General features: G+C 70.9%; 92 protein-coding genes and 3 pseudogenes (1 of these 95 running past the window's edge). 65 read left to right on the forward strand and 30 right to left on the reverse strand.

Annotated features, from left to right (window positions below; genetic code table 11):
• Positions 1-56: 56 nt before the first annotated feature.
• Positions 57-449: a VOC family protein gene (locus IE325_RS21805; protein WP_190071678.1), complete on the reverse strand. Its 393-nt coding sequence runs from the start codon at positions 447-449 to the stop codon at positions 57-59.
• 73 nt (positions 450-522) lie between these two features.
• Here IE325_RS21805 and IE325_RS21810 point away from each other — a divergent pair, with 73 nt between their 5' ends.
• Complete coding sequence (locus tag IE325_RS21810) at positions 523-1,074, forward strand: GNAT family N-acetyltransferase (protein WP_190071982.1); 552 nt, start codon at positions 523-525, stop codon at positions 1,072-1,074.
• A gap of 3 nt (positions 1,075-1,077) precedes the next feature.
• Here IE325_RS21810 and IE325_RS21815 read toward each other — a convergent pair whose 3' ends face one another.
• Complete coding sequence (locus IE325_RS21815) at positions 1,078-1,761, reverse strand: glycerophosphodiester phosphodiesterase (RefSeq protein ID WP_190071679.1); 684 nt, start codon at positions 1,759-1,761, stop codon at positions 1,078-1,080.
• A 389-nt stretch (positions 1,762-2,150) separates the two neighbouring features.
• Between IE325_RS21815 and IE325_RS21820 the strand changes: the two genes are divergently transcribed.
• The 5 genes from IE325_RS21820 (at position 2,151) to IE325_RS21840 (ending at position 6,765) form a co-directional block, all read left to right on the forward strand.
• Entirely contained in the window at positions 2,151-3,548 is a 1,398-nt protein-coding gene (locus IE325_RS21820; RefSeq protein WP_190071680.1) for a DUF6421 family protein, read from the forward strand.
• Between the two features lie 44 nt (positions 3,549-3,592).
• Positions 3,593-4,342 carry an SDR family oxidoreductase gene (locus IE325_RS21825; protein WP_190071983.1) on the forward strand — a complete coding sequence of 250 codons (750 nt, stop codon included), beginning with the start codon at positions 3,593-3,595 and terminating at the stop codon, positions 4,340-4,342.
• Positions 4,339-5,409, forward strand: a complete 1,071-nt coding sequence (locus IE325_RS21830) for a threonine aldolase family protein (RefSeq protein ID WP_190071681.1) — start codon at positions 4,339-4,341, stop codon at positions 5,407-5,409. The genes IE325_RS21825 and IE325_RS21830 overlap by 4 nt, the downstream gene beginning before the upstream one ends.
• Before the next feature lie 78 nt (positions 5,410-5,487).
• Positions 5,488-6,060 (forward strand): transglutaminase domain-containing protein, encoded by a 573-nt coding sequence (locus IE325_RS21835; RefSeq protein WP_190071682.1) that lies wholly within the window; start codon positions 5,488-5,490, stop codon positions 6,058-6,060.
• Positions 6,061-6,069: 9 nt separating this feature from the next.
• On the forward strand, positions 6,070-6,765 hold the full coding sequence (locus tag IE325_RS21840) for a B3/B4 domain-containing protein (protein WP_190071683.1): 696 nt from the start codon (positions 6,070-6,072) through the stop codon (positions 6,763-6,765).
• Here the strand turns inward: IE325_RS21840 and IE325_RS21845 are convergent.
• Positions 6,740-7,663, reverse strand: a complete 924-nt coding sequence (locus tag IE325_RS21845) for a LysR family transcriptional regulator (RefSeq protein ID WP_190071684.1) — start codon at positions 7,661-7,663, stop codon at positions 6,740-6,742. The two genes, IE325_RS21840 and IE325_RS21845, sit on opposite strands and share 26 nt — an antisense overlap.
• A gap of 170 nt (positions 7,664-7,833) precedes the next feature.
• Here IE325_RS21845 and IE325_RS21850 point away from each other — a divergent pair, with 170 nt between their 5' ends.
• The gene (locus IE325_RS21850) at positions 7,834-8,718 is read left to right on the forward strand and encodes an SDR family oxidoreductase (RefSeq protein ID WP_190071685.1); all 885 of its coding nucleotides are present in this window, start codon (positions 7,834-7,836) and stop codon (positions 8,716-8,718) included.
• Between the two features lie 18 nt (positions 8,719-8,736).
• Here the strand turns inward: IE325_RS21850 and IE325_RS21855 are convergent, their stop codons facing one another.
• The gene (locus IE325_RS21855) at positions 8,737-9,465 is read right to left on the reverse strand and encodes a lysophospholipid acyltransferase family protein (RefSeq protein ID WP_190071686.1); all 729 of its coding nucleotides are present in this window, start codon (positions 9,463-9,465) and stop codon (positions 8,737-8,739) included.
• Between the two features lie 199 nt (positions 9,466-9,664).
• Positions 9,665-10,081 (reverse strand): DUF4395 domain-containing protein, encoded by a 417-nt coding sequence (locus IE325_RS21860; protein ID WP_190071687.1) that lies wholly within the window; start codon positions 10,079-10,081, stop codon positions 9,665-9,667.
• A 77-nt stretch (positions 10,082-10,158) separates the two neighbouring features.
• On the opposite strand from IE325_RS21860, the gene IE325_RS21865 reads away from it, so the two are divergent.
• From IE325_RS21865 to IE325_RS21880, 4 genes are all read left to right on the forward strand, one after another.
• On the forward strand, positions 10,159-10,572 hold the full coding sequence (locus IE325_RS21865; protein WP_190071688.1) for a TlpA family protein disulfide reductase: 414 nt from the start codon (positions 10,159-10,161) through the stop codon (positions 10,570-10,572).
• 220 nt (positions 10,573-10,792) lie between these two features.
• Complete coding sequence (locus IE325_RS21870) at positions 10,793-11,302, forward strand: flavin reductase family protein (protein WP_190071689.1); 510 nt, start codon at positions 10,793-10,795, stop codon at positions 11,300-11,302.
• A gap of 242 nt (positions 11,303-11,544) precedes the next feature.
• Positions 11,545-12,333 carry an electron transfer flavoprotein subunit beta/FixA family protein gene (locus tag IE325_RS21875; RefSeq protein ID WP_190071690.1) on the forward strand — a complete coding sequence of 263 codons (789 nt, stop codon included), beginning with the start codon at positions 11,545-11,547 and terminating at the stop codon, positions 12,331-12,333.
• A gap of 52 nt (positions 12,334-12,385) precedes the next feature.
• Positions 12,386-13,348 carry an electron transfer flavoprotein subunit alpha/FixB family protein gene (locus IE325_RS21880; RefSeq protein WP_190071691.1) on the forward strand — a complete coding sequence of 321 codons (963 nt, stop codon included), beginning with the start codon at positions 12,386-12,388 and terminating at the stop codon, positions 13,346-13,348.
• Positions 13,349-13,417: 69 nt separating this feature from the next.
• Here the strand turns inward: IE325_RS21880 and IE325_RS21885 are convergent, their stop codons facing one another.
• On the reverse strand, positions 13,418-14,326 hold the full coding sequence (locus IE325_RS21885; protein ID WP_190071692.1) for an endonuclease/exonuclease/phosphatase family protein: 909 nt from the start codon (positions 14,324-14,326) through the stop codon (positions 13,418-13,420).
• Positions 14,327-14,556: 230 nt separating this feature from the next.
• On the opposite strand from IE325_RS21885, the gene IE325_RS21890 reads away from it, so the two are divergent.
• On the forward strand, positions 14,557-15,852 hold the full coding sequence (locus IE325_RS21890; protein WP_190071693.1) for a DUF6986 family protein: 1,296 nt from the start codon (positions 14,557-14,559) through the stop codon (positions 15,850-15,852).
• Between the two features lie 94 nt (positions 15,853-15,946).
• Positions 15,947-18,019, forward strand: coding sequence for a serine/threonine-protein kinase (locus tag IE325_RS21895; RefSeq protein WP_190071694.1), 2,073 nt, complete (start codon positions 15,947-15,949; stop codon positions 18,017-18,019).
• Between the two features lie 2 nt (positions 18,020-18,021).
• Here the strand turns inward: IE325_RS21895 and IE325_RS21900 are convergent, their stop codons facing one another.
• Positions 18,022-18,786, reverse strand: a complete 765-nt coding sequence (locus IE325_RS21900; protein WP_190071695.1) for a hypothetical protein — start codon at positions 18,784-18,786, stop codon at positions 18,022-18,024.
• A gap of 7 nt (positions 18,787-18,793) precedes the next feature.
• Entirely contained in the window at positions 18,794-19,843 is a 1,050-nt protein-coding gene (locus IE325_RS21905) for a LacI family DNA-binding transcriptional regulator (RefSeq protein WP_229911918.1), read from the reverse strand.
• A gap of 240 nt (positions 19,844-20,083) precedes the next feature.
• Here IE325_RS21905 and IE325_RS21910 point away from each other — a divergent pair, with 240 nt between their 5' ends.
• Complete coding sequence (locus tag IE325_RS21910; RefSeq protein ID WP_190071697.1) at positions 20,084-21,031, forward strand: ROK family protein; 948 nt, start codon at positions 20,084-20,086, stop codon at positions 21,029-21,031.
• Positions 21,032-21,347: 316 nt separating this feature from the next.
• Here the strand turns inward: IE325_RS21910 and IE325_RS21915 are convergent, their stop codons facing one another.
• Complete coding sequence (locus tag IE325_RS21915) at positions 21,348-23,360, reverse strand: NPCBM/NEW2 domain-containing protein (RefSeq protein ID WP_190071698.1); 2,013 nt, start codon at positions 23,358-23,360, stop codon at positions 21,348-21,350.
• A gap of 212 nt (positions 23,361-23,572) precedes the next feature.
• Here IE325_RS21915 and IE325_RS21920 point away from each other — a divergent pair, with 212 nt between their 5' ends.
• The 3 genes from IE325_RS21920 (at position 23,573) to IE325_RS21930 (ending at position 26,108) form a co-directional block, all read left to right on the forward strand.
• The gene (locus IE325_RS21920; protein WP_190071699.1) at positions 23,573-24,559 is read left to right on the forward strand and encodes a TIGR01777 family oxidoreductase; all 987 of its coding nucleotides are present in this window, start codon (positions 23,573-23,575) and stop codon (positions 24,557-24,559) included.
• 30 nt (positions 24,560-24,589) lie between these two features.
• Positions 24,590-24,922 (forward strand): hypothetical protein, encoded by a 333-nt coding sequence (locus tag IE325_RS21925; RefSeq protein WP_190071700.1) that lies wholly within the window; start codon positions 24,590-24,592, stop codon positions 24,920-24,922.
• A gap of 145 nt (positions 24,923-25,067) precedes the next feature.
• A complete protein-coding gene (locus IE325_RS21930) occupies positions 25,068-26,108 on the forward strand; it encodes an NUDIX hydrolase (protein WP_190071701.1) in 1,041 nt (346 codons plus the stop codon).
• Between the two features lie 1,052 nt (positions 26,109-27,160).
• Here IE325_RS21930 and IE325_RS21940 read toward each other — a convergent pair.
• Positions 27,161-28,516: a dipeptidase gene (locus tag IE325_RS21940; RefSeq protein ID WP_190071702.1), complete on the reverse strand. Its 1,356-nt coding sequence runs from the start codon at positions 28,514-28,516 to the stop codon at positions 27,161-27,163.
• Positions 28,517-28,649: 133 nt separating this feature from the next.
• Between IE325_RS21940 and IE325_RS21945 the strand changes: the two genes are divergently transcribed.
• The gene (locus tag IE325_RS21945; protein ID WP_190071703.1) at positions 28,650-29,888 is read left to right on the forward strand and encodes a geranylgeranyl reductase family protein; all 1,239 of its coding nucleotides are present in this window, start codon (positions 28,650-28,652) and stop codon (positions 29,886-29,888) included.
• Here the strand turns inward: IE325_RS21945 and IE325_RS21950 are convergent.
• The gene (locus tag IE325_RS21950) at positions 29,878-30,327 is read right to left on the reverse strand and encodes a nitroreductase family deazaflavin-dependent oxidoreductase (RefSeq protein ID WP_190071704.1); all 450 of its coding nucleotides are present in this window, start codon (positions 30,325-30,327) and stop codon (positions 29,878-29,880) included. The genes IE325_RS21945 and IE325_RS21950 overlap by 11 nt on opposite strands.
• Positions 30,328-30,458: 131 nt before the next feature.
• On the opposite strand from IE325_RS21950, the gene IE325_RS21955 reads away from it, so the two are divergent.
• The 3 genes from IE325_RS21955 (at position 30,459) to IE325_RS21965 (ending at position 33,258) form a co-directional block, all read left to right on the forward strand.
• The gene (locus IE325_RS21955; RefSeq protein ID WP_190071705.1) at positions 30,459-31,196 is read left to right on the forward strand and encodes a TetR/AcrR family transcriptional regulator; all 738 of its coding nucleotides are present in this window, start codon (positions 30,459-30,461) and stop codon (positions 31,194-31,196) included.
• 158 nt (positions 31,197-31,354) lie between these two features.
• Entirely contained in the window at positions 31,355-32,596 is a 1,242-nt protein-coding gene (locus IE325_RS21960) for a sensor histidine kinase (RefSeq protein WP_190071706.1), read from the forward strand.
• Positions 32,593-33,258, forward strand: coding sequence for a response regulator transcription factor (locus IE325_RS21965; RefSeq protein ID WP_190071707.1), 666 nt, complete (start codon positions 32,593-32,595; stop codon positions 33,256-33,258). The genes IE325_RS21960 and IE325_RS21965 overlap by 4 nt, the downstream gene beginning before the upstream one ends.
• Here the strand turns inward: IE325_RS21965 and IE325_RS21970 are convergent.
• Positions 33,219-33,503, reverse strand: a complete 285-nt coding sequence (locus IE325_RS21970) for a DUF6332 family protein (protein WP_190071708.1) — start codon at positions 33,501-33,503, stop codon at positions 33,219-33,221. The two genes, IE325_RS21965 and IE325_RS21970, sit on opposite strands and share 40 nt — an antisense overlap.
• Before the next feature lie 70 nt (positions 33,504-33,573).
• Positions 33,574-35,058, reverse strand: a complete 1,485-nt coding sequence (locus tag IE325_RS21975) for an MFS transporter (RefSeq protein WP_190071709.1) — start codon at positions 35,056-35,058, stop codon at positions 33,574-33,576.
• Positions 35,059-35,143: 85 nt separating this feature from the next.
• On the opposite strand from IE325_RS21975, the gene IE325_RS21980 reads away from it, so the two are divergent.
• Positions 35,144-35,545, forward strand: a complete 402-nt coding sequence (locus IE325_RS21980) for a MarR family winged helix-turn-helix transcriptional regulator (protein WP_190071710.1) — start codon at positions 35,144-35,146, stop codon at positions 35,543-35,545.
• A gap of 18 nt (positions 35,546-35,563) precedes the next feature.
• Here the strand turns inward: IE325_RS21980 and IE325_RS21985 are convergent, their stop codons facing one another.
• The gene (locus IE325_RS21985; protein WP_190071711.1) at positions 35,564-36,304 is read right to left on the reverse strand and encodes a maleylpyruvate isomerase family mycothiol-dependent enzyme; all 741 of its coding nucleotides are present in this window, start codon (positions 36,302-36,304) and stop codon (positions 35,564-35,566) included.
• 143 nt (positions 36,305-36,447) lie between these two features.
• Between IE325_RS21985 and IE325_RS21990 the strand changes: the two genes are divergently transcribed.
• Positions 36,448-36,960 carry a DM13 domain-containing protein gene (locus IE325_RS21990; protein ID WP_190071712.1) on the forward strand — a complete coding sequence of 171 codons (513 nt, stop codon included), beginning with the start codon at positions 36,448-36,450 and terminating at the stop codon, positions 36,958-36,960.
• 7 nt (positions 36,961-36,967) lie between these two features.
• On the opposite strand, the gene IE325_RS21995 is transcribed toward IE325_RS21990, so the two are convergent.
• Together IE325_RS21995 and IE325_RS22000 are read right to left on the reverse strand one after the other, a co-directional pair.
• Complete coding sequence (locus IE325_RS21995) at positions 36,968-37,357, reverse strand: VOC family protein (protein ID WP_190071713.1); 390 nt, start codon at positions 37,355-37,357, stop codon at positions 36,968-36,970.
• A 45-nt stretch (positions 37,358-37,402) separates the two neighbouring features.
• A complete protein-coding gene (locus tag IE325_RS22000; protein WP_190071714.1) occupies positions 37,403-38,563 on the reverse strand; it encodes an MFS transporter in 1,161 nt (386 codons plus the stop codon).
• Positions 38,564-38,721: 158 nt separating this feature from the next.
• On the opposite strand from IE325_RS22000, the gene IE325_RS22005 reads away from it, so the two are divergent.
• Positions 38,722-40,203, forward strand: a complete 1,482-nt coding sequence (locus IE325_RS22005; RefSeq protein ID WP_190071715.1) for a glutamate-cysteine ligase family protein — start codon at positions 38,722-38,724, stop codon at positions 40,201-40,203.
• 7 nt (positions 40,204-40,210) lie between these two features.
• Here the strand turns inward: IE325_RS22005 and IE325_RS22010 are convergent, their stop codons facing one another.
• From IE325_RS22010 to IE325_RS22020, 3 genes are all read right to left on the reverse strand, one after another.
• Positions 40,211-41,308: a Gfo/Idh/MocA family protein gene (locus tag IE325_RS22010; protein WP_190071716.1), complete on the reverse strand. Its 1,098-nt coding sequence runs from the start codon at positions 41,306-41,308 to the stop codon at positions 40,211-40,213.
• Complete coding sequence (locus IE325_RS22015; RefSeq protein ID WP_190071717.1) at positions 41,278-41,988, reverse strand: ThuA domain-containing protein; 711 nt, start codon at positions 41,986-41,988, stop codon at positions 41,278-41,280. The genes IE325_RS22010 and IE325_RS22015 overlap by 31 nt, the downstream gene beginning before the upstream one ends.
• A 117-nt stretch (positions 41,989-42,105) precedes the next feature.
• Positions 42,106-42,813 carry a hypothetical protein gene (locus IE325_RS22020; RefSeq protein WP_190071718.1) on the reverse strand — a complete coding sequence of 236 codons (708 nt, stop codon included), beginning with the start codon at positions 42,811-42,813 and terminating at the stop codon, positions 42,106-42,108.
• A 593-nt stretch (positions 42,814-43,406) separates the two neighbouring features.
• On the opposite strand from IE325_RS22020, the gene IE325_RS22025 reads away from it, so the two are divergent.
• The 3 genes from IE325_RS22025 to lpdA all read left to right on the forward strand — a co-directional run bounded on the left by IE325_RS22025 (position 43,407) and on the right by lpdA (position 49,094).
• Complete coding sequence (locus tag IE325_RS22025; protein ID WP_190071719.1) at positions 43,407-46,556, forward strand: amidohydrolase family protein; 3,150 nt, start codon at positions 43,407-43,409, stop codon at positions 46,554-46,556.
• 134 nt (positions 46,557-46,690) lie between these two features.
• Complete coding sequence (locus tag IE325_RS22030) at positions 46,691-47,527, forward strand: SCO2400 family protein (RefSeq protein ID WP_190071720.1); 837 nt, start codon at positions 46,691-46,693, stop codon at positions 47,525-47,527.
• 154 nt (positions 47,528-47,681) lie between these two features.
• Complete coding sequence (gene lpdA / locus IE325_RS22035; RefSeq protein ID WP_190071721.1) at positions 47,682-49,094, forward strand: dihydrolipoyl dehydrogenase; 1,413 nt, start codon at positions 47,682-47,684, stop codon at positions 49,092-49,094.
• Between the two features lie 3 nt (positions 49,095-49,097).
• On the opposite strand, the gene IE325_RS22040 is transcribed toward lpdA, so the two are convergent.
• Positions 49,098-49,796 (reverse strand): CPBP family intramembrane glutamic endopeptidase, encoded by a 699-nt coding sequence (locus tag IE325_RS22040; protein ID WP_190071722.1) that lies wholly within the window; start codon positions 49,794-49,796, stop codon positions 49,098-49,100.
• A gap of 46 nt (positions 49,797-49,842) precedes the next feature.
• The gene (locus IE325_RS22045; RefSeq protein WP_190071723.1) at positions 49,843-51,735 is read right to left on the reverse strand and encodes a glycoside hydrolase family 5 protein; all 1,893 of its coding nucleotides are present in this window, start codon (positions 51,733-51,735) and stop codon (positions 49,843-49,845) included.
• A 168-nt stretch (positions 51,736-51,903) separates the two neighbouring features.
• Here IE325_RS22045 and IE325_RS22050 point away from each other — a divergent pair, with 168 nt between their 5' ends.
• The 3 genes from IE325_RS22050 to IE325_RS22060 all read left to right on the forward strand — a co-directional run bounded on the left by IE325_RS22050 (position 51,904) and on the right by IE325_RS22060 (position 55,518).
• Complete coding sequence (locus IE325_RS22050) at positions 51,904-52,680, forward strand: class I SAM-dependent methyltransferase (RefSeq protein ID WP_190071724.1); 777 nt, start codon at positions 51,904-51,906, stop codon at positions 52,678-52,680.
• Between the two features lie 161 nt (positions 52,681-52,841).
• A complete protein-coding gene (locus IE325_RS22055) occupies positions 52,842-54,902 on the forward strand; it encodes a galactose-binding domain-containing protein (RefSeq protein ID WP_190071725.1) in 2,061 nt (686 codons plus the stop codon).
• Positions 54,903-54,921: 19 nt separating this feature from the next.
• The gene (locus IE325_RS22060) at positions 54,922-55,518 is read left to right on the forward strand and encodes a TetR/AcrR family transcriptional regulator (protein WP_190071726.1); all 597 of its coding nucleotides are present in this window, start codon (positions 54,922-54,924) and stop codon (positions 55,516-55,518) included.
• 6 nt (positions 55,519-55,524) lie between these two features.
• Here the strand turns inward: IE325_RS22060 and IE325_RS22065 are convergent, their stop codons facing one another.
• Positions 55,525-56,574: an acyltransferase family protein gene (locus IE325_RS22065; RefSeq protein WP_190071727.1), complete on the reverse strand. Its 1,050-nt coding sequence runs from the start codon at positions 56,572-56,574 to the stop codon at positions 55,525-55,527.
• Positions 56,575-56,798: 224 nt separating this feature from the next.
• Between IE325_RS22065 and IE325_RS22070 the strand changes: the two genes are divergently transcribed.
• Together IE325_RS22070 and IE325_RS22075 are read left to right on the forward strand one after the other, a co-directional pair.
• The gene (locus IE325_RS22070) at positions 56,799-57,413 is read left to right on the forward strand and encodes a hypothetical protein (protein WP_190071728.1); all 615 of its coding nucleotides are present in this window, start codon (positions 56,799-56,801) and stop codon (positions 57,411-57,413) included.
• Positions 57,414-57,526: 113 nt separating this feature from the next.
• The gene (locus IE325_RS22075; RefSeq protein WP_190071729.1) at positions 57,527-58,267 is read left to right on the forward strand and encodes a class F sortase; all 741 of its coding nucleotides are present in this window, start codon (positions 57,527-57,529) and stop codon (positions 58,265-58,267) included.
• 12 nt (positions 58,268-58,279) lie between these two features.
• Here the strand turns inward: IE325_RS22075 and IE325_RS22080 are convergent, their stop codons facing one another.
• On the reverse strand, positions 58,280-58,693 hold the full coding sequence (locus IE325_RS22080; RefSeq protein ID WP_190071730.1) for a hypothetical protein: 414 nt from the start codon (positions 58,691-58,693) through the stop codon (positions 58,280-58,282).
• Positions 58,694-58,721: 28 nt separating this feature from the next.
• Positions 58,722-59,144, reverse strand: a complete 423-nt coding sequence (locus IE325_RS22085) for a hypothetical protein (RefSeq protein ID WP_190071731.1) — start codon at positions 59,142-59,144, stop codon at positions 58,722-58,724.
• A 186-nt stretch (positions 59,145-59,330) separates the two neighbouring features.
• Here IE325_RS22085 and htpG point away from each other — a divergent pair, with 186 nt between their 5' ends.
• Positions 59,331-61,238 (forward strand): molecular chaperone HtpG, encoded by a 1,908-nt coding sequence (htpG, locus tag IE325_RS22090; protein ID WP_190071732.1) that lies wholly within the window; start codon positions 59,331-59,333, stop codon positions 61,236-61,238.
• A 95-nt stretch (positions 61,239-61,333) separates the two neighbouring features.
• Positions 61,334-61,744: pseudogene (locus IE325_RS22095) on the forward strand (VOC family protein).
• An 8-nt stretch (positions 61,745-61,752) separates the two neighbouring features.
• Here the strand turns inward: IE325_RS22095 and IE325_RS22100 are convergent.
• Positions 61,753-62,295, reverse strand: coding sequence for a hypothetical protein (locus IE325_RS22100; protein WP_190071733.1), 543 nt, complete (start codon positions 62,293-62,295; stop codon positions 61,753-61,755).
• A gap of 249 nt (positions 62,296-62,544) precedes the next feature.
• On the opposite strand from IE325_RS22100, the gene IE325_RS22105 reads away from it, so the two are divergent.
• From IE325_RS22105 to IE325_RS22195, 20 genes are all read left to right on the forward strand, one after another.
• Positions 62,545-64,002: a Y4yA family PLP-dependent enzyme gene (locus tag IE325_RS22105; protein WP_190071734.1), complete on the forward strand. Its 1,458-nt coding sequence runs from the start codon at positions 62,545-62,547 to the stop codon at positions 64,000-64,002.
• On the forward strand, positions 63,999-65,321 hold the full coding sequence (locus IE325_RS22110) for a pyridoxal-phosphate dependent enzyme (RefSeq protein ID WP_190071735.1): 1,323 nt from the start codon (positions 63,999-64,001) through the stop codon (positions 65,319-65,321). The genes IE325_RS22105 and IE325_RS22110 overlap by 4 nt, the downstream gene beginning before the upstream one ends.
• A 5-nt stretch (positions 65,322-65,326) precedes the next feature.
• A complete protein-coding gene (locus IE325_RS22115) occupies positions 65,327-66,544 on the forward strand; it encodes an aminotransferase class V-fold PLP-dependent enzyme (RefSeq protein ID WP_190071736.1) in 1,218 nt (405 codons plus the stop codon).
• A gap of 95 nt (positions 66,545-66,639) precedes the next feature.
• Positions 66,640-67,413 carry a class I SAM-dependent methyltransferase gene (locus IE325_RS22120; protein WP_190071737.1) on the forward strand — a complete coding sequence of 258 codons (774 nt, stop codon included), beginning with the start codon at positions 66,640-66,642 and terminating at the stop codon, positions 67,411-67,413.
• A 173-nt stretch (positions 67,414-67,586) separates the two neighbouring features.
• On the forward strand, positions 67,587-68,708 hold the full coding sequence (locus IE325_RS22125; protein WP_190071738.1) for a GNAT family N-acetyltransferase: 1,122 nt from the start codon (positions 67,587-67,589) through the stop codon (positions 68,706-68,708).
• 108 nt (positions 68,709-68,816) lie between these two features.
• Positions 68,817-70,058, forward strand: a complete 1,242-nt coding sequence (locus IE325_RS22130) for a DegT/DnrJ/EryC1/StrS family aminotransferase (protein WP_190071739.1) — start codon at positions 68,817-68,819, stop codon at positions 70,056-70,058.
• 110 nt (positions 70,059-70,168) lie between these two features.
• A complete protein-coding gene (polX, locus tag IE325_RS22135; RefSeq protein WP_190071740.1) occupies positions 70,169-71,887 on the forward strand; it encodes a DNA polymerase/3'-5' exonuclease PolX in 1,719 nt (572 codons plus the stop codon).
• A 197-nt stretch (positions 71,888-72,084) separates the two neighbouring features.
• Positions 72,085-73,368, forward strand: coding sequence for an ABC transporter substrate-binding protein (locus IE325_RS22140; RefSeq protein WP_190071741.1), 1,284 nt, complete (start codon positions 72,085-72,087; stop codon positions 73,366-73,368).
• Positions 73,369-73,374: 6 nt separating this feature from the next.
• A complete protein-coding gene (locus IE325_RS22145; protein WP_190071742.1) occupies positions 73,375-74,283 on the forward strand; it encodes a carbohydrate ABC transporter permease in 909 nt (302 codons plus the stop codon).
• The gene (locus IE325_RS46160; protein ID WP_229911919.1) at positions 74,283-75,218 is read left to right on the forward strand and encodes a carbohydrate ABC transporter permease; all 936 of its coding nucleotides are present in this window, start codon (positions 74,283-74,285) and stop codon (positions 75,216-75,218) included. The genes IE325_RS22145 and IE325_RS46160 overlap by 1 nt, the downstream gene beginning before the upstream one ends.
• The gene (locus IE325_RS22150) at positions 75,215-77,743 is read left to right on the forward strand and encodes a beta-galactosidase (RefSeq protein ID WP_229911920.1); all 2,529 of its coding nucleotides are present in this window, start codon (positions 75,215-75,217) and stop codon (positions 77,741-77,743) included. Before IE325_RS46160 ends, IE325_RS22150 begins: the two co-directional genes overlap by 4 nt.
• A 61-nt stretch (positions 77,744-77,804) precedes the next feature.
• Entirely contained in the window at positions 77,805-79,010 is a 1,206-nt protein-coding gene (locus IE325_RS22155; RefSeq protein WP_229911921.1) for an ROK family transcriptional regulator, read from the forward strand.
• Positions 79,011-79,263: 253 nt separating this feature from the next.
• A complete protein-coding gene (locus tag IE325_RS22160; RefSeq protein ID WP_190071745.1) occupies positions 79,264-80,379 on the forward strand; it encodes a Gfo/Idh/MocA family protein in 1,116 nt (371 codons plus the stop codon).
• Positions 80,376-81,293, forward strand: coding sequence for a DUF6807 domain-containing protein (locus IE325_RS22165; RefSeq protein ID WP_190071746.1), 918 nt, complete (start codon positions 80,376-80,378; stop codon positions 81,291-81,293). The genes IE325_RS22160 and IE325_RS22165 overlap by 4 nt, the downstream gene beginning before the upstream one ends.
• The gene (locus tag IE325_RS22170; protein ID WP_190071747.1) at positions 81,287-82,030 is read left to right on the forward strand and encodes a cupin domain-containing protein; all 744 of its coding nucleotides are present in this window, start codon (positions 81,287-81,289) and stop codon (positions 82,028-82,030) included. Before IE325_RS22165 ends, IE325_RS22170 begins: the two co-directional genes overlap by 7 nt.
• A 60-nt stretch (positions 82,031-82,090) precedes the next feature.
• Positions 82,091-83,374 (forward strand): ABC transporter substrate-binding protein, encoded by a 1,284-nt coding sequence (locus IE325_RS22175; protein ID WP_190071748.1) that lies wholly within the window; start codon positions 82,091-82,093, stop codon positions 83,372-83,374.
• Positions 83,371-84,300, forward strand: a complete 930-nt coding sequence (locus IE325_RS22180; RefSeq protein WP_190071749.1) for a carbohydrate ABC transporter permease — start codon at positions 83,371-83,373, stop codon at positions 84,298-84,300. The genes IE325_RS22175 and IE325_RS22180 overlap by 4 nt, the downstream gene beginning before the upstream one ends.
• Positions 84,297-85,157 (forward strand): carbohydrate ABC transporter permease, encoded by an 861-nt coding sequence (locus IE325_RS22185; protein ID WP_190071750.1) that lies wholly within the window; start codon positions 84,297-84,299, stop codon positions 85,155-85,157. The genes IE325_RS22180 and IE325_RS22185 overlap by 4 nt, the downstream gene beginning before the upstream one ends.
• A 5-nt stretch (positions 85,158-85,162) precedes the next feature.
• Positions 85,163-85,741, forward strand: coding sequence for a hypothetical protein (locus tag IE325_RS22190; protein ID WP_190071751.1), 579 nt, complete (start codon positions 85,163-85,165; stop codon positions 85,739-85,741).
• 105 nt (positions 85,742-85,846) lie between these two features.
• Positions 85,847-86,299: a phospholipase gene (locus IE325_RS22195; RefSeq protein ID WP_190071752.1), complete on the forward strand. Its 453-nt coding sequence runs from the start codon at positions 85,847-85,849 to the stop codon at positions 86,297-86,299.
• Positions 86,300-86,341: 42 nt separating this feature from the next.
• Here the strand turns inward: IE325_RS22195 and IE325_RS22200 are convergent, their stop codons facing one another.
• Positions 86,342-88,591 (reverse strand): heavy metal translocating P-type ATPase, encoded by a 2,250-nt coding sequence (locus IE325_RS22200; RefSeq protein ID WP_190071753.1) that lies wholly within the window; start codon positions 88,589-88,591, stop codon positions 86,342-86,344.
• Between the two features lie 40 nt (positions 88,592-88,631).
• The gene (locus tag IE325_RS22205) at positions 88,632-88,847 is read right to left on the reverse strand and encodes a heavy-metal-associated domain-containing protein (RefSeq protein ID WP_190071754.1); all 216 of its coding nucleotides are present in this window, start codon (positions 88,845-88,847) and stop codon (positions 88,632-88,634) included.
• A gap of 198 nt (positions 88,848-89,045) precedes the next feature.
• Here IE325_RS22205 and IE325_RS22210 point away from each other — a divergent pair, with 198 nt between their 5' ends.
• Entirely contained in the window at positions 89,046-90,005 is a 960-nt protein-coding gene (locus IE325_RS22210; protein WP_190071755.1) for a DUF8832 domain-containing protein, read from the forward strand.
• Between the two features lie 737 nt (positions 90,006-90,742).
• Here the strand turns inward: IE325_RS22210 and IE325_RS22215 are convergent.
• Genes IE325_RS22215 through IE325_RS22225 form a run of 3 tightly spaced genes read right to left on the reverse strand, consistent with a single transcriptional unit; the run spans position 90,743 to position 94,456 of the window.
• Positions 90,743-91,804 carry a FecCD family ABC transporter permease gene (locus tag IE325_RS22215; RefSeq protein WP_190071756.1) on the reverse strand — a complete coding sequence of 354 codons (1,062 nt, stop codon included), beginning with the start codon at positions 91,802-91,804 and terminating at the stop codon, positions 90,743-90,745.
• Positions 91,801-92,838, reverse strand: coding sequence for a FecCD family ABC transporter permease (locus IE325_RS22220; protein WP_190071757.1), 1,038 nt, complete (start codon positions 92,836-92,838; stop codon positions 91,801-91,803). Before IE325_RS22220 ends, IE325_RS22215 begins: the two co-directional genes overlap by 4 nt.
• On the reverse strand, positions 92,828-94,456 hold the full coding sequence (locus IE325_RS22225) for a (2,3-dihydroxybenzoyl)adenylate synthase (protein ID WP_190071758.1): 1,629 nt from the start codon (positions 94,454-94,456) through the stop codon (positions 92,828-92,830). The genes IE325_RS22220 and IE325_RS22225 overlap by 11 nt, the downstream gene beginning before the upstream one ends.
• A 148-nt stretch (positions 94,457-94,604) precedes the next feature.
• On the opposite strand from IE325_RS22225, the gene IE325_RS22230 reads away from it, so the two are divergent.
• The 10 genes and pseudogenes from IE325_RS22230 to IE325_RS22270 all read left to right on the forward strand — a co-directional run.
• Positions 94,605-95,930 carry a salicylate synthase gene (locus IE325_RS22230; protein WP_190071759.1) on the forward strand — a complete coding sequence of 442 codons (1,326 nt, stop codon included), beginning with the start codon at positions 94,605-94,607 and terminating at the stop codon, positions 95,928-95,930.
• The gene (entS, locus tag IE325_RS22235; protein WP_190071760.1) at positions 95,927-97,222 is read left to right on the forward strand and encodes an enterobactin transporter EntS; all 1,296 of its coding nucleotides are present in this window, start codon (positions 95,927-95,929) and stop codon (positions 97,220-97,222) included. Before IE325_RS22230 ends, entS begins: the two co-directional genes overlap by 4 nt.
• A gap of 220 nt (positions 97,223-97,442) precedes the next feature.
• On the forward strand, positions 97,443-98,309 hold the full coding sequence (locus tag IE325_RS22240; RefSeq protein WP_190071761.1) for an alpha/beta fold hydrolase: 867 nt from the start codon (positions 97,443-97,445) through the stop codon (positions 98,307-98,309).
• 29 nt (positions 98,310-98,338) lie between these two features.
• Positions 98,339-98,794: an aspartate 1-decarboxylase gene (gene panD / locus IE325_RS22245; RefSeq protein ID WP_373315197.1), complete on the forward strand. Its 456-nt coding sequence runs from the start codon at positions 98,339-98,341 to the stop codon at positions 98,792-98,794.
• Between the two features lie 3 nt (positions 98,795-98,797).
• Complete coding sequence (locus tag IE325_RS22250; protein WP_190071762.1) at positions 98,798-99,016, forward strand: MbtH family protein; 219 nt, start codon at positions 98,798-98,800, stop codon at positions 99,014-99,016.
• Positions 99,016-102,177: a non-ribosomal peptide synthetase gene (locus IE325_RS22255; RefSeq protein ID WP_190071763.1), complete on the forward strand. Its 3,162-nt coding sequence runs from the start codon at positions 99,016-99,018 to the stop codon at positions 102,175-102,177. The genes IE325_RS22250 and IE325_RS22255 overlap by 1 nt, the downstream gene beginning before the upstream one ends.
• The gene (locus tag IE325_RS22260; protein ID WP_229911924.1) at positions 102,174-106,688 is read left to right on the forward strand and encodes a non-ribosomal peptide synthetase; all 4,515 of its coding nucleotides are present in this window, start codon (positions 102,174-102,176) and stop codon (positions 106,686-106,688) included. Before IE325_RS22255 ends, IE325_RS22260 begins: the two co-directional genes overlap by 4 nt.
• A 161-nt stretch (positions 106,689-106,849) precedes the next feature.
• Positions 106,850-111,310: pseudogene (locus IE325_RS47225) on the forward strand (amino acid adenylation domain-containing protein); the annotation flags it as partial.
• An 81-nt stretch (positions 111,311-111,391) separates the two neighbouring features.
• A pseudogene (locus tag IE325_RS47230) lies at positions 111,392-114,502 on the forward strand (amino acid adenylation domain-containing protein); the annotation flags it as partial.
• Positions 114,503-114,538: 36 nt separating this feature from the next.
• Positions 114,539-115,343 carry the beginning of a non-ribosomal peptide synthetase gene (locus tag IE325_RS22270; RefSeq protein ID WP_190071766.1) on the forward strand. The gene runs 2,654 nt beyond the window's last position, so 805 of the gene's 3,459 nt are visible here — the first part of the coding sequence; it begins with the start codon at positions 114,539-114,541; its stop codon lies off the right edge, out of view.

Genomic DNA, 115,343 nt, shown 5'->3' on the forward strand with positions numbered 1-115,343 from the left:
AGGCCTTCGCCATGATCAAGCCCGCCCAGCGTTAACAACGCTCGTGATCAATACACCTAGATCCCGGGCCGATACCGCAGCGGATGATCCCCCGGCACCTCCACCAGCACGATCCGCGTCCCATCCGGATCGGCGACCCACATCTCGATCAGCCCCCAGGGCTCCCGCACCGGCGCCCGCACGATCCCGACCCCCTTCGCCACCAGCTCCTCGTGCGCGGCGGCCACATCCTCGACCTGCATCCACAGCCGCACCGCCGAAGACGGCGGCGTCTCGGAACGCCCCGAGACCTCCAGGAAGCCGCCGCCGAGGAAGTAGACGGTCCCGCGCTCGGGCCCCGTCCCGAACTCGCGGTAGACGGCGAGGCCCAGCTGCTCGCCGTAGAAGACACGGGACCGTTCCGGATCGGTGGGGCGGATCAGGGTCCGGCCGCTGAGTACGTGCACCATACGGCGCGAGCCTAGGGGCGCGTTACGCTCAGCGGTGCCCAAGCCGCGCCCGACCCAGGGGGAGAACAGCACCATGGACACCGCCGCGACCGACTCCGCCGCCGCACTGACCTTCCGCGACGCCACCGACGCCGATGTGGACGCGCTGGTCGCGCTGATCGAGTCCGCCTATCGCGGGGACTCCAGCCGGACCGGGTGGACCACCGAGGCGGACATCCTCGAAGGGCAGCGGACCGATCCGGAGGGCGTGCTGGAGGTCATCAAGTCGTCCGACAGCCGGCTGCTCACCGTCGAGCGGGAGGGGCGGGTCGTCGCCTGCTGCCAGCTCGAACACCGCGGTGAGTACGCCTACTTCGGGATGTTCGCGGTGAGCCCCGCCCTCCAGGGCGCCGGCCTCGGCAAGGTCATCATCGCCGAGGCCGAGCGCCAGGCCCGCGAGACCTGGGGTGTGACCGAGATGCACATGACCGTGATCTCCGTACGGAACGACCTGATCGCCTGGTACGAGCGGCGCGGCTATCGCCGTACGGGCCGGATGACCCCGTTCCCGTACGGCGACGAGCGCTTCGGCATCCCGCAGCGGGACGACCTTCAGTTCGAGCTGCTGGTCAAGCCGCTGGTGTGACGTTCATGCGGTGAAGCGGCCGGTGCGTTTGATCTCCGGGTAGTCCGTGGTCGCGCCGTCCAGTCCCAGGGCCCGTACGAGCCGCAGATGGTCCTGGGTGTTCACCACCCAGCCGATGATCCTGAGGTCCGCCTTGCGGGCGCGCTCCACGACCTCCAGGGTGAGCCGGCGGATGTTGAGGCACACCGTCGACGCGCCGGCCTCGACCGCGCGGTCCACGATGTCGGTGCCGTAGCGGCTGGCGATCAGCGCGGTGCGCACCCCGGGCACCAGGCGGGCGATCTCGGCGACGGCCTCGTCGTGGAACGAGGACACCTCGACCCGGGGCGCCAGATCCCGGCCGTTCATCACCTCGGCCAGCGCCCGGGCCGCCGCGACGTCCTTGATCTCGGCCTGGAGCGGTGACCGCACGGCGTCCAGGACCTCCTCGAAGACCGGTACGCGCTCGCCGCGGCCCGCGTCCAGGGCGCGCAGCTCGGCGAGGGTCTTGTCGGCGATCGGGCCGGTTCCGTCGGTCGTGCGGTCCACGTCGGTGTCGTGCATGACGACGAGGGCGCCGTCCTTGCTGAGGTGGAGGTCCAGTTCGATGACATCGAGGCCGGCCTGCTGGGCGGCGACGAAGGAACGGAGGGTGTTCTCGGGTTCGACACCCATGACTCCGCGATGACCGATGGTAAGGAAGTTCAAGGTTCAACTCGCTTCCGTCGACGGCGGCTCGGCACCCGCGCGAACCGGAGCGGAACGTTCGCGCGGCAGTGCCGCAGCCTAGTGGCCTGTGCGCGTGATGAACCCCACGTGTACACAGGGTTTGCGGTCGTGGACCTGCCGCGCCTGCCTCGCGCCCCCGAAGGCGGTCACCCTGGCGTGGGCGAGTCCCCTGGGCATTGACCGGAATTCGAGGGTGGGTCATGCGTGTGCCCACTGAACGCGGCTCTAATCGCCGTCGCGGCATCCAACGGGAAAAAGTTCGGTGACCTAGGGGTCGCGCAGGATAATTTCCCGGGTCTCCTCTTGCTGGGAGAAACCTCGTATGCATACGGTGTCCTTACGCGAGGTTCTCCCGTGGAGGATGGGACATGACGGAAATTCTTGTGCAGGCGGCGACGGAGGAGCGGGTTCCTCCCGTGACCAGGGTGGTCGAGCACCCTGCATGGCCCGTGCTCAAGGATGCCGTGGAGCTGATCCGGCCATGGCAGTCCGAGGACGGGTCGATCGACTTCGAGGCCGAGGGCGCCCCCGCGCGGACCGACGCCGAGGCCGCCGTACGGCGTGTCGTCGAGGCCGTGGGTGAGCTGTCCCCGCTGCTGCCGCACGACGCCGCCTACCACGCGGCCCTCGTGAAGGACCTGAACCGCTGGGCCGAGGGCGGCTTCGAGGTGCCGGACTTCCTCGACTCGCTGCTGGCCTTCCAGCCCGCCGCGAGCCGCGCGGACGGCCTCCAGCACCTGGTCGTCTTCGCGATGTACACGCAGAACGGCAACCCCGACCGCAACCTCGAAGCGGTCGTCCTGCGCATGGTCTGGCCGGACTGGCTGGCCGAACTGGAGCGCACCCGCTACGACAACCCGCTGTTCTGCGGCATCAAGTTCGAGGACTTCACGGCCGGCTACGACACCAACTCCGCCGTGCTCTTCCCCGAGACGATCGCCGTGCGCCAGGCGCCCGAGCGCTTCAGCTGGGGCGGCATCTTCTGCGACCGCGAGGCCGCCCGCTTCCGCGCGGTCACCGACGCCGCCGTCGACATCCTGGGCCTGGAGCTGCCCGAGGACATCGCCGCGATGGTCCACGACCAGAAGCGCTGCGAAGAGGCGTTCGTGCTGTGGGACATGGTCCACGACCGCACCCACAGCCATGGTGACCTGCCGTTCGACCCGTTCATGATCAAGCAGCGCCAGCCGTTCTGGATGTACGGCCTGGAGGAGCTGCGCTGTGACCTCACCGCCTTCAAGGAGGCCGTGAAGCTCCAGGCCGACGGCGTCCCGCAGGCCCGTGACGTGCAGTACGCGGTCCTCTTCGACCGGATGTTCCGCTTCCCGGTCACCGGCGAGCGCGTGCGCAACTACGACGGCCTCGGCGGCCAGCTGCTCTTCGCCTACCTGCACAAGCACGACGTCGTCCGCTGGACCGACAACAAGCTGTTCATCGACTGGGACCGCGCCCCGCAGGTCACCAACCAGCTCTGCGCCGACATCGAGCAGCTCTACCGCGACGGCATCGACCGCCCGAAGCTGGTGCACTGGTTCGCCGGCTACGAACTCGTCTCCACCTATCTCGCCCCGCACCCGGGGTCCCGCTGGGCCAAGGGCCCGGACGCCCTGGATCTGACTCAGCCGCCGCGCAAGCTCGTCGATGACGTGCTTCCGGACGAGTTTCCGCTGAGCATGTTCTATGAGGCCCTCTCCAAGAAGCTGAAGAACGTGATCGCCTCGACCAAGGGCATCACGGCGGAGAGCGCCGAGCGAGTCGCCGCGTGAGCGACAGCGGCACCGAGAACACAGCTCAGCAGGAGGCGAAGAACATGGCGGGGAACGGAGCTCTCAGCGGTGCGGTGATCGCGGTGGCCGGCGCGGGCGGACCCGCGGGCCGGGCGGCACTGCGGCGGCTCGCCGAGGCGGGCGCGACCGTGGTCGGCGCGGACAACGACCCGGAGCGGCTGGCGGAGGCCGTGGACGCCGCGCGCTACGCGTCCGGCGGCGCGGCGGTCACCGGCGAGACGGTCGACCTGCTCGACCTGGATTCCACCCGTGACTGGGCGCTGCGCACCGAGAAGGAGTTCGGCCGTGTCGACGGCCTGGTCCATCTCGTCGGCGGCTGGCGCGGCAGCGAGACCTTCATCAAGACCAGCCTCGACGACTGGGACTTCCTGGAGCTGCTGCTCATCCGCACCGTGCAGCACACCTCGCTCGCCTTCTTCGAGCCGCTCCAGCGTAGCGACCGGGGCCGGTACCTGCTGATCAGCGCCGCCGGCGCCTCGAACCCGAGTGCCGGCAACGCCTCGTACGCCGCCGCCAAGGCCGCCGCCGAGGCATGGACGCTCGCGCTCGCCGACGCCTTCCGCAAGGCCGGGGGCGCCGAGGAGCTGACGTCCGCGGCTGCCATCCTGGTGGTGAAGGCGCTGGTGCACGACGCGATGCGCGCCGACCGCCCCAACGCGAAGTTCGCGGGCTTCACGGACGTCAAGGACCTCGCCGAGGCCGTCGTCGGCGTCTGGGACAAGTCCGCCGCCGAAGTGAACGGAAACCGCCTGTGGCTGACCGAGAAGCCGTGAACCCTCCGAAGACCGACGCCCGTCGCCACCACGACCCGGACGTCCGCGGCTTCGCCAGTGACAACTACGCCGGCGCCCACCCGGAGGTGCTCGCCGCCCTCGCCCTGGCCAACGGCGGGCACCAGGTGGCGTACGGCGAGGACGACTACACCGAGAACCTCCAGCGGATCATCCGCAGCCACTTCGGGGCCACGGCGGAGGCCTTCCCGGTCTTCAACGGCACCGGCGCCAACGTCGTCGCGCTCCAGGCAGTCACCGACCGCTGGGGCGCGGTGATCTGCGCCGAGAGCGCGCACATCCATGTCGACGAGGGCGGCGCCCCGGAGCGCATGGGCGGCCTCAAGCTGCTCACCGTGCCCACCCCCGACGGCAAGCTCACCCCCGAGCTGATCGACCGGCAGGCGTACGGCTGGGACGACGAGCACCGCGCGATGCCGCAGGTCGTCTCGATCACCCAGAGCACGGAGCTCGGCACCCTCTACACCCCGGACGAGATTCGCGCGATCTGCGACCACGCCCACGCACATGGCATGAAGGTCCATCTGGACGGCTCCCGCATAGCCAACGCGGCCGCCTCCCTGAACGTCCCGATGCGGACGTTCACCGACGCGGTCGGCGTCGACATCCTCTCCCTCGGCGGCACCAAGAACGGGGCCCTGTTCGGTGAGGCCGTCGTCGTCCTCAACCAGGACGCCGTCAGTCATATGAAGCATCTGCGCAAGCTGTCCATGCAGCTCGCCTCCAAGATGCGCTTCGTGTCGGTGCAGTTGGAGGCCCTGCTCGCCAAGGACCTGTGGCTGCGCAACGCCCGGCACGCCAACGAGATGGCCCAGCGCCTCGCGGAGGGCGTGCGTGCCGTGCACGGCGTGGAGATCCTCTACCCGGTGCAGGCCAACGGCGTCTTCGCCAAGCTCCCGCACGACGTGAGCGAGCGGCTGCAGAAGAGGTTCCGGTTCTACTTCTGGGACGAGGCGGAGGGTGTCGTCCGCTGGATGTGCTCGTTCGACACGACCGAGGACGACGTGGACGCGTTCGTGGCGGCGCTGAAGGAGGAGATGGCGCGCTAGCGCGCGGCTCTGCATAGATATGCGGTCACTCGAAAAGTCATTGACGCTCGGGTGGTCGCGTTTCTATGCTCTGCGGGCATGGAGCTGATCCAGAACACCCCTGATCTGTCCGCATATTTGGCCGCCGACGACGTCATCGACCATGGCCACCCACTGGTCCGTGAGACGGCGACGCGACTGGCCAAACAGGCAGCGGACTCGTATGTCTATGCGCGGCTTGCCTTCGAGTTCGTACGCGACACCATTCCGCACTCCCAGGATTCCGGTGACCCGCGGGTCACCTGGCGCGCCTCCGATGTCCTGGAGCAGGGCACGGGCATCTGCTACGCCAAGGCACACGCGCTGGCCGCCCTGCTGCGGGCCGAGGACATCCCCACCGCGCTCTGCTACCAGAGGTTCGACGTGGTGCACGGCCTGATCGCCGTGCGGTTCAACGGCGGCTGGCACCGGCAGGACCCGCGGGGCAACAAGCCGGGCGTGGACGCCCAGTTCTCCCTCGAAGGCGAGCGGCTGGCCTTCACTCCGGACCCGGAGTCCAATGAGCTGGACTATCCGGTCCTGTACGCTGAACCGCATCCGACCGTACTGAGTGTCCTCCGGGCCGCCCCCGACCGGCCCTACCTCTGGAAGACCCTCCCCACCGCACTCTGAGGCAAGGCGATGACTCTCTCCCTGACCGTGTCCGACGAGGTGCGCGCCCTCGCACCCGGCTTCACCCACGTCGCCATCGAGGCGCACGGCCTGGTCAACGGGCCCAGCACGGAGGAGAGTTCGGCCCTCCTGGACGACGCGGCCCGGCGTCTCGCCGTACGCCTGGACGGGCGGGCTCCGCACGAGGACCCGCACATGGCGGCCTGGCGTGCGGCGTACACGGCGTTCGGCTCCAAGCCCTCGCGCACCCGCAACTCCGCGGAGGCGCTGGCCAAGCGGGCGCTGTCGGACGCGGGGCTGCCCCGCATCAACCTCCTCGTAGACCTCTACAACGTCATCAGCGTGGCCCATCTGATCCCCGTCGGCGGCGAGGACACCGACCGCATCCAGGGCGGGATGCGGCTCGTACGGGCCGTGGGGGACGAGGACTTCGTCACCGTCGCCGGAGGTGAGGAGGCCGTCGAGCACCCCGATTCCGGCGAGGTCGTGTGGCGCGACGACGCGGGCGTGACCTGCCGCCGCTGGAACTGGCGCCAGGGGCCGCGGACCCGGCTCACCGAGGAGACCACCTCCGGCGTCTTCCTGCTGGAGAGCATGGCACCGATGCCGGTCGCCGAGGTCGAGACCGCCGCGGCCGAACTCGCCGAACTGCTCGCGAAGTTCAGCCCCGGAGCGCGGATCACGGTGCGGCCTCCGGCGAAGTGACCCTCGGGCGCCCGAGCGTGTCCCGGGCGCACTCGCGGAAGTCCGCCACCAGCCGGCCGCGGTCTCCGGCGCGCGTCGCCAGGACCACATGACTCGGGTCGACGCCTTCGAGGGGGATCGTGGTGAGGTCGGGGCGGATCGTGTGCAGTCGCCGGGTGGCCGGGACGATCGCCACGGCCCGCCCCTCGGCGATCAGCTCGAACTTGTCCTCGATGGCCTCCACCAGCGGCCCGTCCGGAGCCGGACGCCCGTCGGGCCGTGGATCGATGCGCCAAAAGGCGTTCCACACCGGGTTGTCCCGCACCTGGGGTGTGGGCTCGTCGGCGATGTCGTCCAGAGTCACCGACTCCTTGCCCGCCAGACGGTGGTCCAGCGGCACCAGCAGCACCCGCGGCTCCTCGTAGAGGACGGTCACCTCCAGGCCCTCGCTCGCCAGCGGCAGCCGGGTCACCACCGCGTCGACCCGCCGGTCGAGCAGGGCCGTACGCGCCTCGTCCCAGGGCAGATGGAGCGCGTGCACCTCGGCCTCGGGACGGCGGCGGCGCAGGGCGCGTACGGCAGGGGTCACGATGAGGTTCGTCGTATAGCCGACCGTGCAACTGCTGGGCCGGGCCGCGGCCCGGGTGTGTGCCGCCGCCTGGGCCGCCGACCGCAGCAGCGACCGGGCGCGAGGCAGGAACACCTCCCCGGCCTCGGTGAGCCGGGTGCCGCGCGGGGTGCGGTCGAGCAGCCGGGCACCAAGTTGCTGTTCGAGGCGACGGATCTGCCGGCTCAGTGAGGGCTGGGCCACGCGCAACTCCTCGGCGGCACGGCCGAAGTGACTGTGCTCGGCGACGGCCGTGAAGTACCGCACGAGGCGCAGATCGAGGTCCGACGAGGGCTGCGTCGACTGGGGCATTCCTCCAACGTACGCCTCGTGGCGCCCTTCTGGACTGGGGTGATGCCTGAAACGCATCGCCCACTGCGAAATGGGTCTTGGACCCCGAGGGCCTCCTGCTCGCAGGGTGGAGCCACCGGCCCGGAATCGTCCGGGACCGGCCAGCTTCCCCCACCAAGGAGTGGTCCACTTTGCGTTTCTTCGTCACCGGCGCGACCGGGTTCATCGGTTCCGCCGTCGTCCGCGAATTGCTGGTGGCCGGGCACCAGGTGCTGGGCCTCGCCCGCTCGGACCGTGCGGCAACGGCACTGAAGGAGGCCGGGGCCGAGGTGCACCGGGGCGACCTCGACGACCTCGACGGTCTGCGGGAGGCCGCGGCCGCGGCGGACGGCGTCGCCCATCTCGCGTTCATCCACGACTTCTCGGACTTCCCGGCCGCCGCGGAGACCGACCGGCGTGCCATCACGGCGATGGGTGAGGCGCTGGCGGGCAGCGGCCGGCCGTTCGTCGTGACCTCCGGCACGCTGACCCTAGCGCCGGGCCGTACTGCCACCGAGCAGGACGTCGCGCAGAACCATACGGTGCCCCGCAGGTCGGAGCAGGCCGCCCTCGCCTTCGTCGAGCGGGGTGTCCGTGCCTCGGTGGTGCGGCTACCGCCGTCCGTGCACGGTGAGGGCGACCACGGCTTCGTACCGCGGCTGATCGAGATCGCCCGCGAGAAGGGCGTCTCGGCCCACCCGGGCGACGGCTCCAACCGCTGGCCCGCGGTGCACCGCCTCGACGCCGCCCGGCTCTACCGGCTGGCCCTGGAAGCGGCGCCCGCGGGCAGCAGACTGCACGGCATCCATGAGGAAGGGGTGGCGGTACGTGACATCGCCGAGGTCATCGGACGCCGTCTGGACCTTCCGGTGACCTCGATACCCCGCGAGGCGGCGGCGGAGCACTACGGCTGGCTCGGCGCCTTCATCACGGCGGACGGCCCGGCGTCCAGTGCGCTGACCCGCGAGCTGACGGGCTGGCGGCCCACGCAGCAGGGATTGTTGGCCGACCTTGAAGAAGGTCACTACTTCGACTGACCCCCGCCGGCACCGGCCTCAGCGGGCCTCGGCCTCGCGCACCTGCTCCGGTGTCGGCGCCGTGCCGCCGAGGTGGGCCGGCATCCACCAGGTGTCGCCCGCGTCCTTGGGGCGCACGGGGTAGGCGCGCTGGGCGGCCTCCAGCAGTTCCTGGACGCGCTCGCGCAGCTGCCGGGTGATCGCGCCCGCGTACTTGTCCTTGGAGGCCTCGATCGCCTCGCCGACCCGGATGGTGATCGGGGTGTGGCTGCGCTTGAAGTTGCGCGGGTGGCCCTTGGTCCACAGTCGCTGGGTGCCCCATACGGCCATCGGGATCAGCGGAACGCCTGCCTCCTGGGCCAGCCGGGCGGCGCCCGACTTGAAGCTCTTCAGCGTGAACGACTGCGAGATCGTGGCCTCCGGGAAGACCCCGACGATCTCGCCGGACCGCAGCGAGTCCAGGGCGTGGGCGTACGCCGCCTCACCCTGCTTGCGGTCCACGGGGATGTGCTTCATGCCGCGCATCAGCGGACCGGAGATCTTGTGCCGGAACACCGACTCCTTCGCCATGAAGCGCACCAGACGCTTCTGCGGGAGGGCAGCGAGGCCGTCGAAGACGAAGTCCAGATAGCTGATGTGGTTGCTCACCAGCACGGCGCCGCCCGAGCGCGGAATGTTCTCCGACCCCTTGCAGTCGATCTTGAGGTCCCACACCTTGAACAACGCCTGGGCGAAACCGACGACGGGGCGGTAGACAAGCTCTGCCATGGACGGGGTGGACCCTTCCTTCTCTGCCCGGGAAGGAGGCTCGCAGAGGCTCCCGGTGGGGAAAGTTACGCAGCCGTAGGTTTACGGCTTGTCGCAGATCGTGCCCCAAGAACGCCCGAGGGCCAAGCCCAAGTGCCTGGGAACGGCGAGATCCTCGTCACGTCCACCCCGTGATCCACCTCGGGCTTTGGGCCTGTCTTTACTCGGCGGGCGCCACCACCCGCCGCACGAGCAGGTACATCTCACAGCCCAGGCAATAGCCGAATACGGCGTTCAGGAAAGCGGCCGCGAGAGCCGCCCCCGTGGCGGCGAGCCCCAGCCAGTCCACCCCGAACGCGTAGCCGACCAAGCCGAGGCCCGCGAAGACCAGCCCGACCGCCTGCGCGAACCGCGGCGGCTCCGGCGCCTCGAACTCGGTCGGCGGTCCGATCCGCGGCCAGATGACCCTCCGGAACAGCCAGCCGTACGGCGAACGGCCCACCCCGCCCGCCGCGCCCAGCGCGAACGCCAGGGTCTGCCAGGCCAAGAGCCAGGCACTGCCGGTGACCAGAACGACCGCCAGCACCACGGTCGTCAGAGCCGCCCCGAAGCGCGGCCCCCTCACATCGATGTCCATGAATCAAGCATTCCGCATGGGAAGGGCTTCCGGGGAGTCGGGAATCTTTGCAGTCTCGTGAACGCTTGAGCAGGGTGATGACCGGACTTGTGGTGTGCGTGGTGGTGCTCGCGGCGGCGAGCGCCTTCGGAGTGCTGCATCGGCGGCGGAGCGGGAGAGTAAGGGTGCGCGGGCGCGACGACGGAAAGCGGCTCGGCGCGGCCGAGTTGGGCACGGAACTGGGCGAGCGCGCCACCCTCCTGCAGTTCTCCAGCGCCTTCTGCGCCCCCTGCCGGGCCACCCGGCGCGTACTCGACGAGGTGGCCGGCATGGTCCCGGGCGTCACCCATGTCGAGATCGACGCCGAGGACCACCTGGACCTCGTCCGCCGGCTCGACATCCTCAAGACCCCGACCGTGCTGGTCCTCGACGCCGACGGCACCATCGTGCGGCGGGCCACCGGTCAGCCGCGCAAGGCGGATGTGATCGCCGCCCTGGGGGAAGCGGTCTGAGGGGGTGTGACATCGAGACGGCGCCGAGGGTGAGTCATCTCCCACATCGCGGAACGTACTTGACTGTGTGCACCACCTATCGTCAGCCTGACCGTATGCCTGAGGAACTCCTTCTCTTCGGACGGGCCCATGTCGATCTGGCCCGCACCGCGAGCGCGTGCTGTCCGGGCCGTTGAACGGCCACCGACCCGCACGCCTCCCCTCGCAGAAGGACAACTCCATGACGGCCCTCTCCGGCCTCGGCACTCCTCGGCTCGCCTCGCCCGAACTGCTCCGCTCCCTCTTCCGGCGTCATGCCGCAGGAGTGGCCGTGATCACGGCTCGCGGTGAGACGGGCCCGGTCGGCTTCACCGCCACCTCCCTGACCTCCGTCTCCGCCGAGCCCCCGATGCTCTCCTTCGGCATCGGCACCGGCGCCTCCAGCTGGCCGGCGATATCCGAGACCGACCATGTCGGCGTGCACATACTCGGCGAGCACCAACAGGAGCTGGCCGCCACCTTCGCGCGCAGCGGCGCCGACCGCTTCGGCCCGGCCACCGCCTGGCGCGAGGGCCCCGAAGGCGTCCCCGTACTCGATGACGTGCTGGCCTGGATGGTGTGCCGGGTCGCCGGGCGCGTACCGGCCGGTGATCACCGCATCGTGCTGGCCGAGGTGGTCCTGGGCGACCCCAGCGGTCCCGGGCGTCCGCTCGTGTACCACCAGGGCCGGTTCAACGGCCTGCGTGACTGACGTCACCGGACCTCTGTGACCGATCCTGCCCTCCACGGTTCTGCGGAGCCGTCGAATTCCGATTACGCTGCGTTGCAAAGGTCACAGTTCAAAGCGCTTGCTTAGCGGGAACGAACTGGGTGTACTGACGAGTAATATTTCGCTCGGAGCGCGGGTCGCCCCGGACGGGATCAGCCGCTTGGGGCGCCTATGCTGCCTGCAAGTAGGCAGCAGAGAAATGTCGACGCAGTAGGAGAGCCGGCGTGAGCTTGAGGATCGTTGTCACTGTGAAGTACGTGCCCGACGCCACTGGCGACCGGCACTTCGCCGATGACCTGACCGTCGACCGGGACGACGTGGACGGTCTGCTCTCCGAGCTCGACGAGTACGCGGTCGAACAGGCGCTGCAGATCTCCGAGAACTCCGACGACGACGTGGAGATCACCGTTCTGACGGTGGGCCCCGAGGACGCCAAGGACGCGCTGCGCAAGGCCCTGTCCATGGGTGCCGACAAGGCGATCCACGTCGAGGACGACGACCTGCACGGCACCGACGCCCTGGGCACCTCGCTGGTGCTGGCCAAGGCCGTCGAGAAGGCCGGCTACGACCTGGTGATCTCCGGCATGGCCTCCACCGACGGCACCATGGGTGTCGTCCCGGCCCTGCTCGCCGAGCGCCTGGGCGTCCCGCAGGTCACCCTGCTGTCCGAGGTCTCCGTCGAGGACGGCACGGTCAAGGGCCGCCGCGACGGCGACAGTGCCACCGAGCAGCTCGAGGCGTCGCTTCCGGCCGTCGTGTCGGTCACCGACCAGTCGGGCGAGGCGCGTTACCCGTCCTTCAAGGGCATCATGGCCGCCAAGAAGAAGCCGGTGGAGTCCTGGGACCTGTCGGACCTGGAGATCGACGCCGAGGAGGTCGGCCTCGAGGGTGCCTACACCGTCGTGGACACCGCCTCCGAGCGTCCGGCCCGCACCGCGGGCACGATCGTCAAGGACGAGGGCGAGGGCGGCAAGCAGCTCGCTGAGTTCCTCGCGAGCCAGAAGTTCATCTAAGGCTCCTGAGCCTGACCGCCCCTCAACTTCCGTTTAGCAGGAGAGCATTCCCATGGCTGAAGTTCTCGTCTACGTCGACCACGTGGACGGTGCCGTCCGCAAGCCCACCCTGGAGCTGCTGACCCTGGCCCGCCGTGTCGGCGAGCCGGTCGCGGTCGCGCTGGGCAACGGCGCCGCCGACACCGCCGCCGCCCTCGCCGAGCACGGCGCCGTCAAGGTCCTCACCCACGACGCGTCCGAGTACGCCGACTACCTGGTCGTCCCGAAGGTCGACGCCCTCCAGGCTGCCGTCGAGGCCGTCTCCCCGGCCGCCGTCCTCGTCCCCTCCTCCGCCGAGGGCAAGGAGATCGCCGCCCGTCTGGCGCTGCGCATCGGCTCCGGCATCATCACCGACGCGATCGACCTGGAGGCCGGTGACGAGGGTCCGGTCGCGACCCAGTCCGTGTTCGCCGCGTCCTTCACCACCAAGTCCCGTGTCGCCAAGGGCACCCCGGTCATCACGGTCAAGCCCAACAGCGCCGCCGTCGAGGCCGCCCCGGCCGCCGGCGCGGTCGAGGCCCTCGCCGTGACCTTCTCCGCCGCCGCGACCGGCACCAAGGTCACCGCGCGCACGCCGCGTGAGTCGACCGGGCGTCCGGAGCTCACCGAGGCCGCGATCGTGGTCTCCGGTGGCCGTGGCGTCAACGGCGCGGAGAACTTCGCGATCATCGAGGCCCTCGCCGACTCCCTCGGTGCGGCCGTCGGTGCCTCGCGTGCCGCGGTGGACGCGGGCTGGTACCCGCACACCAACCAGGTCGGCCAGACCGGCAAGTCCGTGTCGCCGCAGCTGTACATCGCCTCCGGTATCTCCGGCGCGATCCAGCACCGCGCGGGCATGCAGACCTCGAAGACGATCGTGGCGATCAACAAGGACGCCGAGGCCCCGATCTTCGAGCTGGTCGACTACGGCGTCGTCGGCGACCTCTTCGACGTCGTCCCGGCGCTGACCGAGGAGATCAACACCCGCAAGGGCTGATCCCCGACGGACCCAGCGAGGCCCCCGCGACCGTGCCGACGGTCACGGGGGCCTTGTGTCACCCCAGGCTCATCCCAGGGTCAGGTATGCCTGTACGGGCAGATGGTCGCTGGGGAACTGGCCGTTCTCGGCGTAGGTGTTGATCACCGCGCGATGCGCCGTGATACCGGGCGTGCTCAGGATCCAGTCGATGCGGTCGCCGTCCGGCGTCAGCGGCTTGTACCCGTGGAAGGTCCCGTACAGGTCGCTGCGCTCGCGCGCGGTGTCCCACGTGTCGACGAGACCGGCGCCGAGCAGCGTGTCGTACACCGCGTTCTTGTGGGCGGCGACATTGAAGTCCCCGGTCACCACGACCGGGAGCGAGCGGTCGAACCCGGCGATCCGCTCGGCGATGAGCGCGGCGCTGCGCTCGCGCGCGTACTGGCCCACATGGTCGAAGTGGGTGTTCAGAGCGTAGAACTCCCGCCCGTCGTCGGTCAGATCGCGGAAGCGGACCCAGGTGACCATACGGGCGAAGGCGGCCCCCCAGGTGTTGGAGCCGATCACGTCCGGGGTGTCGGAGAGCCAGAAGTGGTCGTACTCGGTCGGGCGCAGTCGGTGGGAGTCGTAGAAGATCGCCATGGATTCGTCGCGGCTGCCGTGCAGCCGGCCGGTGCCCACCCAGTCGTAGCGCGCGCCGAGGTCCGAGTCGATGTCCAGCAGCTGCGAGAAGACGCCCTCCTGGGTGCCGATGACATGAGGTGCTTCGCGGCGCAGCAGCTCGCGCATCACCGGTCTGCGCACGGTCCAGCTGTTGGGCTCCGTCGTGCTCGCGAAGCGCAGGTTGAAGGACATGACCTGGAGATGCCGGCGGGACGGGGGCTCGCCCGCGGAGGCGGTGGACGTGGGCAGTGCTGTACTGGAGAGGGGCGCGGTGACCGCTGCGGCCAGCGCGGCTTTCAGGCCCAGACGGCGCGTGACTCGGCTGTGGTTCGGCACTTCGGGCTCCTTCGGTGGGAACTGCCGGACGAGTCGTGCGGGGCGTGCGTATGGAAGTGTGATACCGCGCCCTGAGATGAGCGTGAACATGGCGAGATGGGGGAGTGACTCCCCGTGGACATGGTGTTGACCAGACGGAAGGACCCCGGATAACTTCATTCTACGGATTGTTGATTCCGTATAGCGGAAAATGTCGCGGAAATCGTCGCGGCCGGCAGGAGGACGTGGGAATGGGTCAGGGCCAGCAGCACAAGGTGTCGACGAGCCTCGCGGGCGCCGTGAGCGAGGAGATCAGCGCCTCCCTCGCGCCGGTCGACGCCGAACTGGAGCGCCGCTACCCCGGAGACCCCGGCACCCGCCAGCCCGTGCACACCGTCTACGTCCCCGGCGACGCCTTCGCCGCCGACACCGTCCGGACCTGGGGCGACCAAGCCCTCGAGCTGCTCGACGAACACGCCCCGGACGCCGCGTCCTTCGCCGCCGTCCTCGGCCTGTCCGACGAACTCGCCGGGCCCGTGCACGCACGCGTGCGTGCCAAGCTGGAGCGCGAGCCCATCGAGGACCTGCGCGTCGACTTCGAGGACGGCTACCACGGCAAGGACGAGGACCAGGACGCCGCCCGCGCGGCACGGCTGATCGCCGAGGCGTACGAGAACGGCACGGCGGCCCCGTACATGGGCATCCGCATGAAGTGCATGGAGGTGCCCGTACGCGACCGGGGCATCCGCACCCTCGACATCTTCCTCACCGGCCTGATGGAGGCCGGCGGCCTGCCCGAGGGCCTGGTGCTCACGCTGCCCAAGGTGACGTACCCCGAGCAGGTCAGCGCCATGGTGCGACTCCTCGAGGAGTTCGAGAAGGCGCGCGGGATCGAGCCCGGCCGGATCGGCTTCGAGATCCAGATCGAGACCAGCCAGTCCATCCTCGCCACCGACGGCACCGCCACCGTCGCCCGCATGATCCAGGCCGCCGAGGGCCGCGCCACCGGCCTGCACTACGGCACCTTCGACTACAGCGCCTGCCTCGGCGTCTCCGCCGCCTACCAGGCCAGCGACCACCCGGCCGCCGACCACGCCAAGGCGATCATGCAGGTCGCGGCGGCCGGCACCGGCGTACGCGTCTCGGACGGCTCCACCAACGTCCTGCCAGTCGGTACGACCGCAAAGGTCCACGACGCCTGGCGGCTGCACTACGGCCTCACGCGCCGCGCCCTGGCCCGCGCCTACTACCAGGGCTGGGACATGCACCCCGGCCACATCCCGACCCGGTACGCCGCCGTTTTCGCCTTCTACCGTGAAGGTTTCGAGCAGGCCGCGGCCCGCCTCGCCCGCTACGTCAACCGGGCCGGCGGCGATGTCATGGACGAGCCCGCCACCGCCAAGGCCCTCAGCGGCTATCTGCTGCGCGGCCTGGACTGCGGCGCCCTCGACATGGGCGAGGTCGCCCGGCTGACCGGTCTGACGCGCGCCGATCTGGAGGGGTTCGCGGCTCCTCGACGCGGTGACCTGACGGTCTCCGCCAAGTAGCGGGCCGGTCACAGCGGCCTGGACCGGCTGGTGTTGTCACCGGTGCCCCGTAGTCTGTACGAACGCAATGACGGGACACAGGAACGGGGCAGCGGTGTCATCGGGGGAGAACGGACAGGCGGACGAGGCCGGTCGGCTGCTCGCCGGACGCTATCGCGTCGTGGGGCAGCTGGGACGCGGCGGCATGGGCGTGGTCTGGCGGGCCCTCGACGAGGTCCTCGGCCGTGAGGTCGCGGTCAAGGAACTGCGCACCTACAGCGATGCCGACGGTCCCGAACTCGCGGAGCTGCGACTGCGAATGCAGCGCGAGGCCCGCGCGGCCGCCCGGGTGCGCCATCCGGGCGTCGTGGCCGTGCATGACGTCGCCGAGGTCGACGGACGCCCGCTCATCGTCATGGAGCTGGTCGACGGCCCGTCCCTGGAAGCGGTGCTGCGCGAGCGCGGCACGCTCGACCCGCGTCAGGCCGCCGGCATCGGCGCCAAGGTCATGGACGCGCTGGCCGCCGCCCACCGGGCCGGCGTCCTGCACCGTGACGTCAAGCCCGGCAACATCCTGCTGGAGACCTCCGGCCGAGTCGTCCTGACCGACTTCGGCATCGCCACGATGGAGGACCCGGGCGACGGCTCGGCCACCAACCTGACCCGCACCGGCCATCTCGTCGGCTCCCTGGACTACTTGGCCCCCGAGCGCGCCCAAGGCGCCGATCCGGGCCCGTCCTCGGACGTCTGGGCCCTGGGCGCCACGCTGTACGCGGCGGTGGAGGGCTCCGCGCCCTTCCGCCGTACGTCGACCTTCTCCACGCTCACCGCGATCGTCGGCGAACCCCTGCCCGAGCCCGCCAACGCCGGACCCCTCGGCCCTGTCCTCCAGCGGCTGATGGACAAGCGCCCCGAGTCCCGCCCCGAGGCTGAGGAGGCCCGCAACCTCCTCCAGACCGTCGCCGACGAGGGCGGCACGGACGCGCCGACCACGACCCTGCGAAGCTCGGCGGCCCCCGGGCCCGGGGACACGGAGCGCGGCGTCCCCGCGGTGCCGCCGGGCCAGGGACCTGCCGGACATGGACCTGCCGGGTATGGACCGGCCGGACAGGCATACGGCGGTCAGGGCGCGGGTGCGCCGGTCGCGCCGGGCGGCGACACCCCACTGCAGGGCGTGCCCGCGTCCGACCTGCCCGGGGCGCCGCGCTTCGGAGCGGTGCCACCACCGGCGCCCCAGAGCCCCGCGATGCCCGGACAGGGCACGCCACCGGCCCAAGGCCTCGGCCCGGCCGGCGGCGGCCAGGCGACACCGGGACACGGCTCCCCTGGGCAGCCGGCCGCCCCCTCGCCGTACGGCAGCCCACAGGGGCCGTCGTCCGGTCCGCAGCCGCACGGCTTCGGGAGCGCGAGCCACACCCCGCCGCACGCCCAGGACACCACCGGCCCGATGGTCACCCCCTCCGACCGGCCAGCCCGGCGCAAGGGCCGCGCCCTGCTCGCCGCCGTGGCCGTCACGGTCGTCCTCGCGGCGGCCGGAGTCACCGTCGCCCTGGTGAACAACAAGGGCGACGACAAGACCAGGGCGCAGGACGTGGCGGCCACGGCCTCGGAGGGCGAGTCCGCCCAGGGGAGCGCAAGCCCCGACGCCCGTCGCTCGAACGACTCGGGCCTCACCGGCAAGGACGACGAGAAGTCCCCCGGCGCGACCAAGTCCCCCAGCCGCAGCGCGGGGAACGAGCCCTCGGACGCGCCCACCGCCGGGTCCCCGACCAAGACCTCGGGCGGAGGCGGCACCAACGGGGGCACCACGGGCGGCGGTTCCGGCGACGGCGGCACCACGGGCGGGGGCGGAACCAGCGGCGGCGGGGGCACGACGGGCGGTGGCGGCAGCACACCGGATCCGGCTCCGGTCTGCGACTCCATCGGCGGCGGCAAGTACAACTGCCAGGTCTGGACCCGGGCCAAGTCGTACACCGCCTCCGGCACCGAGGTCGGCGTCCTCAACGCGGGCACCAACTATTTCTACTGCCAGCAGAACCTGGGCCGCCGCGAGACGTACGGCGAGTGGACCAACGTCTGGTGGGCCAAGACGGACGACGACAGCGGCAACACCAACGTCTTCGTCAGCGACGTCTACATCAAGGGCGGCGACAACGACGCGCCGCTGCCCGGACTCCCGGTCTGCTGACGTCAGGGCCGCCAGGGGCGGAGGTACCCCTCCAGCCCGGAGGCGGTGACCAGCTTCTCCTCGGCGAACAGCTCGGTGCCCCGCTCGCACAGCGCGGCGTCGGCCCGCGCCCGCGCGCAGAACTCCTCGGGAGTGACCCCGAAGAGCTCCCTCAACCGGGGTGATCCGACGAGGAGTTCGGTGAGCAGCTCACGCTGGCCGGAGTGGGGGCGCGGCGCGCCGGTGCCGTCGTGCAGGACGCCATGGCGGTTGACGTAGGCGAAGGCGCCCGGGAGCACCGTGCCGTCCGCCAGCTCGATCCGCACATCCGGAGCGGGCAGCCAGGCGCGCCCGTAGTTGCCGTCCGGCTCCGCGGCCCCCTCACTCGCGTCGATCACGGCAAGCTGCTCGTCGTCGAGCCAGGTGAGGAACAACTCCCGCACCTGGCCCGGCGCGTGGAAGGGCGAGGCGGACACATAGCCCACGCGGCTCACATGCGCGGAGACACCGACGCCCAGGCCGGTCACCCGTGCCTTCACCATGGGCAGCGGCGCGACGATGCCGAACTCGTCCATCTTGTGCCGCAGTTGACCGGGGCAGGCGTTGGAGCCGACGGCGAGGACGGGCACGCGGTCGTCGTACACCAGCCGGTCCAGAGGCAGCAGCCGGTCACCGTCGAGGAGCCCGGAGTCCGACGGCCAGGCACCCGGGTAGAGCAGCGGATGATCGCGCGGCGCCTCGGCCAGACCGAGTGCCTCCAGACTGCGGGAGTCCAGACGGGCATCCATACGCGCCTCAGCCCCGCGGCGCCAGTTCGCCCGAGCCGCGGGTGATCAGCCGCGTCGGCAGCTCGATGCGCTCGGGGGTGACCAGGGTGCCGTCCAACTGCCGGAACAGCCGCTCGGCGGCGGTACGGCCGAGGGACGCGGCGTCCTGGGCGACGACGGTGACGCCCGGCTGGAGCAGATCGGCGAGCTCGATGTCGTCAAAGCCGACCAGGGCGACAGGACGGGTCTGCTCGGCGAGGACCCGGATGACAGTCACCGTCACCCGGTTGTTGCCGGTGAAGATCGCGGTGACGGGGGAGGGACCGGTGAGCATCTCCTCGGCCGCCCGCCGCACCCGCTCCGGATCGGTGACCCCGAGGGACATCCAGGAGTCCTCCACCGGTATGCCGGCGTCCTCCATGGCGGCCCGATAGCCGCGCAGCCGCTCGGCGGCCGTATGGATACGGGGCATGTCACCGATGAAACCGATCCGGCGGTGGCCGTGCGCGATGAGATGGGCTACGCCGTCACGGGCCCCACCGTGGTTGTCGGCCAGCACGCAGTCGGCGTCGATCTTCCCCGCGGGACGGTCGACGAACACGGTGGCGACGCCCGCCTTGAGCTCGGGCTCCAGATACCGGTGATCGTCACCGGCCGGAATGATCACCAGCCCGTCCACGCGCCGCGCGCACAGCGCCAGCGCCAGCTCCTGCTCCCGGTCCGGATCCTCGGCGCTGGAGCCATTGATCAGCAGGGCACCATGCGCCCGCGCGACCTCCTCGACCGCCCGGCTCAGCGGGCCGTAGAAGGGGTCCGCGAGATCCTCCAGAACCAGACCGATGCTCGCCGTACGCCCCTTGCGCAGCACCCGCGCACTGTCGTTACGCCGGAAACCCAGGGCATCGATGGCCTCCTGGACACGGCGCTCCGTCTCCGGGGTGACACCGGGCTCACCGTTGACCACGCGCGAGACGGTCTTCAGACCGACTCCGGCACGCGCGGCGACGTCCTTCATGGTGGGACGGTTGCCGTAGCGGTTCTCGGGCGCGCGGTCGGATCGGCGGATGGTCTCGGGCACGATGCGGTGTCCTGTCCTGTCGTCGTCCACGGGGATGCGTCGGTTCAGGGGGGTGGGGATGCGTCGGCCCATGGGTTTGTATGAGGATGTGGCGTCGAGCATAGAGCCTGGACAACGTTGTCAGATCCAGGAGACACTGTCCACCGCAATCTCCGGCAGCGTCCCCACCGCGAGGCCGGCTCTTCCAATTCCCGTGGTTGACGGGGAGTTCCGAATGGTTGACGGGGAGAACTGACACTGATGCACACCGACCTCGTGGCTGCGCTCGACATCGGCGGCACCAAGATCGCCGGAGCGCTGGTGGACAGCCACGGCACGATCGTGGCCCGGGCCCAGCGCGCGACGCCCGCGCGGGAGGACGGCGAGACGGTGATGCGGGCCGTCGAGGAGGTCGTCGGCGAACTCACCGCGTCACCGCTGTGGGACCGGGCCACGGCCCTCGGCATCGGCAGCGCGGGCCCGGTGGACGCCTCCGCGGGCACCGTGAGCCCTGTCAACGTCCCGGGCTGGCGGGACTATCCCCTGGTCCGGCGAGTCCGCGAGGCGGCGCACGGCCTGCCCGTCGAGCTGATCGGCGACGGGGTGGCCATCACGGCGGCCGAGCACTGGCAGGGCGCGGCGAGGGGGCACGACAACGCGCTCTGCATGGTCGTCTCCACGGGCGTCGGCGGCGGCCTGGTCCTCAACGGCCGACTGCACCCCGGCCCCACCGGCAACGCGGGCCACATCGGCCACATCAGCGTCGATCTGGACGGCGACCTGTGCCCGTGCGGTTCGCGGGGCTGCGTGGAGCGCATCGCGAGCGGCCCCAACATCGCCCGCCGGGCGATCGAGAACGGCTGGCGCCCCGGCCCCGACGGAGACACGTCCGCCGCAGCGGTCGCCGCCTCCGCCCAGGACGGCGACCCGATCGCCGTGGCCTCCTTCGAACGGGCCGCGCAGGCCCTGGCCGCCGGGATCGCGGCCACCGCGACCCTGGTCGAGATCGACATCGCGGTGATCGGCGGGGGAGTCGGCAAGGCGGGCGACGTCCTGTTCACACCACTGCGCAAGGCACTGGGCGACTACGCCACCCTGTCCTTCGTCCAGCGCCTGGTGATCACCCCGGCGCAGATGGGAACGGACGCGGGGCTGGTGGGGGCCGCGGCGGCCGCGCTTGCCCGGAGGGCGGAGGCGGCGGGGGTGTGAGGCCAGGGGCGGAACGTTCACTCACCGGCGTGAGGCCTCAAGACACGGGACCCATGTACGTCGGCTGCGGGTGCGTGGGGGCGGGTCGCGCAGGTGCCCCGCGCGACTGGGGGGTGCACTCGCGTACGGCGGTGAGGGGCCGCGTCGGGGGGTGTCCGCCCGCAGCGGCGGGCGTCAACGAACGCCGGCCTCTCTGCCGTACGGCAACCGCCCGACCGAGGACGGATACCCCCCGGCGCGGCCCCGACTCACCACACAACCGTTGGCGCTACGCGCACCCCCACCGGACAGCAACGGGCTGCCGCAGGCATCCCTCTCAACAACTCAACCGCGCCTCCGCCCAGTCCCCATGGTCCGAAGTGATCCCGTCACCCCCATCCGCGACCACCAGCCGAACCACCCGCGCCCCCGTCACATCGGCCGAGATCGGCTGCGCCGGCATCGCGTTGGTGAGGACTCCGGTCGACGCGGCCTTCACGCCGTCCGCCCAGATCTCGAAGGCGACGGAGCCGTCCGTGCCCTCCTCGTCGTCGACGCCGACCCGCGCGGTCACCGATTCGCACGCCCCGCCGGCGTAGTACTCGACGGCACTCTCGGCATGCACGCCGAGCCCGGTGCCGTACACGACACCGCCGATGGCGATCGGCCCCCCGTCGCCCGCACCGCTCTCGCCGTTGCTGGTGTTGCGCTCGACGGGCCCCCAGCCGTTGGTGGCCGACAGCCAGGGCAGGTCACCGAGCCCGGAAGTCCCGGAGGGCGGCGGCGCGACCACCGTCGCGGTCAGCGGCAGCGCGCTGTCGACACGCACACCGCTCGGCGAGCGGTAACTCGCCTTGAGGGTGAGGCCGTACGCCCCCACGGGCGTCCCCGCCGGTGCCCGCACCGCCCACTTGGTGCGCAGCGACCGGCCGGTAGCGAGCGCGGGCGACGACGTCGGTGACGTCGCCTTCACGGACCAGCCCTCGGGCCCGGCCAGCGAGACGGACACGCGCCGGGCAGACGTACGCCCCAGGTCGGTGACCGTCGAGGTCAGCACCGCCGCCCGCCCCGCCTCGACCAACGGACCCCCTTCCAGGCCGAGTTCGACGGCAGGCGGATGCTGGGCCCACCGTCCGTCGGCGTGGACGCGGAGCAGGACCGTGCCGTGGGCCGGGACGGTCGCGGAGATCGTGCCTGCGGTGTTGTAGCTGCGGTGCTGCCACAGGTCGCGCAGCGTGTACGCGTCGGCGGCGGGCAGCCCGACCGCCGAGGCGCTGGTGCTGACGCGCTGCGCGGTACCGGACTCGTTGAAGAGGGCGACCGTACGGCTGCCGTCCCGCATCTCCTTGGCGACGACCCAGCGCCCGCCCTCCGAGGAGACGACCGTGCCCTGCTTGCCCAGCGGGTCCTGGTCGACGGCGATGACCTCGCGGTTGCCGAGGATGTCGAAGGTCTCCGCGGAGGCCGACCGCAGGTCGGAGCCGATGAGCAGCGGCGCGGCCATGATCGCCCACATCGAAAAGTGCGAGCGGTACTCGGTGTCCGTCATCCCGCCGTTGCCGACCTCCAGCATGTCGGGGTCGTTCCAGTGCCCGGGTCCGGCATGCGCCGCGAGCGGCAGGTTCTGCTTGAGGATCGACAGCATCGAGCCCCAGTTGTCGCTGATGTCACCCGTGGTGCGCCACAGATGCCCGACGTCGGCGGCCCATTCCCAGGGCTTGTTCTCGCCCCATTCACAGATGCTGTAGACGATCGGCCGCCCGGTGGCCTTGAGGGCGTCCCGCATGGTCGTGTAGCGAAGCTTCGCGTCCACGCCCTGGTTGTTGCAGTTGTCGTACTTGAGGTAGTCGACACCCCAGTCCGCGAATTGCCGCGCGTCGCTGTACTCATGCCCGAGGGCGCCCGGGAACCCCGCGCTGTTGCACGTCTTCGTGCCCGCGCTGGTGTAGATGCCGAGCTTCAGGCCTTTGGAGTGGACGTAGTCGGCGACGGCCTTGATCCCATTCGGGAAGCGGACCGGATCCGGCACGAGCTTGCCGTTCGCGTCCCTGGCGGGCAGGGCCCAGCAGTCGTCGAGGTTGACGTACTCGTATCCGGCGTCCTTTAGGCCCTTCTCGACGAAGATGTCCGCGATCCCCTTGACCATGGCCTCGTCGAACTCGGCACGGCAGTGCGTGGAGTTCCAGTTGTTGAAGCCCATGGGCGGGGTGAGGGCGAGGCCGTCGTCCACGGTGGGGGCGGCGGGCGTCGCGGCGGCCACGGGGACGGCGATTCCCGTCGCGCACAGCAGGCCTGCGGTGAGCGCTCCGACCAGTCTTCTTCGGGTTGTGCGGGTGTGAAGGTGACGCATCGTTACGTTTCCTCCGTACCAGCGAAAACGAGATGACGGCATGTACGCGTCATAGTGCGCTCACGGTAGAACCTGTCGGAGTGTGTTGGAAAGTGGTCTGTACCTGGATTCTGCAATTGGCGCTGAGACAGCGAGCCAGGCGTCACCCGGGACTCTTTTGAACATGTTCAAGAATCTGCGGTAGGGTGGTTCCCGTACCCGAGGGGGAGCAGATGAAGATAGTGATTCCCGGGGGAACCGGGCAGGTGGGCGCGATCCTGAACCGCGCGCTGAGCCATGCGGGCCATGAGGTCGTCGTCCTGACGAGGCGGCCCACGCGCGAGGGCGAGGTCCGGTGGGACGGCGAGACATGGGGCCCGTGGGCCGAGGAGATCGACGGCAGTGATGTCGTGATCAACCTGGCCGGCCGCAGCGTCAGCTGCCGCTACACCCCGGACAATCTCCAAGCCATGATGGATTCGCGTGTGCAATCCACCGAGATCGTCGGCGAGGCGATCGCCCGCGCCGCCAGGCCGCCCCGCGTCTGGCTCCAGATGAGCACGGCCACCATCTACGCCCACCGCTTCGACGTCGCGAACGACGAAGCCACCGGCGTCATCGGCGGCGGTGAGCCCGATGTGCCGGGCTACTGGGGCTACAGCGTCGAGATCGCCAGGGCCTGGGAGCGGGCGCAGGAGATGGCCGACACACCGCACACCCGCAAGGTCGCCCTGCGCTCCGCGATGGTGATGAGCCCCGATCGAGGCGGCGTGTTCGACGTCCTGTCGGGGTTGGCCCGGCTCGGCCTCGGCGGCCCCGTGGCGGGCGGCGGACAGTACGTCTCGTGGATCCACGACCAGGACTTCGTCCGCGCCGTCGAGTTCCTGATCGAGCGGGAGGACCTCACCGGGCCGGTGAACCTGGCCGCCCCCGAACCCCTTCCCCAGCGCGCCTTCATGCGGACCCTGCGCTCCGCGTGGGGCGTCCCCGTGGGCCTGCCCGCGACGAAGTGGATGGCCGAGATCGGCGCGTTCGCACTCCGCTCGGACACCGAGCTGCTGCTGAAGAGCCGACGCGTCGTCCCCGGGCGACTCCTCGACGAGGGCTTCGCCTTCGCGTACACCGGCTGGCAGGAGGCGGTCGGCGATCTCGTACGGCGGCGTCGCCGGGGCGGGGCACAGGTTCGGTCGATGTCCGGTTCGTCCGGAGGTGGGGCGTGACCCCGGGCGGGTTTCGTAGTTGAACCGGCCATGAAGAAGCGCAGCATGCTCGCCATCGCCTCCCTGGCCACCGGATTCGTCGTCGCGGCCGTCACGCCGTCCCACTCGGTCGAGAACTCCGGCGCGTCCGGCACCGGATCCCCCGCGGCCGGACTGCCCGGCACCACCGGTGGCCAGCTCAAGGCCGCAGGCCTGGACATGATGAACGGCAAGAAGCTCGGCGGCCTCGGCACCACCGCTCCGACCAAGCTTGCCGGGGTCAATGTGGACCAGGCCCTGGACACCTTCGGCGGCGCGATCAACCGCGAAACGGACCGGGCCGTGAACGACGCTCCGCATGGAAAGCACGGGAAGAAGGGCTGACGAGCCCGCCGACCCGATCCCACGGCGCCGTACCCCCGCGGTCGAGCGGAGGGCGGCGCCGTCGTCATGCGCTCTCTACGAGAACTGGTTTCCGTGGCAGTGTGGAGCGGGCAAGCCACAGGGGGCCAACAGAAGAGGGGGAAACGTGATCGTCTGGATCAACGGCGCTTTCGGTGCGGGGAAGACCACCACCGCACGGGAACTGATCGAGCTGATCCCGAACAGCACGCTCTTCGACCCCGAGGTCATCGGCGGAGCACTCACCCACCTGCTCCCGCCCAAACACCTCACCGAGGTCGGTGACTTCCAGGACCTGCCGATCTGGCGCCGTCTCGTGATCGACACGGCTGCCGCACTGCACGCCGAGCTCGGTGGGACCCTCGTGGTCCCCATGACCCTGCTGCGCCAGGAGTACCGCGACGAGATCTTCGGCGGCCTCGCCGCCCGCCGTATCACCGTCCAGCATGTGCTTCTCGCCCCGGCGGAAACGATCCTGCGCGAGCGAATAGCCGGGCGGGAGATCCCGCCCGACCTGCCCGACGGCGAGATCCGGATCCGACAGTGGTCGTACGACCACATAGAGCCGTATCGCGCCGCGCTCGCCTCCTGGCTCACCGCCGACGCCCACCCGGTCGACAACAGCGGCCTGACGCCGTACGAGACCGCTGTCCGCATCGCCCAGGCGGTCGGCGACGGGACGATTCCCGTCTGCGACATCGTGCAGACGCCCGAGCCCACCGCCGAGACCCTCGCCGCGGGCGTCCTCCTCTTCGACGAGCAGGACCGGGTGCTGCTCGTCGACCCCACGTACAAGGCCGGCTGGGAGTTCCCCGGCGGTGTCGTCGAGCGTGGCGAGGCACCCGCGCGGGCGGGCATGCGCGAGGTCGCCGAGGAGACGGGGATACGGCTCGACGACGTACCGCGTCTCCTGGTCGTCGACTGGGAGCGGCCCAAGCCGCCCGGGTACGGCGGCCTACGGCTCCTCTTCGACGGCGGCCGACTCGACTCCAAGGAGGCCGAACGCCTCCTGCTGCCCGGACCCGAGCTGCGCGACTGGCGCTTCGTCACCGAGGCCGAGGCTGCCGATCTGCTGCCGCCGGTGCGCTACGAGCGGCTGCGCTGGGCACTGCGGGCACGGGAGCGTGGCGCCGCGCTCTACCTGGAGGCGGGAATTCCGGCACCCTGACCCAGGACGCCGCAGGCAGCGGCGTCAGCCTGCTCTCCTCCTGGAACCTCCTGCTGAACGAGTCCATGGCGGCAGCCGTCCGCGCATGCCGTGCGATCAGCGCGGCGGCGGCCTCTGGGATGCCCTCGGGCCGGGCACCGTCGGCGCAGGCGCGGATGAATTCCGACCGCTCGTCGCCGCGGTGGCCGTACAACTCGGTCACGAGCCAGAGGACCAGGTACAGGGAGGTGTACCAGTGGTCGTAGCCGCGGTGTCGGTCGAAGTAGTCGCGCTCGGGCGGCGTGAGACGGAAACGGGAGGAGAGGGCGAGGCCGTAGTCCGTGAGGTAGAGGCGGCGGCCGTCGGTGAGGACGTTCCCGAAGTGGGCGTCCATGTGCAGGAGTCCGTGCGCGTGGAGGAAGTCGGTGACGGCCGCCAGTCCCGCCTCCACCAGTCGGCAGCCGCCCTCCGCCTCCCCGGCGGCGAGCCGATCTCGGAGCCAGTCATGCAGCGTCTGCGGGACGTACTCCAGGAACAGCGCGATGCTCGCGGAAGCCGTCCGCAACGCCTCGATGCGTCGACGCGGCCCGGGGCCGCCGCCCCAGTACGCCACGGCCCTCTCCACGTCGGCCAGTTCGGTCGGGAGGAGGTGCTCGGACTCGGGCAGGACCCGCCAGTGGTGCATCAGCGGGAAGCCTGAGAACGCGTCCGCCAGCACCCAGTTGGTGGTCATCTCGTGCACCGCGAGCTCCCGCCAGGCGCCCAGACCCGGGCTCGGGATGTCGCCGATGCCGTAGTGGCAGTACGGCGGCATCCCGAAGAGGTCGGCGGTGGAGCGGAGGTTCTGGGGGTGCCGCTCGATGTCGGTGAGTGGCACCCGCTTCACGAAGACCCGTCTGCCGGCCACCTCGACCAGCGTCGAGCGGCCGCCCACACCTGTGCCGAGCGGTGTGCCCGAGGTCACCAGGTTCGCCAGCTCGCGGTCGGAGAGCCGGGCGAGAGTGGTGGCGATGTCGGTGTGGGCGGTGCGGCGCGAGGTGCGGGTCATGGAGTCATCCTCGGCGCCGCCCCCCTCAACTCGCCGCGTAATTGCCCAGGAACAGCGCCTCGGCGACGGAAAGCCGCTCCAGTTCCTCCGGCGACACGCTCTCGTTCACCGCGTGGATCTGGGCCTCCGGCTCGCTCAGGCCGATGAGGAGGATCTCGGCGTGTGGGTAGAGGGCGGCGAGGGTGTTGCAGAGGGGGATCGAGCCGCCCTGGCCCGCGTACTGCATCTCCTGGCCGGGGTACGCCACCGCCATCGCGTCCGCCATGGCCTGGTACGCCGGGCTGGTCGTGTCGGCTCGGAAGGCCTGGCCCTGGCCGATCTGTTCGGTGCGGACCCGGGCGCCCCACGGGGTGTGCGCCTCCAGGTGGGCCTGCAGCAGCTTGGTCGCCTCGACCGCGTCCACGCCCGGCGGCACCCGCAGGCTGACCAGGGCACGCGCGCTCGCCTGTACGGACGGGGTGGCGCCGATGACGGGCGGGCAGTCGATGCCGAGGACGGTGACGGCCGGGCGGGCCCAGATGCGGTCCGCGACCGTGCCGGAGCCGAGTAGTTCTACGCCTTCGAGGACCTTGGCGTCCGTACGGAACTGCTCCTCGTCGTACTGAAGACCCTGCCACGAGGGTCCGTCGCTCAGGCCGTCGACCGTCGTAGAACCGTCCTCCGCGCGGAGCGAATCCAGTACGCGGATCAGCGCGCCCAGCGCATCGGGCGCGGCACCGCCGAACTGGCCGGAGTGCAGATTGCCCGCCAGGGTATCGATCTGGACGCGGACGAGGGTCATGCCGCGCAGGGTCGAGGTCACCGTCGGCAGGCCGACCCGGAAGTTGCCCGCGTCGCCGATGACGATGGTGTCGGCCTCCAGCAGGTCGGGGTGTTCCTCGGCGTACCGCTCCAGACCGCCCGTGCCCATCTCCTCCGAGCCCTCGGCGATCACCTTGATGTGGACCGGTATGCCGCCGTTGGCCTTCAGCGCGCGCAGGGCGAGCAGGTGCATGATCACGCCGCCCTTGCAGTCGGCGGCCCCGCGTCCGTACCAGCGGCCGTCGCGCTCGGTCAGTTCGAAGGGCGGGGTGCTCCAGGCGGCCTCGTCCAGCGGGGGCTGCACGTCGTAGTGGGCGTACAGCAGGACCGTCTTCGCGCCCTCGGGGCCGGGCAGGTAGCCGTAGACGGACTGGGTGCCGTCCGGGGTGTCCAGCAGCGCGACGTCCTCGAAGCCCTCGGCGCGCAGCGCGTCGGCGACCCAGCGGGCGGCGCCCTCGCTCTCGCTCTTCGGGAACTGGTCGAAGTCCGCCACCGACTTGAACGCCACCAGTTCGGTGAGTTCTGCCCGTGCCCTGGGCATCAGCGAGGCGACGGTCTCGGCGACCGGATTCGACGACATGGGCACGCTCCTTGTGGGTGCGACGTTGTACGTATGAGTGCTGTGATCCTCCCACAGCGGCCTGCGACGACGCCCGCCGTAGGATGCGGGGGACAGCAGCGGACGGCGGCTTGATCAGGAGCAGTAGACCATCGTGAGCAGCGAGAACTCTTCGGCGGACGACGTGCAGCGGGTGTGGGACGTCGTCGTGGTGGGCGCGGGACCCGCGGGGGCCTCGGCCGCGTATGCGGCGGCGGTCGCCGGGCGGCGCGTGCTGGTGCTGGAGAAGGCGGAGCTGCCCCGCTACAAAACCTGCGGCGGCGGCATCATCGGCCCCTCCCGCGACTCCCTCCCGCCCGGCTTCGAGCTGCCCTTCCGGGACCGGGTGCACGCGGTGACGTTCTCCAACAACGGCCGCTTCACCCGCACCCGCCGCTCCAAGCAGATGCTCTTCGGGCTGATCAACCGGCCCGAGTTCGACCAGCAGCTCGTCGAGCACGCCCAGAAGGCGGGCGCCGAACTGCGTACGGGTGTCACCGTGCAGCGCGTCGAGCAGCACGGCTCGGCGGTGCCGGACCGCCGTAGCGTCGCCGTCGTCCTGCAAGGCGGCGAGACGTTGCTCGCGCGGGCCGTGGTCGGCGCGGACGGCAGCGCCAGCCGGATAGGGGCGCATGTCGGGGTGAAGCTCGACCAGGTGGACCTCGGCCTGGAGGCGGAGATCCCGGTGCCGGACACGGTCGCCGAGGACTGGAAGGGGCGCGTCCTCATCGACTGGGGCCCGATTCCCGGCAGTTACGGCTGGGTGTTCCCCAAGGGCGACACCCTCACGGTCGGAGTGATCTCGGCGCGCGGCGAAGGCGCCGCCACCAAGCGGTACTTGGAGGAGTTCATCGGACGGCTCGGGCTCGCCGGGTTCGAACCGAGCATCTCCTCCGGGCACTTGACGCGCTGCCGTGCCGACGACTCGCCGCTGTCACGCGGGCGCGTGCTCGTCTGCGGTGACGCGGCCGGCCTCCTTGAGCCCTGGACGCGCGAGGGCATCTCGTTCGCGCTCAGGTCGGGGCGGCTCGCGGGGGAGTGGGCGGTCCGGATCGCCGAGGCGCACGACGCGGTGGACACCCGGCGCCAGGCCCTGAACTACGCCTTCGCGGTCAAGGCGGGCCTCGGCGTCGAGATGAGCGTCGGCAAGCGGCTGCTGACGGTGTTCGAGCGCCGGCCCGGTCTCTTCCACGCGGCGCTGACCGGGTTCCGGCCGGCCTGGAAGGCGTTCATGGACATCGTCCGGGGCTCGACTTCGCTCGGCGAGATCGTCCGCGTCCACCCCATGGCCCAGCGCGCCCTGACCGCCATGGACCGCCGCGCGGAGCCCGTGGCCGACGACGTCACTTCTTGACGGTGATCCGGAAGACCGGGTGGTCCTGGGCCGCCGCGACGATCTCCTCGTCGGAGGACTTCGCGGTGACCCCGTTGAAGTACTGGTTGACCTCCCAGCCCCACTTCTCCAGATAGGTCCGCAGGATCGGGAGCTTCTCCTCGTCGGGAAGCTCCACCGCGGAGAACTCACGCACCTTGCGGCCGACCCGCAGCTCCCCGCCACCGGCTGCCCGCATATTGCGCACCCACTGGGAGTGGCCGCGCGCCGAGACGAGGTACTGCGCGCCGTCGTGGGTGTGCGGGTTGACCGGAACGCGCTGCATCTTGCCGCTCTTGCGGCCCCGTACGGACATCTCCGCGGTACCGGCGATGCTGAGGCCGTGCCGGGCCAGCCAGCCGATGACGTTGTTGAAGCGGACGTTGAGCGGGCTGCCCTTGAGGTAGTACGGCGATGACATGGTGACCCCCGGATGAGTTTGAGAGAGCACTGCTCTCGCTTGAGAGCAGTGTGCACGAGAATGCCGCTTCCATGCAAGAGCAGTGCTCTCGATTGTGTGCACCGCTCTCTTTTCATGGGAGACTGCCTCACATGAGCAGTAGCAGTAGCGGTAGCAGTGGAAGTCGCATCGCACAGGGCGCCCGTGCCCGCGCCAGGATGGAAGTCACCGCGGCCATCAAGGACGAGGCCCGGAGACAGCTCGCCGCCGAGGGCGCCGCCAAGCTCTCGCTGCGCGCCGTGGCCCGCGAACTCGGCATGGTCTCCTCCGCGCTCTACCGCTACTTCCCCAGCCGGGACGACCTGCTGACCGCTCTCATCATCGACGCGTACGACTCCGTCGGCGAGAGCGCGGAGGCGGCGCACGCCGAGGCCGTGGACGCGGAGGCCGGGCCCGTGCGGCGATGGGTGGCGGTGGCGGAGGCCGTACGTGGCTGGGCGCTGCGGCATCCGCACGAGTACGCGTTGATCTACGGCTCGCCCGTGCCGGGGTATGTCGCGCCCCAAACCACGGTGCCGCCCGCCTCCCGCGTCGGGCTCCTCCTCATCGGCATCGTGCGTGAGGCCCACCACGGCGGCGGTCTCGCCGAGTTGCCGCCGGTACCGGCCGAACTGGCACCCGAAGCCGAGCGCATGGCTGCCGATCTCGCCCCCGACCTTCCGCCGGCGGCGGTCGCGGCCCTCGTCGCCGCGTGGGCGCAGCTCTTCGGGCTGGTGGGGTTCGAGCTGTTCGGGCAGTTCCACCGGGTCGTGGAGGACCGGGAACGGTTCTTTCGGCATGCGGTGGGTCGGCTGGCGTGTGGGGTGGGGCTGGTGGAGGCGGAGCGCTGAGCGCTCAGCGCTTTGCGGGACGCGCCTCACATCGATACAGCCCTGCCCCCTGATCACAGCCCCGCCCCCTGATCGCCGCCGTGTACTTCGGCGGGAGTACGCGTGATCGCCACGCGCGGGTGACGCCCCCGGCGGCCATCGCGTCTAGCGTGGCGGACATGGATGAGCAGCAGGTACGTCGGGGCGGTGGTCCGCCGGCGTGGTGGCGGCATGGGCCGGCGTGGTGGGACCGGTGGGACGACGAGGGGCGTGCCCGTCGGTGGCCCTGGCCCTCCACCCTGCTGCTCACGTTCTTCGTGATGGGCGGGTCGACCTACGCGGCCCAGAACCAGCACGACCGGGAGGATCTCGACCCCTACGCCCGCGTCCTGCTGTTCGTGGCGACGGGACTGCTGCTGTGGCGCAAGCGGTACCCGGTGGCCGTCGCCTTCGGGACCTCGGTGGCCGCCCTGGTCTATCTGGGCGCCGGGTATCCCTATGGGCCGGTCTTCCTCGCCGTCGCCGTGGCCTGCTTCAACGCCATCGTCACCGGGCACCGCAAAGCCGCCTGGGCGGCGATCGGAGTGCTCTGGGCCGGGCACGCGCTGGTGGGCCACTGGCTGTACCAGTGGCTGCCGCCGTCCGACGACCCGGCCGCGCCCTGGGGACAGGAGGGTGTGATCGCCGCCTGGGTCGCGGCGATCCTGGCGGTGTCGGAGCTGGCGAGGACGCGGCGCGAGCAGTGGGCCAAGGAGCGGGCCGAGCGGGCGCAGGCGGCGCGGCGGCGGGCCGACGAGGAGCGGCTGCGGATCGCCCGCGAACTGCATGACGTCCTCGCGCACAGCATTTCCGTGATCAATGTGCAGGCAGGTGTGGGCCTCGCCCTCCTCGACTCCGATCCCGAGCAGGCGCGCAGCGCGCTCACCACCATCAAGGCCGCGAGCAAGGAGGCGCTCGGCGAGGTCCGCCAGGTCCTCGACACCCTGCGCGCCCCCGGCGACGCACCCCGCGCCCCCGCCCCCGGCCTCGACCGTCTGCCCGAACTGGTGGAGCAGGCGGCGAGCGCAGGCCTCACCGTGGAGGTCGAGGGCGAGTCGCCCCGCCTCCCGCCCGGCACCGACCTCGCCGCCTTCCGGATCGTGCAGGAGGCGCTGACCAATGTCGTACGGCACTCCGGATCGCGGCATGCGCGCGTGCGCCTGGAGCAGGACGACGTCACGGCGCTACGGTTGCGGATCGACGACGACGGTCCGGCGACCGGTGCCGACGCCGGCGGCAGCGGCAACGGACTCGCGGGAATGCGGGAGCGGGCGGCGGCGCTGGGTGGCACGATCGAGGCGGGTCCGCGCGACGACGGAGGGTTCCGGGTGCTGGCCGTACTGCCGTTGACGTCCGCCGCCGAGGTCAAGGAGGACCGGTGATCCGCGTACTGCTCGCCGACGATCAGTCATTGGTGCGGGCCGGCTTCCGGGCGCTCCTCGACGCACAGCCCGACATCGAGGTGGCCGGTGAGGCCTCGGACGGTGAGGAGGCGGTGCGCAAGGTGCGTGAACTGCGGCCCGACGTCGTCCTGATGGACATCCGCATGCCGCTCCTCGACGGCCTCGCCGCGACCCGCCGGATCACCGACGACGATGCCCTCAAGGGTGTGAAGGTGGTCATGCTCACCACCTTCGAACTCGACGAGTACGTCTTCGAGGCGATCCGCTCGGGCGCCTCCGGCTTTCTGGTCAAGGACACCGAGCCGGACGAACTCCTGCGTGCCGTGAGGGCCGTGGTCGAGGGCGACGCGCTGCTGTCACCGGGGGTGACCCGGCGACTGATCGCCGAGTTCGCCGCCCGCTCCAAGGAACCCGCTGCCGCCGACACCCTCGGCGAACTCACCGAGCGTGAGCGCGAGGTCATGGCGTTGGTCGGCATCGGCCTGTCCAACGAGGAGATCGCCCGCCGCCTCGTGGTCAGCCCCCTCACCGCGAAGACCCACGTCAGCCGCACCATGGTGAAGCTCGGCGCGCGCGACCGGGCCCAACTCGTCGTACTGGCCTACGAGTCCGGGTTGGTGCGGCCGGGCTGGTTGGGCTGAGAGCCCTTCCGGAACCGCATCAGCACGCTGACGACCCGGGCGAAGAACAGCACGACCGCGACCGTGGCGCCCACACCGACGAGGGTGCCGCGCGTCCCGTCCGACAAGTCGAAGACGTACGCCGGCCCGACGATCGCCCCGAACAGCACCGCCGCCGCGAACACGGCACTGAACAGCGCGTACCCGATCTCGACGGTGATCGCGTCCCGCTCGGCCTGCCCGCGCCGTCCCCCGTGATTCTCCATCCGTCGAGTCAAACAGCCGTGCGCCCGGTGCGGCAAGTCGCTGCACCGGGCGCACGTGGAGACGTTCCCCCTAGTCGCGGACCGCGACGCGCTCCGCTTCCGCCTCCTTCGCGGTGGACTTGGCGACCACGACGGTCGGCTGCCTGCGCCGGGTGCGCAGTCCGGTGAGGGCGATCAGCAGGCCCGCGACCGCGATCACGGTGATCACGACCAGGGCCGGCAGGTAGCTGTCGAGGACGGCCTGCGGGGATGCCGGCTCCTTGGGGGCGTTCGCCGTCAGGACCGCCGTCACGACCGCCAGGAACAGCGCGCCGCCCACCTGGACCGAGGTGTTGAGCAGGCCCGAGACCATGCCCTGCTCGTGCTCGTCGACGCCGTTCGTGGCCTGGACGTTGAGCGAGGGGAAGGTCAGGGCGAAGGCCGAGCCGACCAGCAGCATCGTGGGGAGGATGACCGCCGCGTAGACCGGGGAGAGGTCGATGCGGAGGAAGAGGAGGTAGCCCGCGACCATCAGGGCGAAGCCGATCGCTATCAGGCGTGCCGTGCCGAAACGGTCGATGATCGCGCCGACCTTCGTCGCCGACAGTGCCACCAGCGCACCCGCCGGCAGGAAGGCCAGCGCGGTGTGCAGCGCCGACCAGCCGAGCAGTTGCTGCATGTACAGGGTGACCAGGAACTGGAAGCCGATGTAGCTGCCGACGAAGGTCAACGCACCCAGCTGGGCCCGGACCTGAGGGCCGGAACGCAGTACCCCGAGCCGGATCAGCGGGCTCGGGCTGCGCCGCTCGACGAGGACGAAGGCCGTCAGCAGGACGACGACGGCGACGAAGGACAGGATGGTGCGGGCCGAGCCCCAGCCCGCCCCGGGCGCCTCGACGACGGTGAAGACGAGCAGCAGCATGGAGGCCGTGCCGAGAATGGCGCCGGGGATGTCGTAGCCGCCGTCCGCCCGTTCGCGCTCGCTGCGCGGCAGCAGCTTCAGGCCCGCGACCAGGGCGATCAGCGCGATCGGGGCGGGCAGCAGCATGGTCAGGCGCCAACTGGCCTCGGTGAGCAGCCCGGAGAAGACCAGGCCCATGGAGTAGCCGGTGGCGCCGCAGGTGGTGTAGATCGCCAGGGCCCGGTTGCGCACGGGGCCCTCGGCGAAGGTCGTGGTGATGATGGACAGGCCGGCCGGTGCCGTGAAGGCCGCGGCCAGGCCCTTGACGAAGCGGCTGGCGATCAGCAGCGGTCCCGAGTCGACGAGTCCGCCGAGCAGCGAGGCGAACGCGAAGACGGCCAGGGCCACCAGGAAGACCTGGCGTCGGCCCAGCAGGTCGGCGGTGCGTCCGCCGAGCAGGAGCAGGCCGCCGTAGCCCAGGATGTAGCCGCTGACGATCCATTGCAGCGTCGAGGTCGAAAGGCCCAGGTCGGCGCCGATGGACGGCAGGGCGACGCCGACCATCGACACGTCCAGCGCGTCCAGGAACATCGCGGCGCACAGCACGAGCAGGGTGCCCCACAGCCGGGGGGTCCAGCGTTCCTCGGAGGCGGGGGAGTTGAGCGGAGAGGTCATGCCGAGGAGGCTACATGCGCATGCATGGAATGCAAGCGCATTTAATGCGGATGCAATAATCCAGGTGTTCTGCTACGGTGCGCCCATGGCGGCGAAGAAGCCCGAGCAGGCACTCGTGGACCAGTGGCGGGACATGCTGGCGCTGCACGCGCGCACGCAGTGCGAACTCGACCGCGCCCTGAACCAACACGGCCTGTGCGCCAGCGACTTCGAGGTCCTGGACGTCCTCGCGGACGCCGCGACGCGCGGCCGCTCGGGGAGCGGCTCGTCGTTCCGGGTGCAGGAGATCTCCGAGCGGGTGCACCTCAGCCAGAGCGCCCTGTCGCGGCTGATCGCCCGGCTGGAGAAGGACGGCCTGGTCCAGCGTCTGATGTGTGCGCAGGACCGGCGTGGCGTGGTGGTGGCCCTCACGGCCAAGGGGCGCGCGCTGCACGGCGAGGTGCTGCCCGTGCAGCGCGCGGTGCTGACGAGGATGCTGGCGAACTGACCGGCGTACGGGGCGGGTTCAGCTCCAGGTGACGGCGGAGTTCTCCCGCCACAGCGTGGCGAGGGAGGCGTCACCGGTCACCTGCAGGAAGGGCAGCCGGTTCCACAGCGACAGATACAGCCGGTCGGCGGGTCCCGAGATCTCGCCATCGGCCCCGCCGGTCTCGCCCCGCTCCGTCACCGGCGGCTCCTGCGACAGCCGTACGGTCCATACGGCATCGTCGATGTCCGTCGCCCGCACCCGCAGCACCCGGGGTTCGGCGCTGCGGACCCGGCTCTTGGGGCGGGCGTGGAAGGCGCGCAGCAACTCGTCGATGCCGTCCGCCGCGAGGGCGGGGTCGATCTCGGTCGGGGCGCCGCCGCGTGCCGACTCCGCGTCGAAGCGGTGCACGGTCGTCTCGTGGGCCTGCCTGCGCGCCCAGAACGCGAGGGGTGACGGGGCCGGCAGGAAATGCCAGCACTGCACGTCCGCGGGGGCGCCCGCGAGGGTGTCGACCAGGTGGCGGTGGCCCTCCCGGAACCAGGCGAACAACTCCGCGCCGTCGAGGTCGGGCAGCCCCGAGTCCGGGTGGTACGAGGTGTACCCCTCGGCCACGAACGCCGCCGCCCAGCGATGCACCATCCCCGTGTGCCGCACCAGATCCCGCACCTGCCAGTCGGGGCAGGTCGGCACCTTGGCATCGGCCCCGGCATCCTCGGCGGCAGCGGCCAGCAGAAGGCCCTCGCGGTCCAGGTTTCCAACGAAGTCGGCTGTCTCCATGGGGGTGAGTGTGCCGGATGGAGTGCGGGCGAAGGGGTCGCCTCGCGACGTAAGACTTTCGTCATCACGCTGCGTGTTCACGGCGGGCTCCGGATTCCGTTGAATCGATTGCCGACGGACAACTCCCAGGAAGTGAGACGGGTATGGGGCGGGTGCGGAAGGTGCTGCGAGGGCCGGTGGGTCTCGGGGTGCTGGTGCTGATCTTCGTCGCGGGCGGATTGGGGCTGTACTGGTTCCAGCCCTGGAAGCTCTGGCAGGACACGACCGTGGACGAGGCCCTGCCCGGCGCGACGGCCCCCGCGTCGCGCACCCTGTCCGGCGGCGAGCTGATCAGCCATGAGCACGAGACGTCGGGCAGCGTGAAACTCGTACGGCTGGCCGACGGCTCGCATGTCCTGCGGCTGGAGAACCTCGACACCAGCAACGGCCCCGACCTGCGCGTGTGGTTGACGGACGCGCCGGTGAAGGAGGGGGCTGCCGGCTGGCGCGTCTTCGACGACGGCGCCCACGTCAGCCTCGGCAAGCTCAAGGGGAACAAGGGCAGCCAGAACTATTCCGTGCCGCAGGACGTCGACCTGTCCCGCTACAGCAGCGTCAGCATCTGGTGCGATCGCTTCGACGTGTCCTTCGGGGCGGCGGAACTCTCCCGCGCCTGAGGGCGGTTCAGGGCGACATCGGGAACAGGCAGAACTCGTTGCCCTCGGGGTCGGTCAGGACCCAGTGGTCCTCGTGGCGGGCCCCGACGGACGCCCCGAGCGTGGTGAGCCGGGCGATCTCGCCCTCGGGGTCGGGGGAGACCAGGTCCAGGTGCAGACGGTTCTTCACCTGCTTGGGCTCTGGCACGAGCTGACACCACAGCCGGGGCCCGCCACCACAGGGCTCGACCAGCACGGTCGGGTCGTCCTCCGGTCCGGCGATTCCCCGCGCACGCAGCCGGGCGAGCTCGGCGTCGTCGTACGGCGCGACGGCGTAACCGTCGAGGGCGGCGGCCCAGAAGCGGGCGGTGGCGGCGGGCCGGGCGCAGTCGATGACGATGTCGTGGAGTCGGGCCATTCGGCCATCATGCGCGCGGTGGTGAGGGCTGCGGCGTGGGAACGCTCAACGCGTCGCGGTACGCCGCGTCGCCACCCCGATCAGCGTCGCGATCGCCGCCAGCACCGCGACACTCGTGAGGGCCACCGACAGGGAGAACCAGTCGGCCATGAAGCCGATGGCGGGTGGGCCGAGGAGCATGCCGCCGTAGCCGAAGGTGGAGGCCGTGGCGACGCCGCTCGGGCCGGCGAGGGTTCCCGCGCGTTCCACGGCCACGGGGAAGAGGTTGGCGAGCCCGAGGCCGGTGACCGCGAAGCCGAGCAGCGCTGCCCACAGGGAGGGTGCGAAGGAGCCGAGCAGCATCCCGGCGGACGCGGTGGCGCCGCCCGCGATGACGGTACGGCCGTGGCCGAGCCGTTCCAGGAGGGCCGTACCGCTGAGTCGGCCGATGGTCATGGCCAGGGCGAAGCAGGAGTAGCCGAGGGCGGCGGTGCCGGACGAGGCGCCGAGGTCCTCTTCCAGGTGCAGGGCGCCCCAGTCGGCCATGGCGCCCTCGCCGTAGGCCGTGCACAGGGCGATCATGCCGAAGACGATCACCAGACCGCGGGTCCTGCCGGTCAGGCGGTGCGGGGTCTGGTGTGTAGTGGGTGCGGTCGTCGGGGGATTGTGGCGGAGCAGCGTACGGCCCGCCACCGCTGTCACCAGCAGTCCGATCACCGCGAGGCCCGCCAGATGCCGGGTGGGGGAGAGGGCTCCCGCGACCAGTCCGCCGAGGCCCGCGCCGACCATGCCGCCCAGGCTGAAGGCGGCGTGGAAACTGGGCATGATCGGCCGACGCAGAGCGGTCACCAGATCGACTGCGGCGCTGTTGAAGGCGACGTTGATGCCGCCGTAGGCCGCTCCGAAGATCAGCAGGACGGCGCCGAGTGCCAGGACGGAGTGGGTGTGCGGGGGCAGGGCCACGCTCAGGGAGAGCAGGACCGCGCAGGCGACGGTGACCTGGTGGCTGCCGTAGCGGCGGCACAGGCGTCCGGTCATCGTCATGGTGAGGACGGCACCGGCGGAGACGCCGAGCAGGGCTAGGCCGAGGGCGCTCGCGGAGGCGCCGGTCTGTTCCTTGATGGCGGGGATGCGGACCACCCAGCCGGCGAAGAGGAATCCGTCCACGGCGAAGAAGGCGGTGATGGCGACACGGAGGCGGGTGAGGTCGGTACTGGTACCCGGCACGACATTGTGCGATCGGGTTTTGTTTATTTGCGGCACAAAGTCAGGCTAGGTCGGCATCCAGCTCACGACAAGGGCTCCCCGGTCCTGACTGTTCCGGTCCCGCCCGAAGTGCGACGCTAAGACGTGAGGTATCCGCCGAGGGAACTCGGGAGGGCGCTATGGGACGCGATGTGCCGGCCCGGGTGTTCACGCGGGAGGACCGCCGCCGGTACCGGGCCAAGATGCACACCTGCCTCGACGTACTGGCGCAGATGCTGCGCGAGTCGACCTTCGAGAGCGAGCGGCCCAAGGTCGGCCTGGAGATCGAGCTCAACCTGGTGGACGGCGACGGCCGCCCGGCGATGCGCAACACCGAGGTGCTCCAGGCCATCGCCGACCCGGCCTGGTCGAGCGAGCTGGGCCGTTTCAACCTGGAGATCAACATCCCGCCGAGGGAGCTGACCACCGGCGGTCCCGGCGCGTGGGAGCAAGCCATCCGGGACGCGCTCAACCACGCCGAGGAGCGCGCCTCCGCCGTGGGCGCCCACCTCATCATGATCGGCATCCTGCCGACCCTGGGGGAGACGGACGTCGACGAGTCCGCGCTGTCCGGCGATCCCCGGTACCGGCTGCTCAACGAGCAGATCTTCGCGGCCCGGGGCGAGGACCTGCGGATCACGGTGGACGGCGTCGAGCGGCTGTCGACCTACGCCGACACCATCACCCCCGAGGCCGCCTGCACCAGCACCCAGTACCACCTCCAGGTCTCGCCGAGGGAGTTCGCCGACTACTGGAACGCCGCCCAGGCCATCACCGGCGTACAGATCGCCCTCGCCGCGAACTCGCCGTACCTCTTCGGCCGGGAGCTGTGGCGCGAGACGCGTATCCCCCTGTTCGAGCAGGCCACCGACACCCGCCCCGTGGAGATCAAGGCCCAGGGCGTACGGCCCCGGGTGTGGTTCGGCGAGCGCTGGATCACCAGCGTCTTCGATCTGTTCGAGGAGAACGTGCGCTACTTCCCGGCCCTGCTGCCACTGTGCGACGACGAGGACCCGCAGCGGGTCCACGACGCCGGTGGCGTCCCGGAGCTGGGCGAACTGACCCTGCACAACGGCACCATCTACCGCTGGAACCGCCCCATCTACGCCGTCACCGACAGCGGACCGCATCTGCGCATCGAGAACCGCGTCCTTCCCGCGGGCCCCACCGTGGCCGACACCATCGCCAACGGCGCCTTCTACTACGGCCTCACCCGCGCCCTCGTCGACGACGACCGGCCGGTCTGGACGCGGATGTCCTTCTCGGTCGCCGAGGAGAACCTCCACACCGCTGCCCGCGACGGCATCGACGCCCGCCTGTACTGGCCCGGCATGGGCGAGGTCCCGGTCACGGAACTGGTGCTGCGGCGGCTGCTGCCGCTGGCCCACCGGGGTCTGGAACTGGCCGGCATGGACGCGGCCTGGCGAGAACCCCTCCTCGGCATCATCGAGCAGCGCTGTGTCACCGCCCGCAACGGCGCCCTGTGGCAGGTGGAGACCGTCCATCACCTGGAGAAGGCCATGGCCAGCGCCGACCGGTGGGAGGCACTGCGGCGGATGACCAGGACCTACATGGACTACATGCACCTCAACGCGGCCGCGCACACCTGGCCCGTGGACTGACCCCGGGTCACCGGGGGCCCCGCCACACCTCGGCGCTCGTCAGCGGTACGGGAGCGGGCGGCTCCGCCGACGTCGTCAGCTCGATGCACCGTCCCTCGGCCGCCGAGCGCAGCAGCGCGCTCATCGTCTCCAGTACGTGCAGGGCGAGTTCGCCATTCGCGCGGGCCGCGTTCGCGGTGACGAAGTCCAGCAGGCCGACGCCCCGGGCACCGTCGACGTAGCCCGCGGACGGCGGGAGCGTGCGCCATTCGGTGGCGCCGAGTTCGAAGAGCCGCACGTCGCCGTCGAAGTGGTTCGGATCCGGCACGGAGAGGGTGCCCGTCTCGCCGTGGACCTCGATCGGCGCGGCGATCGTGGCCACACCGTCGAAGCTGGTCGTGAGCGTCGTCAGGGTTCCGTCGGCATGCTCAAGCACCCCGCTGACGTGTGTGTCCACCTCGACCGGGATCCGCTCGCCCGCACGCGAACCCGAGCCGATGACCCGCTCGGACCGCAGCCGCCCGGCCGCCCCGGTCACCGCCCGTACCGGACCCAGCAGATGCACCAGGGACGCGAGATAGTACGGCCCCATGTCCAGCAGCGGGCCGCCACCGGCCGTGTAGTAGAAGTCGGGGTGGGGATGCCAGCGTTCGTGCCCCGGCGTGACCATCACGGCCGACGCGAACTGGGGACGTCCGATCCGCCCCGCCTCCACCGCCGCACGCGCCGTCTGGATGCCGGTGCCGAGGACGGTGTCCGGCGCGCACCCGACCGCGACGCCGGCCTTCGCCGCCGCCTCCATCACGGCCTGGGCGTCGGCGAGTTCGGCGGTCAGCGGCTTCTCCCCGTACACGTTCTTGCCGTGACCGATGGCACCGAGGGCGATCTCGGCGTGGGCGGCGGGGACGGTGAGGTTCAGTACCGTGTCGACGTCCGGACTGCTCAGCAGCTCCTGGACGGACAGCGCCCGGACGCCGGGGAGTTCGGCGGCGACCGCGGCCGAACGGGAGGCGTCGAGATCGGCGACCGCGGTGATGCGCACGGCGGGATGGCCCACCAGCGTGTCCAGGTACGCGCGCGAGATGACGCCGAGTCCTACGACGCCGATGCGGTGCGCGTCGCCCACAGCATGCCCCTCTCGATGATGGTGCGGACGGCGGGATGCTCCAGTACGTCCAGGCTGTGGCCCGGCGTCGTCACCACCACACGCCCGGCGCCCCATCGGCGGGTCCAGACGGCGGGGCAGGTGACCGGGCGGTGCCAGGGGTGCCACGGCTGCGTGGGATGGGTGGTGGTGGCCAGTACGTCGATCAGGTCGTCGTGCAGCACCCAGTACTGCTCGGTGTGCAGCTCGAAGTCCTCGATGCCGGCGGTGATGGGGTGTTCGCGGCCCAGTTCCGTGATGTCGACGGTGTGCGGCAGGTAGTTGTCCTCCTGGCCGCCCTGCCGCTCGCAGGGTTCCTTGCCCGGGTGGGTCGCGAACTGCCCGCCCACCAGATGGAGATAGTCGGAGGAGGCCCGGAAGGAGTCGGCGATGCCGCCGTGCCAGCCGGTGAAGCCGGTTCCGGCCACGACCGCCGCGCGCAGCCCCGTCAGCTGCTCCGCCTCGATCTGCGACATCGTGACGCACTGGACGACGAGATCGGTCCCGGCCATCGCGTCGGCGTCGGCGTAGACCTCGGTGGACTCCTCGATCCTGACGGCGTATCCGTTCTCGCGCAGGAAGGGCAGGAACAGCTCCGTGGCCCGGACCGGCTGATGCCCCTCCCATCCACCTCGGACCACCAGGGCGTTCTTCCGCGTCATCTCGTCCCTTCGCGGCTGTCTGTGGCACGGCCCCTTCACTATGAGCCGACCGGTCGCGCGGGCGAAAGGTTCATGGGCCGACGCGAAAGTTTCGCCCCCGCGCGGGACTCCCGCCGCTCAGCCCACCACCAGCGCCGGACACACCCGCACCACCGCGATCCCCCGATCGCTCCGCCCCAGCCGGAACCGCACCTTGTCGTGCAGCACCGTGCCCGATACGGCCTTCCCGTCGACCTGGGGCTCGCCCGGGAACAGCGTGAACGTCCAGCCGCCGCCGACCTCGCAGTCCGGCAGCTCGCTCCCGGACTGCAGCACCCGCGCGCCCCAGATCTGGCGCACCATCAGGTCCCGGGTGTCGACGCCGTCCACGGTGAAGGTCGCGACGTCTGCTTGCGTGATGTCGTCGAAGCTGCCGAAGTGGAGGCCGGCGGGGCCGGTGACGGTGGCGATTGGCGTCCAGTCGGCGCCCGGCGGCACGACGAGGCGGCCCGCCGGGAGGGCGCCGTCGACCACGTCCTTCGCGGTCCCCCCGGTCTGGTCGGCGCGCATCGCCGGATCGACCGCGCCCCGGGTGTCGAGCTTGTCGGGATCGGGCACGAGCAGGACGCCGTAGACGGCCTCGTCGGCGAAGCGGGCGTCCTTGAAGTGGTCCCGGAGCGCCGCGACGGCGCGTTCCGCGCGGTTCCAGCGTGCGGTGTCGATGGCCCGTTTGAGATACGCGGGGGTCGGGAGCGGAAGCCCGGCCCGTTTGACGCCCTCTCGGACGGAGTCGCAGGTGTTCCATCCCGATTCGGCCAACAGCTTGATCTGCTCGCGGGCGAACAAGGCCGCCTCCCGGGGGGGGCATGTCGGGTGTCTGCGGGGTTGTCGTGGCTGGTCGCGCCCACGCGGCGGAGCCGCATATTGATACAGCCCCGCGCCCCTTGGGCGAGATTCTGAACGTCGTTGCGTACCTCGGCGGGGCTGGATCGGGCCCGCTCCCCAAGCTAGCCGATGCGATCGCAAGCCGGCCGACGCGCTCGCCGAGCGGGGCGTCACGGGGGCGGGCCGCGGGGGCGGGCCGGACGGGACCCCGGGGGGACCTCAGCCGCACCCCGGGATGGGACTCCGGCATGGGGCCGGGAGCGCCCCCCGAGCTGGGCCCCGGGGCGCCGGACACCGGGCTGAGCGGCAGCCCGCTCCGCTGGACCGCCGCTCAGCTGGACGGCCGGACAGCCGGAGCCGGAAGGCTGGAGCCGGACAGTCGGAGCCGGAAAGCCGGTCAGCCGGAAGCCGATCCACCGGACCCGCCTCAGCTGCGCCCCCCCGAAACGGCCGAGAACCGCCACCGCACCTCCCATAACCGCGCCCCCGCGACGTACGTTTCCCTCAGTGGTCTCTCCCGTCCGACCCCACAACTCCGCGCACAGGGAGCACTTTTGGACACCGAAGACACCTCCGGCGCCCTCCGTTTCGGCCCCCTCTCCCGCCGCAGATTCCTTCAGGCCACCGCAACGGCCACCGTCACCGCCACGGCGCTCACCACCGTCGGCACCCAGTCGGCCGTGGCCGTCGCATCCTCCCCGACCACCCTCTCCTTCACCGCCGCAACCGGCGGCTCCGCCACCCTCGCCCCCGCCGGTGACCGGCTGGTCGCCGAGGTGCAGAACGTGCTGTGGTCCGTGCCGCGCAAGGGCGGCACCGCCGTACCGCTCACCTCGCCCGGCCTCGAACCGACCCGACCGCAGTTCTCGCCGGACGGCAGCCGCCTCGTCGTCTGCGCCTATCGCGGCGGCGGCTTCCACCTCTGGACGCTGCGGCCCGACGGCTCCGGGCTGACGCAGCTCACCGACGGGCCGTGGGACGACCGCGGCCCGGCATGGTCGCCGGACGGCACCCGGATCGCGTTCGCCTCCGAGCGCGGCGGCGACACCGTGACCGGCGCCCCGTACCGCATCTGGGTCGTGGACGTACGCAATGGTGAACTGACCCGGCTCACCGGGCAGCAGGACGCCCGCTGGGAGGACTTCGACCCGACCTGGTCGCCGGACGGCGAGCGGGTCCTCTTCGTGCGGGCCGGCGTCACCTCCACGGGCACCCTGCGGGCGAACACGATCGCGTCCGTCGCCGCCAACGGCTCGGGCCCGGTCACCATCGAGCACACCGACGACTCCGGCGCCCAGCTCATGACGCCCGCCGTCTCCCCGGCCGGGCGCCTGGCATACCTGCGCACCACGGCCTCGCCCGACGCCTCCTGCACCCTCGTCGTGGACGGCGAGCGGGTCGCCCTCGACGGCGACCTCCTGCCCGCGCCACCCCGCTGGACGGACGGCGAGCACCTGCTCCTCACGGTCGACGGCCACTTCCGCCTCGTCGACCCGGGTGCGCCGGGCGACGGCGAGCAGATCCCGTTCACCGCGGCGATGCCCGTGGACCGGCCCCGCTACCGAGGCAAGGCGTACGACTTCGAGGGCGCCGGCACCCGTCCCGTACGCGCGCTACATCTGCCCGCTCTGTCGCCGGACGGCCGCAGCGTCGCCTTCGCCGCGCTCAACGCGCTGTGGACCGCCGGCACCAAGGGCGGCCGCGCGCCCCGCAAGGTGCTGCAAGTCCCCGCCACCCGCTATGTGCTGGCGCCGACCTGGACGTCCGACGGCACGGCCCTGGTGTACGCCGACGACCGCGACGGACTGTTCGCCGTACGGCGCCGTGACCTCGGCTCCGGGGAGGAGACCGTGCTGGCGCGGGGCGGCCGGGTCTTCCCCGCCCTCTCGCCGGACGGGAACCGGCTGGCCTGCCTGGACATGTCCGGCAATCTGATCGTGCGCGACCTGCCCGACGGCGCCGAACGCGTCCTCGCCGCGCCCCTCGGCGCCGGCGGGCTGCCCGGCCGCCCCAGCTTCTCGCCCGACGGCCGCTATGTGGCGCTGTGCGACCGCAACCGCCTCAACCAGCGCTTCCGGGAGGGCTACAACCTCATCCGGGTCGTCGACACCACCACCGGGAACGCCAGGCTGCACGCCCTCGCCCCGCACACCTCCCTCTCCGACCGCTACGACTCCGGTCCCGTCTGGTCCCCGGACGGACGCTGGATGGCCGTTGTCGCGGAGTCGGCGCTGTGGCTGCTGCCCGTCCGCGCCGACGGCAGCCCGGACGGCGACCCACGACGGCTCACCAATGAACCCGCCGACCACCCGTCCTGGTCCGCGGACTCCCGCACCCTGCTCTACCTCTCGGCGGGCACCCTGCGCCTGATGGACATCCGCGGCGGCGGGACCCGTACGGTCCGTGTCCCGCTGGACTACCGCCGACCGCGCCCGGCGGACACGGTCGTGCACGCGGGCCGCTTCTGGGACGGGACCGGCCAGGACGTCCGTGAGGACATCGATGTCGTCATCCGCGACGGCCGTATCGCCGAGGTCACCGGGCACCGCGCGGGCCGCCCGGCCGCACACCGCGTCGACGCGAGCGACCGCACGGTGATCCCGGGCCTGTGGGACGCCCACACCCACCCCTGGCAGACCACCTACGGCGGCCGGCAGAGCGCGCTGCAGCTCGCGTACGGCATCACCACGGCCGTCTCGCTGGGCGGCTTCGCCTACGAACAGGCCCGCATCCGGGAGGCCGTCGCCGCCGGGGCGCTCGCCGGGCCCCGGCTGCTGGCCACCGGCGAACTGCTCGACGGGGCACGGGTCGCCTACAGCATGGGCCGCGCCCACCGCACCCGCGAGGGACTGCGCCGCTCACTGGCGCGGGCCCAGGCGCTGGACTGGGACTTCGTGAAGACGTACGTCCGGGCGCCGGGCTGGGTGATGAAGGAGGCCGCGGACTTCGCGCACGAACGGCTCGGCGTGCGCAGCGGCAGCCATCTGTGCAGCCCGGGTGTGCAGCTCGGCCAGGACCTGACCACCCATTTGCAGGCCACGCAACGGCTGGAGTTCGGGCACGCGACCTCCGCGAGCGGACGTTCCTACCAGGACGTCGAGGAGATCTACACCGCGACCGACTTCCACCTCGTCGCCACTCCGTTCACGGCCATCGCCCTCCTCGGCGCCGACCCCGCGCTCGCGGACGACCCGCGCGTCACCGGGCTCATGCCGCCGTGGGACACCGCCGCCGTCCGGGATGGAGCCGGGCAGCCACCGACCGACGCCCAACTGGCCACGCTGGGACGGGAGATGGACGTGTACCGGCGGATCCTCGCCGACGGCGGCCTCATCGCCCTCGGCACGGACCAGCCGCTCGTCCCGATCGGGCTGCATCTGCACCTGGCCCTGCGCGCCCTGCACCGCGCCGGACTGTCACCGGCCGAGGTGCTGCGCACCGCGACCCTGCTGCCCGCGCGGGTCTTCGGCGCGGACGCCGACCTGGGCACCCTGGAAGTGGGCAAGCTCGCCGATCTCACGGTCGTGGACGGCGACCCGTTCACCGACTTCGCCACCCTCGTCCGCACGGCGGCGGTGCTGCGGGGCGGGGTGCTCTTCGAGCAGGCGGATCTGGTGGACGCCTTCGACACGGAAACGGGCGCAGAGACCGAGTGGCTGGAGGTGAGCCGCCGTATGCGCCGCGAGGGGTGCTGCGAACTCTGAGCGGGTCACTGTACGTACACACTCCCTGGGACATCTGCGCAGGAGCATCACGCGGGCTGCACACGGCTCGTCCAAAGTCTCGTTAGCGTTACAGGCCGTTCGATCCCCCGTGCGAACCCAGGGAAGACCCCAGAATGGACTACTGCTCCTCGTGCCGTCGGCATCTCAACGGGGCCCTCGTGTGCCCCGGGTGCGGCGCCTACGCCCCGGACATCGCTCCCTTCGCGTTGGGGGGTTCCACCGGGTCGGCCGCACCCGGTCCGCAGGCGACGCCCGCCGCCGACACCTGGTACGACGGCTACTTCCGCGACGAGACGGCGCCGAGCCCCGCCGCTGAGGAGATTCCTTCACAGGATGTGGAGGCTGTGTCCACGGACGCCCCGATGGGCCGCGCGGCGCGTCGTAAGCAGCGGGCCCGCTGGAAGAAGAACCAGCGCAAGGCCGTGGTCGCGACCGCCGTCGCCCTGGTCGGCGGCGGTCTGACCTTCTCGGCGCTGAACCAGCAGTCCGGCGACAAGGCCCAGGCGGCCACCGCGCCGCAGCAGCCGAACGCCGCGCTCCCGGAGCAGACCACGCAGTACTCCCTCCCGGTGTCCACCCCGCCGAGCACCCACAAGGACGCGCGCACCACCACGCCCTCCTCGGATCCGACGCCGACCAACGCCGCGCGCGAGTCCGTCACCACGCCGCACACCACCCGGCAGTTCACCCGACCGGACGCGGCCTCCACGCCGACCCCCACCCCGACCAAGGCCCCGCAGACGCAGACCGTCTCCCCGAACCCCGGCGGGGCGAACTCGAACTCCGGTAACAGCACCGGCGGCGACACGGCCGAGCAGCAGACACCGGCCCCGGCACCGACCGACGACGCGGACTCCGGGACCGGAGCGTCCCCGGCGCCGACGAGCCCCGCCCCGGAGGCGACCGACCCGGCGCAGCTCTGCGTGCTCAACCTGCTGTGCCTCGGCTGAGGACGCCGGGAACCACGCACACCTCCTGAGATCACCGTCACCCTCCCGCGACGCCACACAACCTCGTGGATGCGGTCATGCTGGAAGAAGCCGGACGCCTTCGGGTGTCCGGCACCGGCAGAGCAGGATGTCGCCCTCAGGAAGGAAACTCTCCATGGTCGAGCAGGACGAGCGCTTCGACGTCGTTGTCCTCGGCGCGGGCCCCGGCGGCTATGTCGCCGCCATCCGCGCCGCCCAGCTGGGCAAGCGGGTCGCGGTCGTGGAGGAGAAGTACTGGGGCGGCGTCTGTCTGAACGTGGGCTGCATCCCCAGCAAGGCCCTGCTGCGCAACGCCGAACTGGCGCACATCTTCACCCGCGAGGCGAAGACCTTCGGCATCCAGGTGGACGGGCAGGTCAGCTTCGACTACGGCGAGGCGTTCCGCCGCAGCCGCAAGGTCGCCGATGGCCGGGTCAAGGGCGTCCACTTCCTGATGAAGAAGAACAAGATCACCGAGATCGACGGCCGCGGTACTTTCATCGACCCGCACACCATCCAGGTCGCCGGGTACGACGGCTCCACCCGCACCATCGGCTTCGAGAACTGCATCATCGCCACCGGCGCCACCCCCAAGCTGCTCCCCGGCACCCGGCGCAGCGCGCGCGTGGTGACCTTCGAGGAGCAGATCCTGGCCGAAGAACTGCCGCGCTCGATCATCATCGCGGGCGCCGGCGCGATCGGCGTCGAGTTCGCCTATGTCCTGCACAACTACGGCGTGAAGGTCACCGTCGTCGAGTTCCTGGACCGTATGGCCCCGCTGGAGGACGCCGAGGTCTCCGCCGAACTCGCCAAGCAGTACCGCAAGTTGGGCATCGACGTGCTGACCTCCACCCGCGTCGACACCGTCGACGAGTCCGGCGAGATGGTGCGGGTCACGGTCACCGGCAAGGACGGCACCCAGCAGGTCCTGGAGGCCGACAAGGTGCTCCAGGCCATCGGCTTCGCGCCGAACGTCACCGGGTACGGCCTGGAGAGCACCGGCGTGACCGTCACCGAGCGTGGCGCGATCGACGTCGACGGCCGCTGCCGTACGTCCGTCCCACACATCTTCGCCATCGGCGATGTGACGGCCAAGCTGATGCTGGCGCACGCCGCCGAGGCCATGGGCATCGTCGCCGCCGAGACCATCGCGGACGCCGAGACGATGGAGCTCGACTATGTGATGATTCCGCGCGCCACCTACTGCCAGCCGCAGATCGCCAGCTTCGGCTGGACCGAGGCGCAGGCCCGCGAGCGGGGCTTCGATGTGAAGGTGGCGAAGTTCCCGTTCACCGCGAACGGCAAGTCGCACGGCCTGGGCGACGCGACGGGGTTCGTGAAGCTGATCAGCGACGCCAAGTACGGCGAACTCCTCGGCGGCCACCTCATCGGCCCCGACGTCACCGAGCTGCTGCCCGAACTGACCCTGGCCCAGCAGTGGGACCTGACCGTGCACGAGGTCGCGCGCAACGTCCATGCCCACCCGACGCTCGGCGAAGCCGTCAAGGAAGCGGTGCACGGACTCTCCGGCCACATGATCAACTTCTGAGGTTCAGCCGAGCCACCAGCGGGCCGCCGACCAGGCCAGCGCATAACTGAGGCCGTTCACCGCCCAGTGCAGGGCCATCGGCGCCAACAGGCTGCCGGAGCGGCGGCGCAGCTCGCACAGCACGACGCCGGCCAGGGCCGTGGCGACGACCGCCGCGGCCACGGTCGGTGCCACGCCGGCCGGGCCGTCACCGAAGAGCGAGCCCAGCGCGGCGTTGGAGCGGTTGATGTTCTGCGAGGGCACCACATGCCACAGCCCGAACAGCAGCGACGACAGGCCGGTGGCCCACGCCGTTCCGTACCGCCGCCGGATCATCGCCCACAGCACGCCCCGGAAGGCCGTCTCCTCCAGCAGCACGGTCCCGAACGGCACCCGCACCAGCGCGCCGAACAGCATCCGCCCCAGCGACAGATCCGTGGCCCGCGAGTCCCGGAACGCCTCACGCCCGGCCGGCAGGGCGAGGAGCACCAGCAGAACCAGCAGGACGATCGCCACCAGCACGGGAGCCCACCGCAGCCCCCGTCGCACCCCCTCCGGGTCGAGCCCCAGGTCGGCCCGGGTGAGACCGTCCCAGCGGGCGATCATGAGCAGCGCGGCCGTCGCGGTCACACAGATGAGCAGATACATGGCGGGGCCCCGCGCGAGCCAGTTGTTCAGCAGGTTCGCGGCGGCGAGCACGGCGACAGCACAGGTGATCCGCATCCGGGTTCCAGGATCTCCCGACGCGGCCGCGCCCGCCCGCGCGGCGTCAGTTCAGCTTCCGGCAGTACAGCGCGTCGGGAGTCCGGCCCGAGCCCACCCGCCCGGTGTAGGCGATCCCGGCGGCGTACTCGTCGTCCGCGCACTGCCCCTTGTAGCGGCCGTTGGCGAAGTCACCGCCCTTGGGCGCGGGCCCCCGGTTGTCGCCCCGGTCGAACCACACCGTACGGCCGCTGCCGCCGAGCCTCCCGGCCGGGGCGGACGCGCACAGGGCCGCCGACACGGCCGCGCCCCGGACGCTGTACCCGATGAGGAACTGCCCGTCCGCGCACTGGAGTTTGGTGTACCCGGACGCCCAGTCGCCGCCGGGACGGACATGCCGCTCGTCGACGACCACCTCGTGCCCGCCGGCCGGATCCCACAGGGCACCCGCGGTCACGTCCGAGCACAGCCCCCGGTTGCCGGTGTGGGCGAGCCCGAGCAGCCGTTGCCCGTCGGGGCAGGTGGCCTTGCGGGCGCCGGAGTCCCAGTCGGGCAGGGCGCGCATCCGCCGTGACTGCACGAAGTCACCGTGGTCGGGGCTGAGCATGGACCACTCGGTGACCGGCGCCACCCGCCCCGTACGGCCGTCGGCCGCGATGAGCCTCGTCCAGGCGGCGGCCCGCCAGTCGTCACCGTCGTACGGGCCCATACGCCGGCCCTCGGCATCCCAGTGCAGCAGCGCCCAGCCGTTACCCCTGCGGCCCTCGTGCCAGCCGACGAGCGGCCAGTAGGCGAAGTCGGCGTCGGCGCGGATCAGTTGGTCCACGAAGTTCTCGAACCAGGCGCGCTGCTTGGCACCCGTCTCCTCACGGCCACCGACGCCGAACTCGCTGATCCAGACGGGGGCGGTGAAGTGCCGGTCCTGTTCGGCGGTCACGAAGAAGGCCTGGCGGTCCAGGACGGCGGTGAGTTCGGCGGGGCTGAGGTCGCGGTAGCGGGGGTCGGTCGTCTCGCCCGTTCCGGTCGCCCCGCTGTGGTTCGGGCCGGTGTAGTCGTAGAAGTGGGCCGAGTACACGAGCTTGCCGGAGTCGACCAGGGTGTGGGACAGATGGCGGGCGGGCTCCAGGGTGGGGCGTTCGTGCGGGAAGCCGTCGACGGGGATGCCGGTCCAGTTGATGCCCTCGACGACGATCAGCAGATCCGGGTTGGCCTCGGTCAGGATGCGGTCGCCGACGCGCTGCGAGGCGGCGAACCAGTCGTGGTCGTCGCCGAGGCCCCAGTTGGGGTCGTCCCAGATGTTGCGGCGGACCTCGTTGTAGAGGTCTGCGCCCACGACCCGCTTGTTGTCCTGGTAGCGGCGGGCCATGAACAGCCAGTCGCTCTCCCAGTCGGCGGTCGACCGGCTCGCGTTCCAGCGTTCGTTGCCGTCGACCCCGCAGCACCAGCGCGTGGTGTTGGTGTGGTTGTTGAGGATCACCGCGAGACCGGCTCCGGTGAGCTCGCGGACCACTGCGTCGTAGACCTGGAGTGGCGTGAGACCCCGCAGCGCGGGATTGGCCGCGACCGCGTCGTCCGTGACCGGACGGCTGTCGTGGATCATCTCGTTGGAGAAGGGCAGCCGGATGCTGTTGATCCCGATCTCGCGGAATCCGGCGATGATCTCGGCCATCGGCGCCCGGTCCAGGCCGAGCGGGATCCTGCCGGAGTTCTCACCGGCGTGATGGTTGGCGTCGTCAGCCGTGTCGCCCGAGCCGTTCCAAGTGCCGCTGGCCCCATGCCAGTTGCCGGAGCGCAGCTTGAAGCGGTCACCGTCGGCGTCGACGATCCAGCGGCCCCGGGTGCTGAGCGGAGCCGTCCACTCCTCCTCGGCGGGCGTGGCGGCCTCGGCCCGGGGGAGCGACGTCAGCGGGACCAGCAGGAGTACGGCGGCAAGGACGGCTCTCACCAAGGTTCCGCGCACGATCGTCACCCTCACAGGCGTTTCGTTGTCATGGCGCCGTCATCATGGGCCATAGGGCGGCATTGGTCCAGACCGGGCCCACGCGATCTGCCGGCCCGCAGCTGTGGCGCCCCGCCCTTCCCTTGCGCATCCTCGGTGGTACCCGATTCCCAGGGAGGCACGATCGTCATGCCGGCCAAGAACCTCACCGTGAACCGCGCGGCCCTCACCCACCGTCTCGCCTACGCCCTGCGCCACCCCGACCGCGTGCCCCGCCATCTGGCCCGCTCCGCCCGCGACATATGGCTGCGCCGCCGCCACCCGGACCATGTCTCCTACTACCGCGCCGTGATGCGCTCCGACACCCGGGCCGACCCGGACGCGGCCGTCGGCAGCCACAGCAAGGAGCGGTGGCTGGCGCTCGGGGCGATGCAGTTCGACTACCTCGTGGGCCACGGCCTGCGCCCCGAGCACCGGATGCTGGAGATCGGTTGCGGCAATCTGCGCGGCGGCTGGCGCTTCATCCGCCATCTCGACCCCGGTCACTACTACGGCATCGACATCTCGCCCGACATCCTCTTCGCCGCGCAGGACACGGTCGTGGAGCGGGGACTGCAACAGCGGCTGCCCACGCTGACCCCGGTACGGGACCTGACGCTCGCGTTCCTGCCCGACGCCCACTTCGACGTCGTCCACGCGCACAGCGTCTTCTCGCACTCGCCGCTCCCGGTGATCGAGGAGTGCCTGGCCAACGTCGGCCGGGTGCTCGCCCCCGACGGCTGGTTCGACTTCACCTTCGACCGCACCGAGGGCGAGGAACACCAGGTCCTGCGAGAGGACTTCTACTACCGCACCGAGACCCTCATCGCGCTGGCCGGGAAACACGGGCTGCGGGCCCGCTTCATGCCGGACTGGGAGAAACTCCCGCACGGCCAGTCGAAGATCAGGGTCACGCACGCGGAGTGAACCGATTCCCCGTCAGTTGCTCAGCGGTTCATCTGTTTCCCGCGAGTAGGTCATCTGTCCCGGACTCTTGACTCGGCATGCCGTAATGGCCATCCTCGTCGCACATATTGCGAGGTCATGACAATCGGACCCCGCCAACCGCCGACCGAGGGACGTGGGCCGTGACCACTGCCGGACGCCCGTATCGCCGACGCAAGAACGTCACCGTGGTGTCGCTCCTCCTGCTCGTGCTGTCCATCGCGCTCGGCCCCACCCCGAGCTCGGCGGCCGGCAACTGGTGGGACCCGACCGCACGGCCCGCGCCGGACTCCCAGATCAATGTCACGGGGGAGCCCTTCACCGGCACCAACGCCAAGGGCGAGGTCCGCGGCTTTGTCGACGCGCACGACCACATCCTCGCCAACGAGGCCTTCGGCGGCCGTCTGATCTGCGGAAAGGCATTCTCCGAACAGGGCGTCGCCGACGCCCTCAAGGACTGCCCCGAGCACTACCCCGACGGCTCCCTCGCCATCTTCGACTTCATCACCAACGGCGGCGACGGCAAGCACGACCCGAACGGCTGGCCCACCTTCAAGGACTGGCCGGCCCATGACTCGCTGACCCACCAGCAGAACTACTACGCCTGGGTGGAGCGGGCCTGGCGCGGCGGCCAGCGCGTCCTCGTCAACGACCTCGTCACCAACGGCGTGATCTGCTCCGTGTACTTCTTCAAGGACCGCAGCTGCGACGAGATGACGTCCATCCGGCTCCAGGCCAAGCTGACCTACGACATGCAGGCCTACGTCGACAAGATGTACGGCGGCACCGGCAAGGGCTGGTTCCGCGTCGTCACCGACAGCGCCCAGGCCCGCCAGGTCATCCAGCAGGGCAAACTGGCCGTCATCCTCGGCGTCGAGACCTCCGAACCCTTCGGCTGCAAGCAGATCCTCGACATCGCGCAGTGCAGCAGGGAGGACATCGACAAGGGCCTGGACGAGCTGTACTCGCTCGGCGTGCGCAGCATGTTCCTGTGCCACAAGTTCGACAACGCCCTGTGCGGCGTCCGCTTCGACTCCGGCGGGCTCGGCACGGCCATCAACGTCGGGCAGTTCCTGTCCACCGGCACCTTCTGGAAGACCGAGACCTGTAAGGGCCCGCAGCACGACAACCCCATCGGCAACGCCACGGCGGCCGAGGCCGAGAAGGAACTCCCGGCGGGCGTCGACGTCCCCTCGTACAACGCGGACGCCCAATGCAACGTCCGAGGGCTCACCGACCTCGGTGAGTACGCCGTACGGGGCATGATGAAACGCAAGATGATGCTCGAGATCGACCATATGAGCGTCAAGGCCACCGGCCGGGTCCTCGACATCTTCGAGTCCGCGTCCTACCCCGGCGTCCTGTCCTCGCACAGCTGGATGGACATGGACTGGACCGAACGGGTCTACGGCCTCGGCGGCTTCATCGCCCAGTACATGCACGGCTCCGAGGGCTTCATCTCGGAGGCCAAGCGCACCGAGGCGCTGCGCGACAAGTACGGCGTCGGATACGGCTACGGCACCGACATGAACGGCGTCGGCGGCTGGCCGGGACCGCGCGGAGCGGACGCCCCCAACAAGGTGACGTACCCCTTCAAGAGCGTCGACGGCGGCTCCGTCATCGACAGGCAGACCACCGGCGAGCGCACCTGGGACCTGAACACCGACGGCGCCGCCCACTACGGCCTCGTCCCGGACTGGATCGAGGACATCCGCCGGGTCGGCGGCCAGGACGTGGTGGACGACCTCTTCCGGGGCGCCGAGTCCTACCTCGACACCTGGGGGGCCTCCGAGAACCACGCGGCCGGGGTCAACCTCGCACGGGGCGCGGCCACGTCCGCCAGTTCCTCGGAGTGGAGCCTCTTCACCAGCTACCAGCCGAACCGGGCCGCCGACGGCGACGGCGGCACCCGCTGGGCGAGCGACTGGAACGACGACCAGTGGTTCCAGCTCGACCTGGGCTCCACCCACCTGGTCAAACGGGTGACCCTCGACTGGGAACGCGCGTACGGTAAGGCCTACCGCATCGAGCTCTCCACCGACGGCACGACCTGGCGCACCGCCTGGTCCACGGCATCCGGTGACGGCGGCCTGGACACGGCCAGGTTCACCGGTACACCGGCCAGATACGTACGCGTCCAGGGGCAGGAGCGCGGCACCGAGTGGGGCTACTCCCTCTACGAGGTCGGCGTCCACAGCAGCTGACAGCCAAGAGAGGGGCTCCATGGCACGGCTGCCGTCCGCCGAGCGGCGGCGACAGCTCACCGAGGCCGCGATCAGGGCGATGGCCCGGGACGGCGTCCCCAGGACGACCACCCGGTCCATCGCCGCCGAGGCGGGCGTCTCGCTGAGCGTGTTCCACTACTGCTTCGACTCCAAGCAGGAGCTGATCGAGTCCGTCATCACCACCATCACCGAGCACTACGTGACCCTGGTGAAGGAGGCGCTACGGCCCCGGGCCACCCTCGACGAGACCGTCCGGGCCGGTTTCCAGGCGTACTGGGACCATGTCCGTGCCCACCCGGACGAGCACATGCTCACCTACGAGCTCACCCAGTACGCCCTGCGCCAGCCCGGCTTCGAGCACCTCGCGCGCCGGCAGTACGAGCTGTACGCCGAGACCTACGCCGAGCTCATCGACCAGCTGCGGCAGACCATGGGCCTGCGTCTGCACGTCCCCACCGCCGTGCTGGCCCGCTACCTGGCCGCCATGACCGACGGCCTCACCCTCAACTACCTCGTGCTCGGTGACGAGGCCGCCTGGAACGACATCCTCGACACGGTCACCGCGCACATGGCCGGGCTGGTGAGCGAGCCCTGACCGGGGTCACCGCTCCCGGCGGAACAGCCACCCCAGCTCCGGCTCCACCACGCCGCGCAGCACACGCCGGACGGGTGGCGTGCACAGCAGCGTCACCACCGCAGCGGCCACCAGGGTGACGACGACCGCGCCGAGCGGCCGGTGGACCCAGGCCGGGTCGTACCAGCCCCCGTACTTGGCGCCCTGCGCCACGAACCCGTGCAGCAGATAGCCGTACAGCGTGCCCACACCCAGCACCGTGCACCACATCCGGCGGCCCGGCACCCAGGACAGGAAGCAGGCCACCAGCACCAGCGAGCAGACGAACAGGACCGGTGTCATCAGCACCCCGTACCACCCGGGCGCTCCCAGCTCCTGCGCGCTGTCCCGGTGGTAGAACCAGGCGCCGGTCATCCGGGGCACCGCCCAGTACGCCACCACGAACGCACCCGCGAACACCGGCACGGCCGCGATGCGCACCGCCCGCCGCCGGACCAGCCGGAAGTGCTCGGGCCGCAGGGACAGACCCAGCACGAAGTACGGCAGGAACTGCAGGATGCGCTGGAGGTCCAGGTCATTGCCGATCTCCGGCGACAGGGTCGCCAGCATCGCCACGGCCAGCGCGAGCGGCACCGGCAGACGCACCCGCTGCCACAGCGGCGTCGTCAGCCGCCAGAGGAACAGCGCCGCCAGGAACCACGTCAGATACAGCGGGTCCAGCAGAGTGATCGGGCGATCCGGCTCCTGGTCCGTCCAACGGGTGAACAGCGTGTATGCGGTCTCGAACACGACATACGGCACGACAAGGCTGCTGACCAGGCGTTTCAGTCGGTCGGGGCGGCCGTCGAAGCCGCGTGAGAAGTAGCCGGAGATCACGATGAACGCCGGCATGTGGAAGGCGTACACGAGCATGTACGCGGCGTCGACGGTCCGGCTGCCGTTCCGCAGCGGTTCCCACGCATGTCCTACCGCCACCAGGACGATCGCCGCGTACTTGGCGTTGTCGAAGAACGCGTCCCGCTGCTGCGAAGGCGCAGGTGACGGCGCTGTGACGGCGGTGAGGGTGTGCTGCGACATCCCACGCGCCTCACCACTTCGAGGCGGCGCAAACATCCGCGGGTCGCGTCGCGTCCCTCGAATGCCCGGCGTGTCGCGACAGGGCCGTCAGGGTGCGGCCGTAACCCGTGTGATCGCTTCGAATGGTGCGACCGAAAGACATGACTGACGGTGGATCACGTCAAGGCCTGGCTCCAGTGGTGATGAAGCGTCAGCCGCCCAGGTCGTGACGGAAGGATTCACCTATGCGTTCTGTCCGCATGCTGCTCGCCACCGCGACGGCCACGGCCGCGCTGGCGATCGCGCCCGCCGCCTACGCCGTCTCCGCAGGTGACTGGGACAACGAAGACAGCTCCTACAGCAAGGAGACCGACAAGCCGGAGGACCACGAGAAGGCCGAGGACCACGGCAAGTCCGAAGAGCACGGCAAGTCCGAGGACCATGGAAAGTCCGAGGACCACGACGAGTCCTACAGCAAGGAGCACGACAAGGAGGGCAAGCACGACGAGCCCAGTGGCGGAATGCACACGGGTGGCGGAGCGCTGGCCGCCGTGACCAACGGTGACGACTGGGGCGGTGACAAGGACCCGAAGCACGACCCGGACAGCTACCGCAGCAAGGAGGGCGGCCACGACAAGTGGGGCGGCGGCGACCACGAGGAGGACTCGTGGAAGGGCGACGAGGAGGAGTCCTGGGGCGGTGACCACGAGGAGCACGGCAAGCCGCACGGCGGGATGCACACGGGCGGCGGCGGCCTGGCCACGTCGGGTGTGACCGCGGGCGGACTGGCGGTACTCGCGGTCGCCGGCACCGGCATCTACGCGCTGCGCCGCAAGAAGGCTTCCGGAACCGTGGCCTGACCATGCCCGATGCCATAGCAGTGGCCGCCGCACGTGCGCCGCGCGTCGCGGCGGCCCCTTTGGTCCCCCCGTCCGCCGTATCCGCTGCCGTGCCCGAATGAGGTGGTGCCCCGATGGCCGCCGACCGTCCCCCTTCCCCCGCAACCGATCCGGCCGCTTCCGGCACCGCCGGTTCCGTTACCTCACAGCGGATAAGACGGGCGGCCGTGGCGACCTTCTGGAGCGCGATCGCCGTCATGGTCCTGGCGGTCACGCTGGGCGGCGGACAGGACCAGGCGTCCGACGCCGGCCGCGCATGGGGCGCGCCACCGGCGATCGAACGGTACGCGCCCGCACAGACCGACTCGGACGGCCCCTCGGCGGACAGGTCCTCGTCCGCCGGGCGGCCCGTGGGCAAGCATCTGCACAGGTCCCGGCCGGTTCGCCTGCTCATCCCCAAGATCTCGGTCGACGCGCCGTTCGTCGATCTCGCCATCGGCCGGGCGGGGCGGCTGGAACCCCCGCCCGCCGCCGACACCAACCTCGTCGGCTGGTACGCCAAGGGAGCGTCCCCCGGCGAGCCCGGCACATCGATCATCGCCGGCCATGTCGACACGGCCACGTCCGCCGCCGTCTTCGCCAACCTCAGAGAGCTGAAGAAGGGCGACCGCTTCCAGGTGGCCCGGGCCGATGGCCGCAACGCGTCCTTCCAGGTCGACAGCGTGGAGACCTTCGACAAGGACACCTTCCCCAGCGACCGCGTGTACGGCGACACCCCCCGGGCCCTGGTCCGGCTCATCACCTGTGCCGGCGACTACGACCGTCAGGTCAAGGACTACACCGCGAACCTGGTGGTCTTCGCCCACCTGGTGTGAGTCACCGGCGGCTCAGCACTGCGGGATCTGGGACTTCCAGGTGTTCGGGCCGCCGGTGTCCAGGTACCAGTCATTGACGTACCCGTCCCCGATGCCGTTGTCGACCCGCATCCAGTAGCGGTAGCCGTGCCCGTCCGCGTCCCCGTCACCCGTGGTCCAGCAGATGAGGCCGAGCTCGTCCCCGTTGTGGTACTGCCCGAAGACCGGCGACTTCGGGGCGCTGTAGCGCGGCCCGGTGCGTACGGCCAGGTTGGATCCGGCGTCGATGCCGGTGACGTAGGCGCACTTGGCCCGGTCGCCCGAGATGCTGCAGGTGTGGATCGCGGCACCGGCCGGGCCCGCAGAGCTGAGGACGGCGGACGCCGCGAGGGTGAGCACGGCACCCGCCACGGTGAGGGCACGGGTGCGTGCGGTGTACTGGGTCATGAGAGCTCCTGCTTCCTGTGCGTCGGGATCAGCGGCACTGCGGGATCTGGGACTTCCAGGTGTTCGGGCCGCCGGTGTCGAGATACCAGTCGTTGACGTACCCCCAGGACCTGGGCGTGGAGACCACCATCCAGTAGCGGTATCCATGGCCGTCGGCGTCCGGGTCACCGGTGGTCCAGCAGGAGAGCTCCAGCCACTGTCCGTTGCCGTAGCGGGCCACTTCCCCCGCGCCGTAGCGCGGCCCGGTGCGCATCACCAGGGACGAACCCGGGTCGATGCCGATCACCTGAGCGCAGCGCGCAGGGTCGCCCGGTCCGGCGCCAGGGCACGGACGCGGGGCGGCCTGGGCGGGCGCGGCGGTGAACAGCCCGGCTCCGGCGAGCAGGACGGCGGCCGCCCCCGTGACGGTCGCCGCCCTGCGCCGGGAGGTGAGCAGACGTGAAGAGGGCATCGGGTCCTCCGTTCGATCGTGTCGATCCTCGATGCACCTCGACCCTGGCATCGAACTGGGCGGGAGACAGCCTGTGATGTCTCAGGGTGGCCGGGTGCCGCCATCGCCGCACTCCGCGCTGACCTCGTGTCTTACAGTGACTGCGACCCATTCCGGTGACTGAATTCAGTGAGGTACGCGCCAACCATGCCGACCGAGACGTTTGAGTTTCAGGTAGAGGCCCGTCAGTTGCTCCAGCTGATGATCCACTCGGTCTACTCGAACAAGGATGTCTTCCTGCGTGAACTCGTCTCCAACGCCTCCGACGCGCTCGACAAACTGCGTCTGGAGAAGCTGCGGGACGACGCGCTCGACGCCGAAGTGTCCGACCTGCACATCGAGATCGATGTCGACAAGGAGGCCCGCACCCTCACGGTCCGGGACAACGGCATCGGGATGTCCTACGAGGAGGTCGGCAAGCTCATCGGCACCATCGCCAACTCGGGTACGGCGACCTTCCTGAAGGATCTGAAGGAGGCGCAGGACGAGGCCGGGGCCGAGGGCCTCATCGGCCAGTTCGGCGTCGGCTTCTACTCCGGCTTCATGGCGGCCGACGAGATGACGCTGGTCACCCGGCGGGCCGGCGAGACCCAGGGCACCCGCTGGACCTCGCGCGGCGAGGCCACGTACACGCTGGAGACGGTGGACGACGCGCCGCAGGGCACCTCCGTCACCCTCCACCTCAAGCCCGCCGACCCCGAGAACCAACTGCACGACTACACCTCGCCCTGGAAGATCAGGGAGATCGTCAAGCGGTACTCGGACTTCATCACCTGGCCGATCCGGATGGTCCCGGAGGCCGACGCGTCGGCCGACGGCGACAGCACGCCCGAGCCGGAGACGCTCAACTCGATGAAGGCCCTGTGGGCGCGCTCGCGTTCCGAGGTGTCCGACGACGAGTACCACGAGCTGTACAAGCACATCAGCCACGACTGGCGCGAGCCCCTGGAGACCATCCGCCTCCAGGCCGAGGGCACTTTCGAGTACCAGTCCCTGCTGTTCATCCCCTCGCATGCCCCGCATGATCTGTTCACCCGCGAGTTCAAGCGCGGCGTCCAGCTCTATGTGAAGCGCGTCTTCATCATGGACGACTGCGAGGCACTGCTCCCGCCCTACCTGCGCTTCGTCAAGGGCGTCGTCGACGCCGCCGACCTCTCGCTCAACGTCTCCCGCGAGATCCTCCAGCAGGACCGGCACATCCTGATGATGCAGCGCCGCCTGACCAAGAAGGTGCTGTCCACCGTCAAGGACTTCATGACCAAGGACGCCGACCGCTACGCCACGTTCTGGCGGGAGTTCGGCACGGTCCTCAAGGAGGGCCTGGTCACCGACTCGGAGAACAGCGAGGCCATCCTCGCCGTCGCCTCGTTCGCCACCACCCACTCCGACGACGAGCCGACCACGCTCGCGGGGTACGTGGAGCGGATGAAGGACGGCCAGGACGACATCTACTACCTCACCGGCGACTCCCGGCAGAGCATCGAGAACTCCCCGCACATGGAGGCGTTCCGCGACAAGGGCATCGAGGTGCTGCTGCTCACCGACGCCGTCGACGAGGTGTGGGTCGACGCCGTGGGCGAGTACGAGGGCAAGAAGCTGCGGTCGGTCGCCAAGGGCGAGATCGACCTCGACGGCGAGAAGGACGAGAAGGCCGACGGGGAGCGGGCCAAGCAGGCCGAGGACTACGCCGGGCTGCTCGGCTGGATGGGGGAGCAGCTGGAGGCGGACATCAAGGAGGTGCGCCTGTCGACGCGGCTCACCGTCTCCCCGGCCTGTGTCGTCTCCGACGCGCACGATCTGACGCCGGCCCTGGAGCAGATGTACCGCGCGATGGGCCAGGAGGTGCCGACCACCAAGCGCATCCTGGAACTCAACCCCGACCACCTGCTGGTGAAGGGCCTGAACCAGGCGTACAAGGAGCGTGAGGACCGCGACGGACTCGTCGAATCCGCCGAGCTGCTGCACACGCTGGCGGTGCTCGCCGAGGGCGGCCAGCCCAAGGATCCGGCGCGGTTCGTGAAGCTGGTGGCGGACCGCCTGGAGCGCACCCTGTAGGGCGATGCCGCCATGTGGACGTGTGCGCGGGCCATTGTCAGTGGCCCGCGCTACGTTTTTCGGAGTCGGTTTCCGGCCCCACTCCTGGAGGATTCATGGCCTCGCGTCTCAACCCCTACATCACCTTCGCCGGCGACGCCCGACAGGCGCTGGAGTTCTACAAGGAGGTCTTCGGCGGCACGCTGAACCTCAACACCTACGCCGAGTTCGGTCAGAAGGACAGCCCGTTGGCCGACAAGATCATGCACGGCATGCTCGAAGCCCCCAACGGCTTCACGCTGATGTGCGCCGACACCCCGACGGACGACCACAAGCCCGGCAACAACATCTCGGTGAGCCTGAGCGGCGACGACGACGCCGAACTGCGCGGCTAATGGGACAAGCTGTCGGCCGGCGCCTCGGTGGCGGTGCCGCTGGAGAAGCAGATGTGGGGCGATGTCTTCGGCATGTGTACGGACCGGTTCGGCATCACCTGGATGGTCAACATCGCAGGTGAGGGCCGCTGAGGGACCCGTCACCGCGGCAGCCATGGGCTCAGGGCGTCGATGAGCCGGTCGAGCGCGGGCGCCGGTCCGGAGCGGTCGGTGATCACCGTACGGCCGTCGAAGCGGAGCGTGTACTGGAACAGATCCCGCGCCTGCGCGTCCCGTGTGAGGTCCGGGACCTCGTCCAGCGCGGGATCGCCGAGCAGCGTGCGCAGCTCGGTGAACTGGGCCGGGCTGGTGCGATGGACGCCCTGTTCGCCCTTGTCGCTGGTGTGCACGGAGCCGTCGCCCCGCAGGGTCACCGCCTTCCGGACGCCGGCGAAGCCGCCGGTGACCTCCATGGTCACCAGCTGCTGATCCGGTCCTGTGACGGGGACCGGCGTCGGACCGTCGGACGCCGCCGGTGATGTGGCGGCCGACGGGGAGGCGGCAGTCGGGGACGTGGCGGTCGAGGGGCCGGCCGTCACGTCCGTCGGCTCGGACCCGCCCGCACCCGCGCCCGCGTCGGAAGCACAGCCGACCAGTCCCAGCACTCCGGCCATGACCACCACGGCCACCTGTCGTCCGAACACAGCGCCTCCATCCGCGGATCCCGCCAACTGAAGAGTGCCTACCACGCGACGCCGTGTTTCGCCCGGTGCGGCTGCCCGGACGGCCCATCCGGCAGCGGTGATTTTCGGCCCACCTGTTGACGTACCGCCCAGCCGTGCAGGTACGGGGCGTAAAGCACCGGATGCGGGGAAAGGAGCTATACGGCAAACCGCGGGGAGTGGTCGTCAGCGCCCGGAGTGTCGGGCCCGTAGCGCTGGGGAGGGCCGGGCATGGGCGGGCAGCCCTTGTATCTCGCACCGCGGCTGGGGCCCCGGCTGCGTTCCCTGCTGGACACCCCGGAGCTGCTGCACACGCTCACCGACGCCCTCGGCTCGCCGCTGAACGTGATCCTCCCCGACCAACTCGCCGACAATCTCCGGCAGTTCCGCGCGGTGTACGACACCCACCACCTCTCCGGCCAGGTGTTCCTCGCCCACAAGGCCAACCGGTCCAGCGCCCTGCTGCGCCGGCTCGCGGCCACGGACGCGGGCGTTGACGTCGCCTCGCTGGGGGAACTGCAGCACGCGCTGGGTGCGGGCCTCACCCCCGACCGGATCACGGCGACAGGGCCGAAGAACCCCGAGTTCCTGTGGCTGGCGGCCCGCACCTCGGTCACCGTCAGCCTCGACACGCGAGGCGAACTGGAGCAACTCGCCACACTGGTACGCGGACACGCCCTGCCCCGCGCCCGCGTCCTGCTCCGGCTGTCGGGGTTCGAGACGTCCGGCGTACGGGTGCTGACCCGGCGCAGCCGCTTCGGCACCCCCGTGGCGGAGTCGGCCGCGCTGCTGGATGCCGTGGAGCGACACGCCGATGTGCTCGACCTGGTCGGGGTGGCCTACCACCTCGACACGACGAGCCTGGCCGAGAAGGCCGTGGCGCTGGAGGGCTGTCTGCGGGTGTTGGAGGAGTGCCGCAGCCGGGGGCTCAGGCCCCGGGCCGTGGACATAGGCGGCGGCTTCGGCGTCAACTACCTCGCCGACGGCGGCCAATGGGAGCGGTACACCACCGCACTCACCGAAGCCGTACTGGGCATCCGACCGCCCCTGACCCACGGCGGCCACGGCTACGGACTGCGCAACGAATCCGGCACCCTGCGCGGCACCCTCGGCCTGTACCCGGCGCACCGCCCGATCGCCGGAGCCCGCTACCTCGACGAACTCCTCTCACACCCGGCGGCGTCCCTCGGCGGCCGTCCCCTGGCCGCGCTGCTCCTGGAACACCTCTACGACCTGCACATCGAACCCGGCCGGGCACTCCTCGACCAGTGCGGACTGACCCTGACCAGAGTCCTGGAAGTACGGGACCAGGAGGCCGACGGCCCGCTCGCCGTACGGCTGGCGGCGAAGGCGGACGACGTGGCGCTGGAGGACCACGGGGTGCTCATGGACCCGGTACTCGTCCCAGAGGGGTCACCGGGACCACCGGTCCCCGTGCACCTCTTCGGCAACCTCTGTCTGGAGTCCGACCTGATCACCCGCCGTACGGTCTTCCTGCCCCGCCGCCCCGCCCCCGGCGACCTGTTGGCGTTCGCCAACACGGCCGGTTACTGCATGGACTTCCACGCCACCCGTGCCCAGCACCAGCCCGCCGCGCCCAAGGCAGCCGCCTGGCAGGAGGGCGGCAGATGGCGCTGGTGCCTGGACGACCAGTACTGGCCGACCACACCCGTGGGGGGAGCGCAGTGAGGTACGACAGCATCACCGAGGCCATCGGCAACACACCGCTGGTGCGCATCGATCCGGCCGTGCACGGCCTGAGCAATATCGACCTGTACGCCAAGCTGGAGCTGCTCAACCCTTTCGGTTCGGTGAAGGACCGGGCCGCCTGGAACATGGCCCGACCGCATCTGACAGCCGCCGCGTCCGAGGAGGGCGGCCAGGTCGTGGAGCTGTCGAGCGGCAACACCGCCAAGGCCCTCGCCGTACTCGCGGGCATGCACGGCCTGACCTTCAAGAGCGTCACCAACCGGATGCGCATCCCCGAGATCAAGGATCTGCTCCTGCTGCTCGGCGCGGAGATCGAGGAACTGCCTGGCCAGAGCGAGTGCCTGGACCCGACCGCCACCGACGACCCGCTCACGCTGTTCCACCGCACCCTCTCCGAGCCCGGCAGCACCTTCCTGCACACCGACCAGTACTTCAACCCGCGCAACACCGAGGCCCACTTCACCGGCACAGGACCTGAGATCGTCAAGGACCTCGACGGCCGGGCTCCCGACTGGTTCATAGCCTGCGTCGGCACCGCCGGTTCCTCCACCGGCGTCGCCCGCGCCCTGCGCGAACACGACCCCGCCGTGCGCGTCGTCGGCCTGGTCGCCGCCAAGTCCGACTTCGTGCCCGGCATCCGCACCATCGACGAGGCGCACGAGGTGGGCCTGTTCGACCCCGGCACCTACGACACCATCGAGACGGTCAGCGCCGACGAGGCGATCGAGGGCATGCTGACGCTCAACCGCCGCTGCGGCATCCTCGCCGGACCCACCGGAGGCGCCGCCTACTTCGGCGCGATACGTCAACTGAAGTCGCTGGACGCTGAACTGACGGAGCGCCAGTCCGCCGTCTTCATCGTCTGCGACCGCGTCGAGAGCTATCTGAGCTACGTCCGTCAGCGGCGCCCCGACCTCTTCGGCCGCCCCCGCCGCGCCACCTCCCCGGCCGACCTGACGGACGCCGAGATCCGCACGGCACCGGCCATCGGCGTCACCGACGCCCAGGCATGGATCGCCACGGGGGAACCGATCGTCATCGACCTGCGCAGCCCCTACGCCTTCGCCGCCCTGCACATCGACGGCTCGGTCAACATCGTCGACGAGCTCTTCGAGGAACTCCTGCACGGCGGACTGCCGTTCAGCCGCACCCGCCCGGTCCTCCTCGCCTGCCCGGTCGGCGAGAAGTCCGCCCGCTACGCCGCCCTGCTGACCCGGCTGGGCCACCCGGACGTCCGCAGCCTGACCGGCGGCATCATCGCCTGGCGCGACGCGGGCGCCCCGCTCGTACGGGACTGACCGCGATGACCGTATCCAGGACTGATCCTCAAGTGACCGCCTTCGTCGAAGAGTTGGCGGACTGGCAGCGTGCCCTGCGCGCCCAGTTCCCCATCATCACCGCACACCCCGACCAGGCCTATCTGGACAGCGCGGCCACCGCCCAGAAGCCCCAGGCCGTGCTCGACGGCGTCCACACCTACCTCACCACCACCAACGCCAACGCCGGACGCGGCACCTACCCCTGGGCCAACCGGACCACGACCCTCGTCGAAGAGGCCCGGGACCGGGTGAAGCGGTTCCTCGGCGAGCCCGCGCCGGAGCGCTCGGCCGTGCACTTCACGAGCGGGACGACGGAGGGCCTGCGCACGATCGCCCGCGACTGGCTGCCCCAACTCCTCACCGACGGGGACGAGATCGTCGTCCCGGTCGCCGACCACGAGGCCAACATCGCGCCCTGGCTGGAGACCCGGCACCAACTGGCCCGCCAGGGCGTGCACATCCAGGTGCGGCCGATGCCGTACCAGACGGCCTCCGGCGACTACGACCACACCGCGCTCGCCGAACTGGCCGGTCCACGCACCCGGTTCGTCGCCACGAGCCACGTCCACCACGTGTACGGCGGCAACATGAACGTCCACCGCATCCGCCGCGCGGTCGGACCGGACGCGGTGATCTGCCTGGACGCCGCCCAGAGCGTCGGCCATCTGCCGGTGTCCGCGAGCGACCTCGACGTCGACTTCATCGTCTTCTCCGGCCACAAGGCGATGGCCCTGCCCGGCACGGGAGCGGTCTGGGCCCGAGGGACACGCGGACCGGACTTCACACCGGGCGGCTGGTCGGGCACCCCCAACACCGTCGGCATCGCCTCCCTCACCGCCGCCCTGGACTGGCTGGACGCCGCCGGCACCGACCGGATCGAGCGGTGGACGGTCGCCCTCGCGGCCCGGCTCACCGAGGGACTGCGCCACCTCGACGCCTACGAGATCCTCGGCTGCCAGGCCGCCCTGGCCGCCGACTCACCCGTCCAGCGACGCCAGGGCATCGTCACCCTCCGCCACCACGCCATCGACTCGGGCGACCTGGGCTTCATCCTCTTCAGCCACGGCTTCATGGTCCGCTCCGACCAGCACTGCCAGGGCAGCGCGGGGGAGAGCACCGGCTCGGTGCGGGCGAGCCTGCACATCTACAACACCGCCGAGGAGGTCGACCGGCTGTTGGAGGTCCTCGCCTCCCTCGGGTGACGTACCGCCAAAAGGGGTAATGGGAACCGTTTCCACCTGTAGGGTCTTGCGCAGACAGCGAGGACAGGTGTGGAACGGCGAGGTGGCACGACCGGATGGGGCTGAGCCTGGCGACGGCGGAGCGATGGGTGCGACGCTGGGAACTCCAGCAACAGCGGTACGCCGTGGACCGCGAGGAGCGCTTCACCGTGATCGCCGATGTGGTGGAGCGGACGATGGCGGACCGGGGCCTCCCCGCCGCCCGGCCGCTCGTCCTCGACCTCGGCTGCGGCCCCGGCTCGCTCGCCGCCCGGCTGGCCCGGCGGCTGCCGTACGCGGACATCGTCGGCGTGGACATGGACCCGCTGCTCCTGGAGCTGGCCCGCACCCATCACGCCGACGCCGCCCGCTACATCGACACGGTGATCGGCGCCGACGGCTGGACCCACGCCCTGCGCCTCGACCGCCCGCTCGACGCGGCCGTGTCCACGACGGCACTGCACTACCTGGACCCGGACGCCCTGCTCCGCACCTACCGGCAGCTCGCGGCACTGCTGCGCCCCGGCGGCGTCCTCGTCAACGGCGACCACTTCCCGCACGACGACGCCGCGCTCACCGCACTCACCGGTCACGTCGGCCGCCGCCACGCCGAGCGCGGCGACGCCCTGGCCCACGAGGACTGGGCCTCCTGGTGGACGGCCGTCGCGGAGGACCCCGAGCTGACGGATCTTCTCGCCGAGCGTCGCTGTCGTATGCCGGTCGGCGGGGGTGACGGCGCTCCGACGCTGTCCGTGGCCGCGCATGAACGGCTGCTGCGGCGGGCGGGGTTCGGGCATGCCGGTTCCGTGTGGCAGTACGGCGACAGCCATGTGCTCGTGGCCATCCGCTGACCGGTAGCCACCCCTCGGTCACCAAGCGCTGCTAAAGGATCGAGCAGCCACCTTGACAGCGTGCGTACTGTTTCGCGACGTTTGAGCCTCGCCACAAAGTTCGACATGGGGGACACCGTGGCGAGGCGCCCAAAAGCGCCTCTTGGGGGGATTTTTTGGGGGGAGCGGTCGCTATGCGATCCACAGGCACCACCATCAGCGTTCACAGACCCGACGAGCTCGACGAGTCGCTGCGCCGGGCCTGGCACCGGGCGATGGACGAGTCGCCCGACTACGCCAACCCGTTCCTGGCACCGGAGTTCGCGCTCGGGGTCGGCAGGTACCGGAAGGGGGCGCATGTCGCGGTCCTGCACCAGCGAGGGGAGGCCGTCGGCTTCTTCCCGTACGAACGCAACGCGTACGGCGTCGGCCGGGCCATCGGGCTCGGGCTGTCCGACTGCCAGGGGCTGGTGCACCGGCCCGGAGTGAGCTGGGACGCCCGGGAACTGTTAAGGGCGTGCGGGCTGTCCGTGTTCGAGTTCGACCACCTGGTGGAGGAACAGCAGCCGTTCGGCCCGTATGTCACGGGCACCTTCGCCTCACCCGTGCTCGATCTCAAACCGGGCGAGGGCGGCTACCCGGAGTGGCTGCGCGCCACCTACCCGGGGCTGGCCAAGACGACGCTGAAGAAGGAGCGCCGGCTGGGCCGCGACGCGGGCGAGGTGCGGTTCGTGTACGACGAGCGCGACCCGCGCGTGCTGCGCACCCTGATGCGGTGGAAGTCCGCCCAGTACCGCAGAACCGGGCGGATGGACCGCTTCTCCAGACCCTGGATAGTCGACCTCGTCGACCACCTCTTCCAGGTCCGCGAAGAGCACTTCACCGGCATCCTCTCCGTCGTCTACGCCGGTGACCGGCCCGTCGCCGCGCACTTCGGCCCGCGGTCGCGCTCGGTCTTCGCGGCCTGGTTCACGGCGTACGACCCCGAGTTCAGTTACTACTCGCCCGGCCTGATGATGCATCTGCGGCTGGCTCAGGCCGCGGGACGGGACGGCGTCACGCTCATGGATTTCGGGCGCGGCGAGAAGGAGTACAAGGACTGGCTCAAGACCCGTGAACTGCGGGTCGCGGAGGGGTTCGCGGTGCGTCCGCACCCGGTGGCGACGGCCCACCGGATGTGGCGCAGACCGGTGCGCGGCCTGAGAAACACCGTCCTGGCCCATCCCCGGCTGCGCGAACCCGCCGACCGGCTGCTGAAGACCGTCGGCACCCTGCGCACCTCGGGCTCATCGGGCGAGGGAGCCCGGGCCCGCTGAGCCTGCCCTCGCCCTCGTTGCCCTGACCTCGCACGGTGCCCCAGCCGCCCCATGCCTTTCGCCCTCTCGGGCGACCCTTCGCCGGACCCTTCCACGGAAGAGGTGACCATGCCGTACGGATCGCGGCTCGCCGCGATGATGACACGGCGCATCGGACGCGAATGCGTCTACACGCCTTCGGCCCGACTCGCCCTGTACCTGGCACTGCGACGCTGGTGCCGGCCGGGCGGACGGGTGCTGATGTCCCCCGTGAACGACGACGTGATCCTCTTCGTCGTCCTCGCCGCCGGACTGCGCCCGGTACAGGCACCCGTGTCCCAGTGGGACGGCAACATCGACCCGGCCGCCGTACCGGAATCCACCTGGCGCAACGTGGACGCCGTCCTGACCACCAACCTGTACGGCCTGCCCGACCGCGTGGTCCAACTGGGCCGCCGCTGCGATCAGTTGGGGATCCCGCTCATCGAGGACGCGGCGCACGCCATCGGCACGCACGTGGATGGCCAGCCGATCGGCACCTTCGGCAAGGCCGCCGCCTTCAGCCTCTCCAAGCACGTGGCCGCCATGGCAGGCGGCTTCCTGGCCGTCGAGGACGCACGCACCCGCCGCGAGCTGGAACTCCTCCGCGACGACCTGCTCACCCCCCGCCGCCTCCGCGACGACCTCGCCACCACCCTCCGCCCCCTGGCCCGCTCGACTGTCCGCACCCTTCACCTCGTACGCCCCGTCTGGCGCACCATGCAACGCCTGGGCCTCCTCGAACGCGACGCCTTCCGCATGGCCCTGCACGCCCCCCGTCTGGCCGGCAGCGCCCGCCACGCCCCCAGCCTCGCCGCCTACGAACCCTGGGTCCGCGTCGACCTGCACGGCTTCCGCTCCCGCCACGGAGCCCTGGTCCGAGGCCAGCTGGAGCTACGGATGACCCTCCTGGAGGGCGACCTGGCACGCCGCAGGGCAGGCGTGTCACTCCTGTCCGGCACCACGTGGTCCACCCCGGCCCTACGCGACCGCTTGACCCACGACGGCCCACCGTCCCTCTTCCGCGTCCCGCTCCTGGTCAACGACCGCGACGCCCTGGCGGACCGCCTGGTCGACCACGGCATCGTCACCGGCTACATCTACGACCCACCGCTCGACGACTACGCGGGCGCAGAATTCGCAGAACCGTCCCCCGCGCCGGAGGCGGCCCGCTGGTTCGCGTCCCACACATTGCCGGCCGACCCCCTGACGGCCCGCAGGATCGCAGCGGCCCTGACGAAGGAGGGGGCAACCCCGGCCCACCCGCCCTTGTCGGCTCACCTGCCAGCCGCCGACCCGACGACCACTCCACCGACCCCCCTGGGTCACTAGGGTCGCCTGCAACCCCCAGGGGCGCGGGGAACTGCGCGACCAGCCCCCACGCACCCGCAGACAAAACACAACCAATCGCGGCACCCACCTCCCCCGCCTACCCTGAGAACGTGGCACGGTCCAACGACGAGATCGCCGCCCTACTCCAGGAGTACGCGGACCTGATCTCGATCACCGGAGGCGACGCGTTCCGAACGCGCACCTACGAAAAGGCCGCCCGCTCAATCGGCGGCTACCACACCGACGTGTCCAAGCTGGATGCCAAGGGCCTCCAGGAAATCCCCAATGTAGGCAAGTCGACCGCGGAGAAGATCCTCGAATACTTCTCCACCGGCACCGTCTCCGCCATAGAGAAACTCCGCGCAAAAATCCCAGCGGGCGTCCGCCAACTCACAGCCATCCCCACCCTCGGCCCCAAAAAGGCACTGGTCCTCTACGAGGAACTGGGCATCTCCACCACCGAGGAACTCGCCGAAGCCATCCACGAGGAGCGCCTGCGCGACCTAAAGGGATTCGGGCCGAAAACCGAGGAAAACATCCTCCACGGCATCGACCTGCTGAAATCCTCAGGCGACCGAGTCCTGATCGACGTGGCCATGAGCCTCGCCGAGGACATCGTCGCCGAGATGTCGCAGGTCACCGGCTGTATGCGCTGCGCCTACGCCGGTTCGCTGCGCCGCCTCCGCGAGACGATCGGCGATATCGACATCCTCGTCGCGGCGAAGAAGGCGGCGCCGATCATGCGGGCCTTCACCGAGCTGCCATATGTCTCCGAGGTCATCGCACAGGGCGAGAAGAAGACGTCGATCCGCACCGACAAGGGCCTCCAGGTCGATCTACGGGTCGTGCCGCCGGATTCCTGGGGCGCGGCGATGCAGTACTTCACCGGGTCGAAGGCGCACAACATCAGAACCCGGGAGATGGCCGTCCATAAAAAGCTCAAGCTCTCCGAGTACGGCCTCTTCGATACCGAGACCGGCGACAAAATCGTCTCCAAGACCGAGGAGGACGTGTACGCCCGCCTCGGCCTGCCGTGGATCCCGCCCACCCTGCGTGAGGACCGGGGCGAGATCGAGGCCGGGCTGCGCGACGAGCTGCCGGAGCTGATCCAGGAGAAGGACATCCGGGGCGATCTGCACACCCACACCGACCTCACGGACGGTCTCGCGCCGCTGGAGGAGATGGTCGCCGCGGCCGCCGAGCGCGGTTACGCCTACTACGCCGTCACCGACCACGGCCCCGACATGGCCATGCAGCGCATGACCGACGAACGGATCCTCGCCCAGCGGGCCCGCGTCCGAGAGCTGGACAGGGAGCATGGCGGCATGCGGGTGCTGCACGGCGCGGAGCTGAACATCGACCCCGACGGCGGTGTGGACTGGCCGCCCGAGTTCCTCGCCGATTTCGACCTGTGCGTGGCCTCGGTGCACTCGCACTTCAACCAGGACCGCGACGCCCTGACCCGGCGCATCGTCAAGGCCTGCGAGAATCCGCACGTCCACATCATCGGCCACCCCACCACCCGCCTCATCGGCAAGCGCCCCGCCATCGACGTCGACCTCGACGCGGTCTTCGCCGCCTGCGCGCGCACCGGCACGGCCCTGGAGATCAACTCCCACCCGGACCGGCTCGACCTGCGCGACGAGGACATCCTGCGCGCCAAGCGGCACGGCGTGAAGTTCGCCGTCGACAGCGACGCCCACGCCGTCATCCACCTTGCCTATCTGCGCTACGGGGTGGGCACGGCACAGCGTGGCTGGCTCACCAAGGACGACGTGATCAACACCTGGTCGCTGACCAGGCTGCGGCGCTTCCTGGACAAGGGCTGACCTCAGGCGACGTGCCGCGGAGGGCGTCGAGGGCGGTCCGCTCCCGCTCGTGTGCGAGTCGTGCAGGTTGAAATTCGTAGGAATCAAGGGCTTGTAGCGAGATTTGACGAGGGTTAATTTAACCGTCACTCGAAGCCGGGCCCGGGCTCCCGAGGGCTGTTCCCTGTGTGTTCGCCTTTTCATCGAGGAGTCGTGCCATGCCAGTTGACAAGGTCCAGATGTCGCGCCGAGGCTTCCTCGGCCTCGGAGTCGCGGCCGGCGTCGTGACGCTCACCGCGTGCGGTTCCGGCAGCGGCAGTTCGAGCGGCCCGCTCGTCATGACCGTCTGGGGCGGCGACGCCGACCGCAAGACGTACCAGAAGCGCATCGACCTGCTGGTGAAGAAGTACCCCGAGCTGAAGGTCAAGCTCCAGCTGATACCCAGCGATTCGTACCCCCAGAAGGTGCAGACGATGATCGCGGGCGGCAGTGGCCCGGACATCATGCAGGTCGCCGAGAGCGTCAACACCTACTCCAGCAAGAACCAGCTCCTGCCCCTCGACGACCTCGCCAAGAAGGCCGGCCTCGACACCGAGAAGCGGTTCGGCCCGGTCGGCTCCATCTACACCTACGAGGACGAGTTGTACGCGATCCCGGACCGCTCCGGCGCGATCACCGTGTACTACAACAAGGACCTGTACGAGAAGAAGGGCATCAAGGCCCCCACCGCCGACTGGACCTGGGACGACGCGCTCGACGCCTTCAAGGAACTCACCGTCCCCGGCAAGCAGTGGGGCTACACCGGCGCCGAGTGGTACCCGCAGTGGTGGAGCCTCGCGTACCAGAACGGCGGCACCATCATCGACGCGAACGGCCGCCCCGCCGTCGACAGCGACGAGGTCGTCGAGGCGCTCCAGTGGGCCGGCGACCTGGTCTTCAAGCACAAGGTGGCGCCGAGCAAGGCGGACTACGCCGACATGGGCTCCGAGGTCGGCGGCGACCAGGCCTTCCCGATGCAGAAGTGCGCCACGCACGCCAACGGCTTCTGGGTCACCGCCGGTCTCACGGACGCCAAGTTCGCGTGGGACATCGCGCCGATCTGGCGCGGCAAGAAGCAGGCCGTGTCCGCGTTCGGCAGCGGCCTCGCCATCTCCCGGACCTGCAAGCAGCGCGACAACGCCTTCAAGGCGATCGACTTCCTCACCTCGGACGCGGCGCAGCAGCAGATCATCGACGACGGAGAGGACGTACCGGCCAGCCTCGCGGTGCAGCAGAGCGACGCCTTCCTCAAGCCCGCGTGGATGAAGACCGACGTCGACATGGGCGCCTTCGCCGAGTCCAGCGGCTTCATCTTCCGCGCCCCGTTCATTCCCGAGTGGAACGAGATGATGTCGGCCATCGACGCCGGTCTCGCCGATTTCTGGCTCGGCAAGGAGAGCGCCAAGAAGGCGCTGACCGGCCTCCAGAAGGACCTCGAGTCCCTCATCAAGTCCGCTGGATGACCGGCGATGGCGACAACCACATCGCGGCGGCGCCGTGAGGCGCTCTGGTTCTATCTGTTCGTCTCGCCGTGGGTGATCGGGTTCCTGGTCTTCCTGTTCGGACCGATGATCGCGTCGGTCTACTACTCGATGACCGACTGGGACTCGTTCACCTCGCCCGTCTGGGTCGGGTTCCAGAACTACGTCACGCTGCTCACGGACGACCCCAGGTTCTGGAGGGCGCTGTGGCACACCTTCTACTACGCGGCGGTCTCCGTCCCGCTCGGCCTGGTGCTCGGCCTGTGGCTGGCGAATCTGCTCAACAAGCAGGTGCGGGCCCGGAAACTGCTGCGCACCCTGATCTATCTGCCGACCCTGGTGCCGCTCGTCGCCACGGCGATGATCTTCCGTCAGGTACTCGCCCCGAACGGTCCGTTCAATGACGCGCTCGGCCTGTTCGGCATCTCGGGCCCGTCCTGGCTCCTCGACGGCGACTGGGCGATCCCCGCGCTGGTCGTGATGTCGGCCTGGAGCGCGGGCGCCGCGACGGTGCTGCTGCTCGCCGCGATGAAGGGCATCCCGAGGGAGCTGTACGAGGCGGCCGAGGTCGACGGCGCGAGCGCGGTACGGCAGTTCTGGAGCATCACGCTGCCGCACCTGACCCCGATCATCTTCTTCAACCTGATCATGGGGCTGATCGGCGCCTTCCAGGTCTTCGCCCAGGTGTACATCCTGGTGCCGAAGGGCAAGCTGCCCGCGGCCTACGCCGGGGCCGAGACGATGGTGCCGTACCTCTTCGACCAGGCCTTCGGCAACTACCACATGGGCTACGCCTCGGCGATCTCCTGGCTGCTGTTCCTCGTGGTCCTCGTCTTCACACTGATCGCATTCCGCACCGCCCGGCGCTGGGTGTTCTACGAAACCGAGGTGAAGTGATGGCCGGCCTCCTTACCACCCCGGCGCCGCAACGGACGAAGGAGAACGGCCCGCAGCGCAAGGCTCGCGGAGGACCGGGCCCCGGCACCGTACGGGCGTTCCGGGCCACCCCGTTCACCTACGCGACGCTGATCATCGCGGCGGCGATCCTCACCATGCCGCTGGTGTTCGTCGGCTCCATCGCGCTCTCCAGCGACGCGACGGTGAACACCAACTCCTTCACCCTGTTCCCGACCGAGTTCCACTGGGAGAACTTCACCCGGGTCTTCGGCTCCGAGCTGCCGATGGGCCGCTTCCTGATCAACTCCGTGATCATCTCGCTCTGTTCGGTCGCCGGGCAGATGCTCTCCAGTGGTTTGGTCGGCTACGCCTTCGCCCGGCTGCGGGCCCCCGGCAAGAACGCGCTGTTCCTGATCGTCATCGCCACCATGATGATCCCGACGCAGATCACGATGATCCCGCAGTTCATCCTCTTCCGGGACCTGGGCTGGGTGAACACCTATCTGCCGCTGATCGTGCCGAACTTCTTCTCCAACGCCTTCAACGTGTTCCTGGTCCGGCAGTTCGTCTCCCGGCTGCCCAGCCAGCTCGACGAAGCCGCCATGGTCGACGGCCTCGGCTTCTTCGGCATCTACCGGCGGATCATGCTGCCGATGCTGTGGCCGGTGCTGATCGCGATCGGCATCTTCACCCTGACCCACACCTGGGGCGACTTCATGGGCCCGCTGATCTACCTCAACGACGAGTCCAAGATGCCGCTGTCCCTGGGCATCCAGTACATCACCAGCACCTCGGCGGCAGGCCAGTCACCGGCGTGGAACCTGGTCATGGTCGGCTCGGTCCTGCTCGCCCTGCCCATGATCATCGTCTACTACCTGGGCCAGAAGTACCTGTACGAGATGGACATCAGCGGCGGAAGCGCGGGAGTGAAGTGACCACCATCCACGTAGACGGCCAGGGCATCTGGATCGACGGCCGTCCCCGCACCCTGCTTTGCGCGTCCCTGTTCTACTTCCGCCTCCCGAGGGAGCAGTGGCGTGAACGGCTCGCACAGGTCCGGGCCTCGGGATACGAGTGCATCGACGTCTATCTCCCTTGGAACTTCCATGAGTCGGCGCCCGGCCGCTGGTCCTTCGAGGGTCGCAGGGACGTCGCCGCCTTCCTGGACCTCGCGCGGGAGGAGGGCCTGTACGTCATCGCGCGGCCGGGCCCGTACATCTGCTCCGAGTGGGACGGCGGCGCGCTGCCCGCATGGCTGGGCCTGGACGAGGAGTTGAGGGTCCGTCAGAACGAGCCGCGCTATCTGGAGCAGGTCACCGCGTGGTTCGACCAGGTGCTGCCGCTGCTGGCGGAGCGCCAGTACGGGGCGGGCGGTTCGGTGATCATGGTGCAGCTGGAGAACGAGCTGGACTTCTTCGACTGCGAGGACCGCCCCGGATACATGACCGCCCTGCGGGACACGGCACTTCGGCACGGCATCACCGTGCCGCTCATCGCCTGCTCCGGACAGGGCGACCTCGCGGGCGCCACCGGTGACGTGGACGGAGTCGTACCGGCCTGCAACTTCTACCCGGACGACGACTCCCCGGACATCGAGGCCGAGGTGCGCCGCTACGCCGCTCTGGTCGCCGAGCGCGGAGTGCCGTTGCTGGTCACCGAGACCAACCGGCGCCACCGGACGCTGCGGCGGCTGCTGGCGAGCGGAGCCAAGCTGATCGCGCCGTATCTCCAGTCGTCCGGCTGGAACTTCGGGTACACCCCGTCGAGCGGCAACTGGGGGCGCCCCGGCAACTTCATGAGCCACGGCTACGACTTCGGCGGCTACGTGACCTCGACCGGTCTGGAGCGCCCGGAGTACGCCGAGGCGCAGGTACTGGCCCGGGTCATGGAGACCTGGGGCCCTCAATTGGCCCTGGCGACAGCGGTGTCGTACGCCGGACTCGACTGCGACTTCCCCACGAGCCCGCAGCCCTCGGCGCTGGAGCTGGACGGGGGCGGCCGGTTGGTGGCCGTACCGCATCTGGGCGGTGAGCCCGGCACAGCGGTCGTCGAGGGCGTGCCGGTCGAGGTCGCTCCGGGGGCGTGTCCGCTGATGGCGGTGGACGTGCCGCTCGCCGGCGCCACCCTGAACCTCGCCTCGGCGGACCTCGTGGCGCGGGCGGACGGGGTGCTGGTGTTCTCCTCCGACGTGCCTGTCACCGTCGTACTGGACGGGACACGGACCGAGATCCCGGTGTCCGGACGGGAGACCCTGGCCGGGACCACGCTCGTGGTGCTGCCGTCGGCCGAGGCCGCACGGCTGCGGTCGGTCGACCCCGACGGCACCGTGCACCTCACCGACGCGCCGCAGCGGCCCGAGAAGGCCGCGCGTACCGCCGTGCGCGAGGTGCGGCGGCGGTACGACACGGCCCCCGAGGAGCCGGCCGGGCTGCACGCGTCGCCGCCCACGCTGGAGTCGCTCGGGGTGTACCGGGGCCGAGGCGCCTACCGGGCCACCACGGATCTGACGGATGTCGACGCGCTGCTGCTCACCGGCGCCGCCGACATCGTCGACCTGACGGTGGCGGGCCGGACGCACCCGCCGCTCGCGGGGTTCGGCGCGGCGCGGCGCATCGATGTGCGCGAGGTGACCGGCAGCGTCGAGATCGACGCCGTCGTGGAGATCTGGGGCCACGCCAACTTCGACGACGCCCGTCTGCCCGCGCTCCGCCTCGGTGCCCTGCGGGGCCTGGGCACCCTCTGGAAGGTCCGGCACACCACGGACGTGTCCGCCCTGTGGACGGTGCACGGCCACTGGGCCGGGACCCCGGCCCCCATCCGGGTGCTCGGCGGCTGGAGCAGCACCCGGGTCGCGGCGCCGCTCACCTACACCCGTACGGTCCACTCGCCCACCCCGTCGGCGCTGCACCTGCGCGGCGTCGTCGAACCGCTGCGGGTGAGTGTGGACGACGGTGAGCCGGTGACCGTCCACACCGACAGTCCCTGGGTGCTGCTGACCGCCGGCACCCACCAGGTCTCGGTCACGCTGCCGCACCACCCGAGCGGAACGGCCCCGCGCGCCGAGCTGCTCGCGCTCGACGCCGTACGGGACTGGTCGTGTGCGGTGCAGGACGACGAACTGCTGACCGCGTTCGCCGCCGGCGCCGGACGCACGGAGGAGGTACGGCTGCCGCTGGCGCTGAAACCGGGGGAGGAGGCATGGCTGGACGTCGACCTCCCGTCCTCGCCCGACGGATATCTGGTCCGGCTGGACGCCACGCAGGTCCGGGTGACCGGATGGGCCGGTGGAGAGTGCGTGGGGCGTGTGTGGTGCGGCGAGCGGCCCGACTTCTCGGGCGGTGACCCCGACGCACTCTGGGTGCCGCCGAACTGGCCGGGCCTGACCCTGCTCGCCCAGGGTATTCAGGGGCGTGGGACACCGGAGATCCGTACGCTGTGGCTGGGGGGACCGACCGACTGAGGGGGGAACGCCGGTGGCCCGGCACACGGTCCGAGACGTTCGCAGCCAGAACCGTTTCGAGGTGCTGCACGCACTGTTCGACCTCGGACCGTCCTCCCGCCAGGAACTCGCCCGGCACACGGGCCTCAGCCAGGCCACCGTGACGACGCTGGTCGGCGAGTTCCTGGCGGAGGGCGTGCTGCACATCGCCGCCATGGAGCGCAATGCCGTGGGACGGCCCTACGAACGGCTCACGATCAACGCGGACCGTGGCCGCGTCGTCGGAGTCGACGTCGCCGAGACCTATGTCGACGCCACGGTGTACGACCTGGCTCTCGGCGTCCTGGGCCGGCACGAGGCGGCCCTCGACGAGCACCAGCACGACCAGGCGTACGTCATCGACGGCATCGTCGGCGCGATCGAGGCCGCCCTCGACGCGGACGGCACCGACCGCGACCGGATCGTGGGAGTCGGCGTCAGCATGCCGGGCCATGTCCAGCATGACGCCGGGGTCTCCGTCTTCGCGCCGAACTGGAACTGGCACGACGTCCACATCGAGGAACTGCTCGCCGAGCGGCTGCGGCTGCCGGTGTACGTCGACAATCCGCTGAAGGCGGCGATCCTGTCCGAGATGTGGTTCGGCGTCGGGCGCGTCGTCGACAGCATGGCCGTGGTCAACATCGGCACCGGTGTCGGAGCCGGTATCGCCATCGAGGGCACTCTGGTCCGCGGCAGCACCAACAACGCCGGCGAATGGGGACACACCCTCCTGATGCTGGACGGCCGCCCTTGCCGCTGCGGTCGCCACGGGTGCGTCGAGGCCTACGTCGGTGCTCCCGGCCTGGAGGCGACGCTGGCCGAGATCGACCCGTCCCATCCGGCGCTCGGCCGTCCCGGGCAGCGGGACTTCGTCGAGTCCGTCGCCGGCGGACTGGCCGCGGGGGACCCGGTGCTGCGGGAGCTCGTCCGGCGCACGGGCCGCTGTCTCGCCGCCGCCCTCGGCGACCTCGTCAATCTGCTCAACGTCCCGAAGGTGACCCTCACCGGCTGGCTGCCCGAGGCGCTGGCCCCGTGGCTCGTCCCCGCCGTACGGGACGAACTGCCCCGTCATGTGCTCCCGGGTTCCCTGCCCGGCCTCACCGTCGAGCTGTCCGAGGTGCCCGGCAACGCCGTGGGCCTGGGCATGGCCGCCTTCACCCTGGAGCAGTTCCTCGCCCGGCTCGGCCTGGTCAGCCCGGCACGGACCCGACCGCAGCCGGGTGCCCAGACCGCCCAGCCGATCGGCTGACCCGCCCGCCCAACGGCACGCCCCCGCACCCGGGTTGATCCACGCCACCGCTCCCGCACTTCGTGATCTTCATCCCGTTTGAGTGACGCCCTGGAAGGGGAGCGTGCCGAGCGTGGGCCGGGCCGAACGGGTCAGGCTTTGCCCATGTCGCCGCAGAGGGGTTGTCCTGACATTACGTCCCTGCCTAGGGTCGCCCTCGAAGTGCAAGCGCTTTCTGAAGCGGGCTGTCCGCCGGCCGTCCGAGGAGAACCGCATGTCCCCACGCTCCGCCCGTCGCCGTGCCGCAGTGATCGGCACCGGCGCCATCGTCAGCGGCAGTCATCTCCCCGCCCTGAGACACCACGCCGACCGGGTGGAGCTGGTCGCCGCCGTCGATGTGGACCAGGCCCGCCTGGACGCCTTCCGTGAGCTCGCGGGCGAGGGCGTCGCCGGGTACACCTCGGCCGGGGGCATGCTGGACGCCGTACGCCCCGACCTGGTCCTGATCGGTACGCCGCCCTCGCTGCACCGGGAGCAGACGATCGCCGCGCTCAAGGCGGGCGCCTGGGTGCTGTGCGAGAAGCCGCTGTGTCTGTCGCTCTCCGAGTACGACGACATCGCCGCGGCCGAGCAGGCGTCGGGCGCCTACGCCTCGGTGGTCTTCCAGCACCGGTACGGCTCCGGCGCCGTGCACGCCCGCGAGCTGATCACGAGCGGTGAGCTGGGCGCCCCGCTGGTCGCGCACTGCCAGACGACCTGGCACCGGGACGCCGCCTACTACGCGGTGCCGTGGCGCGGACGGTGGGTCACCGAGGGCGGCGGGCCCACGATGGGGCACGGCATCCACCAGTACGACCTGCTGCTGCATCTGCTCGGCCCCTGGGCGGAGATCCGGGCCATGGCGGCGCGCATGGTCCACGACACCGAGAGCGAGGACGTCTCCACGGCCCTGGTGCGGTTCGAGAACGGCGCCCTCGCCACCGTCGTGAACAGCGTGCTGTCCCCGCACGAGGTCAGCCGTATCCGCATCGACTGCGCCGACGCGACCGTCGAGCTCACCCACCTCTACGGCCACCGCAACGACGACTGGGTCTACACCCCGGCCCCGCACACCCCCTCCGAGCGTGCCACCGCCTGGCGCACCCCGGCGGCCGACGTGCCCAGCTCGCACACCGCCCAGCTCGGCGCTCTCCTCGACGCCTTCGACAACGGTGTCCGACCGCCCGGCAGCGGCCCGGACGCCCGGGCCACCCTCGACTTCGCCGCCGCCCTCTACAAGTCGGCGTTCACCGGACACCCGGTGTACGCGGGCGAGATCGGGCCCGGCGACCCCTTCTACCCGGCCATGCACGGAGACCACCCCCACTGGGCCCCCAAGGAGCGCGCATGAGCATCCGCGTCACCCACGCGCACGGCGACCACATCGCGGTGACGGTACCGAACGGCACCGAGATCCTGCGCTACGTCTACCGCCCCGACCCGGACGCCTTCGAGTCCCGCAAGCCCTACGCCCACCCCGTGCGCACCCTCGCCGGACACACCGTGACCGGCTACCGGCCCAGCGACCACCGCTGGCACAAGGGCCTCCAGATGACCGCGAGCCATCTCTCCGGGCAGAACTTCTGGGGCGGCAACTGCTATGTCCACGGCCAGGGTTACCTCCCGCTGCCCGAGCGGATCGGTTCGATGCGGCACGACGGCTTCCCGGAGTTCACCGTCGAGGACGACCGGCTGACCATCGCCGAGGAGCTGACCTGGGTCGAGAACGGTGGCGAGGAGTGGGCGCGCGAACTGCGCGGACTGACCGTCCACTCGGTGGACGAGGAGGCCGGTGCCTGGGCCCTGGACTGGTCGATCGAGCTCACCAACGTCCGCGCCGAGCCCCTGCGGTTCGGGTCCCCGACCACCGAGGGCCGGGAGCTGGCCGGTTACACCGGACTCCAGTGGCGCGGCCCCCGCGACTTCACCGGCGGCACCGCCTTCGCGCCCGAATCCGACGCGGACGCCGAGAAATTGATGGGCAGTCAGGGGCCGTGGCTGGCCTACACCACCGAGCACGACGACATCGACGGACACTCCACGCTCGTGTTCGCGCACGCGCCGGAGAACCTGGAGGCGCTGCACGAGTCGCACTGGTTCGTGCGCTCCGAACCGATCCCCACCGTCGCGTTCTCCTGGGCGTTCTTCGAGGAGTTCGAGCTGCCGCCGGGGGAGTCCTTCGCCTATCGGTACCGGGTGGTGTTCGCCGACGGGGCCTGGGACCGGGAGCGGGTGGCCGCCCATCTGAAGGGGATGCCGTGGTGAAGCCGCAGTTGCCGCACCCGCTGCCGGGCGCCGTGGGCCTGTCCCACCTCAGCGCCTACGACTGGGAGGCCGTCGACGGTGTGTGCGGCGGCAGCCCGCATCTGCACCTGGTGTGCACCGAGGCGTACGTCGTCACCGGCGGCCGGGGTGCCGTGCAGACGCTGAGCCCCGACGGCTACCGGGACATCCCCCTGGAGCCGGGCTCCATCGCCTGGTTCACGCCCGGGACCGTGCACCGCATGGTGCAGGGCGGCGATCTGCGGATCACCGTGCTGATGCAGAACAGCGGCCTGCCGGAGGCCGGGGACGCCGTCTTCACGTTCCCGCCGGAGGTGCTGGCCGATCCCGAGAAGTACGCGGCCGCCGCAGTGCTCCCGCCAGGTTCGGAGCCGGAGGCCGCCCGGCGCCGCAGAGACCTCGCCGTCGAGGGCTATCTGCCGCTGCGCGAGGCGCTCGTCGCCGGGGACGACGGCCCGTACCGCGAGTTCCAGCGGGCCGCCGCACGGCTCGTGCGGGCCAAGGCGCCGAACTGGCGTGAGCTGTGGCGGGCCGGCGCGCTGGCCACCGCCGAGCGCACGGGCGCCCAACTGGATGCGCTGGAGGCAGGGGAACCGGCGTATCTCGGGGACGCGACCGCGTACGAGGCCGGGCCGACGAGGCTCGGCGGGTTCGGGATGTGCGGACGCCGGGACGAGTACAACCTGCGCGGGACGACACAGCCGTATCAAGGCGACTAGCAGGCAAGGGGGGCCGGGGGGCCAACAGAAAGCCCGAGGAGAGAAAGAGGTGACCTCGGCATGCCCGGACACAGGACAAAGGGGTTCTGGTCGTCGGCCGCCGCACTCGCGCTGTGCGCGATGGTGGCGGGCTGCTCAGGATCCGGGGAGTCGGTCGGCGGCGGCAAAGTCGTGCTGCGCTACACGTGGTGGGGCAACCCCGACCGCGCGGAACGCACCGAGCAGGCCCTCGCCCTGTTCGAGAAACAGCACCCCGACATCCAGGTGCAGACGTCGTTCTCGGCCTACGAGGCCTACAAACAGAAGCTCGCCACCCAGGCCGCGGGCGGCGACGCCCCCGACGTGATGCAGCTCGACTACCGGCAGATCGACCAGTACGCCTCCGGCGGCGTTCTGCTCGACCTCGGCGAGCAGAAGGCCGCCCTGCGCACTGGCGAGATCGACGCGGGCCTGCTCGCCACCGGCCGGCTCGACGGTACGCAGTACGCCATCCCTCAGGGCCGCGGCACCGAGACGATCGCCTACGACGTCAAGGCATGGAAGGCGACCGGCGTACCGCTCCCGGGCCGCGGCTGGACCTGGAGCGAATGGGCCGACACCATGCGGGCCCTGGCCGAGAAGACCGGCAAGCCCGGCGCCACCGACCCCGGCCAGAGCGAGGACGCCTTCGAGGTCTGGCTGCGCGGCCAGGGCAAGTCCCTCTACACGAAGGGCGGCGAACTCGGCTTCACCGCCGCTGACTTGACCCGCTGGTGGACCTTCACCGACAAGCTGCGGCGCGAGGGCGCCGTCTCGCCCGCCGAGCAGACCACCCAGCTCGACGGCTCCGTCGAGAACACCCCGCTCGGCCGCGGTGAGGCCCTGTCCGACTCCAACTGGGACGCCCCGGCCAGCGGTTTCCTCGCCCTCATACCCAGCGGCGTCGCGCTCGCTCCGATGCCCTCCGGCGAGGACGGCACACCCGGCCAGTACTACAAGCCGTCGATGTTCCTCGGTGTCGGCGCCAACACCAGCCACCCCAAGGAGGCGGCCCAGCTGGTCGACTTCCTCATCAACGACGAGGAGGCGGCGAAGGTCCTCGGCGCCACCCGCGGCATCCCCGTCAACGACTCCGTCCGCAAGGAGATCGAGCCACAGCTCGAGGACTTCGACAAGACGGTCGCCGACTACCAGAGTTCCCTGGAGGGCACCCTCAACCCGCCGCCACAGGCCCCGCCCTCGGGCGACAACGCCCTCCAGACCACCTTCCAGCGCGACTACGACCAGGTGTCGTACGAGCGCATGTCGCCCCGCGAGGCGGCCGAGAACTACGTCACCGAGGCGAAGGCGGAGCTGCGGTCATGACCACCACCCTGATACCCACGACCGCCAGGACGGCCTCCCCGAAACGCCGCGTGAAGCGTGAACGCCAGGGCCCCGCCTGGGTGTTCCTGTCCCCCTGGGTGCTCGGCGCGATCGTCCTGACCCTGCTGCCGATGGCTGTGTCGCTGTACCTGTCCTTCACCGACTACGACCTGTTCAACCCGCCGCGCTGGGTGGGCCTGCGCAACTACGTCCAGATGTTCACCGAGGACCCCCGCTACTGGCGTTCGGTGACGACCACCCTGACGTACGTCGTCATCGCCGTGCCCCTCCAACTGGCCCTCGCCCTCGTCGTCGCGCTGGCCCTGAAGTCCATGAAGCGCGGCAAGGCCTTCTACCGCTCCGCGTTCTACGCCCCCTCCCTGCTTGGCGCGTCGATGTCCATCGCCCTGGTCTGGCGGGCGGTCTTCAACGACGGCGGCACGGTGGACAACCTCTTCGGCACCGGCGGCTGGGTCAACCAGCCCGGCTGGGCGCTGCTCGCCGTGGCGCTGCTGACGGTGTGGCAGTTCGGGGCACCCATGGTCATCTTCCTCGCCGGACTCCAGCAGATCCCGGCCGAGCTGTACGAGGCGGCGGCCGTCGACGGGGCGGGGAAATGGCGGCAGTTCCTGTCCGTCACCGTCCCCATGCTGTCCCCGGTGCTCTTCTTCAACCTGGTCCTCCAGACCATCCAGGCCTTCCAGGTCTTCACACCCGCCTTCGCCATCGGCGCCGGCAAGGGCGGCCCCGCCGACTCCACCCTCGTCTACACCCTCTACCTCTACGACCGCGGCTTCGTCGCCTCCCACATGGGCTACGCCTCCGCCATGGCCTGGGTTCTCCTGCTGGTGATCGGCGCCGTCACGGCGGTGCTGTTCCGCACCTCGCGCTCCTGGGTCTTCTACGCCTCCGAGGGGGACCGATGACAGCAACTGCCGTGACTCGTAAGCCGGTTCGCTGGGGGCGGGTCGCCCTGCACGTCGGCTGCCTCGCCGCCCTGCTGGTGATGCTCTACCCCCTGGCCTGGCTGCTGGCCACCTCGCTCAAGCCCGCCGACGAGGTCATCGCCAGCCTCGATCTGCTGCCGCGCCATCTGGAGTGGTCGAACTACTCGACCGCCCTGGACGGCGTCAACGACGTCTCGATCTGGCGGCTGCTCAGCAACTCGCTGCTGATCGCGGGCGGCGCGGTCCTCGGCAACGTGATCAGCTGCTCGCTCGCCGCCTACGCCTTCGCGCGACTCCGCTTCCGGTTCCGTGGCCCGCTGTTCGCCTTCATGATCGCGACGATCATGCTGCCGCACCACGCAGTGCTGATCCCGCAGTACATCATCTTCAACCAGCTCGGCCTGGTGAACACCTACTGGCCGCTGATCCTCCCGAAGTTCCTGGCCACGGAGGCGTTCTTCGTCTTCCTCATCGTGCAGTTCATGCGCGGCCTGCCCCGCGAGCTGGAGGAGGCGGCCCGGATCGACGGCTGCGGCCCCTTCCGCAGCTTCTTCTCGATCGTGCTGCCGCTCACCCGCCCGGCGCTGATCACCACGGCGATCTTCACCTTCATCTGGACGTGGAACGACTTCTTCACCCAGCTCATCTATCTCTTCGACCCGGACAAGTTCACGCTCACGCTCGCCCTGCGGCAGTTCGTGGACGCCTCCAGCAGCTCGGCGTTCGGCCCGATGTTCGCCATGTCGGTGATCGCGCTGCTGCCGATCGTGCTGTTCTTCCTCGCCTTCCAGCGCTTCCTGGTGGAGGGCATGGCCAGCTCCGGGCTCAAGGGGTGAACGGCATGCGCGACGAGGTGTTCGGGCCGCGGATGACCCTGTTCGCCGATGTGCTCAGCGTCGGTCTCGCCACGGCCCTGGTGTCCCTGCCCCTGGTGACGATCCCCGCAGCCCTCTCGACCGCCTGCGCGGTGCTGCGTGGCGCGGGGGAAGGGCAACCGGCCACCGCTGGGCGGTACTTCGCACTGCTACGGCGGCGGCTGCGGGCCGGTGACCTGGTGGCGGGTGGCGCCGCCGTGGCCGGCGTGCTGCTGTGCGCCGCCGACCTGGCGCTGGCACGGGCCGGGCTGCCCGGGGCGCCGCTGTTCGCAGTCGTGGCCGCGGGGATCGGGGTGGCCGCCCTCGTGGTGGGCCTGAGGGCATGTGCCCGTCCCGAGGCGCTCACCGACTGGCCTGCCGCCCTGCGCGAGGCCGCGCGGGACGCCGTACGGGATGTCGGTGGAAGTGCGCTGGTGCTGCTCGCGGTGGCGACGGCTGCTCTGTGCGCGTGGATGTTGTTGCCGCTGGCCTTCCTCGCGCCGGGGCCGTTGGCGTTGGCGCTGACTGCCGTTCATTTCCGACTGGCCGTCATATCCGAGAATTAAGCGGTCATTTGCGCGCATGCGGTGTGAGGAGACGGTTGGGGTGTCAATCATCTTGACATGAACCTGCGGCCCGACGGGCGGGCCGCAGTCTCATGGAGGTGTGGAATGCACCGCAGACTCGCCACCGGTCTCGTCGCCTCAGCCCTCTCCCTCGGCACCGTCCTCGCCACCGCATCCGCCGCCGACGCCGCCCCCGCCGACAAGCCCCAGGTCCTGTCCAGCTGGACCCAGACCAGCGCGTCCAGCTACAACGCCTGGGTCTCCGCCCGCGGCAACCAGTCCGCCTGGTCCGCCTACGGCTTCGACTGGTCCACGGACTACTGCTCCTCCTCGCCCGACAACCCCTTCGGCTTCCCCTTCGCCACGTCCTGCGCCCGGCACGACTTCGGGTACCGCAACTACAAGGCGATGGGCACGTTCAGCGCCAACAAGTCCCGCATCGACAGCGCGTTTTATGAGGACCTCAAGCGTGTGTGCGCGGGGTACGGCGGTGCCACGAAGACCGCCTGCAACAGCACGGCCTGGACGTACTACCAGGCCGTGAAGGCCTTCGGCTGAAACGTGGAGGGGCGCCGCTCGTGCGGCGCCCCTCGTGTGTTGTCAGTCCGCTGCCCGGAAAGACCGCAGCCGCAGGGAGTTGCCGACCACGAAGACCGAGGAGAAGGCCATGGCCGCTCCGGCGATCATCGGGTTGAGCAGTCCGGCCGCCGCCAGCGGCAGGGCCGCCACGTTGTAGGCGAAGGCCCAGAACAGGTTCGAGCGGATGGTGCCGAGGGTCCTGCGGGAGAGCCGGATCGCGTCGGCCGCGACGCGCAGATCGCCGCGCACCAGGGTCAGATCGCCGGCCTCGATCGCCGCGTCCGTCCCCGTGCCCATCGCCAGGCCCAGGTCGGCCTGGGCGAGGGCGGCCGCGTCGTTGACGCCGTCGCCGACCATCGCGACCGAACGGCCCTCGCCCTGAAGCCGCTTGACGACATCGGCCTTGTCCTGCGGCAGCACCTCGGCGATGACGTCCTCGGGTGCGATACCGACCTCGCGGGCGACGGCCTCGGCGACCGCCCGGTTGTCGCCGGTCAGCAGGATCGGGGTGAGGCCGAGGGCACGCAGCCGCCGGATCGCCTCCGCGCTGGTCTCCTTCACCGCGTCGGCGACCTCCAGGACCGCCCGCGCCTCACCGTCCCAGGCAACCGCGATGGCGGTACGACCGGACGCCTCCGCCTCCGACTTGGCACGCGCGAGGTCGGTCGGCAGTGCCATGGCCCACTCTTTGAGGAGCCGCTCACGGCCCACCAGCACCGCGTGGCCGTCGACGATGCCCTGCACGCCGAGTCCCGGCACATTCGCGAAGTCCTCCGGCGTGGGCAGCGAACCGAGCTTCTCCAGCGCGCCATCCGCCACGGCACGGGCGATCGGGTGCTCGGAGGCGTGCTCCAACGCGCCCGCGAGACGCAGGACTTCGGCCTCGTCGGTGTTGTCCGCGGTGTGCACGGCCAGCAGGGTCATCCGGCCGGTGGTGACCGTGCCCGTCTTGTCCAGGACGATGGTGTCGACCTTGCGGGTGGACTCCAGTACCTCGGGCCCCTTGATCAGGATCCCCAGCTGCGCGCCGCGCCCGGTGCCCACCATCAGCGCGGTCGGCGTGGCCAGGCCCAGGGCGCATGGGCAGGCGATGATCAGTACGGCCACTCCGGCGGTGAAGGCCGCCGCCGTGCCCGCGCCATTGCCGAGCCAGAAGCCGAGGGTGCCCAGCGCGAGGGCGATCACGATCGGTACGAACACGGCGGAGATACGGTCCGCGAGCCGCTGTGCCGCGGCCTTGCCGTTCTGCGCGTCCTCCACCAGCCGGGCCATCCGGGCGAGCTGGGTGTCCGCGCCCACGCGGGTCGCCTGTACGACGAGCCGGCCGCCGGCGTTGATCGTCGCCCCGGTGACTGGGTCGCCCTGGGCGACCTCGATCGGCACGGACTCGCCGGTGAGCATGGAGGCGTCCACCGCCGAGGAGCCCTCGACGACCGTCCCGTCGGTGGCGATCTTCTCGCCGGGCCGTACGACGAAGCGGGTGCCGACTTTCAACTCCGAGACAGATATGGTCCGTTCACGCCCGTCGTCACCCAGCACGGTGACGTCCTTGGCGCCCAGCTCCAGCAGCGCCTTGAGCGCCGCACCGGCCTTGCGCTTGGAGCGGGCCTCGAAGTACCGCCCGGCCAGGATGAAGGCGGTGACACCGGCCGCCGCCTCCAGATAGATGTTCCCCGAGCCGTCGCCGCGCGCGATGGTCAGCTCGAAGGGGTGCGTCATGCCCGGCTCGCCCGCGGTGCCGAGAAACAGCGCCCACAGGGACCAGATGAAGGCGGCCGACGTACCGACCGAGATCAGCGTGTCCATGGTGGCCGCGCCGTGCCGCAGATTGGTGAACGCCGCCTTGTGGAAGGGCCAGGCGGCATACGTCACGACGGGCGCCGCCAGCGTCAGCGACAGCCACTGCCAGTACTCGAACTGCAGGGCCGGGATCATGGCCATCGCGACGACGGGCACGGCGAGGGTCACAGCGGTGATCAACCGGTCCCGGAGCGGGCGCAGTTCATCGTGCTCGTCGCGGCTCTCGGGCTCTTCCTCCCGGAGGGGCTCCTGCGCAGTGTACCCGGTCGCCTCGACGGTGGTGATCAGATCCTGGACGGAGACGTCACCGCCGTAGCTGACCTTCGCCTTCTCGGTGGCGTAGTTGACGGTGGCGGTGACGCCGTCCATCCGGTTCAGCTTCTTCTCGATGCGCGCCGCGCACGAGGCGCAGGTCATGCCGCCGATGGCGAGCTCTACCTCGGTCGTGGGGTCGGACGCGGTGGTGGTCATCGCTGCTCCTCGTGCGGGGTGCGGGCGGTTCGGGGGCGGGTCAGGCGGCGCGGCCGGTGAGCTCGTAGCCGGCGTCGTCGACGACCTCTCCCATGAGCGCGTCGTCGGGCTCGGTGGTGCTGGTGACGGTGACGTGTCCGGTCGCGAGATCGACATCGACGCCGGTGACGCCGTCCAGCTCGCCTATGGCCTTGGTGAGCGTGGCCTTGCAGTGGGCGCAGCTCATACCGGCGACGGCGTAGGTGGTGGTGGACATCGGTTCCTCCTGGTGCGGGGTCGGGATCGGGGTCGGGGTCGACCTCTATACGGGGCGGGGGTATCCTTGCCGGTGTCCATGTATACCCCTAGGGGGTAGGCAACGCAAGCTCGGATCCGGGTTGACTTCATACCCCCCAGGGGTATGGTGAGGTGCATCGCAGAACCGTATGAAGGACCCGACCCGCAGGAGACCGCCATGCATGCCGGACTGAAGATCACCGCGTTCGCCGCGGCGCTGGCCGCGACCTTCGGCACCGCCTATGGCGTGGGCCAGGGCCTCGACCCTGTCGTCGACGACCCCGCGCCCGCGCGGCACGACAGTCACAGTGAGGCGACGCCGGAGCCCGAGGGGGGTGGCGGAGGCGGGACGCACGTCCCCGGCGGCCTCCAGATCTCCGAGGGCGGCTACACCTTCGACCTGAGGACGCCGCGTGTCACCGCCGGCAAGCGCGCCGATCTCAGCTTTGTGATCCGCGACAGCGCCGGCCGTGCCGTCACCGCGTTCCAGCGGGAGCACGAGAAGGAACTGCACCTCATCGTCGCCTCAAGCGACCTGGTCACCTTCCGCCATGTGCACCCCACCCGCGCCGCCGACGGCACATGGAGCATCCCCCTAGAGCTGCCCCGCGCGGGCGGCTACCGCGTCTTCGCCGACTTCACCCCGGCGAAGCCGAACGCCGAGAACCTCATCCTCGGCGCGGACCTCGCGGCATCGGGCTCCTACGCGCCGCAGCCGCTGCCCGCCGTGAACACCACGGCGAAGGTCGACGGCTACGAGGTCCGCCTCGACGGCGCCCTGCGCCCGGGCAAGGAGAGCGACCTCAAACTGAAGGTCTCCCGCAACGGCCGCCCCGTCACCAACCTCCAGCCCTACCTCGGCGCCTACGGCCACCTGGTGGCCCTGCGCTCCGGCGACCTCGCGTACCTGCACGTCCACCCGAACGGCGAACCTGGCGACGGCAAGACCAAGCCCGGCCCTGAGATCTCCTTCGCGGCTACGGCGCCGAGTAGCGGGACTTACCGGCTGTTCCTCGACTTCAAGCACGAGGGGCAGGTGCGGACGGCGGAGTTCACGGTGCGGGCGGGTGCGGGGTCGGGGGCGGGGGCTGTGGAGGCGCCGGCGCATGAGGGTGGGGGTGAGGGGCACGGGCACTGAGAGGGCGGCCTGAGATCGCGGGAGGGGGCGGGGGTATCCGAGGCCCGGCTCAGCCCCTGCCGCCGAGGTACGGGGGCGCTTCCTGGGCTCAGCGCCTGCCGCCGAAGCGTGCGGGGCATCCCTTGGGCTCGGCTCCTGCCATCGAAGCGCGCGGGGGCCCGGGGCTTAGTGCCCGCCGGCGGGTGTCGCCCGTCGAAGCGCGTGTCATCCCGGGGCTCAGCGACCGCCGCCGACGCATGGGGGGTCCCGGGGGCTCAGTGCCTGCCGCCGATGTCTGCTGCCGAGGCGCGCGGGTCATTCCCCGGGTCTCAGCGCCTGCGGGCGGCGCCGCCCGGCGAAGCGCGCGGGGGCATCGCTTGGGCTCAGCGCCTGCCGTCGAAGTATGGGGGGCCTTCCTAGGCTCAACGCCTGCCGCTGGAGGATGCGGGGCCCCAGGGCTCAGCTCCCGTTGGCGGTGTCGCCCGACAATGCGCGCGGCATCCCGGGGGCAATGCCCGCCGCCGACGCACGCGGGGTCCCTGGGGGCTCAGCGTCTGCCGCTGATGCCTGCTGCCGAAGCACGCAGGTCATTCCCCGGGCCTCAGCGCCCCCCGGCGGCGCCGCCCACCGAAGCACAGGGGGGCACCCCTTAGGCTGAGCGCCCGCCACCGAAGCAGCGGGACCCCAGGCCTCAGCTCCCGCCGACAGCCAAAGCACACACGGCCGCGCGGCCACCCCCAGAAAAGAACCCCCCGCCCTCAGATCCGCCCCGCCCGCCGCTGCCCCCGCAACAGCACCCCCAGATACACCCCACCCACCACTGCGGTCACCACCCCCACCGGCAACTGAGCCGACTCATGGATCCGCTGGGACGCGAAGTCCGCGACAACCACAAGCAGCGCACCGGTACACGTGGCCGCCAGCAGGTTGGGCCCAGGCGCGCGGGTGAGGCGTCGGGCCAGTTGAGGTGCGATGAGGGCCACGAACGGGATTGGCCCGGCCGCAGCGGTCGCCACCGCGCACGCCGCCGTCGCCAGCACCAGGATCACCAGCCGGGTCCGTTGAACCGGTACCCCGAGCCCGCCCGCCACGTCGTCGCCCATCTCCAGGATCCTCAGCCTGCTCGCCGCCAGCGCCACCAAGGGCAGGACCACGAGCAGGCCAAGGGCGGCCGGGCGGACGTCCGTCCAACTCCGGCCGTTGAGGCTGCCGTTGAGCCACACCATGGCCTGCGCGGCTTGCGTGAAGCGGGCCTTGGCGAGGAGGTAGGCGTTGACGCCCTGCAGCAGCGCGCTCACCCCGATACCTACCAGCACCAGCCGGTATCCGTGGACACCCTGCCGCCACGCCAGCACATAGACCAAGACGGCGGTCGCGAGGCCGCCACCCACCGCGCCGACCGCGATCTGGCCCCCGGTCCCGCCGACCAGCAGGACCACCAGCAAGCCCCCGGTGGCGGAGCCGTAGGTGAAGCCGACGATGTCGGGGCTGCCCAGCGGATTGCGGGTCAGGCTCTGGAAGAGGGCGCCGCTCAGGCCGAGCGCCGCGCCTACGAGGATGCCGGTCAGCAGGCGGGGCAGCCGGAGGTCGTTGATCACGAAGTCGGTGCGCGGGCTGCCGTTGCCGAGCAGGGTGCGGACCACGTCCGCCGGGGAGATCGTGTACTCGCCGGTGCCGAGCGCGAGGACGCCCATGAAGGCGGTTGTCGCCAGCACCAGCACACAGACCGTGACCACTCGCACGTCCACCCGTAGCGAGAAGCGGTGCGAGCGGCTCCGTACGACATGGGAACGGGGGCGGGCCGGAGCGTGTGTCGTCATGTCGTCACCGTCCTGCGGTAGCGGACCAGGGCGATGAAGACCGGGGCGCCGACCACCGCGGTGACCACGCCCGCGTCCAGCTCGTCGGGGCGTACGACGATCCGGCCGAGGACGTCCGCGAACAGCAGCAGCGCCGGTGCGAGCAGCATCGACAGCGGCAGCGTCCAGCGCTGGTCGGCGCCGGCGATCAGCCGGGCGATGTGCGGCACGGCCAGGCCGACGAAGACCAGCGGCCCCACGGCCGAGGTCGCCGCCCCGCACAGCAGCGTCACGGCCAGCAGGCCGACGAAGCGTGTCCGGTCCACATGCGCGCCCAGCGCCCGCGCGCCGTCGTCGCCCAGCGCGAGCGCGTTCAACGGCCGGACCAGCACCAGCGCGAGGACGAGACCCACCGCGACGAACGGTGTGATCGTCCTCAGCGTCTCGCTGTCGGCCCGCGCCAGCGAACCCACGCTCCAGAACCGCAGTTGGTCCAGGGCCTGGGCGTCGAGCAGCATCAGTGTCTGACCGATGCCGGTGAACACGGCGGCGATCACCGCGCCGCCGAGCGCGAGCCGTTCCGGAGTCGCGCCGCCGCGACCGCCCGAGGCCAGCGAGTACACCAGCAGCCCCGCCACCACCGCGCCGACCATGGCGAACCACACCGAGGCCCACAGGCTGGTGACGCCGAGCGCGGTGATGGACAGCACGACCCCGGTGGCGGCGCCCGCGTTGATGCCGAGCAGTCCCGGATCGGCCAGCGGATTGCGGGTGAGCGCCTGGATGAGCGCGCCCGCGACGCCGAGCGCCGCACCGGCCGTGATGCCGGCCAGCGTGCGCGGCACGCGGACGTCCCAGATCACCGAGGCCGCGGTCGAGCCGTCGTCGTGGAGCAGCGCGTCGTAGACGACGTCCAGCGGCAGGGCGCGCGAGCCGATCGCGAGGCTGAGCAGGGCGGCGACGACCAGCAGGAGCAGGGCGCCGGCCACAGCGATCGTACGCCCGAGCGACTTGCTTCTCTGTGCAAGAGGGGCCGTCCCGGCCTCAGTTGTCACCGATGCCCTCCGTGCGCAGGCTTTCGGCGATCAGCCGGCCGAGCGCCTTCTTGTCGATCTTGCCCACCGAGGTCCGCGGGAAGGCCTCGATGATCTCCACCCGGTCGGGGAGCTTGTACCCGGCGACCCCGCGCTCGGTGAGGAACGCCGCCAACTCCCGCTGCCCCGGGGCCTGTCCGCGCGGTACGAGATAGACGCAGGTGCGCTCGCCCATCGTCGCGTCGGGCATGCCGACCACGGCCGCGTCGTGCACGCCCGGGTGGGCGAGGATGTGGTTCTCCAGCTCCTCGGCGGAGATCTTGTCGCCGCCCCGGTTGATCTGGTCCTTGGCCCGGCCCTCCACGACCAGATGCCCGGAGGGCAGGATCCGCACCAGGTCGCCGGTGCGGTAGTAGCCGTCGGCGGTGAAGGCGCGGGAGTTGTGCTCGGCGGCCCGGTAGTAGCCGCGCAGGGTGTAGGGGCCGCGGGTGAGCAACTCGCCGCTCTCGCCGGGCGGTACGTCGCGGTCGTCCTCGTCGACCACGCGGATCTCGTCGGCGGGGGACAGCGGGCGGCCCTGGGTGCCGTTGACCAGCTCCGGCGGATCGTCGAGCCGGGTGTAGTTGAGCAGCCCCTCCGCCATGCCGAACACCTGCTGGAGCGTGCAGCCGAGGGCCGGTTCGACCCGGGCGGCGGGCTCGGCGCCCAGCTTGGAGCCGCCGACCTGGAGCAGGGCGAGGGAGGTGAGGTCGGCCTCCTCCCACTCCACCGCGTCCAGCCACAGCAGCGCGATCGGCGGGACCACGGCGGTGGCGGTGACCTTCTCCCGCTCGATCAGCCCGAAGGCGTCCTCGGGGCTCGGCGTGGGGGAGAGCACGACGGTGCCGCCCGCCATGAGCGTGCCCAGCAGGCCGGGGCAGGCCAGCGCGAAGTTGTGTGCCGTCGGCAGCACCACCAGATAGACGGTGTCCCGGTCGAAGCCGCAGACCTCGGCGCTGGCACGGACGTTGTAGGTGTAGTCGTCGTGGGTGCGCGGGATGAGCTTCGGCTTGCCCGTCGTACCGCCCGACAGCAGCAGTACGGCGACGTCCCCCGGGTCGGGCACCGGCAGCGGGACCGGGTCGGCGTCGATGTCGGCGAGTGCGGTGAACTCGGCCGCGTCGCCCGCCACCAGCACCTGCTCGATGCAGGGCACGGCCTTGCGCAGGGCTCGGGCGAGGGTGCGGTGATCGAAGTTGTCGTGCAGATCCGGGATCGCGTAAGCCGTCGCGCCGGCCGTCTCGGCGACATGCACGATCTCGCTCTCGCGATGCGCGGGAAGCGTGAGCACCGGTATCGCGCCCGCCCGCAGCAGCGCGAAGAACAGCACCACGAACGCGTCGGTGTTGGGCAGTTGGACCACCACACGGTCACCGCCGCCGATGCCGAGCCGCTGCAGCCCCGCCGCCATGCGGTCGGCGCGCAGATCGAGTTCGGCGTACGTCCACCGCGCCCCGTCGGCGTCCACGAGCGCGGTGCGCGTCGGGTGGCGCTCGGCGCTCTCCCTCAGCAGCCCGTCGAGTGGCCGCCCCTCCCAGTAGCCCTCCGCGCGGTACTTCTCGGCCAACGGGTCCGGCCAGGGCACCCAACCGTCGAGCATGATCGACTCCCGCCTGCTGTTTAGGAAAGGCTTGCCTAATGAGTCGACGCGGTCAAGCCTGGGGTGTGATCTGGACGGCACCGCGCAGAGGGGGCTAGGGTCTGTTGTGAATTAGGTTAGGTTAACCTAAGTCCAGGGAGGTAGGTCCTTGCTGCGTTATCGGAGCGCGGAGACGGAACTGCCGGGAGACCCCGTCCAGTTGGCGGCGAAACTGGCGGAGTCGGGCTTGTTCGACCAGTACGTGATCTACGAACAGAACGGCGACGTCTGGTTCGCCGGAGGAGCGCTCGGTGAGATCCGGATCGGCCGCTCCGAGATCCGCCGCCGATGGCTCGACGAGGAGACCGTGGCCCCCCTCGGGCCGCAACCTCTGCACCAAGTCCATGAGGAACTCGACCGGATGGCCGTGGCGGGCTGGAACGCCTACGGCTGGATGGCCTTCGAGTTCTCCCACCTCCACGCCGGCCGCCCCGACCGCGCGGGCGACGACGACCTGCTCCATCTGGTCGTCCCGCACAGCGAGATCAGGCTCGGCCGGCAAGGCGCCCTGATCCGCAGCGCCGACGACGAGACGCTGGAGGCGCTGACCGGCTTATTCGGCCGCGTCGACGCCCGCCCCACCCCCGTACCCCGCCCCATCGACGTATCGGACACCGAGGGCCGCTACCCCGACATGGTGGCCCAGGCCATCGAGGAGATACGGACCTCCGACCTGCAGAAGGTCATCCTCTCCCGGTCCGTGGACGTGCCCTTCCCGGTCGACCTCGTCGCCACCTATGTCCACGGCCGCTCGCACAACACCCCCGCCCGCTCCTTCCTGTTGAGCCTCGGCGGGCGCCGGGTCGCCGGATTCAGCCCCGAGACCGTCGCCGAGGTCGGCGCCGACGGCGAGGTCGTCACCCAGCCCCTCGCCGGGACCCGCGCCCGCGGCTTCGGCGAGCGTGAGGACGAGCGGCTGCGCGCCGAACTCCTCGCCGATCCCAAGGAGATCTCCGAACACGTGCTCTCCGTCAAACTCGCCGAGGAGGAGATGGCCACCGTGTGCCGGCCGGGCACCGTCTCGGTCCGGGACCTGCTCAGCGTCCGCAGCCGCGGCAGCGTGCAGCACCTCGGCTCCAGCGTGCACGGTCTGCTGGCCGACTCCGCCACCGCCTGGGACGTCCTGCGCGCGGTGTTCCCCGCCGTGACCGCCTCCGGAATCCCCAAGTCCCAGGCCTACGACTGCATCGCCCGGCTGGAGAAGGAACCGCGCGGCATCTACAGCGGAGCGGTCCTGAGGGCCGGCAGCGACGGATCCCTCGACGCCGCGCTGGTGCTGCGCAGCATCTACGAGGAGGACGGCCGCACCTGGCTGCGGGCCGGCGCCGGTATCCTCGCCGGCTCGACCCCGGCCCGCGAACTGGAGGAGACCTGCGAGAAACTGCGCAGCGTCGCCCCCTACGTCGTTCCGGCAGAGGGCCAGGGGCGCGCGTGAAACTGGGTGAAGTAGTAGTAGATGTAGCGCCGTTGCGCTCCAGCAGGGACTTCAGGCTGATCTTCGCCACCCAGGCGATCTCCATGGTGGGCACCCACCTCACCTCGGTGGCGGCCAGCCTGCAGATCTACACCCTCACCGGGTCCTCGGTCCAAGTCGGCCTGATGAGCCTGGTGTTGGGCCTGTCCCTGCTGGTCGGCCTGGTCACCGGCGGGCTGCTCGCCGACCGGGTCGACCGGCGCCGGATCATGCTCGGCACCCGGGCCGTGACCGCGGTCGGCATCGCCGGGCTCGCGGTGAACGCGGCGCTGCCCGACCCGCAGGTATGGTTCGTGTTCGTGGCGGCCGTCCTCGCGGGCGTCACCGCGGGCCTGGGCGGCCCGGCCCTGATGGCCGCGACCCCGGCCCTGGTGACGCCGGGACAGCTGGCCGCGGCGGGCGCGCTCACCACCCTCACCGCCCAACTCGGCGGCATGGTCGGACCGTCGCTCGCGGGCGTGATCGCGGCCGGCCCCGGCATCGCCTGGTGCTTCGCCATCGACGCGGCCATCTACGTCATCGGCCTCGCCCTGCTCGCCCCACTGCCCAAGCTCGCCCCCGAGGGACGGGCCGAGGCACAGCATCCGCTGAAGGCGATGGGGGAGGGGCTGCGCTTCCTGCGCGGCAACCAGGTGGTCGCCGGACTGCTGCTCATCGACGTGTGCGCGGTGGTCTTCGCGATGCCGTACGCGCTGTTCCCCGAACTCGGCACCGAGCACTTCGGCGGCGGCCCCTCCACCGTGGGCCTGCTCTACACCGCCCCCGCGGTCGGCTCCTTCTTCGGTGCGCTGACCAGCGGCTGGACCGGACGCATCCACCACACCGGACGGGCCCTCATCGGCGCGGTCGCGGTATGGGGCGTGGCGATCACCTGCTTCGGACTCAGTCCCAACCTGTGGTCCGCGCTGTTCTTCCTGGGCCTCGCCGGACTCGGCGACACCGCCTCGGAGATCCTGCGCCGTGCCCTGCTCCAGCACTACACACCGGACCGGCTCCAGGGCCGGGTCGGCAGCCTCTGGCTCGCCCAGGCCACCGCCGGGCCCTCCGTCGGCAACGTCGAGGCGGGCCTCGTGGCCAGGGCCCTCGGCTCCTCCAGCGGCGCCGTGGTGCTCGGCGGAGTCATCTGCCTGGCGGGCGTGGGCGCCCTGGCGCTCGCCATGCCGGGCCTGCGCAAGGCGACGCTGAGCCGACCCGCGGACGTGGACGGGGATGACAGTGCGGCACCGGTGGAGCGTTCTCCGGCGGCCGATTGACGCGGTGACAGGAAGGTGGGGGTGTGATGTCGGGAGGGGGCGACCTGGTGGCGTCGGTCGGTCGACCCGGTGCCAGGAAGGCAGGGGAGTCATGTCGAGCAGCGGCGTGACCAGGTCGGCGTCCTGCGTGCGGGCGAAGGCCCGCCACCATCCGATCGCCGCCACCGACGCTTCCCCGGCAGCCGACTGACACAGCCTCAGGACGACAGGGCGGAGGACCATGCCGAGCGTGCGGATCAACGGGATCCGGCTCCAGTACGAGGACGTCGGCGACGGCGACCCCGTGGTCCTGGTGATGGGCCAGGGCTCCGGCGGCCGGGTCTGGCACCTTCACCAGGTGCCGGCCCTGGTCGACGCCGGATACCGGGTCGTCACGTTCGACAACCGCGGGATCCCCCCGACCGACGAATGCCCGGACGGCTTCACGATCGACGACCTGGTCGCCGACACGGCGGCGCTGGCCGAGCATCTCGACCTCGCCCCCTGCCGCTTCGTGGGCGTCTCCATGGGGGCGTACGTCGTCCAGGAGCTGATGCTCGCCCGGCCCCGGCTCGTCCGGCAGGGCGTCCTGATGGCTACCCGGGGTCGCACGGACGCCCTGCGTGCCGCGATGGCCCTGGCCGATCGAGCCCTGCACGACAGCGAACTGGAGCTTCCGGCCGCCTACTCCGCCTGGATCCGCGCCCTGCAGAACCTGTCCCCGGCCACGCTGGACGACGACCAGCAGATCCAGGACTGGCTGGAGCTCTTCGAGTTCTCCCCGCAGCGGCGAGGTCCGGGCGTGCGGGCCCAGCTGGACCTGGAGGTCCCGGCGGGCCGGCTCGCGGCGTACCGGGCGATCGACGTGCCCTGTCTGGTCGTCGGCTTCGCGGACGACGTCGTCCTGCCGCCGCACCTCGGGCGTGAGGTCGCCGACGCCATCCCCGGCGCCCAGTACCAGGAGATCAAGGGCTGCGGCCACTACGGCTATCTGGAGCGGCCGGACGAACTGAACCGGGTGCTCCTGGAGTTCTTCCACGACCGTCGTTCCCCGACCCGCACTTCCCCGACCCGTCCTTCCCCACCCGGCCATGTTGATTTAGGTTAGCCTCACCTAAGTAATCTCCCCAGGGGGTCATGGTGCACCGCACCTTGCTGAACGGCAAGATCCACCGAGCCACCGTCACCCAGGCAGATCTGCACTACGTGGGATCCCTGACGATCGATCAGGGCCTCATGGAGGCCGCCGACATCGTCGAGGGCGAAGCGGTCCAGGTCGTCGACATCGACAACGGCGCCCGACTCACCACCTACGCCATCACCGGCGAGCGGGGCAGCGGCGTCATCGGGATCAACGGCGCCGCCGCCCATCTCGTCCACCCCGGTCACCTGGTGATCATCATGTCCTTCGCCGCACTCGACGAGTCCGAGCGCCCCACCCATCGACCCCGGGTCGTGCACGTCGACAAGGCCAACCGGATCGTCGCGCTCGGCGCCGACCCGGCCGAACCGGTGCCGGGCGCGGACGACCAGTTCTCCGGCACCTTCACCGACCGCACCCCACGTCCGTCCGCCGAGCAGGAGAGGAACTGAGCCATGGCCAACCCCTTCGACGACGACAGCGGCGTCTTCCGCGTCCTGGTCAACGACGAGGGCCAGTACTCCCTGTGGCCGGACTTCGCCCCCGTACCCGACGGCTGGTCGACCGTGCACGGCCCCGCCGACCGGGCCGCCTGCCTCGACCACATCGAACGGCACTGGACGGACATGCGCCCGCGCAGCCTGGCCGAGGCCATGCGCCGGGCCGAGGACTGATGGCCGGCCGCCCGGTCGTGGAGGACGTCCTCCCCCTGTCACCCATGCAGGAGGGGATGGTCTTCCACGCCCTGTACGACGAACAGGGCCACGACGTCTACACCGGCCAGATGACCCTCCGCCTCGAAGGTCCGGTGGACGAGCTGTGCCTGAGCGCGGCGGTCGCGAAGCTCCTCGCCCGCCACGCCAACCTGCGGGCCGCGTTCCGCACACGGCGCTCCGGGCGCCCGGTCCAGGTGATCAGGAGCACGGTGGACCTCCCCTGGCAGGTCACCGACCTTTCCGCGCTGCCGCCGACGGAGCGCGAGGCGGCCCTGGAGCGACTGCTCGCCGAGGACCGGACCCAGCGGTTCGATCTGGCCAGGCCGCCCCTGGTGCGCTTCAGGCTGGTCACGTTCGACGAGCGCGACCACCGCCTGGTGATCTCCTCGCACCATCTGCTCTGGGACGGCTGGTCCGCCCCCGTCCTGGTGCGGGAGCTGTTCCAGCTGTACGCCTCCGACCGCGCCCTCCCTCGAGTACGGCCCTACCGTGACTACCTGGCCTGGCTCGCCCGCCGGGACCGCACCGCCGCCGAACAGGCATGGCGCAACGCCCTGACGGGACTTGACGAGCCGTCACTCATCGCGCCGGACTCGAGGGACCTCCCGGCCGAGGAACCGCACCGGCACGTCTGGGAACTCCCGGAACAGGACACCGAGGCGCTCACCGCCGCCGCCCGGACCCGCGGGGTGACGGTCAGCACCGTGCTCCAGGGCCTGTGGGCCATCCTCCTGGGTCGACTCACCGGCCGTACGGACGTCGTCCTCGGCGCCACCGTCTCCGGCCGCGACGCCGACGTCCCCGGCATCGAATCCATGGTCGGCCTCTTCATCAACACCCTGCCGGTCCGCGTACGGCTGCGCCCCGCCGAACCCCTCGCCGACCTGCTCACCCGCCTACAGTCCGAACAGTCCGCGCTCCTCGACCACCGCCACCTCGGCCTCGCCGACATCCAGCGCGCCACCGGACACACCGTCCTCTTCGACACCCTGCTGGTCTTCGAGAGCTACCCCATCGACGACGAGGGCATCGCCGAGGCACTCGGCACCGAAGGCCTCCGTATGACCGGAGTCTCGGTCCACGACGCCACCCACTACCCGCTGACCCTCACGGCCCTGCCCGGCCCCCGCCTGACCTTGACGCTCAGCCACAGGCCGTCCGTGCTGGACGGCGAGGCGGTCGGTCGCATCGCAGACCAACTGGCCACTCTCATAAGCGAATTCATCCAGCACCCGGCGACCCCGGTCGCGCGACTGGGCCCCCGTACGGCCATCGAACCCCCGACCCCCGACGAGATCCCGCACCCCACGGTCCGCGCCCTGTTCGAGGACCAGGTGGCCCGCACCCCCGACGCCCCCGCCGTCCTCCACGGCGACACCACGCTGACCTACGCCGAACTCGACGCCCGGGCCGACCGGTTGGCGGCCGCCCTTCTCGCTCGCGGCGCCGGACCGGAGTCCGTGGTCGCCGTGGCCCTGCCGCGCAGCCCCGACCTGGTCATCGCACTCCTCGCGGTACTGAAGGCGGGAGCCGCGTGCATGCCGGTCGACCCGGGCTACCCGCGCGACCGCATCGCGCTGATGCTCGACGATGCCCGACCCCACCTGGTGATCTGCGAAGACGCCCGACAACTGGACATCCGGCGGGAGTCGGTCTGCCCGCCGGATGCGGAGGCCGCCCCGGGGCCACGACCACCCCTCTCGCCCGACCACCCGGCCTACGTCATCTTCACCTCGGGCTCCACCGGCCGCCCCAAGGGCGTCATAGGAACCCAGAAAGCCCTGGCCAACCGTCTGCACTGGGGCCGCGAGCTGGGGTCGGACGCCACCGGCGTCCGCGTCTCCAAGAGCCCCCTGAGCTTCATCGACGGCCTGACCGAACTGCTCGGCGCGCTCGTCGCCGGAGACGCCGTCGCACTAGCCGACGACGAGGCGACCGGTGACCCGAAGGCCCTCGCCGCACTGTCCGACCGCCACGGCGCCACCCTCCTCACAGCGGTCCCGAGCCTCTACACCACCCTCGTCGAATCCGCCCCACGGGACGCCTTCGCCACCGTCCGCACCTGGATCTCCAGCGGCGAGACCCTCCCGGGCGAACTGGCCGCCGCCCTCACGCGACGCTGGCCGCATGCCCGGCTCATCAACCTCTACGGCTGCTCCGAGGCGGCCGGTGACAGCCTGATCCACATCCACGACGGCGGGGAGGGCGCGGTGCCCCTCGGCCGGCCGATAGCCGGCACCCGCGTCCACGTCCTCGACCCGTTCCTTCGGCCGTCCTCCGTGGGCGCGACCGGCGAGCTGTACCTGGCCGGAGCCGGTCTGGCCCGCGGCTACCTCGACCAACCGGCCCGCACCGCCGAACGCTTCGTCGCCGACCCCTACGGCCCACCCGGCAGCCGCCTCTACCGCACCGGCGACCTGGCCAGACTCAGGGCCGACGGCACGGTGGAGTTCCTCGGCCGGGCCGACGACCAGCTGAAGGTCCGGGGCTTCCGCGTCGAACCCGGCGAGATCGAGGCGGCGCTCCGCGCGCTGCCGGGCGTCGGCGGGGCCGCGGTCGTGGCCAGGGAGGACAGCGGCCCGGCACCGCGACGCCTGGTGGCCTACGTCGTCGCGATCGCAGGAGCGTCCCTCGACGCCCTCGCCCTGCGCCGGGCCCTCGCCGAGCGGCTCCCGGCTCACCTCGTCCCCTGGGCGGTGGTGATCCTGAAGGAGCTGCCCCTCACCCCCAGCGGCAAGCTGGACCGTCGCGCCCTGCCCGCCCCCGACTTCACGGACACGGCAGCCACCTTCGAAGCGCCGCGCACCGAACCGGAGAAGGTGCTCTGCGGACTGTACGCCGAGGTGCTCGGCCTCGACCGGGTCGGCGTCCACGACGACTTCTTCGAACGCGGCGGCGACAGCATCGTCTCGGTCCGGCTGGCCGACCGCGCCCGCAGAGCCGGACTCGCCCTGGCGCCCCGGGACATCTTCACCCACCGCACCCCGGCCGGCCTCGCCTGGTCCCTGCCCGACGAAACCGCCCCCGCGCCGCAGGAGTTCACCCCGAACGGCGCCCCACTGGTGTCCCTCAGCCAGTCGCAGCTCGACAACGTCAAGGCGAGGTGGAGGACTCGATGAGCAAGGCACCCGGGGACGACGGTTCCCTGGTCGAGGACGTGCTGCCGCTCTCCCCGCTCCAGCAGGGCCTGCTGTTCCACGCCCTGTTCGACGAGGGCGCCCAGGACGTCTACACCATGCAGTCCCTGGTGGAGATCGAGGGCCCCCTGCGCCCCGCACTCCTGCGCACGGCCGCCGAGGAACTCTTCGCCCGACACGCCAACCTGCGCAGCGCCTTCCTGCACGAGGACCTGGACGACCCGGTGCAGGTGGTGCTGAAGCAGGTGCCCGTGCACTGGGCGGAGAGGCAGGGCGACGAGGCGGAGTTCATCGCCGCAGACGCGACCGCCCGCTTCGACCTGACCGACCCACCCCTCCTACGCCTGACCCTCGTGCGCCGCGCCCCCGACCGCTGGCTCCTGATCCTCACCAACCACCACCTCCTCCTCGACGGTTGGTCCATCCCCCTCCTCGTCCGCGAACTCCTCCAGCTCTACGCCGCCCAGCTCGCCCCCGGCACCACGCCCCCGCTGCCCGCCGTACGCCCGTACCGCGACTTCCTGGCCTGGCTGGCCTCGCGCGACAGCGAGGCCTCCGCCGACGCGTGGCGCGCGGCCCTGGCCGGGGCGACACCGACGATGCTGTCACCGACGTCGGCAGGTCTGGTCCCGGTGCCGCCCGAGCTGCACACGCTGCGGCTGACCGAGCAACTGACCACGCGGGTGCAGGAGTTCGCTCGGAGTCGGGGCGTCACGGTCAACACGGTCGTCCAGGGCCTGTGGGCCCTGCTGCTGGCGCGCCTCACCGGCCGGGACGACGTGGTCTTCGGGGCGACGGTGGCCGGACGCCCCGCCGAACTCGCCGGCGTCGAGTCCATGATCGGCCTGTTCATCAACACGGTGCCGGTGCGAGTGGCCGTACCGCCGGGGGAGCGGGCGGGGGCCTTCCTGCGCCGACTCCAGGACGAACAGTCCCGGTTGATGGACCATCAGCACCTGGGGCTGACGCAGATCCAGCGGCTCGCCGGGGCGGGTGACCTCTTCGACACCCTGCTGGTCTTCGAGAACTACCCGATCGACGAGGCATCGGTGGCGGCGGCCGAGGCGTCCGCCGGGTTGCGGATCGTCGAGGTCAAGGGGTCGGGTGCCACGCACTATCCGCTGACCTTGGCGGTGCTGGCCGAACGTGAGCTGGGTGTGGTGTTCGAGTTCCGGCCCGACTGTTATGGGCGTGCGGCGGTGGAGAGGCTGGCGGGTCGATTTGAGCGCTTGCTGACGGCCGTACTGGCTGATCCGGACGCTCCTTTGGCTGAGTTGGACGTGCTGGCGCCCGAGGAGCGCTCGGCGCTGTTGGCGGGCGGGGTCGGGGAGCGGCTGCCGGTGCCGTATCGCACGATGCCGGAGATCTTCGAGGCACAGGTGGCCCGGACGCCGGACGCGGTGGCGGTGGTGGGGGAGGGGCGGAGTCTGACTTTCGGCCAGTTGAACACCGCCGCCAATCAACTGGCCCGACTGCTGGTTGAGTTGGGTGCGGGTCCGGAGCGAATCGTGGCATTCGCCCTGCCCCCGACCCCGGACACGATGACCGCAATCCTGGCGATCCAGAAGACAGGGGCGGCCTATCTGCCACTGGACCCGGCGTGGCCAGAAGACCGCATCGAGGGCATGTTGGAGGACGCACGCCCGGTCGCGCTCATAACAACGACTGCGACGCTGCCCAAGGGGCGCTGGGAACTGCGCGACCAGCCACATACAACCCGCAGTCGCCCCCCGACATCACCACCCACCCCCTTCGTATTCCTCGACGCCCCCGAAACCCGAGAGCGCCTCGCCCACACCACCCCCTCCAACCTCACCGACACCCAACTCCTCCCAGAAAACCCCGCCTACGTCATCTACACCTCCGGCTCCACCGGCCGCCCCAAGGCCGTCGTCATCCCCCAACGAGCCATCGTCAACCTCTTCACCGCCCACAACGCCGCCCTGCACACCCCCGCCTCCACAGCCACCGGCAAACCCCTCCGCATAGGCCACGCCTGGCCCACCGCCTTCGACGCCTCCTGGCAGCCCATGCTGTGGATGTTCGCGGGACACGAACTGCACATGGTCCCGGAGGACGTCCGCCGGGACCCCGCCGCGCTGAGGGACTTCCTCACCCACCACGGCATCGAGTTCATAGAACTGTCCCCGTCCCTGCTCGGGGAACTCGTCGCCCAGGGCGGCGACTGGCAGGCCCAGCTCAAGGTGCTCGGCGTGGGCGGCGAGGCCGTACCCCCCGACCTCTGGCGCATCCTGCGCGAAACCGACGGCCTCGCCGCGCACAATCTCTACGGCCCCACCGAATGCACCGTCGACTCGGCGGACTGCGACCTCGCCGTGAGCGAGCGCCCCTCGATCGGCCGTCCCGTGGCGGGCGGCACCCTCTACATCCTCGACGGCCACCTCAACCCCGTACCCGTCGGAGTCGAGGGCGAGCTCTACATCGCGGGCGCCGGACTGGCCCGCGGGTACCTCGGCCAACCGTTCGCCACCGCCGCCCGCTTCGTCGCCGACCCCTTCGCCGACCGACCCGGCACGCGCATGTACCGGACCGGCGACATCGCCCGCTGGACCGACGACGGCTTGGTCGAGTGTCTGGGCCGGATCGACGACCAGGTCAAGATCAGGGGCTATCGGATCGAACCCGGCGAGATCGAGGCGGTCCTGCTGGAGCATGAGTTGGTCGAGCGGGCGGCGGTCGTCGTCCGCGAGGACACCCCTGGTGTACGGCGCCTGGTCGCCTACGTCGTCCCGTCCGCCGAGCCCGACGACGGCACGTCGGAGTCGCTGCGCCGTGCCGTGGCCGCCGTACTGCCCGACTACATGGTGCCGTCGGCGTTCATCCCGGTGGACGGCTTCCCGCTCACCCTCAACGGCAAGCTGGACACCGCCGCGCTCCCGGCACCCTCCCGCTCCGCCGGGCCGGCCGCGCAGCCACCCCGGAACCAGGTCGAATCGAAGCTCGCCACGCTCTTCGCCGAGGTCCTCGGGCTGGACACGGTCGGCGTACACGACAGCTTCTTCGCCCTCGGCGGAGACAGCATCGTGTCGATGAGGCTGGTCAGTCAGGCGCGAGCGGCCGGTCTCGCCATCTCGCCCCGCGATGTCTTCGAGCGCCCCACGATCGCGGAACTCGCCGAACGCGCGGGCCCCACCGAGCACCGCGCGAGCGACCCGGACCCCGATGCCGGAGTGGGCGACATCCCCCTCACCCCCGTCCTGGCCTGGCTCACCGAGCAGAACGGCCCCTTCCACGCCCTCAGCCAGGCCCGCTTCCTGCGCACTCCGTCCGGCATGGACCTCGACGGCCTCCACCGCACCGTCCAGGCGGTCCTGGACCGGCACGACCTGCTCCGCTCCACCTTCACCCCCGCCCCGGACGGTTCCTGGCGCTTCCACGCCGCGCCCGCGGGCACCGCCCGCGCCGCCGACTGCGCACGTCGGATCGACGCCGAGCGCCTGGACCACACGGCGATCGGCACCCTCGTACCGGAGGCCATGGACGAGCTGGTGGCCGAGCTCGACCCGGCGGCGGGGGCGATGGCGCGGTTCCTGTGGTTCGACACCGGCGGTAGTCGTGAGGGGCGGCTCCTGGTGGTGCTGCACCACCTGGTGACCGACGCGGCGTCCTGGGGCGTTCTGGTCGCCGACCTCGCCGCCGCCTGGGAGGGCAGGGAACTGTCGCCCGCAGGCACCCCCTTCCGGGAGTGGGCTCGGGCGTTGCAAGAGTTGGCGCCGAGTCGATCCAACGAACTCGCCTTCTGGAAAGGTGTGTTGGAGGAACCGGAACCGCCGCTCGGAGTCGGGCCGCTGGACCCGGCCCGGGACACCAGGGCCACGATCCGCAGGCACTGGACCACAGTCGGCCCGGATCTCACGACGCCCCTGACCGCTGCCTCCGTCCAAGAGGTCCTGCTGACCGCTCTCGCACTCGCCGTCCCTGCCTGGCGTGACACACCCGACCGATCCCTCCTCGTCGCCCTGGAGGGACACGGCCGCGAGGAACACCTCGTACCGGGCGCCGACCTGTCCAGCACCCTCGGCTGGTTCACCAGCGTCCACCCGGTCCGGCTCGACCCGGGCACCAGGGACACGGACCACGTACGCCGTGTCCGCGACCAACTCACCGCCCTCCCCGACAAGGGCATCGGCTACGGCCTGCTCCGCCACCTCCTCCCCGAGACGGCCGCACAGCTCTCCCAACTCCCGGAACCGCAGGTCCAGTTCAACTACCTGGGCCGGATGACGATGGGCGAGCGACGCGACACCGGCCCCGTATTCACCAGCGCACCCGAGACCGGGGCCATGGGCAGCGGCGCCGACCCCGAGATGCCCGCCCCCTACGCCCTCGTCGTCGACGCGGTCATCACCGGAACGGAACTCTCGGTGTGCTGGCAGTGGCCGGAACGGCTCTTCACGGAACCGGAGATCCAGCGGCTGGCCGGGCTCTGGACCACGTACCTGGAACGGCTCCTGAAAGGCGATGACCAGTGACGGAGACCCCCACCGCCGACCTCGCGGCCCGCAGGCGCGAACTCCTGCGCCGCAGGCTCCAGAGCGCCGGCCTGGCCGACACCGAGGCCCGCTCCGAGCGGATCCCGCCGCGCCCCACCGACACGGCGGCCCGGGTGCCGCTGTCGTACGCCCAGTCCCGGATGTGGCTGCTCCAGCAGCTCGACCCCGCCAGTCCTGCCTACAACGTCTGCCTGGCCATCCGCCTGCGCGGCCCGCTCGACGCCACCGCGCTGCGCACCGCCTTACAGGGCCTGATCGACCGGCACGAGATCCTGCGCACCCGCTATCCGGTCACCGCCGACGGCACCCCGGAGCAACGCGTCGACGCCGAGGCGGAGGTCGTGTTCGACACGGCCGACGTGCGAGAGCTGGCGGAGGCGGAACAGGAGCGGGCGGCGGCAGCCCTGGCCCGTACCGCCTCGGCCACCGCCTTCGACCTCGCCACCGATCACCCGCTGCGCGCCCTCCTGATCCGGCGGGCGGACCGGGACGACCACACACTCATCCTGACCGTCCATCACATCGCCTGGGACGGAGGGACGTTCAACGCCCTCTCCCGTGACCTGACCGCCCTCTATCGCGCGGCGGCTGAAGGGGAGCCGCCGCAGCTCGAACAACTCCCCCTCCAGTACGGCGACTTCGCTCACTGGCAGCGCGCCACCTGGACCGATGAGCGGCTGGCCGAGCACCTCGACCACTGGCGCACCACCCTCGTGCCCCCGCCCCGCCCCCTCGCCCTGCCCGTCGACGCCCCACGCGCCGCCCGCCCGACCGCCGACGGCGACCGGTGCTTCCACACCTTCGCCGCCGACCTCACCGACCGACTGACCGTCTTCGCGCGGGCCGCCGGCGTGACCCCCTTCATGGTCCTGTTCGCCGGACTGGCGGCCCTGCTGCACCGCACCACCGGCGCCACCGACGTCCCCATCGGCTCGGCCGTCATGAACCGCGACCTCCCCGGGCTCGAGAACCTGATCGGCAACTTCGGCAACACCCTCGCCCTGCGCGCCGACCTCTCCGGCGACCCGGGATTCGCCGAACTCGTCGAGCGGGTACGGCAGTTGTGCACGGACGGATACGCCCACCAGGACATGCCGTTCGACAAGCTGGTGGAGCGGCTGAAGCCGGAGCGGCAGCCGGGGCGCTCCGTCTACTTCGACGTCATGCTCCTCTTCCTCACCCAGGGACTCGAAGGTCCCCGGTTCCCCGGGGTGAGTGCCACATGGGAGACCGTCCACAACGACACCACCCAGTTCGACCTGTCCCTGGAGGCCTTCCTCACCGACGGGCGGCTGCGGATCGAGGCCACCCACCGCAGCGGCCTCTTCGCCCCGGACACCGTCGACCGGCAGCTCCGGCACCTGGAGACGCTCCTCGACGCGGCGCTGGCCGACCCGGAACTCGCCGTATCCCGGCTGTCGTTGATGACCGAGGCGGAGGAGCGCCTGGTCCTGACGGAGTGGAACGCCACCGACCACCCCGTCCCGGCCACCCATCTCACCGACCTCCTCGCCCAGCAGGCCGCACGCACCCCTCACGCCCCCGCTCTCCTCGCCGACGACGGCTCGCCGGATCTCGACTACGCCGCACTCCACACCCGCGCCAACCGGCTCGCCCGGCTGCTGATCTCCCACGGCGTGGGCCCCGAACAACTGGTGGGCGTGGCCCTGGACCGTGGCACCGATCTGGTGGTGGCGCTGCTCGCGGTGCTCAAGGCGGGCGCCGCCTACCTCCCGCTGGACACCGGATACCCGGCCGAGCGACTGGCGTTCATGGTTGAGGACGCCGCGCCGGCGCTCGTCCTGACCGGCCCGGACACGGCCCGGGTCCTGCCGCCCGGGGTGCCGCTGCTCCTGCTGGACACGGACCTTACCGACTTCGACGCCGCCGAAATCACCGACGCCGACCGCCTCCAGCCGCTGCGGCCCGAGCACCCGGCGTACGTCATCTATACCTCCGGTTCCACCGGTCGCCCCAAGGGCGTCGTCGTCCCGCACTCCGGGATCGTCAACCGGCTGCTGTGGATGCAGGACACGTATGAACTCGGGCACGACGACCGGGTGTTGCAGAAGACGCCGGCCGGTTTCGACGTGTCCGTCTGGGAGTTCTTCTGGCCCCTGATCACCGGCGCACAGCTGGTGCTCGCCCGGCCCGGCGGCCACCGCGACCCCGGTTATCTCGCCGGGCTCATCCACGAGCGGCGGATCACGACCGCGCACTTCGTCCCTTCGATGCTGCGCGTCTTCCTCGACGACCCCGCCGCCGGGCGGGTGCGCGGAGTACTGCGCCGCCTGGTGTGCAGCGGCGAGGCCCTGCCCTCCGAACTCGCCGAGCGCTGCGCCGAGTTGCTGCCCGGCACCGCACTGCACAACCTCTACGGCCCCACCGAGGCCGCCGTGGACGTCACGGCATGGCCGAGCGCCGAGGGGACGAGGTCGGCCGCCGGTTCCGTGCCCATCGGGTGCCCGGTGTGGAACACCCGCACCCTCGTCCTGGACGAGTCCCTGCGCCCCGTACCGCCGGGCGTCCCCGGCGAGCTCTACCTCGGCGGCGCCCAACTCGCCCGCGGCTATCTGAACCGCCCCGGCCTGACCGCCGACCGCTTCGTCGCCGACCCGTACGGCCCGCCCGGCGCCCGCCTCTACCGCACCGGCGACCTGGTGCGCTGGAGTGCGCAGGGGGCGCTGGAGTTCCTCGGCCGATCCGACGACCAGGTGAAGATCCGCGGCTTCCGCGTCGAGCCGGGCGAGACCGAGGCGGCGGTGGCCGCGCTGCCCGGGATCTCCCAGGCGGCGGTGACGGTACGTCAGGATCGGTCGGGTGACCCCTGGTTGGTGGCGTACGCCGTGCCCCAGCCCGGGGCCTCGCCGGAACCGGAACCGCTACAGCTCCGGCGGGACCTCAAGGTGACGCTCCCGGAGCATCTCGTACCCTCCGCCGTCGTCCTTCTCGACGCCCTGCCCCTGACCCCCAACGGCAAGCTCGACCGCGCCGCCCTGCCCGCGCCCGACCTCGCCGACCTCACCACCGACACCGGCCCCCGCACCGAGGCGGAGGCGACGCTGTGCGCCCTGTTCGCCGAGCTGCTCGGGCTGCCGTCCGTCGGCATCCACGACGAGTTCTTCGCCCTCGGCGGCCACTCCGTGCTGGCCACGCACCTGGTCGCCCGCATCCGCGCCGAGCGGGGAGCCGACGTCCCCCTCCGCGCCGTATTCGACACGCCCACCGTGGCCGAACTCGCCCCGCTCCTCGCCACCCCGGCCACCGAACTCCGCCCCGCGCTGCGCCCGGCCCCACGCCCAGACCCGGTGCCGCTGTCCTCCGCCCAGGCCAGGCTGTGGTTCCTGTACCGGCTGGAGGGGCCGACCCCGACGTACAACATCCACACCGCCGTACGTCTCACGGGCCCGCTCGACGCCGACGCGCTGCGGGCCGCGCTCCACGACGTCGTAGCCCGGCACGAGGCGCTGCGCACCGTCTTCCCGGACGTCGACGGCACGCCCCATCAGCGGGTCGTGGCGGATGTGACCGTGCCCTTCGAGGTCGTCCCGGCGCGAGCCGGAGAACTCGACGCGCTCCTGCGCGAGGCCGCCGCGTACTCCTTCGACTTGGACACCGAGATCCCCGTACGGGCCACCCTCTACGCCCTCGCCCCCGACGAGCACATCCTGCTCCTCCTCGTCCATCACATCGCGACCGACGGCTGGTCGGCACAGCCGCTGCTGAGGGACCTGGAGGCCGCGTACGAGGCGAGACTGCGGGGCGTCCGGCCCGCATGGTCACCGCTCACGGTGCAGTACGCCGACTACACGCTGTGGCAGCTGCATGGGGAACATGACGACGAACTGGCCTACTGGGCACGGCAGTTGGAGGGAATTCCGGAGGAACTCCAACTACCCGCCGACCGACCCCGCCCCGCCGTCGCCGGATACCGCGCCGGGGCCGTGGACTTCGCCCTCGACGCCGAGGTGCATGAGGCGTTGCGGGAGCTGTCCGCCGCGACCGGCGGCACTGTCTTCATGGCGCTCCAGGCCGCACTCGCCGTTCTCCTCGGACGTATGGGCGCCGGGGACGACATCCCCCTCGGCACCCCGGTCGCCGGGCGGGGCGACGCGGCTCTGGACGATCTCGTGGGCCTCTTCGTCAACACCCTGGTGCTGCGCACCGACATCTCCGGCGACCCGACGTTCCGTACGCTGCTCGCCCGGGTGCGCGAGACCGACGTGGACGCCTACGCCCACCAGGGCCTGCCTTTCGAGCGGCTGGTGGACGCGCTCGCCCCCGCCCGCTCGATGGGCCGGCATCCACTGTTCCAGGTGATGCTCGCCCATCAGCAAGCCCCGGACGAGGCAAGGGACTTCGCGGGGCTCACGCTCGGCGAACTGCGCGTCGACTTCTACACCGCGAAGACCGACCTCGCCTTCCATGTCTTCGAGCGGCCGGACGGCGACGGCATCACCGGCGCGCTCGTGTACAGCCGCGACCTGTACGACCCCGACACCGCACGGGACCTGGTGGAGCGGTTCGTGCTCCTGGTCGGTGAGCTGGCCCGGAAGCCCGACCTGCCGGTGGGCCTGGCCGATGTCCTCACCCCGGGTGAGCGTGCCCGGATGCTCGGGGAGTGGAACGACACCGCGCATCCGATGCCCGCCACCACCCTGACCGCCCTGTTCGAGGAACAGGCGGCGATGACTCCCCGGTTGACCGCCGTGGAGTACGGCATAGAGGGCGGTACGCGACTGACGTACGGCGAGCTGAACGCCCGCGCCAACGCCCTTGCCCAGCAGCTGACTTCGCTCGGCGTCGGGCCCGAGCGCTGCGTCGGTATCCACCTGGAACGCTCGGTGGAGATGGTCGTAGGACTGCTCGCGGTGCTGAAGGCGGGCGGGGCGTTCGTGCCGCTGGAGCCGACCTGGCCGGCGCGCAGGATCGCCGAGGTGTGCCGTGGCGCGGCGCTGACGGCGGTGCTGGGCCGTCCGGGCGGTACGGCGGAACTCGGGGACGAGGCGCCGCCGTTCGTCGAGGTGCGCCTGGACGGTCCGCAGCAGCCGGACAACCCGGACGTCCCCGTCGACCCGGAGGGCCTCGCCTACGTCATCCACACCTCCGGCTCCACCGGCGTCCCCAAGGGCGCCATGATCCGCCACCGGGCCATCGCCCACCGGCTGCTGTGGCAGCGCGAGCTGCTCGGCTTCGGCACGGACGACGCGGCCCTGTTCAAGGCGCCGCTCGGCTTCGACATCTCCATCAATGAGATCTTCCTGCCGCTGGTGCACGGCGGACGCGTGGTCATCGCCGAACCCGGCGGTGAACGCGACGTCGACTACCTCCTCGACACCGTCGAACGACACCGGGTCACCTTCACCTACCTCGTCTCCTCCATGCTCGACCTGCTGCTCGAACTCGACGGCTTCGCCCGGCGGGCCCGCTCGCTGCGGCATGTGTGGTGCGGCGGCGAGGTGCTCACCCCGGAACTGTTCGCCCGCTTCCGCGCCGCGAGCCCCGCGGTGATGTACCACGGGTACGGACCGGCCGAGGCCACCATCGGCGTGAGCCACGTCGTCTACCGCACCGGCGCCCTCCGCAGCGCCGTCTCCATCGGCCGCCCCAACGGCAACACCCGCCTCTACGTCCTGGACGACCGGTTGCAGCCGGTGCCGGTCGGCGTGCCCGGCGAGCTGTACGCCGGGGGCGTCTACCTCGGCCGCGGCTATGTCAACGACCCCCGCCGTACCGCCGACCACTGGGTGGCCGACCCGTTCGGCCCGCCCGGCGAGCGGCTCTACCGCACCGGCGACCTGGTGCGATGGCAGCGCGACGGCACCCTGGAGTTCCTCGGCCGGGCGGACAACCAGGTCAAGATCCGCGGCATGCGCGTCGAGCTGGAGGAGATCGAGGCGATCGTCGAACAGCATCCCGGCGTACGACGTGCCGTGGTCGTCATCCGGGAGGACGCCCCCGGCGTCAAGCAGCTCGCCGGGTACCACCTGGCCGCCGCCGACACCGGCGACCTGCACAGGTGGCTCCGGGAACGGCTGCCCGAGCACATGGTGCCGCGCACGCTCACCGCCCTCGACGCGTTCCCGCTGCTGCCCTCCGGCAAGGTCGACCGCGGCTCCCTGCCCGCGCCCTCGGTGCCGACCTCCGGGACGGAGACCCGGGCACCCGCCGACGAACGCGAGCGACGGCTGTGCGAGTTGTTCGCGTCCGTCCTCGGACTCAGCCAGGTCGACGTCGACGACAACTTCTTCGAACTCGGCGGCGACAGCATCGTCTCCATCCGCCTGGTGACCCTGGCCCGCAAGGCCGGTATCGCGCTCAGCCCCCGGCATGTCTTCCAGACCCCGACCCCGGCCGGCCTCGCCGCATCCGCCGAGCGAGCCGACACCGGCACCCGCCCCGCCGACGAGCCGGTCGGCGAAGTGGAGCTGACCCCGGTCATGCACTGGGCGGCAGGACCCGACGGCTCCTACGCCGGGCTCGCCCAGGCGGTGCTCCTCGTGACCCCGCCGGATGTCACCCACGACCGTCTCGTCGCCGTACTCCAAGCGGTACTGGACCGACACGACCTGCTCCGGGCCCGGTTGACGGACAAGCTGGTGGTGCCCGCCGAAGGGGCGGTCCGTGCGGGCGAGTTGCTGAGCGAGGCGGGGGACGGGGCGCTGCAGGATCAGCTGGCCGCCGCCGCGGGCCGGCTCGACCCGGCGGCCGGGCGCATGCTCCAGGCCGTGCGGTTCACCGAGTCGGGACGGCTGCTGCTGGTGGCCCATCACCTGGTCGTGGACGGGGTGTCCTGGCGGATCATCATGTCCGACCTGGAGGAGGCCTGGCGGCACGAGGACCGGGCCCTGCCACGTGGCGGTACGTCCTTCCGTACCTGGAGCAGGCTCCTCGGCGAGGAGGCCCGCAATCCGGAGCGGATGCGTGAACTGACCTGGTGGACAAGGGCGGTGGACGAAGTGCGTCCGCTGATCGACCGCAGCCCGGGTACCTGGGGCACGCCACTGGAGCGGAACCTGGTGCTGCCACCCGGCATCACCGGGCCCCTGCTCGCCGACGTACCCGCCGCCTACCACGCCGCCGTCCCCGACGTCCTGCTCACCGCCCTCGCCCTCGCCGCATCGGCCTGGCGGGAGCGGCGGGGTGACCTGACCGGGCGTGCGCTGCTGGTGGGCCTGGAGGGGCATGGGCGCGAGGAGGGCATCGCCGAGGGCGTCGATCTGTCGTCCACCGTCGGCTGGTTCACCACCTTCCACCCCGTCGGCATCGACCCCGGCCCGCTGGATGTGGACGAGGCGCTGTCCGGAGGGCCCGCCGCGGGCACCGCGCTCAAGCGGATCAAGGAGCAGCTGCGCGCCGTACCCGACCACGGGATCGGCTACGGCCTGCTGCGCCACCTCAACCCCGACACCGCAGCCGCCCTGGAGAAACTGCCGCAGCCGCAGATCCTCTTCAACTACCTCGGCCGCTTCACCGCCTCAGGCTCGGACCAGGAGCCCTGGGAACTCGCCCCCGAAGCCCCCATGCTCCGGGTGCCCGCTCCGGCCACCGCCTTCGGCCTGGAGATCAACGCCGTCGCCGTCGAGGAGACGGATGGTGTCCGGCTGCACATCTCAGCCTCCTGGCCGGACTCCTTCCTGACCGAGGCGGAGGCACGGGACCTGCTCGGCCTCTGGGAACGCGCCCTGCACGGCCTGGCCCGGCACACCCCGGCCGGCGGCCTCACCCCGTCCGACCTCCCCCTGGTCGAACTGACCCAGGAGGACATCGACGACTTCGAGCACGACTTCTGAGCCCCACGCACGACTCGAACGACTTCGGAGGAACCGGTGACGCAGCACCCCCCGACCGCGGACGAGCTGCTCCGTTCGGTCACCGACACATTCGGCCCGGAGGCGGCGCCCAGCGAGGACGACAGCCTCATCGCCTGGGGCCTGGACTCGATCACCCTGATGAGGATCGCGGGCGGCTGGCGCAAGCGCGGCGTCCGGATCAGCTTCGCCGAGCTGGCCAAGGAACCGACCCTGCGCGCCTGGCGGACACTGCTGGAAGCCCACGTCCCGGCGCCCCCGCCCACGGTGAGCGCGGCACCCGCCCGGCCCGAACCCCGCGAGCCGTTCCCGCTGGCCGTGATGCAGCACGCGTACTGGATCGGCCGCGGCGACGAGACCACCCTGGGCTCCGTCGCCGCCCACCTCTACGTCGAGTTCGACGGCCCCGGCATCGACCCCGACCGGCTCGACACGGCCGTACGAGCCCTCGCGGCCCGCCACGGCATGCTGCGCGCCCGCTTCACCGACGACGGCCACCAGCAGATCCTGCCCGACCTCACCGGCCCCGCGACGGTCCTCCACGATCTGCGGACATACGACACCGGCCAAGCCGCCGCCCGCCTGGAGGACATCCGGCACACCTCCTCGCACGCCCGCCTGGACGTAGCCGTCGGCAAGGTCTTCTCCGTACAGCTCTCCCAGCTCCCGGACGGCTCCAGCCGGCTGCACGTGGACGTCGACATGCTGGCCGCCGACGCCCTCAGCTACCGGGTGCTCCTCTCCGACCTGGCCGAGCTCTACGCGAACCCGGCCGCCCCGCTTCCCCCGATCCGCACCAGCTACCCGGAGTACCTCGCCGAGC

Source organism: Streptomyces lanatus, from assembly GCF_014655715.1.
In the GTDB taxonomy this organism is placed as follows: Bacteria; Actinomycetota; Actinomycetes; order Streptomycetales; family Streptomycetaceae; genus Streptomyces; species Streptomyces lanatus.

Excerpts from the sequence above, each read along its gene's own strand:
- IE325_RS21805 (WP_190071678.1), bottom strand. The coding sequence starts at position 449 with ATGGTGCACGTACTCAGCGGCCGGACCCTGATCCGCCCCACCGATCCG.
- IE325_RS21810 (WP_190071982.1), top strand. The coding sequence starts at position 523 with ATGGACACCGCCGCGACCGACTCCGCCGCCGCACTGACCTTCCGCGAC.
- IE325_RS21820 (WP_190071680.1), top strand. The coding sequence starts at position 2,151 with ATGACGGAAATTCTTGTGCAGGCGGCGACGGAGGAGCGGGTTCCTCCC.
- IE325_RS21825 (WP_190071983.1), top strand. The coding sequence starts at position 3,593 with ATGGCGGGGAACGGAGCTCTCAGCGGTGCGGTGATCGCGGTGGCCGGC.
- IE325_RS21835 (WP_190071682.1), top strand. The coding sequence starts at position 5,488 with ATGGAGCTGATCCAGAACACCCCTGATCTGTCCGCATATTTGGCCGCC.
- IE325_RS21840 (WP_190071683.1), top strand. The coding sequence starts at position 6,070 with ATGACTCTCTCCCTGACCGTGTCCGACGAGGTGCGCGCCCTCGCACCC.
- IE325_RS21845 (WP_190071684.1), bottom strand. The coding sequence starts at position 7,663 with ATGCCCCAGTCGACGCAGCCCTCGTCGGACCTCGATCTGCGCCTCGTG.
- IE325_RS21855 (WP_190071686.1), bottom strand. The coding sequence starts at position 9,465 with ATGGCAGAGCTTGTCTACCGCCCCGTCGTCGGTTTCGCCCAGGCGTTG.
- IE325_RS21860 (WP_190071687.1), bottom strand. The coding sequence starts at position 10,081 with ATGGACATCGATGTGAGGGGGCCGCGCTTCGGGGCGGCTCTGACGACC.
- IE325_RS21865 (WP_190071688.1), top strand. The coding sequence starts at position 10,159 with ATGACCGGACTTGTGGTGTGCGTGGTGGTGCTCGCGGCGGCGAGCGCC.
- IE325_RS21870 (WP_190071689.1), top strand. The coding sequence starts at position 10,793 with ATGACGGCCCTCTCCGGCCTCGGCACTCCTCGGCTCGCCTCGCCCGAA.
- IE325_RS21880 (WP_190071691.1), top strand. The coding sequence starts at position 12,386 with ATGGCTGAAGTTCTCGTCTACGTCGACCACGTGGACGGTGCCGTCCGC.
- IE325_RS21890 (WP_190071693.1), top strand. The coding sequence starts at position 14,557 with ATGGGTCAGGGCCAGCAGCACAAGGTGTCGACGAGCCTCGCGGGCGCC.
- IE325_RS21900 (WP_190071695.1), bottom strand. The coding sequence starts at position 18,786 with ATGGATGCCCGTCTGGACTCCCGCAGTCTGGAGGCACTCGGTCTGGCC.
- IE325_RS21910 (WP_190071697.1), top strand. The coding sequence starts at position 20,084 with ATGCACACCGACCTCGTGGCTGCGCTCGACATCGGCGGCACCAAGATC.
- IE325_RS21915 (WP_190071698.1), bottom strand. The coding sequence starts at position 23,360 with ATGCGTCACCTTCACACCCGCACAACCCGAAGAAGACTGGTCGGAGCG.
- IE325_RS21920 (WP_190071699.1), top strand. The coding sequence starts at position 23,573 with ATGAAGATAGTGATTCCCGGGGGAACCGGGCAGGTGGGCGCGATCCTG.
- IE325_RS21925 (WP_190071700.1), top strand. The coding sequence starts at position 24,590 with ATGAAGAAGCGCAGCATGCTCGCCATCGCCTCCCTGGCCACCGGATTC.
- IE325_RS21940 (WP_190071702.1), bottom strand. The coding sequence starts at position 28,516 with ATGTCGTCGAATCCGGTCGCCGAGACCGTCGCCTCGCTGATGCCCAGG.
- IE325_RS21950 (WP_190071704.1), bottom strand. The coding sequence starts at position 30,327 with ATGTCATCGCCGTACTACCTCAAGGGCAGCCCGCTCAACGTCCGCTTC.
- IE325_RS21955 (WP_190071705.1), top strand. The coding sequence starts at position 30,459 with ATGAGCAGTAGCAGTAGCGGTAGCAGTGGAAGTCGCATCGCACAGGGC.
- IE325_RS21960 (WP_190071706.1), top strand. The coding sequence starts at position 31,355 with ATGGATGAGCAGCAGGTACGTCGGGGCGGTGGTCCGCCGGCGTGGTGG.
- IE325_RS21970 (WP_190071708.1), bottom strand. The coding sequence starts at position 33,503 with ATGGAGAATCACGGGGGACGGCGCGGGCAGGCCGAGCGGGACGCGATC.
- IE325_RS21975 (WP_190071709.1), bottom strand. The coding sequence starts at position 35,058 with ATGACCTCTCCGCTCAACTCCCCCGCCTCCGAGGAACGCTGGACCCCC.
- IE325_RS21980 (WP_190071710.1), top strand. The coding sequence starts at position 35,144 with ATGGCGGCGAAGAAGCCCGAGCAGGCACTCGTGGACCAGTGGCGGGAC.
- IE325_RS21985 (WP_190071711.1), bottom strand. The coding sequence starts at position 36,304 with ATGGAGACAGCCGACTTCGTTGGAAACCTGGACCGCGAGGGCCTTCTG.
- IE325_RS21990 (WP_190071712.1), top strand. The coding sequence starts at position 36,448 with ATGGGGCGGGTGCGGAAGGTGCTGCGAGGGCCGGTGGGTCTCGGGGTG.
- IE325_RS21995 (WP_190071713.1), bottom strand. The coding sequence starts at position 37,357 with ATGGCCCGACTCCACGACATCGTCATCGACTGCGCCCGGCCCGCCGCC.
- IE325_RS22005 (WP_190071715.1), top strand. The coding sequence starts at position 38,722 with ATGGGACGCGATGTGCCGGCCCGGGTGTTCACGCGGGAGGACCGCCGC.
- IE325_RS22015 (WP_190071717.1), bottom strand. The coding sequence starts at position 41,988 with ATGACGCGGAAGAACGCCCTGGTGGTCCGAGGTGGATGGGAGGGGCAT.
- IE325_RS22030 (WP_190071720.1), top strand. The coding sequence starts at position 46,691 with ATGGACTACTGCTCCTCGTGCCGTCGGCATCTCAACGGGGCCCTCGTG.
- lpdA (WP_190071721.1), top strand. The coding sequence starts at position 47,682 with ATGGTCGAGCAGGACGAGCGCTTCGACGTCGTTGTCCTCGGCGCGGGC.
- IE325_RS22040 (WP_190071722.1), bottom strand. The coding sequence starts at position 49,796 with ATGCGGATCACCTGTGCTGTCGCCGTGCTCGCCGCCGCGAACCTGCTG.
- IE325_RS22050 (WP_190071724.1), top strand. The coding sequence starts at position 51,904 with ATGCCGGCCAAGAACCTCACCGTGAACCGCGCGGCCCTCACCCACCGT.
- IE325_RS22060 (WP_190071726.1), top strand. The coding sequence starts at position 54,922 with ATGGCACGGCTGCCGTCCGCCGAGCGGCGGCGACAGCTCACCGAGGCC.
- IE325_RS22065 (WP_190071727.1), bottom strand. The coding sequence starts at position 56,574 with ATGTCGCAGCACACCCTCACCGCCGTCACAGCGCCGTCACCTGCGCCT.
- IE325_RS22070 (WP_190071728.1), top strand. The coding sequence starts at position 56,799 with ATGCGTTCTGTCCGCATGCTGCTCGCCACCGCGACGGCCACGGCCGCG.
- IE325_RS22075 (WP_190071729.1), top strand. The coding sequence starts at position 57,527 with ATGGCCGCCGACCGTCCCCCTTCCCCCGCAACCGATCCGGCCGCTTCC.
- IE325_RS22080 (WP_190071730.1), bottom strand. The coding sequence starts at position 58,693 with ATGACCCAGTACACCGCACGCACCCGTGCCCTCACCGTGGCGGGTGCC.
- IE325_RS22085 (WP_190071731.1), bottom strand. The coding sequence starts at position 59,144 with ATGCCCTCTTCACGTCTGCTCACCTCCCGGCGCAGGGCGGCGACCGTC.
- htpG (WP_190071732.1), top strand. The coding sequence starts at position 59,331 with ATGCCGACCGAGACGTTTGAGTTTCAGGTAGAGGCCCGTCAGTTGCTC.
- IE325_RS22105 (WP_190071734.1), top strand. The coding sequence starts at position 62,545 with ATGGGCGGGCAGCCCTTGTATCTCGCACCGCGGCTGGGGCCCCGGCTG.
- IE325_RS22115 (WP_190071736.1), top strand. The coding sequence starts at position 65,327 with ATGACCGTATCCAGGACTGATCCTCAAGTGACCGCCTTCGTCGAAGAG.
- IE325_RS22120 (WP_190071737.1), top strand. The coding sequence starts at position 66,640 with ATGGGGCTGAGCCTGGCGACGGCGGAGCGATGGGTGCGACGCTGGGAA.
- IE325_RS22125 (WP_190071738.1), top strand. The coding sequence starts at position 67,587 with ATGCGATCCACAGGCACCACCATCAGCGTTCACAGACCCGACGAGCTC.
- IE325_RS22130 (WP_190071739.1), top strand. The coding sequence starts at position 68,817 with ATGCCGTACGGATCGCGGCTCGCCGCGATGATGACACGGCGCATCGGA.
- IE325_RS22140 (WP_190071741.1), top strand. The coding sequence starts at position 72,085 with ATGCCAGTTGACAAGGTCCAGATGTCGCGCCGAGGCTTCCTCGGCCTC.
- IE325_RS22145 (WP_190071742.1), top strand. The coding sequence starts at position 73,375 with ATGGCGACAACCACATCGCGGCGGCGCCGTGAGGCGCTCTGGTTCTAT.
- IE325_RS46160 (WP_229911919.1), top strand. The coding sequence starts at position 74,283 with ATGGCCGGCCTCCTTACCACCCCGGCGCCGCAACGGACGAAGGAGAAC.
- IE325_RS22160 (WP_190071745.1), top strand. The coding sequence starts at position 79,264 with ATGTCCCCACGCTCCGCCCGTCGCCGTGCCGCAGTGATCGGCACCGGC.
- IE325_RS22165 (WP_190071746.1), top strand. The coding sequence starts at position 80,376 with ATGAGCATCCGCGTCACCCACGCGCACGGCGACCACATCGCGGTGACG.
- IE325_RS22175 (WP_190071748.1), top strand. The coding sequence starts at position 82,091 with ATGCCCGGACACAGGACAAAGGGGTTCTGGTCGTCGGCCGCCGCACTC.
- IE325_RS22180 (WP_190071749.1), top strand. The coding sequence starts at position 83,371 with ATGACCACCACCCTGATACCCACGACCGCCAGGACGGCCTCCCCGAAA.
- IE325_RS22185 (WP_190071750.1), top strand. The coding sequence starts at position 84,297 with ATGACAGCAACTGCCGTGACTCGTAAGCCGGTTCGCTGGGGGCGGGTC.
- IE325_RS22190 (WP_190071751.1), top strand. The coding sequence starts at position 85,163 with ATGCGCGACGAGGTGTTCGGGCCGCGGATGACCCTGTTCGCCGATGTG.
- IE325_RS22195 (WP_190071752.1), top strand. The coding sequence starts at position 85,847 with ATGCACCGCAGACTCGCCACCGGTCTCGTCGCCTCAGCCCTCTCCCTC.
- IE325_RS22200 (WP_190071753.1), bottom strand. The coding sequence starts at position 88,591 with ATGACCACCACCGCGTCCGACCCCACGACCGAGGTAGAGCTCGCCATC.
- IE325_RS22205 (WP_190071754.1), bottom strand. The coding sequence starts at position 88,847 with ATGTCCACCACCACCTACGCCGTCGCCGGTATGAGCTGCGCCCACTGC.
- IE325_RS22210 (WP_190071755.1), top strand. The coding sequence starts at position 89,046 with ATGCATGCCGGACTGAAGATCACCGCGTTCGCCGCGGCGCTGGCCGCG.
- IE325_RS22215 (WP_190071756.1), bottom strand. The coding sequence starts at position 91,804 with ATGACGACACACGCTCCGGCCCGCCCCCGTTCCCATGTCGTACGGAGC.
- IE325_RS22225 (WP_190071758.1), bottom strand. The coding sequence starts at position 94,456 with ATGCTCGACGGTTGGGTGCCCTGGCCGGACCCGTTGGCCGAGAAGTAC.
- IE325_RS22240 (WP_190071761.1), top strand. The coding sequence starts at position 97,443 with ATGCCGAGCGTGCGGATCAACGGGATCCGGCTCCAGTACGAGGACGTC.
- panD (WP_373315197.1), top strand. The coding sequence starts at position 98,339 with ATGGTGCACCGCACCTTGCTGAACGGCAAGATCCACCGAGCCACCGTC.
- IE325_RS22250 (WP_190071762.1), top strand. The coding sequence starts at position 98,798 with ATGGCCAACCCCTTCGACGACGACAGCGGCGTCTTCCGCGTCCTGGTC.
- IE325_RS22255 (WP_190071763.1), top strand. The coding sequence starts at position 99,016 with ATGGCCGGCCGCCCGGTCGTGGAGGACGTCCTCCCCCTGTCACCCATG.
- IE325_RS22260 (WP_229911924.1), top strand. The coding sequence starts at position 102,174 with ATGAGCAAGGCACCCGGGGACGACGGTTCCCTGGTCGAGGACGTGCTG.